Raw genomic sequence first — 112234 nt, 5'->3', positions numbered from 1 at the left:
GGGGGTGCCGCTGGTGGTGGCGTTCACCCTCCGCCCCGCCGTGTTCGCCAACGACGACCGGATGCGGATCCGCAACCCGTTCCGCACCGTCGTCGTGCCCTGGGCGGCGGTGGAGTCGCTGCGGGCCACGTACTCGACCGAGCTCGTGACGCGCGGCGGCGCGAAGTACCAGCTGTGGGCCGTGCCCGTCTCGATGCGGCAGCGGAAGCTCAACGCGCGCAGCGGCGGCAAGGTCCTGGTCGGCGCCGAGAGCACCATCCACGAGCTGCGGACGCTCGCCGAGCAGAACGCCGTCCGCCCCACCGCGAAGGGCGAGCCCGAGATCCGCTGGGCGTACGAGGTCATCGCCCCCGCCCTGCTGGGCCTGGTCGCCCTGGTGGTCCTGCTGGCCACGGGCTGAGCGCGGCCACGCGACTGCACGCGAAGGGGGGCCGGGAGGAGCCCGCGCAGGCTCCTTCCGGCCCCCCTTTCGCTCCGTACGGCTCAGATGCCCGCGGCCGCCGCCAGGTCGCGCTTCAGGGCGTCCAGCGTCCGGGCCGCCCGGGTGCGGGCGTCGGCCAGCTCCCCGGCGCCGGCGACCGGGACGATGACCTCCAGGTAGCACTTCAGCTTGGGCTCCGTGCCGCTCGGGCGGACGATGATCCGCGCCCCGTACTCGCCCTCCAGGTAGTACCGCAGGCCGTCCGTGGGCGGCAGGTCCCCGGCGCCCCGCGCCAGGTCCTCCGCGCGCGCCACCGTCAGGCCCGCCAGCTCCGACGGCGGCACCTCCCGCAGGCGGCGCATCGCGTCGGTGATCACGCCCAGGTCCTGGACGCGGACCGACAGCTGGTCCGTCGCGTGCAGGCCGTGCTCGACGGCCAGGTCGTCCAGCAGGTCCGACAGCGTGCGGCCCTGCTCCTTCAGCTCCGACGCCAGCTCCGCGACCGCCAGCGCCGCCGTGATGCCGTCCTTGTCGCGGACGCCCTCCGGGTCGACGCAGTAGCCGAGCGCCTCCTCGTAGCCGTACCGCAGGCCCTCGACGCGGGCGATCCACTTGAAGCCGGTCAGCGTCTCCGCGTGCCCCACGCCCGCCGCCGCCGCGATCCGCCCCAGCAGCGACGACGACACGATCGACTCGGCGAACACGCCCTTCGCGCCCCGGCGCACCAGGTGCTCCGCGAGCAGCGCGCCCACCTCGTCGCCGCGCAGCATCCGCCACCCGCCGTCGGCCGCCGCGTCCGGCACGGCCACCGCGCAGCGGTCCGCGTCCGGGTCGTTGGCGATGACGAGGTCCGGGCCCGCCTCCCGCGCCTTCGCGAAGGCCAGGTCCATCGCGCCCGGCTCCTCCGGGTTCGGGAACGCGACCGTCGGGAACTCCGGGTCCGGCTCCGCCTGCTCCTCGACCAGCACCGGCGCGGGGAAGCCCGCCCGCGCGAACGCCGCCAGCAGCACGTCCTTGCCGACGCCGTGCATCGCCGTGTACACGACCCGCGCCGTGCGCGGCGCGCCCGGCGTCAGCACCTTGTCCGTACGGGCCAGGTACGCGTCCAGCACCTCGTCGCCGAGGACCTCCCAGCCGTCCTCCGCGCGCGCCACGTCCGCCAGCGACCGCACCGCGAGGATCTCCGCGGCGATCTCCGCGTCCGCCGGCGGCACGATCTGCGACCCGTCGCCCAGGTACACCTTGTAGCCGTTGTCGCGGGGCGGGTTGTGGCTCGCGGTCACCTCGACGCCCGCGACCGCGCCCAGGTGCCTTATGGCGTACGCCAGGACGGGCGTCGGCAGCGGACGCGGCAGCAGCGCCGCCCGCAGCCCCGCGGCGACCATCACGGCGGCCGTGTCGCGGGCGAAGTCGGCCGACTTGTGGCGGGCGTCGTACCCGATCACGACCAGGCCGTCGCCCCGCCCCTTCGCCCTCAGGTACGCGGCGAGGCCCGCCGCGGCGCGGATGACGACCGCGCGGTTCATCCGCATGGGCCCCGCGCCCAGCTCGCCGCGCAGCCCGGCCGTGCCGAACTGCAGCGTGCCGGCGAAGCGGGCGGCGAGCTCGGCGAGGTCCCGGTCGGCGACGAGCCGCGCCAGCTCGTCGCGGGTCTCCTCGTCGGGGTCCTCGGCCAGCCACGCCTCCGCCTGCGCGATGAGGTCCTGCTGCTCCTGCGGCGGGTTCTGCTGCACGGGGTCTGCCTCTCTGGTGTCGTCGTACGCGGTCCCGGCGTGCACGGTCCCGCCGTACGCGGTGGTGTCGTACGCGTCGCGTGATCGGGGTGGGGGTCCGGTACCGGGTGCCCGCCGGGCGCCGGCCCCACTCCGCGCGGCCGCGCCGCCCCTACGCGGGGGACGGCCCGGCCGCGCGGACCGGTCTCAGATGCGCTCCAGCACGCGCGTGAGCAGCTCGCCCATCCGCGCGGCCGAGTCGCGGCCCGCCTGGAGGACCTCCTCGTGGTTCAGCGGCTCACCCGAAAGGCCCGCGGCCAGATTGGTGACGAGGGAGATGCCGAGGACCTCCGCGCCGGCCTCGCGCGCCGCGATGGCCTCCAGGACCGTGGACATGCCGACCAGGTCGCCGCCGAGCACGCGGACCATGTTGATCTCGGCCGGGGTCTCGTAGTGCGGGCCGGGGAACTGGACGTAGACGCCCTCCTCCAGGGACGGGTCCACCTCCTTGCACATGGCGCGCAGCCGCGGCGAGTACAGGTCGGTCAGGTCGACGAAGTTCGCGCCCTCGATGGGGGAGGCGGCCGTCAGGTTGATGTGGTCGCTGATCAGGACCGGCTGGCCGGGGCGCATGCCCTCGCGCAGGCCGCCGCAGCCGTTGGTGAGGACGACGGTCCGGCAGCCCGCCGCGACGGCGGTGCGCACGCCGTGGGCGACGGCGGCGACGCCGCGGCCCTCGTAGAAGTGCGTACGGCCGAGGAAGACCAGGGCGCGCTTCTCGCCCACGCGGTACGAGCGGATCCTGCCGCCGTGCCCCTCGACGACCGGCGGGGGGAAGCCCGGCAGCTCGGTGACCGGGAACTCGGCCTCCGGTGCGCCGAGCGCGTCGGCGGCCGGGGCCCAGCCGGAGCCCATCACGAGGGCGACGTCGTGGTTCTCGGCACCCGTCAGCTCGCGCAGGCGCGCGGCGGCGTCCTGGGCGGCGGCGTGGGGGTCGTCCTGGCGGTGGTCCGGGATAACAGATGCGTTCACGCGGACGAGGGTAACCCGTCCGGGCCTACGCGCGTAGATGACAGGGCCCACGGTGTTCGTATCGTTGTCTTGTCGCTTTCGACGAACCGGCCGGTACGCGGTCAGCAGGGGCGTTTGCGCAGTTCCATCACGTAGTCGTGGGGGGCGCCCGCGGACTCGGCGGCGTCGGCGATCTCGCCCAGGTAGCGGGCGGAGGGGAGGCCGCCCTCGTACCCGTTGAGGACGTACACCCAGGCGGGCTCCTCGCCGTCCAGGGTGTGCACGCGGACCCGCATGCGGCGGTAGATGTCGAGGCCGACGCCCTCCCAGCGGTCCATCGAGTCCTCGTCCATGGGGGCGACGTCGTACAGGGCGACGAAGACCTGCGAGCGCGGGGCCTCCACGATCGTGGCGAGCGCCCCCTCCCAGCCCATCTGCTCCCCGCCGAAGGTCAACCTCCAGCCGTTCAGCCAGCCCGTGCCGCGCAGCGGGGAGTGCGGGGCGCGGCGGGTCATCAGCCGCGCGTCGAGGTTGCCGGCGTACGCGGCGTAGAGCGACATGAGACCGAGGGTACGGGAGGCCCCCCCTCCCACGCCCCCTCACCCGGGCACGCGACCGGGGCTCCGGGGCCCCGCGCGCCGGGTCCGGGGGCCCCGGGCCGAGACCGGCGGCGGGGTGCGGGAGAATGACGCTGGATCGAACAGTGCGGGACAATGACGTACGTACTCCCATCCCATGAGGACAACCCCGACCCCTGGGCCCACCCGTCCGCGGGGTCGCCGTGACGAGAGCGCGAGGCGTGACCCCAGTGACCCGGATCGTGATCATCGGTGGCGGACCCGGCGGATACGAGGCGGCCCTGGTGGGCGCCCAGCTCGGCGCGGAGGTGACCGTCGTCGACTGCGACGGCCTCGGCGGAGCGTCCGTCCTGACGGACTGCGTCCCTTCGAAGACACTCATCGCGACGGCCGAGGTCATGACGACCTTCGACTCCTCGTACGAGGAGCTGGGCATCATCGTCGCCGACGACACCCCGCACAAGGAGCAGGCCGCCCGCGTCGTCGGCGTCGACCTCGGCAAGGTGAACCGCCGGGTGAAGCGCCTCGCGCTCGCCCAGTCGCACGACATCACCGCCTCCGTCACCCGCGCCGGCGCCCGCGTGATGCGCGGCCGCGGCCGCCTCGACGGGGCGCAGGACCTCGACGGCTCCCGCCGCGTCGTCGTCACCGCCGCGGACGGCACGGAGGAGACCCTCACCGCCGACGCCGTGCTCATCGCGACCGGCGGCCACCCCCGCGAGATCCCCGACGCCCAGCCCGACGGCGAGCGCATCCTCAACTGGACGCAGGTGTACGACCTCGACGAGCTGCCCGAGGAGCTCATCGTGGTCGGCTCCGGCGTGACCGGCGCCGAGTTCGCCGGCGCGTACCAGGCGCTCGGCTCGCGCGTCACGCTCGTCTCCTCCCGCGACCGCGTCCTGCCGGGCGAGGACCCGGACGCGGCGGCCGTCCTGGAGGACGTGTTCCGCCGCCGCGGCATGAACGTCATGGCCCGCTCCCGCGCCCAGTCCGCGAAGCGCGTCGGCGACCGCGTCGAGGTCACCCTCGCGGACGGCCGCGTCATCTCCGGCACGCACTGCCTGATGGCGGTCGGCGCCATCCCCAACACGGCCGGCATGGGCCTGGAGGAGGCGGGCGTCCGCCTCAGGGACTCCGGTCACATCTGGACCGACAAGGTGTCCCGCACGTCCGCGCCCGGCGTGTACGCGGCCGGCGACGTGACCGGCGTCTTCGCCCTCGCCTCGGTCGCCGCCCAGCAGGGCCGGATCGCGATGTACCACTTCCTCGGCGAGACGGTCGCGCCGCTGGACCTGAAGACGGTCTCCTCGAACGTCTTCACCGACCCCGAGATCGCCACCGTCGGGTACACGCAGGCCGACGTCGACGCCGGGAAGATCGACGCCCGCGTCGTGAAGCTGCCGCTGCTGCGCAACCCGCGCGCGAAGATGCAGGGCATCCGGGACGGCTTCGTGAAGATCTTCTGCCGTCCGGGCACCGGCATCGTCGTCGGCGGCTGCGTCGTCGCGCCGCGGGCGAGCGAGCTGATCCACCCGATCTCGGTCGCGGTCGACAACAACCTGACGGTCGAGCAGATCGCGAACGCGTTCACCGTGTACCCGTCGCTGTCGGGCTCGATCGCGGAAGTGGCCCGGCAGTTGCACACCCGGAAGACCACCGCGGAGGCGTGAGGCCGCGTCTGCCGGGGGGCAACTCCCGGCAGAACCTGGCAAGTCAGGTCATCGAGCGGTCGCGGACCGTTCACGGACGGAGCCGCCTATAGCACTCGGTGGCTCCGTCTGTTCGCAAATTCTCCGAATCGGCCCGTGCGCCTGCAAAGGGCCGGTTGCTGGGGTTACTGTCAGTTCCGTGTTCGCTGCAGAACGTCGCCAGTTGATCCTTGAAATGGTGCGTGCCAACGGAGCGGTGTCGCTCCGGGAGCTCGCCCGCGTCGTCCAGACCTCCGAAGTGACCGTCCGGCGGGACGTGCGGGCGCTCGAGGCCGAAGGACTCCTCGACCGCCGGCACGGCGGTGCGGTGCTGCCGGGCGGTTTCACGCGGGAGTCCGGCTACCCGCAGAAATCCCATCTCGCGACGGCGGAGAAGACGGCGATCGCCGACGTCGCCGCCGGGCTCGTCCAAGAGGGCGAGGCGATCGTCGTCGGCGCCGGTACGACGACGCAGGAGCTGGCCCGCCGGCTCGCCCGCGTCCCCGGGCTGACCGTGGTGACCAACTCCCTGCTGGTCGCCCAGGCGCTGGCGCACGCCAACCGCGTCGAGGTGGTCATGACCGGGGGGACGCTGCGCGGCTCCAACTACGCGCTGGTCGGCAGCGGCGCGGAGCAGTCCCTGCACGGGCTGCGCGTGTCGCGGGCGTTCCTGTCCGGTGCGGGGCTCACCGCGGAGCGCGGGCTGTCCACGTCGAACATGCTGTCCGCGAGCGTCGACCGGGCACTGGTCCAGGCGGCGGCGGAGGTCGTGGTCCTCGCGGACCACACCAAGCTCGGTACGGACACGATGTTCCAGACCGTCCCCACGGACACGATCACGCGCCTGGTGACGGACGAGCCGCCCGCCCACGACGAACGGGCGGCGATGGAGCTCCAGGCCCTCGCCGACCAGGGCGTCCAGATCACCGTCGCGGGCGGCGGCCCCGGCACGTCCGCCGCGGAGGGCGCGCGGCAGCCCCGCCACCACCGCCGGGACGTGCCCCTGCCCGGCCAGCGCGGCGCCCGCCACCCGGGCCCCCAGCTCCGCAGCGCCCCCCTGCCCCCGGACCACCAGGAGCGCCAGGCCCGCGTCGCCGACCTCCGCCGCCGCTGACGCCCCCTCCCACCCGGGCCCCACCCCGCCCGCCGGGGCGCGGCCCCACCGGCGGCACCCCGTACGACGGACCGCTCACGAGCCGGTGCCGTCACGGGCCCCGGGTTCGTCCCCGTCCCCAGCCCCGGGCCCGGACCCGGACCCGTCCCCCTCCCCGGTTCCGCTTGCGGAGGCGAAGGCGCGGAGGCGGGCCGCCGTCTCCTCGTCCATCGGGAAGAACGCCTCCACCGCCAGTTCGGAGAGCGTCACGTCCGCCGGCGCGCCGAAGGTGGCGATCATGCTGAAGAAGGACATATCCCCGTACGGCGTGCGGATGCGCAGCGGGACGGCGATGCCCGTCGGGTCCACCGGGCCGGGCGCCGGGTCCAGGCCGGGAGGCGGCGGGTAGGCGGACACCTCCTCGTACAGGTCCCGCAGGTCGCGGCGGCCGGTGGCGGCGGCCTGGTGGCGGAGGCGGCCGAGGGCGTGGGCGCGGACCTCCGCGAAGTTCAGGCACCGGGGGGCCAGGCCCTCCGGATGGAGGATCAGCCGCATCACGTTCCCGCCCGACTCGGTCAGGCGCGGCGGCACGAAACCGAGCAGCACGGACATCGCACGGTTGTGGTCGACGATGTTCCACATCCCGTCGACGGCGGCGGCCGGATGGGGCTCGTGGCGCAGCAGCATCGTCCTCAGCGCGGCGCGGGCCATCGCCATCCGCTCGCTCCCCAGTGGGCTCTCCCGGTACGCGGGGGCGTAACCGGCCGCCAGCAGCAGGCCGTTGCGGTCGCGCAGGGGCACGTCGAGGTGGTCGGCGAGCCGGAGCACCATCTCCCGGCTGGGCCGGGCGCGGCCGGTCTCCACACAGGACAGGTGCCGCGTGGAGGTGTCCGCCCGCAGCGCCAGGTCGAGCTGGCTGAGCTTCCTGCGCTGCCGCCACTCGCGGAGTAACCGCCCCACACGGGGCGGGTCGTCGGTCTTCACCGCTCCACCGTACGCACCACCGGGGCGGGCGCCATGACCCGTGAGGTCATGGAGTGCGCGACCCGGCGCGTGCCACGGTGGGCCCCACCCCACGAGGAGGAGGACCGCGATGACGCACGCCCCGCCCACGACCGGTACGGCCCCGCCCCCGCCGGACGCCGCCCGGTTCCTGCGCACGGTGCTGCGCGTGGACGCCCTCAGCACCGCCGTGACGGGTCTCGTGCTGGTCGCCGCCGCGGGGCCGCTCGGTTCCGCCACCGGGATGCCGGTCGCGTTCGCGGTCGCTTTCGGCGTCTTCCAGATCGGCGGGGCGGTCGCGCTCGCCCTGATCGCGGGCCCCCCGGTGATCCCGCCCGCGCTCGTCCGGGCCGTGGTCGCCGTCAACGGGACCTGTGCCGTCGCGTGCGCCGCCGTGGCGTTCGGCGGCTTCCTGCCGCTCACGGGGTTCGGCGTCGTCTTCATGCTGATCGGCGCGCTCGTCGTGGCGGTCTACGCGGCGCTGGAGTACACCGGGCTGCGCCGGGCGGCGCCCGCGGACCTCAGGGCTTCACACCGCGCAGGGTGAGCGTGAGGAGGCGGTCCGCCAGGGCGTCGTCCCTCGGGTCCTGCTCCGCCGCCAGGGCTATCGCGTTCGTCAGTTGCAGCAGGTCGCCGATGGACACGTCGTGCCGTACCACGCCCGCCTCCTGCGCACGGGTCAGCAGGCGGGCGCCCGCCTCGCGGAGCGGGTCGTTGCACTGCGACAGCGCCGAAGTCGGGTCGTACGACGCCGACATCAGCGCCCGCGCCAGGCCCCGGTACTCGCCCGCGTGGGTGACGACCGCGCGGAGCCACTCCACGAGCGCCGCGCACGGCTCGTCCGCCTCCGCCAGTTCGCGGGAACGGGCCAGCAGGGCGGTCACGGCGTCCTGGAACACCGCGTTCATCAGGGCGTGCCGGTTCGGGAAGTGGCGGTACAGCGTGCCGATCCCCACGCCCGCACGCCGGGCGATGTCCTCCAGCGCCGCGTCCGTGCCCTGCTCCGCGAAGGCCGCGCGCGCCACCCGCAGCAGCCGCTCGTGGTTGCGGCGGGCGTCGGCGCGCATCGGCCTGGTCGTCGTCATCCGGCGGTCCTCCCTCGTCCCTCCAGGATGCCATCGCGCGGACGGTCCAAGGGGCACGCGGGCGCGGGGGCCGGGTACGGCGCGGGAGGTGCCTCGTGAAACTGATGGGACGGGGCTGGGGGCGGGAGGGTAGGCCGCCCCCCTGTACCGCTCGTGGAGCCGAAGGGGCGCGCGGGTGTCGACAGGCCGATCGCGCGCAGACCCCGAGGAACGATGGGGGTACCCCCGGACGAAGTCTGGGGGAGGTTGAGCACGTTCGGCCTGTCGACACCCGCTCACAGCGCCCCGGAGGCGGAACGAGCCGGAGAGGGGTGCTGAGCACGTTCACCGTCCCGACACCCGCTCACAGCGCCCCGGAGGCGGAGCGAGCCAAAGAACTCAGTCCTTGATCTCGCAGATCGCCGCACCCGACGTCACGGACGCGCCGACCTCCGCGGTCAGGCCCTTCACGGTGCCCGCGCGGTGCGCGTTCAGCGGCTGCTCCATCTTCATGGCCTCCAGGACGACGATCAGGTCGCCCTCCTCGACCGTCTGGCCCTCCTCGACGGCCACCTTCACGATGGTGCCCTGCATCGGGGAGGTCAGCGTGTCGCCGGACGCGGCCGACGAGGCCTTCTTCTTCGCGCGCCGCTTCGGCCGGGCGCCGGCCGCCAGGCCCGTACGGGCCAGGCTCATGCCGAGCGACGACGGCAGCGACACCTCGAGGCGCTTGCCGCCCACCTCGACGACGACCGTCTCGCGGCCCGTCTCCTCGTCCTCCGCGTCGGCGGGAGCGGCGAACGGCTTGATCTCGTTGACGAACTCCGTCTCGATCCACCGCGTGTGGATCTTGAACGGGCCTTCCGCCGGGGCGAACGCCGGGTCCGCGACGACCGCGCGGTGGAACGGGATGGCCGTGGCCATGCCCTCCACCTGGAACTCGGCCAGCGCGCGCCGCGCCCGCTCCAGTGCCTGCTGCCGGGTCGCGCCCGACACGATCAGCTTCGCCAGCAGGGAGTCCCAGGCCGGGCCGATGACGCTGCCCGACTCGACGCCCGCGTCCAGCCGGACGCCCGGGCCGGACGGCGGGGCGAACGTGGTGACCGTGCCCGGCGCGGGCAGGAAGCCCCGGCCCGGGTCCTCGCCGTTGATGCGGAACTCGAAGGAGTGGCCGCGCACCTCCGGGTCGCCGTAGCCGAGCTCCTCGCCGTCCGCGATGCGGAACATCTCCCGTACGAGGTCGATGCCGGTGACCTCCTCGGTCACCGGGTGCTCGACCTGGAGGCGGGTGTTGACCTCCAGGAAGGAGATCGTGCCGTCGTTGCCGACCAGGAACTCGACGGTGCCCGCGCCGACGTAGCCGGCCTCCTTGAGGATGGCCTTCGACGCCCGGTACAGCTCGGCGTTCTGCTCGGCGGTGAGGAACGGCGCCGGGGCCTCCTCCACCAGCTTCTGGTGGCGGCGCTGCAGGGAGCAGTCGCGCGTCGACACGACGACGACGTTGCCGTGCCGGTCGGCCAGGCACTGCGTCTCCACGTGCCGCGGCCGGTCCAGGTACCGCTCCACGAAGCACTCGCCGCGGCCGAACGCCGCGACGGCCTCGCGGACGGCCGAGTCGTACAGCTCGGGGACCTCTTCGAGCGTGCGGGCCACCTTCAGGCCGCGGCCGCCGCCGCCGAACGCCGCCTTGATCGCGATCGGCAGCCCGTGCTCCCGGGCGAACGCGACGACCTCGTCCGCGCCGGAGACCGGGTCGGGCGTCCCGGCGACCAGCGGCGCGCCGGCGCGCTGCGCGATGTGACGCGCCGCCACCTTGTCGCCGAGGTCCCGGATCGCCTGCGGCGGCGGGCCGATCCAGACGAGGCCGGCGTCGATGACGGCCTGGGCGAACTCCGCGTTCTCCGACAGGAAGCCGTAACCCGGGTGGACCGCGTCGGCCCCCGAGTCCTTGGCCGCCTGAAGCACCTTCGCGATGTCCAGATAGCTGGCCGCCGGGGTGTCACCGCCCAGGGCGAACGCCTCGTCCGCCGCACGGACGTGCAGGGCGTCCCGGTCCGGATCGGCGTAGACGGCTACGCTCGCGATCCCGGCGTCCCGGCAGGCACGGGCGACACGGACAGCGATTTCGCCACGGTTGGCGATGAGCACCTTGCGCACGATGGCTCCCTCCATTCCCAAAACACGCTGAGTTTAGGGACTGCCGACACGACGTTTCGACTCTTCCCCGGTCGTGAGGTTGCCCACACGGAGCGTGATGCGGGGCTCGCTCGGACCCGAAACCCCTTGCCCCGCCTCGGTACGCAGGGCTTCTTGACTGCACAGTAGCCCCGGGGTGTGGCCAAGGTCTCTGTTCTGGGGGCCAGCGGGGTGTCCTGTTTCTTTGTGGAGTCCCTACGAATGGACGAATGATTCTTTGCCGCGACGCCGTGACCCTTGCCCGGGGGTTTACTCGTGAGTAGCCTGCGCGTTGTCGTCCGTACCGCTGGTAACAGGCAGGGGGTACCCGTGGTGAACCGCAGACCGATAGCGCTGACGGCGGCCGTCGTGCTGTTCGCCCAGGCGGTGGGCGTCGTGCTGCTGCACGGCGTGCTCGCGGCGATCCTGTCGAACCAGCGGATGTCCCTGGCGGGCCTCGACCCGGACGTGATGATCACCGGCACCTGGGTGATGGGCGGCGTCTTCGGCGCGTACCTCGTGCTGTGCGGCGCCGTGCTGCTCCGCGCGGGCGTCCGCCGCTCCGCGCCCGGCCGGTGGGGTCGCGTCCTGCTGATCACCTGCGCGGTCACCCACGCGGTGCTGGGCGCCGTGCTCGTCGGCCTCAGCGGCTGGGTGGCCTTCACGTGGATGATGGTGGTCATGGGACTGGTGGTGCTGTCCCTCATCGCGTACGGAGCGCCCGGGGCCCCCGCCGCGGCGGACACGGACGACCGCCCGGACGACCGGCCCGACGGCCCGGCCGGGGAGGTCCCGCAGCCCGCGTGACGCGCCCCCGCCCGCGACCGCCTCGCGCCCGCCACCGCCCTACGCCCACAAGTCGGTCACGGCCACGCCCAGTTGCCGCAGGAGGCGCCGCAGCAGCGGCAGCGACAGGCCGATGACGTTGCCCGGGTCGCCGTCGATGCCGTCGATGAACGGCGCCGAGCGGCCGTCCAGGGTGAAGGCGCCCGCCACGTGGAGCGGTTCGCCGCTGGCGACGTACGCGGCGATCTCCTCGTCCGTCGGGTCGCCGAAGCGGACCAGCGTGGAGGCGGTCGCGGAGGCGTACCGCTTCGCCGCCGTGTCGTGGACGCAGTGGCCGGTCTGCAGGACGCCGACGCGGCCGCGCATGGACTTCCAGCGGGCGACGGCCTCCTCGGCGTCGGCGGGCTTGCCGAGCGCCCGGCCGTCCAGCTCCAGCACCGAGTCGCAGCCGATCACCAGCGCGCCGGACACCTCCGGGCGGGCCGCCACCAGCGACGCCTTCGCCTCGGCGAGGGCCAGGGCCAGCTCGGCGGGGGTCGGGGCGGTCACCCTGCTCTCGTCGAAGCCGCTGACGACGACCTCGGGGGAGAGCCCGGCCTGACGCAGCAGTCCGAGGCGGGCGGGGGACGCGGAGGCGAGAACGAGGCGACGCTGAGCAGTCATGCCGCCATCGTATGCAGCCCGGCCGCCCCGGGCCCGGGGTCCGGCACGCCGTGCCCGCTCCCGGCCGTGCCCGCTCCCGACCGTGTCCGGCTCCCGGCCCTGCCCGCTCCCGGCCGGGACGTCAGCGCAGCCCGGCGGCGAACATCGCCACGAGCATCGCCAGCGCCAGCAGGACGCCGGCGCGGCGGAGCATGGCCTGCATGGCCCGCATCTCCTCGGGCGGTTCGTTCTCGGGGTCGGACCACAGCATCCTTCGATCCTGCGGACCGCGGGCCCGTCCCGCCTGAGTACGCGTACTCAGGCGGCCCCCGCGAACGGACTAGACCACTGCGGCTACGCCGGCCAGTAGCTCCGCGTCCAGGACCGCGGCCCCGGGGACGGCGGCAGGCCGCGCGCGATGCGCGTGGGCGAGGACCAGGCCTCCGGACCCCGCGGCGGCGCGCCCGCCGCCTCGGCGGCGGCCGTCGCCGCGGCGCGCGCCCTGACCACCGCCAGGGCGGCGGCGAGCTCCTCGGGGGTCGGGTTGCCCCGTACGACCTTGATCATCGAGGCTCCTCACAGGGGGATGTTGCCGTGCTTCTTCGGGGGCAGGTTTTCCCGCTTGGTGCGCAGCTGACGCAGACCGCGGACGATCTGCGCGCGGGTCTCGGACGGCATGATCACCGCGTCGATGTAGCCGCGCTCCGCCGCCGTGTACGGGTTGAGCAGCGTGTCCTCGTACTCCTGGATCAGCCGGGCGCGCAGCGCCTCCCGCTCGTCGTCCGGGGCCGCCGCGATGGTGCGGCGGTGCAGGATGTTCACCGCGCCCTGGGCGCCCATCACGGCGATCTGCGCGGTCGGCCACGCCAGGTTCAGGTCGGCGCCGAGGTGCTTGGAGCCCATCACGTCGTACGCGCCGCCGAACGCCTTGCGGGTGATGACGGTGATCAGCGGGACGGTCGCCTCCGCGTACGCGTAGATCAGCTTCGCGCCGCGCCGGATGATGCCGCCGTACTCCTGGTCCACGCCCGGCAAGAAGCCCGGTACGTCGACGAAGGTCAGGACCGGGATGTTGAACGCGTCGCAGGTGCGGACGAAGCGGGCCGCCTTCTCGCTCGCGTTGATGTCCAGGCAGCCCGCGAACTGCATCGGCTGGTTCGCGACGACGCCCACCGGGAAGCCCTCGACGCGGCCGAAGCCGGTGACGATGTTCGGCGCGAACATCCCCTGCGTCTCCAGGAACTCGCCGTCGTCCAGGACGTGTTCGACGACCGTGTGGATGTCGTACGGCTGGTTCGCGGAGTCCGGGACGATCGTGTCCAGCTCGCGGTCGTCGTCGGTGACGTCGAGGTCCGCCTCCTCCGGGAAGGACGGGGGCTCCGACAGGTTGTTGGACGGCAGGTAGGACAGCAGCGACTTCACGTAGTCGATGGCGTCCTTCTCGTCCGCCGCCATGTGGTGCGCCACGCCCGACGTCGCGTTGTGCGTCCGCGCGCCGCCCAGCTCCTCGAAGCCGACGTCCTCGCCGGTCACCGTCTTGATGACGTCCGGGCCGGTGATGAACATGTGCGACGTCCGGTCGACCATCACCGTGAAGTCGGTGATCGCCGGGGAGTAGACGGCGCCGCCCGCGCAGGGGCCGACGACCAGGCTGATCTGCGGGATCACCCCGGACGCGTGGGTGTTGCGGCGGAAGATCTCGCCGTACATGCCGAGGGCGCTGACGCCCTCCTGGATGCGGGCGCCGCCGGAGTCGTTGATGCCGATGACCGGGCAGCCGGTCTTCAGCGCGAAGTCCATCACCTTGACGATCTTCTGGCCGAACGTCTCGCCCAGCGCCCCGCCGAAGACGGTGAAGTCCTGCGAGAAGACCGCCACCGGGCGGCCGTCGACCGTGCCGTAGCCGGTGACGACGCCGTCGCCGTACGGGCGGTTGTTCTCCAGGCCGAAGTTGGTGGACCGGTGCCTCGCGAACTCGTCCAGTTCCACGAAGGAGTCCTCGTCCAGCAGGAGGGCGATCCGCTCGCGGGCCGTCAGCTTGCCCTTCGCGTGCTGCTTCTCGACGGCACGCTCGGACCCCGCGTGCGTCGCCTCCTCGATTCGGCGCTGCAGATCCGCGAGCTTCCCCGCGGTCGTGTGCATGTCGTTCTCTTGACGCTCGGACATCGGGATGCGGCTCCCTGCCTGGTCACGTGTGGTCACGGGTTCGTTGGCTACTGGCCCGTAGCGTATCGGCGGGGATGCCGTTCGGCAGTGCGGTCTTTGCCACACCTAGGCTGGGTTGCATGACGCCCTCTCTTGGTCAAGGAACAGGTCCGACGAGCCGCTGGAGCGACCTCGAACGGCCCCCGCTGGGCGCCCCCGCGCTGCGCCGGGCCCTCCTGGGGCCGGGCGCGCTGTGGACCTCCCTCGATCTCGTGCCCACGACCGGTTCCACCAACACCGACCTGGCCTCCCGCGCGGCCGAACTCCCCGAGGGCGCCGTCCTCGTCGCCGAGGAGCAGACCTCCGGGCGGGGCCGCCTGGACCGCGCCTGGTCGGCGCCGGCCCGCTCGGGGCTGTTCTTCTCCGTCCTCCTCAAGCCGGACGTGCCGGCCCACCGCCTGGCCTGGCTGCCGCTGCTGACCGGGGTCGCCGTGGCCACCGCGCTGGCACGGGCCGCCGGCGTCGACACGGCGCTGAAGTGGCCCAACGACCTGCTCGTCACGGTCGGCGGGGAGGAGCGCAAGGCCGGCGGCATCCTCGCCGAGCGCGCCGGCGACCACGGCATCGTCGTCGGCGTCGGCCTCAACGTCACCCTCCGCGCCGACGAGCTGCCCGTGCCCACGGCCGGGTCGCTCGCCCTCGCGGACGCCGTGTGCACCGACCGCGACCCGCTGCTGCGCGCCGTCCTGCGGTCCCTGGAGGAGTGGTACGGCAGGTGGACCGCCGCCGGCGGCGACCCCGCCGCGTCCGGGCTCCAGGCCGCGTACGCCGCCGGCTGCGCGACGCTGGGCCGGTCCGTGCGGGCGGAGCTGCCCGGCGACCGGGCACTCACCGGGGAGGCGGCCGCGATCGACGGGGACGGGCGGCTCGTCGTGGCGACCCCGGACGGCCGGCGGGAGGCCGTGGGCGCGGGCGACATCGTCCACCTGCGCCCGGCGCGCTGAACGCGCACGTCCGCGCGGACGTGAGCCAGGGCACACCTGCCGTATCGTTGAGGCGATCCGTCGGCCGGGTTCGCCGAGGTGGTCGACAAGGGGGTCGACGCGGCGGGTCAGCGACAGAACGGCAGGCAGGGCAGTGCGTACGGATCGGGCAGGAGGCGGCCGGTGACCGTCGACGACGAGAACGCGGGCGGAGCGGAGTACCCCACCCCCCATCATGTCGTCGATCACACGGCGGAGCCGACCGACAACCCCCTCGCCATCCGTCTGGAGCACCTGATCCTCGGCGCCGAACGGCGCTACACCCCCTTCCAGGCGGCCCGTACCGCCGGCGTCTCCATGGACCTCGCGTCCCGCTTCTGGCGGGCCATGGGCTTCGCGGACATCGGCCAGGCCCGGGCGCTGACCGAGGCCGACGTGCTGGCGCTGCGCCGGCTGGCCGGCCTGGTCGAGGCCGGGCTGCTCAGCGAGCCGATGGCCGTGCAGGTGGCCCGGTCGACGGGGCAGACGACGGCCCGGCTCGCGGAGTGGCAGATCGACTCCTTCCTGGAGGGGCTGACCGAGCCGCCCGAGCCCGGCATGACCCGCACCGAGGTCACCTACCCGCTGGTGGAGCTGCTGCTGCCGGAGCTCCAGGAGTTCCTGGTGTACGTGTGGCGGCGGCAGCTGGCCGCGGCGACCGGCCGGGTGGTGCAGGCGGGCGACGACGACGAGATGGTGGACCGGCGGCTCGCCGTGGGCTTCGCGGACCTCGTCGGCTTCACCCGGCTCACCCGCCGGCTGGAGGAGGAGGAGCTCGGCGAGCTGGTCGAGACCTTCGAGACGACCTGCGCCGACCTGGTCGCGGCGCACGGCGGGCGGCTGATCAAGACCCTGGGCGACGAGGTGCTCTTCGCCGCCGACGACGCGGGCACGGCCGCGGAGATCTCGCTGCGCCTCATCGAGACGCTGCGGGAGGACGCGACGATGCCCGCCCTGCGCGTCGGGATCGCCTTCGGCACGGTCACCACCCGCATGGGCGACGTGTTCGGGACGACCGTGAACCTGGCGAGCCGGCTCACCTCGATAGCGCCCAAGGACACCGTCCTCGTCGACGGCGCCTTCGCCGAGGAGCTGTCCCGCACGGCCGAGGCGCCCGCGTCGGAGGCGCAGGCGGCGGAGGAGGCCGCCCGCGCGGAGAAGGAGGGCCGGACCCCGCCCTCGTACCGCTTCGCCCTCCGGCCCATGTGGCAGCGGCCGGTCCGCGGCCTCGGCGTCATCGAACCCTGGATGCTGTCGCGGCGGGAGCCTAAGATCCCCGGGTAGACGCGATAACGGTCGTTAACCGGGAGGGTGGGCGCCATGTCCGAGCAGCAGTCGGAGGAGCGGTACGGGGAGTTCGTCGCCGTACGCAGGCACGGGTACGTGGCGGAGCTGGTCCTCGACCGGCCCGAGGCCATGAACGCGGTGTCCACCGAGATGGCCCGGTCCATCGGCGCCGCCTGCGCCGCGCTCGCCGCCGACCCCTCGGCCCGTGTCACCGTCCTGACCTCCTCCCACGACCGGGCCTTCTGCGTGGGCGCCGACCTGAAGGAGCGGAACTCCTTCACGGACGCCGACCTGATGCGCCAGCGGCCGACCGCCCGCGCCGCGTACACGGGCGTGCTGGAGCTGCCGATGCCGTCCGTCGCGGCGGTGCGCGGCTTCGCCCTGGGCGGCGGCTTCGAGCTGGCGCTCGCCTGCGACCTGATCGTCGCCGACGCGACCGCGGTCGTCGGGCTGCCCGAGGTGTCCGTGGGCGTCATCCCCGGCGGCGGCGGTACGCAGCTGCTGCCGCGCCGGGTCGGGGCGGCGCGCGCCGCGGAGCTGGTGTTCACCGCCCGCCGGGTGCCGGCCGCGGAGGCCGCCGGGCTGGGGCTGGTCGACGAGCTGGTCGAGGACGACGCGCGCGGCGCCGCCCTGGAGCTGGGCGCGCGGATCGCGGCGAACTCGCCGGTGGGGCTGCGCGCCGCCAAGCGGGCCCTGCGGCTGGGCCACGGGCTGGACCTGCGGGCCGGTCTGGAGGTCGAGGACGCCGCGTGGCGGTCCGTCGCCTTCTCCGGGGACCGCAAGGAGGGCGTGGCCGCGTTCAACGAGAAGCGCGCGCCGCGCTGGCCGGGGGAGTAGCGCACCCGCCGGGCGGCGGGAGGCGGCGCCCGCCGGGGCACCTGGCGTAACCGGGATCGACCCCGCGGGTTGAAAATATGGATTACTCCCTAAGCTGTGGGAATGGGTGAGGATGTCCGACTGCGGGCCGTGGTGGCGCTCGCGCAGGGGATGGCGGCGGCGCGCACTCCGCGCGAGTGCTGGCGGGCCGCCGCGCTCGGGGCCTGCGGGGCGCTCGGCGGTACGTTCGGGGCGCTCTCGGTCTGGCAGCGGGACCTCGGCCGGCTGAAGGTCCTGGTCAACGCGGGTCTGCGGGCGCCGGACGAGGAGGAGTTCCCGGAGTCCGAGGCGTACCCCGTGCACCAGTTCTCGGAGATCACCGAGTTCCTGCACGAGCGCTGGGCGGGCGGCGGCGAACCGGACGCCTGGGTGGAGACCGCCGACGGCGGGCCCGAGACGCCCGGCCGCGGGTACTGCCACCAGAGGGTGGCCGCGCTGCGGCGGCGCGGACGGGGCTGCTGCGTGGTCGCACCGATCGTGCTGCACGGGCGGGCCTGGGGCGAGCTCTACGTGGCCCGCCCGGCCGGGGCGCCCGTCTTCGACCGGGACGACGCGGACTTCGCGACCGTCCTCGCCTCGGTCGTCGCCGCCGGGCTCGCGCAGACCGAGCGGCTGGAGGAGGTGCGCAAGCTCGCCTTCACGGACCCGCTGACCGGCCTCGCCAACCGCAGGGCCGTCGACGCGAGGCTGGACGAGGCCGTCGAGCGGTTCCTGGCGGACGGTTCCGTGGTGAGCCTCGTCGTGTGCGACCTGAACGGGCTCAAGCACGTCAACGACACCCACGGGCACGCCGTCGGCGACCGGCTCCTGGAGCGGTTCGGGTCGGTGCTGTCGTGCGCGGGGGCCCGGCTGCCGGGCGCGCTGGCGGCGCGGCTCGGCGGCGACGAGTTCTGCCTGGTGTCGGTCGGGCCGGAGGCGGACGAGGTGGTCGCGGTCGCCGACGAGCTGTGCGTACGTGCCGGGGAACTGGAGTTCGGGGAGGGCGTCGCCTGCGGGGTGGCGTCGACGGGCGACCCGATCGGGCCGGTGCGCTCGGCCCGCCGGCTGTTCCGGCTGGCGGACGCCGCCCAGTACCGGGCGAAGGCGGCCCGCTCCCCGAAGCCGGTGGTCGCCGGGCGGGACGGGGCCGTCGTACGGCTCGCGGACGCGCCGCCGACCGCCGCGCGTGACCGCCGGCGGTTCCGTGACGCGCACCCGGAGGAGTGAGCGCCGAAGGGGCGGGCGGCCGACATCCGTGCGCGGGATGGGCCGGGGCGGTCGCGGGGCGGTCACTCAGGGGTAAGGGGCGGTCGCAGGACGGGGTAGTGACATGCTGCGATTCAATCCGTAGGCTGCTGAATATGGATATGCACACTGTCGTGGTGGGGACGTCCGGTACCACCGCCGCCGACGTCATCGCCGTCGCCCGCGGCGACGCCCGTGTCGAGCTCTCCCCCGAGGCCCTCGACGCACTCGCCCGCGCCCGGGAGACCGTGGACGCCCTCGCCGCCAAGCCCGAGCCGGTGTACGGCGTGTCGACCGGGTTCGGGGCGCTCGCCACGCGGCACATCGGCCAGGAGCTGCGCGGCCGGCTCCAGCGCAACATCGTCCGCTCGCACGCCGCCGGCATGGGCCCGCGCGTCGAGCGGGAGGTCGTGCGCGCCCTGATGTTCCTGCGCCTGAAGACCGTCGCCTCCGGCCACACCGGCGTCCGCCCGCTCGTGGCGCGGACCATGGCCGACCTCCTCAACGCGGGCATCACCCCCGTCGTCCACGAGTACGGCTCCCTCGGCTGCTCCGGCGACCTCGCGCCGCTCTCCCACTGCGCCCTCGCGCTCATGGGCGAGGGCGACGCCGAGGGCCCCGACGGCACCGTCCGCGCCGCCGGCGACCTGCTCGCCGAGCACGGCATCACCCCCGTCGAACTGCGCGAGAAGGAGGGGCTGGCCCTCCTCAACGGCACCGACGGCATGCTCGGCATGCTGGTCATGGCCCTCGCCGACCTGGAAAAGCTGTACAAGACGGCCGACGTCACCGCCGCCCTCACCCTGGAGGCGCTGCTCGGCACGGACCGGGTGCTGCGCCCCGAGCTGCACGCCATCCGCCCGCACCCCGGCCAGGCCGCGGCGGCCGCCAACATGCTCGCCGTCCTCGACGGCTCCGGCCTGGTCGGCCACTTCCAGGTGGACGAGGCCCCCCGCGTCCAGGACGCCTACTCCGTGCGCTGCGCCCCGCAGGTCGCCGGCGCCGGCCGCGACACGATGGCGCACGCCCGGCTCGTCGCCGAGCGCGAGCTGGCCGCCGCCGTCGACAACCCGGTCGTCCTGCCGGACGGCCGCGTGGAGTCGAACGGCAACTTCCACGGCGCCCCCGTCGCGTACGTCCTCGACTTCCTCGCCGTCGCCGCCGCCGACCTCGGCTCCATCGCCGAGCGCCGCACCGACCGGCTCCTCGACAAGAACCGCAGCCACGGCCTGCCGCCGTTCCTCGCCGACGACGCCGGCGTCGACTCGGGCCTGATGATCGCCCAGTACACGCAGGCCGCGCTGGTCAGCGAGATGAAGCGGCTCGCCGTCCCGGCGTCCGCCGACTCCATCCCGTCGTCCGCGATGCAGGAGGACCACGTCTCCATGGGCTGGTCGGCGGCGCGCAAGCTGCGCACCGCGATCGGCAACCTCAACCGGATCCTCGCCGTCGAGCTGTACGCGGCGACGCGGGCGATCGAGCTGCGCCACGGGCTCACCCCGGCGCCCGCGTCCCGCGCCGTCATCGACGCCCTGCGCGCGGCGGGCGTGCAGGGGCCCGGCCCGGACCGGTTCCTGGCGCCCGACCTGGACGCGGCGGACGTGTTCGTACGGGAGGGCGGGGTCGTCGCCGCGGTCGAGCCGGTCACGGGCCCGCTGGCCTGACGGCCGGGTCCGGTGGGCCCGCGCCCACCGGACCGCCCCGGGGCGTACGCGTCAGAGCGCCGCGTGCGCCCCGCGCCGTACCGCGAAGGTCACCAGGCCGAGGCCGACGGCGAGGAACGCCGAGCCGCCGAGCAGGTACGGCCCGGTCTCGGCGTGCCCTCCCGTGTCGGCCAGCCGCAGCTCCTGCGCGGCGTGGCCCCGGGGCGGCTCCCCGCCCGGCGCGCGCGGCGCCGAGGCGTCCTGGGACGACGACCGCCGGGTCTCCGGGGAGGCCGGTTCCTCACCGGTGGCGTTCGCCGAGGGGACGAACCACAGAGCACCGAGCAGCGTCCCGGCGGCGGTGGCGGTCAGCAGAGGTCGGCGTGCGACGGACACAGATTCAGATCCCCTTGCGGAATCGAGAATTGGGTGTTGCGCCGATGCTAGTGAACACAGCGGGTCGTGGAAAAGTCGCGGCTCCGGGCGGCTTACGCTCCGTCATATGAGCGCTTCTGAGACCTCACGGTATGTACGGCTTCGCGTGGACCTGGTGCTGGAGGTGACCGAACGGGACCGGCTGACCGACGCCGCTCTGCAACGGATCAAGGACGACGAGTTCATGCCCGAGGAGGAGCGGGCGCACGCCGGCACGGCCGTCCACGAGGACGAAGCGGAAGCCCTCGCCTACCTGGTCGAGCCGTTCCAGCTGGTCGGCGAGGTGCCCGGCGTGGAGCTCGTCCAGGCGTCCTGGAGCAGCGAGCAGGCCGACTACGACCCCGACGCCGACGCCTGGCAGCTCGACGACGAGGACGAGGACGAGGACGACGAGGACGACGCGGACGGGGACGACCGGGACGCGGACGGCCACCGCCTCTGAGCCGGATGTGTGACACCCTTCAAGGTCCCGGATGCCCGCACGCGCGTGTGTCCGGGGCCACCCCGAGACCCGGAACCGGGATGCGCGCCCGCGCGTCGATCAGTGGTGTTCCCCACACCCTGCGCCGAAGTGGAACCGGAAGGGGTGTTATGGGTGTTGTGGGGAAGTATTGACAGGGAATCCATGACGATGGAGAAGCGTGTGATGACGGACGGTAAGCGGCGCAGAGGCCTGATGGCCGCGTCCGCACTGCTCAGCGGTGTGCTGGTACTCACGGGCTGCAACAGCGGCGACGAGGCCGATGCCGCCAACGGCAGCAGTGAGAGTCCGAACAGCTCGCAGGCCCAGGTCGACGAGGCCGCGGCGCAGAAGACCTCGCAGGCCCGAATATCGATCACCCCGAAGAACGGCGCGATCAACGCGTCGATCAACAACGACGCCAAGGTCACGGTCGCCGAGGGCACGCTCACCTCGGTCACGATGACCTCCTCCGAGGGCACGGCGGTCAAGGGCGAGCTCTCCGCGGACGGCAAGAGCTGGCAGCCGTCCGAGCAGCTGGAGCGCGCGACCACCTACCGGATCACCGCGACGGCGAAGGACTCCGAGGGCCGCGAGGCCCACGAGAACGCGTCCTTCACGACGGTCTCCCAGGCGAACAGCTTCATCGGCAACTTCACGCCCGAGGACGGCTCGACCGTCGGCGTCGGCATGCCGGTGTCGATCAACTTCAACAAGCCGATCAGCGACAAGAAGGCCGTCCAGGCCGGCATCGAGGTGTCCTCCTCCAGCGGCCAGGAGGTCGTCGGTCACTGGTTCAACACCCAGCGCATCGACTTCCGGCCCGAGAAGTACTGGACCGAGGGCTCCACGGTCACGCTGAAGCTGAAGCTCGACGGCGTCGAGGGCGCCGACGGCGTCTTCGGCGTCCAGCAGAAGACCGTCACCTTCAAGGTCGGCCGCAACCAGGTCTCGACCGTCGACGTGGCCACCAAGACCATGACGATCCAGCGCAACGGCAAGACGGTCAAGACGATCCCGATCTCCGCCGGCTCCCCGGACAACCCGACCTACAACGGTCAGATGGTGATCTCCGAGAAGTTCAAGGAGACCCGGATGAACGGCGCGACCGTCGGGTTCACGGACGACGACGGCAAGGGCGAGTACGACATCAAGGACGTCCCGCACGCCATGCGGCTGTCCACGTCCGGCACCTTCATCCACGGCAACTACTGGGGCGCCGACTCCGTCTTCGGCAACGTCAACACCAGCCACGGCTGCGTGGGCCTCAACGACGTCAAGGGCGCCGGCGACCCGAACCAGCCCGCCGCCTGGTTCTACGACAACTCGCTCGTCGGCGACGTGGTCATCGTCAAGAACTCCAAGGACAAGACCATCAAGCCGGACAACGGCCTCAACGGCTGGAACATGAGCTGGGCCGACTGGAAGGCCGGCTCGGCCCTCTGATCCGCCGGCCACCGGCCACCGCACCAGGAAGGCGGCGGCGCCCCCACGGGGCGCCGCCGCCTTCGCCGTGCACCGGTCAGCTGGTGTGGTACTGCGTCGGGCCGCGCTGGACGAGCACGCTCCCCTTCCACGTGGACACCGACCAGACGACGGCCTTGCCCTCCGGCAGCCCGCTCACCGCGCAGGTCTGCGTCACGACCCCGTCCGCCCGGGTCGCGCACCGCCCCACGACGTCCTCGGCGCCCAGGTCGACGCGGTACTCGACGCGCACCGTCGCCCCGTCCACCGCCGTGTCCCGCACGGTGAACGCGTCCCGCGAGCTGCTCCAGCACCCCGAAGCGCCGCTGATCGTGGAACAGCCGTCCAGGGCCTGGGCCGACGTGGCCCCGTACATGCCGCCGGCGAGCAGCAGCGACGTGGTGAGCGCGACGGTCCGCGCGCGGGTGGTCTTCGATACGGCCATGGCCGATTCCCCTCGTGATCCCCCGGTGATGATGGTCAGGGATCACGATAGGTGCGGAATCCGTTACTCAGGAGTCCCCAGGTGCGGGAGATGTGGAAGTTCCGAATGTGCCCGACGGGGCGTCGGCGGCGTCCACGCCCCAGTTCGCGAGGAGGCGCAGCGCCTCGGCGGAGGGGGAGCCCGGCTCCGCCGCGTACGTGAGGAGGCTCTGGTCGTGGTCGTCGGCCAGCTTCAGCGTCTCGTACGACAGGGTCAGCTCGCCGACCAGCGGGTGCCGCAGCCGCTTCACGCCGTGGCCCTTCTCCTGGACGGTGTGCGCCGCCCACAGCGACCGGAACTCGGGGCTGCGCACCGACAGGTCCCCCACGAGCGTCGCCAGCCGGGGGTCGTCCGCCGAGCAGCCCGCGTACATCCGCAGGACGCTCACCACCTCCGTCGCCTTCGCCTCCCAGTCGACGTACAGGTCGCGGGCGGCGGGCGACAGGAAGACGTGCCGGGCCATGTTCCGCTCCTCCGGATCCAGCGCGGCGAAGTCCCCGAACAGGGCGCGCGCCAGCCGGTTCCAGGCGAGGACGTCCAGCCGCTGGCCCAGCACGAGCGCCGGCACCGACTCCATGGAGTCCAGCAGGTTCAGCACGGCCGGACGCACCGTCTGCCGGCGGAAGCCGCGGTACCGCTTGCGCTTCCGGTCCGCGGGCTTCGCCAGGTGCAGCAGGTGGGCGCGCTCGGCGTCGTTCAGGCGCAGGGCGCGCGCGATGGAGTCGAGGACCTCGACGGAGACGTTCTGCCCGTTCCCCTGCTCCAGGCGCGTGTAGTACGCCACCGAGACGCCCGCCAGCAGCGCCAGCTCCTCCCGGCGCAGCCCCGGCACCCGCCGCAGCCGCCCCACCTGGGGCAGCCCGACGTCCTCCGGCTGCAGCCGGCCCCGCCGGCTGCGGAGGAACTCGCTCAGTTCGGCACGCTGGTCCATGCCCTCCAGTATCCCGCCCGCCGGTGGCAGGCAGCGGGCCGTCCCTGCCCCCGCCAGTGGTAGGAACAGCGAACGTACGAACGACAGAGGGCTGGGTGGAACCGCAGGTGGGAGACAGGATCTCCACCATGACCACGAACGTTCCCGCATACGCAGCCCCCTCCGCCAAGGCCCCGCTGGAGCGCACCACCGTGCCGCGCCGCGCGGTGGGTGCGCACGACGTCCTCATAGAGATCAAGTACGCGGGCATCTGCCACTCCGACATCCACCAGGCCCGCGACGGCTGGGGCCAGGGCATCTACCCGATGGTGCCCGGCCACGAGATCGCCGGCGTGGTGACCGAGACCGGCGCGTCGGTGACCAGGTTCCGGGTCGGCGACCGGGTCGGCGTCGGCTGCTTCGTCGACTCCTGCCGGGAGTGCGACTACTGCCGCCAGGGCCTGGAGCAGTACTGCGTGCGCGGCATGACCGGCACGTACAACGACCGCGACGGCAACGGCGACCCCACCTACGGCGGCTACTCGACCCACATCGTCGTCGACGAGAACTACACCCTCCGCATCCCCGACGCGCTGCCGCTGGACGAGGCCGCGCCCCTGCTGTGCGCCGGCATCACCCTGTACTCGCCGCTCGCCCGCTGGAAGGCCGGCCCCGGCAAGTCGGTCGCCGTCGTCGGCCTCGGCGGCCTCGGGCACATGGGCGTGAAGATCGCCCACGCGATGGGCGCCGAGGTGACCGTGCTCAGCCAGTCCCTCCGCAAGGAGGCGGACGGCCGCAAGCTGGGGGCCGACCACTTCCACGCGACGAGCGACCCCGCGACGTTCGAGAAGCTCGCCGGCACCTTCGACCTGATCGTGTCGACCGTGTCCGCCCCGCTCGACTTCAGCGCCTACCTGAGCCTGCTGAAGACGGACGGCGCGCTGGTGAACGTGGGCGCCCCCGAGGAGCCCGTCGCGCTCAACCTCTTCTCCCTCATCAACGGCCGCAGGACCCTCGCCGGCTCGATGATCGGCGGCATCGCCGAGACGCAGGAGATGCTCGACTTCTGCGCCGAGCACGGACTGGGCGCGGAGATCGAGGTGATCCGCGCGGACCAGATCAACGAGGCGTACGAGCGGGTCCTCGCGAGCGACGTCCGCTACCGCTTCGTGATCGACGCCTCGACGATCTGACGGACGCCGCGCGGGCACGGACCGGATGATCGCGTTCCGCCCCTCGTCGGGCACCCTGGTGACCAACGAGCCCCACACCGGGGCCGGTTGGTCACCAGGAAGAGGAGACGCCCATGCCCGCGTACGTCCTAGGGAACCTGCGCCCCGCCCCGACCCTGCACGACGAGGTCCTCACCTACATGGAACGGGTCCAGGGCACCCTGGTCCCGTTCGGCGGCCGCTTCCTCGTGCACGGCGCCCCGGAGCGGGAGGTGCGGGAGGGCCAGTGGCCGGACTCCCTGGTGCTCATCTCCTTCCCGTCGCTGGACCACGCCCGCCGCTGGTACGACTCGGAGGAGTACCAGGCCCTGCTCCCCCTGCGCACCCGCCACATCGACGGCGACGTCCTCTTCGTCGACGGCGTGCCCGAGGGCTACGACCCGGCCACCACGGCCGCCGCCATCCGCGCGGCCCAGTCGGCGACCTGACCGTCCGGGCCGGGGCGCCGTACGCCGGCGCCCCGGCCGCTCCGCCGCCCTTCGTTGCCCGCGGCAGGCAGCCGAGCCGTGCCCGGTGTGCCGACACCGGCCCGTGATGCCGGCCCCGCACCCCGCCTAGCCTCTTCGACACCACCTACGGGACGCGGGGCACGTGCCGCGCCGTCCCGACGCGAACGGAGACGGAAGGCGGGGGACGTGGACGGCACACCGCACACAGGCGCCTTCGGCACGCACCGGCAGCGCACGGCCGCAGCCGGGCCGGGGCCCCGCGCGGCCCTGCTGGCGTCGCTGGTCCTCGCGCTGCTCCTGGGCGCGCTGTCGGTGCTGGTGATGCTGCCGGCGGCCCGGCACCTGCGTTCCCTCCAGGACGGCGAACGGGCTCGGGCGACGCTGCACACGGGCGGCGCGTGCATGGCGGGCCACTGCCGGGTCGAGTTCGAGGCCGGCGGGCGGACCGTGGTGGCCGACCTGCCGGCGGGCAGCGGCGGCGGCAGGAGCCCCGCCGGCACCCGGCTGACCGTCCGGTACCGGGCGGACGATCCACGGGTGGCCGCCCGCGAAGAGGACGTCGGGGGCGGCGGGGCGATCGTGCTGGCGGCGATGTCGGGCGGGGGCGCCCTGCTCTTCCTGACGATCTCGGCCGCGGCGGCGCTCTCCGTGGCACGGCGGCGGCACGCGGACGCGACGCCCGACCGGGCCCCCCGGGAGGGGCGGCGGCCCGGCGGCTAGGACGCCGCCGCACCGCGTCCCGCCCGGCGGGCCCGGACCGCTTGCGGACGGGCACGCACGGCTGCCGGGCCGTGGCGGCGCGGCCGGATCAGTCGCCGTCCAGGGCCAGCCTGATCGTGAGGGAGACGCCCGTGCCGCCGAACCGCTGCGGGGATTCGGCGCACTACCGGGTTTCCGTCATCGGGGCGCGGCAGGGCTTCCGACCTCGGCGTACTCCGGGCAGCAGAAAGCCCCACCGTGCGTCGCACGATGGGGCTCTGGACCGGTGGGCGTCGGGCCGGGGGTCAGGCGGTCCCGAACTCTCCGCTCTTGACGCTCGCGACGAAGGAGGCGAACGCTCCCGCGGGGATGTCGAGAACCGGGCTGCTCAGGTTCTTGGAGTCGCGGACGGGGACCACGCCGTGCGAGGCAACGAGGTTGGCGGCAACCTCAACGCAGTCGCCGCCGTTGCTGCTGTAGGAGGACTTGAAGAACTGCGGTTCGGTCACGGTGCGCCCTTTCGAAGCTGTTCGATCATGGCTACGGATTCCACCTGCGAGCGGGCTTCGGCCTGCAACTGATGGTAGGCCGTCATCATGGGCAGAACGACTCGGCTGTCCCGCTCCAAGTAGCCCTGCGTCGCGGACTCCGCGTAGACGATGACAGTTCGATCCGGCATCGTGGCCAGCCGCACCGGTAGGTCGAACGTTCTCCGCTCGCCGAGGGCGTAGGGAGCCACTTGCAACACGGTGGTCGGCAGTGCGGCGAATGCGACAAGTCGATCCAATTGCCCGTCCATGACCCCCGGCCCCCCGACCGGCCGCCGGATACAGCTCTCGTCCAGCACCGCGTAGATCAGTGGCGCGGGGGCCCGCTCCAGGGCCGCTTGCCGTTCGGCGAGGAGGGCCAGCCGCTCCTCTGCCTGCTGCTCTGTGATCGCTCCGCGCCGTACCGCGCCCGTGGCGATGGCCGCCGCGTACTCCGGGGTCTGGAGCAAGCCCGGAATGATCCCCAACTCGAAGAGTCTGATCTCCGCGGCCCGCTTCTCGTGTGCCGCGTACTCCGGGAAGCCTTCGAGTATCGCCGAGCTGCGCACGGCTCGTCCCTGCCGCTCCAATTGGTCACCCGTGCCGAGCGCCTTGTCAGCGCTGTGCGCGAAACGGGGAGTTGGTGACCGCCGACCAGTTTCGACGGCGGAGATATGCGTTCCGGAGTACCCCATGCGCTCCGCTAGATCGTCCTGCGTCCATCCACGTTCGTCTCGCAACCTGCGCAGACGTTCCCCGAACCGAGCCTTCGGTGACTCGTCCGGGTCTAACTCCTTACGGTTCAAGGAATCTCACCTGACTTTCCGTGCAAGCTGCGCAAGTTGAAGACCTCCTGACTCTAAGCCACGCTGAGCCACCCCTGGTAGTGGAAGCACTACGGAGAGGAGTGGCGGTGCCTGTGCAGGACATTCCCACAGACGGGGGAGGGCCCGTCCATGTCCCGTCCCCCGGCACGTTCATGGTGGACACCAGCCGGGGCGACCGGGTGGGGGAGTTCCGGAGGGTCGCCGGCCCGTACTGGTCGCTGCGTCCCGCCTGCGGTGGACCCGAGTGGGAGGCCGAACCCGAGTCCGTCCGCCGGGCGACCCGCACGGAACGGCTTCACGCAGAGATCGAACGGTGGAATGCCCGAAGCCGGGGTGAGCTGCTGTGAGGCGGGTCCGTGACCGGTGGGCCACACTGGGCGGATGGTGGCAACTGGAGGGGCAGTTCACGCACTCGATGTTGCTGTTCAGCCCCGGACGGAGACGGGCTGTCGCCTTCGCCGAAGCGCATTCGACGAGCGGTTCGTGAGCGAGCTGCGCGAAGAGCTCGAAGCCCTCGCAGGCGTCACCGCGGAAGACGCGTGGCTGCGAACCACCTTTCCGCGGATACGGCCCACGGCGTCCGTGCCCGCTGACGGCCCCGGCGCTGTGCCCGCATGACCGGACAGGTCTCCGAACCGGCGTCCCGAGTCGGGCGTCGAGCGTTCCGTTCCCGTGCACGGGGTGCCGTTTCCCCCGGAGCCGTGAGGGCGCCACCACACCGCCCCGCCCGTGTGCCGTCCCCGCGACACACGGGCGGGGCTCCCTTCCCCACCGAGGAAACCCCATGCTGCAATGCACCGCCCTCGCCGCCGTCCGGTCCCCGCAAGGGGAGATCGGCTACCCCTCCTGCGAACTCGGCGAAGAGCACGACGGAGAACACGCGGAGTTCTGCTGGGACGACGACGCGACCGGCGGGGCGGTCTGGTTCCGGTGGGGCGCGCTCGGCGGACGCTTCGTCCTACTGCCCTGGTGCGAGACCACCGGTGGGGAGGACGACGACGCGTGCACCCTGTTCGAGCACCACCCTGCCGCGCACTCATGGGCCGTCGTCGACCCCACCCGCGAAGCACTGCGGCAAGAGATCGAACGCCTGCACCCCGAACTGGCCCGGCGCCCGAAGCCGGGCCGGGACCAGTCGTCCTGACCCTCGCCCTCACCTGCCTTGACGGTGTCGGCCGGGGACAGTCCCCGTCTCCGCCCGGCCGGACGAGCACCTTTTCCCGGAGCACCCCGCCATCGGGTCACCGCGGGGTGGAGCCAACGGCGGGGTGCTCCGGCCCACCGTTGAGCCGACCGTCACACAGCCGCGACCGCACCGGCCGTCATCGACGCGTACGGAATCCGGGCAGGCAGGGCGCTGCTCGCCGGACCGGGACCAGTGAGCAGCGCGTTCGGTGCCACCGCTCCCTCCGCGGGTGGTCGCCCTCTCGGTCACGGACGAAATCGGTACCGGTACGACTCCAGGCGTCGAGCACCAGGCCGAGCAGACCGAACGCAGTTGAGGCTTGAGCACGGCCAGCGAGCTCGCGCTCGCCCACCGAATCATCGTGCACGACAGCCCGGCGGCCACACGACCACCGCGGGCCTCCTCACTCTGGCCGGTCCCGCAGAGGATCCCCCATGCTGACGCCCATCCCCTTCGAAGCTCCTAGTACGAGTACCGGCCCCTTCCTCTACCAGTGCCGGGCTGCCGCGTACCTCCTGCACGAAGTCCGCTCCATCCCCTTGGGAGCACACGACGCCGCGAGTCCGCGTCTGGCACTGCGCTGGTTACAGGAGCGCACGCGCCACATCACGGATCAGCTCGACGCTCCTCACGCACGACCGGGCCTGTACTGGCTGTCCGACGAGGCCGAGCACGAACGCGCCCTCGCCTACCTGACCGCAGGCACCGGCTATCAACTCACCCTCCACGACGAGAGCGCCCGCTACGTCCCCGCAGTCCACCCGACGGGAGCGACCTTGTGAGCAGCCCCACCCGCGGCTACTGGTGCGAATGCTGGACCCAAGACCTCACCACCACCGAGGCCCCGGTACTCCGAGCGTCCTTCGACGCCTACTCGGCATCCCAAGCGAGCCGATGGGTCGCCATCGCCTTCCGCACCATCTCCCCAGCACTAGACCCCAACGCCTCAGACCGAGTCTGGACCTGGCTCTACGAGGAACGCGCCGAGACCATCAAGGCCCTCATACGCTCCGAGCCCTGCACCCTGACCATCACGCAGGCCGGCACCCACATCACATGGACGATCCGACCAGCGCTCTTCCTGCCCCTCGCACACCGGCAGAACACCGAACTCCCAGCATGTATCAGCAGCTTCAAGCCCCATCGCAGAGACTGAGTTACAACCTTCTCTACGGGTTCAAGGCGGCTCGCTCCGCTCACCGCGCGCGGCCCGCCCGCTGGCCGGGCCTGCGCTCCTGTCTCCGCCCCGCTCCAGCCCGGCCGGCGCCCGTGCCGCGCACTACGCGTTCAGCCGCCAGATGTCAGAGAAGGGGTACGTCGCGGCTGGGGCAGTCGGCTCCACGGCTTTACGCAGCCACTTTGGCGCGAGCCTCGAAGATCATGGCCCCAACGTCGTGCTTTACCGGGCAGGTCCACAGACTGCCCGACGCGCTGGAAGCTTACGGGGCCATGATCACTCGCGCCAAAGCAGCGCCGCCCCAAAGCCGCTCCACCGACCTACGGGATGGAGCCTGCATCTTCTGCCATCGGGCAGACAGCCGCGCGCCCGAGCGCGATACTGGTACCTTCGCGCGATCATGGGTTCGGGGGTGTCGTGTCCGTAGAGGTTGCGGCGATTGGCGTCGGACGATCAGTTATACAACTCGTTGCTGGTCGCTGGCTGTCGAGTCGCACAGCTCAATCCTCGGCGTCCAAAGATCTGGCCGACTTGATCAAAACTGGAATGTCAGACGAAATCAAGAGGCGAAAGACGGAGCGCCAGTTCGAAGCGATCGCCGACGCCGTAACCGACCGGTTGCTGACCTTCACTCGGCAGGAGTTCGGCGGGCTGGACGACGGCGACCGTGAGGCGGTTCTGCATCACGTCGCTCTTACCTTTGATCGCGCCGACCTGTCAGACGAGGCTTTGTTGGCCGATGACATGGACCCGGTGAAACTGGCACGACGCCTTCGGGCGACGTTGCCTGCCCAGGAAGCAGACTTCCAACTTGGCGACGCAGGTGCGCGGCTCTACGAAGTGGTTTTGGATGAATGCTGTGACTGCTTGGCCCGCATCCTAATTCACCTTCCGCAATTCGAACCGCGCGCAACCGCCGAGACCTTGGTTAGGCTTTCCGCCATGGCTACGCAGGTAGAAATGGTGTTGTCCCGCCTACCCGCGCGGTCACTCATCGCACCGGATGGGGAATCAGAGGATGAGGAATTCAGTCGCCGCTACCTTGCCTCCATCAGTGAAAACCTCGATCGCCTAGATCTATTCGGGTTGCGCTTCGAACGTTTCACGCGCCCACAGACCACATTGAGCGTTGCCTACGTCAGCCTCAATGTCTCCCAGGAGGGAGGGAAACTCGGGCATAAGAAGCAGGCTGTCCCCGTCGATGACTGGCGTTCGGGAAATCGCGAGACTGGGGCTGTCCGCGCTGAGCGCGTTCTTAGCGATCACCGTCTCATGCTTATACGTGGCGAGGCGGGCGGTGGAAAAAGCACCTTGTTGCGCTGGCTGGCGGTCATGGCCGCGCGTGGCGCTTTCGTTGGCGAGCTATCAGATCTCAACGGATTCGTTCCCTTCTTGATCAAACTGCGTAGCCACGCCGGTCGAACTCTGCCTCGGCCTGAGGAATACCTCGACGATGTGGCAGGAAATCTGAGCGGAATCATGCCGCGCGGCTGGGTGCACCGACGGCTACTCTCTGGCCGGGCAATGCTCCTTGTCGACGGGGTTGACGAGGTCGCTGCTTCCCAACGCCAGGCCATACGCCAGTGGATCAAGGAGATAGTCTCTCAGTTCCCCGGCATCCGCGTTGTGATTACCTCACGACCTGCAGCAGCCGCTTCTAGCTGGCTAAGCGCCGAAGGCTTCGAGAGCGCCTTCCTGGAACAGCTTGGGCCAGCCGACCTGCGCGCCCTTGTACAGCACTGGCACGACGCGGTACGCGACTGCGCCGATCTTCCGTGCCCTGTGGAGCGTTTGCCTGCCTATGAGGCGAAGCTGATGGCCAGACTGGAATCCGCACCGCATCTCCGGGCGTTGGCCTCAACGCCGCTCTTGGCCGCAATGCTGTGCTCGCTCAACATCGACCGTGAAGCCTTGCCCCGCGACCGCATGGGTCTCTATTCCGCAGCCCTCGACATGCTGTTAGAAACACGGGACGCCAAGCGCAACGTTCCTAGCGCGCGGATAATTCCGTTGGAACGCGAGCAGAAAATTCGCATCCTGCAAGATCTGGCGTGGCAGCTATCCACGAGCAATCGTGTTGAACTACCCAAGCCGATGGTGGAGCGACTGATCGCCGACCGCCTGACTGCGATGCCGCAAGTACGTGTCACTGCTGACGCAGTGTTGGAAGCGTTGCTAGACCGCAGCGGCGTCATCAGAGAACCGGTGCCCGGTCGAATCGACTTTGTGCACCGCACTGTCCAAGAATACTTGGCAGCCAAACAAGCAGCTGACCTTGGGGACATGGACCTGCTCGTTCGCAACGCCCACCGTGACCAGTGGCGTGAGACGGTCGTAATGGCCGCTGGCCATGCCAACGAGCCACTACGTCGCGAGTTGATTGCAGGCATCCTGAACCGAGTGCAAGCCGAGCGAAAGGTAGCCCGGCGACTCAAACTACTAGCAGCAGCATGCCTCGAAACGCTTCCTGCGGTTCCAACCGATCTGGGTACTGCCCTCGACAGGTGCATCGACGACCTTATTCCGCCGCGCGACACGGTCGCCGCTCGATCCCTGGCTACCGCCGGCGAACCAGTCTTGCATAAGCTACCGACAAATCTAGAGGAACTTCCCAGGGAAGCGGCTGAGGCGACCGTACAGACGGCCTGGCTGATCAATGGGCCGAGCGCTCTAGATCTCCTAGCACATTACGCATCCGACAAACGTCGCAACATCCAATTTGAGGTCACTAGAGCATGGGAGTACTTTGACCCCGAGGAGTACGCCGAACGGGTCTTGGCCACCATGCCACCTGGCGCTCCTATATTCGTGAGATCTGCGACTCAGTTCGCAGCGCTCCCTAAGATCCCTCCACTCGCTGAAGTGGAAGCATCAGTCACTGGCCCAGTCGACTTGCAAGCTTTGGCAGCGCACTCTTCCTCACTTCAACAGCTTTACCTCTACTACGACGAGCCAGGCGCAGATCTGACGAGACTACCGGAACTTCCAAATCTTGTGCATCTCGCCCTTGGTCTCCCAAAGCTCACAGATCTTAGCTTTTTGGATCAGCTTCCCCCTCTAAGAATGGTATGGTTCACCCACTGTAGGGACATCCAGGACTACTCCCCTCTCATTCGATTCTCCGAGCTAGAAACACTGGCCCTTTTCAACAGTTCGCAGTTGCGCAACCTTAATCAACTTCCGCCACTCACGAAGGTTCAATCACTCTCGCTGGCGGGGTCAAAACTTAACCAGGGCGTCGCCGATCTGGTCGAAGCAGCACCCATGACGGGGAACCTTTATCTCGAAAACTGCGAATGGGTCGATAATCTTGATCCTTTGTCCGGGCTTGATCTGCATGATCTTCGAATCAGGGGGGACGCTGGCGTATCGGACTTGGGAGGGCTGAGCAGTCAAGCGAATCTCTCATTCCTTGATATATCCGGTACGAGCGTAAGCGACCTTGCACCTCTGGCGACATGTACTAAACTTGAAACGCTGCGCCTAGAAAACTGCAACGCTGTATCAGATCTGCACCCTATCGCAGAGCTGCCATATCTTAAAGAACTACGGATTAATGGGATTGCAAGCGAGATAGACTTGTCACCCCTGTCGGAAAATCGAATGCTAACGGTACACGCAGACGCCCGGCAAAACGTCAAGGGCGGGGACGCGCTAGGGCGACGACTGAGGATCCGTTGATCGATCACTCAAATTAAGGGATCGAACTCCGCAGGAGACAGTCAAAACAGCTGCGCCCGTGCCAGGTGCGTGCCAGTTTCTGCGGGGAACCACGGGCAATAGCGGGCACCAACTCGGCGAAAGATCAGGCGCCGAGGCCACTGCCATGCAGGCCAGCGCAGGTACTACCCAGAGATCACATCAGCTTCCCAAGCTGAGGGCTCGCGCGCCGTCGTCACGAGCCGGCCGTCACGACTGCTCTGGTCGACGACATAAGCCGGAAGCGTGGCTGAGGCCGGTGGGGGTGCAGCGAAGCATACGCGCGCCTGGTCGGCCGTGCGCACCTGCCGTCGTGGCTGACTGTCGTCGGCTGGGGTTCGTGCCACAACCGTGCCAGATGCAGGGGTCAGCCACGGTCAACACCGGTGCCCCACGGTCGAGTAGCCGCTCACTTCCTCGGCCGACGAAGCCGCAGCTCAGCCCGCAGATCACCCCGCCTCTCTCCTAAAGTGGTGATCAGTCGGCTTGTGGACCGTAGACGCGGCAGGAGCAGGGGAAAGCGGTCGTCGCCGTGGCCGGTGTCATCCTGTTGTGACCCGGCTCGTCTTCCGCGCTCGCAGCGCCCCCTCGGACCAGATCAAGGCCGCCGCGCAGGTCCGCCTGGATGCCTCACCGGACGCGGGATACGTGGCCCTGGTGAACCCGTGGCCACCGGCAGGACGCCCGACGAGGCACAGTTATAGGCCGCGTAGGGCAACCTGCTGGAATGAGAGAAGCAGGGCCTTCGGCAGGCGATGTGGATGCACGGCTGCGCTGATGATCCCACCCCGTAGACCAGCACCTCAGTAGTAACCTGCGAGCAGGTTCAGGCTCGGACACTGGGGGGAAGCACGTGATCGTTCGGACCATTGCGCCGGAGGGAATGCCGCGGCCCACCGGGGAGGATGGCCATGTTCTTCTCGACGTGGTCTGGCAGCACTTCTCTGCCTCCCTTCGCTGGCCCACCTTCGATTACGTGGATCGGAAGCTGTATGCGTCGGGCCTGAAGTTCGAAGAGGCCGTGCAACAGCTGTGCCCTGCACTGCTGCGGGGCGTAGATGCCGACCTGTGGCGGCTGCCGCAGGGCCTAACGGAGCTGTCTCTGACGGTCGCTGGCGCTGCGAACTGCGCCAATACCCTTGTTCCCATCAACGGCGTCCTCGTCATGGTGCGGACAGCGGCCTTGATCGAGCCCCACTATCAGCCCAAGGAGCCCGGGGCGCTGCCAGAGCTGCGGCCCGACGATCTACCGCCTCCAGTGGATGACGTCGATCTGGCGTTGCTGACCAAGAAGAGCAGGTTCGTTAGCTTCGCGCTCGCGCTGCATGAGCCCTGCTTTCGCGGTGGCGGCCACAACCTAGACGATCTCGATTGGACGCTGCGCTACGACCGGGACATTCGGCCGTTTGCTGGCGTGCACCGACTGGATGAGTACTGGCGCATCCGTGAGCAGATGCTGGGGCCGGCGCGGGTTGAGGCTGACAACACGCCCTTCGGACAGCGCCTGGAGCCCACTTTCGCTCCGAGACTGACAGCCGTCCCGGTCGGTTCAGAGGGCGGGAAGTCGACGGAGGCCATGGAGGTCACCTGCATGCTGCATCCGCTGATCGCGGAGGTCGCCGCCGAGCGGTACAGCGGAGGCTTCTACTACGACGCGGTCAGGAGTGCCCTGCAGGCTGTGGAGCACCGCGTGCAGAACCTGGCCGGCACCACCGAGGTCGGTGAGAGGCTGATGGGCTTCGCCTTCGGCAACAAGCCGGATCCCCCAAAGATCACGGCGACCCGGTCCACGGGAGGCTCGCTGGAGAGCGAGCAGAACGGCATGCAGTTTCTGTTCAAGGGAGCGATGGGCGCCCTGCGTAACCCTCGCATGCACGGCCCGGACGAGAAGGACGCCCGAGACGAGGCCGACGAAATGCTGGTCTTCGCCAGTTTCCTGATGCGACGCCTCGACATCGAGGACGAGCAGCGTATCGCCGCCTCATCGAGTCCTTGATCGCGTGCTGCCTTTAGGCTGGCTGCGGTCGTGGGGCCCGGTCGCCTGGAGGTCCCGTGAGGCTGCGCGAACCGGCTCAAGCGGGCGTCACAGGTTCAACGCCTGCTACAGGCACGAGGACACAGGGTGAACGCAGAAGGGTTGCCTCCCAGTCTGGCCCTTCGTCGTGTTCGGGTGTGCCACACGCTACGCGGTGCTGTTCTCTCGTCAGGAGCGTCAGTCGAACCATGTAGACAGCAGGCCCGCGACGGTTGCGCATAGCAGGCCGACGGAAGCAAGCACGGCGGGAGCTGTGATCTCTGGTGCTTGTTCGAGGCTTACGAGTTCGATGCGCTCTCGAACGTGGACAAGGTCACCCCAGGTGCTCTCGCTGGGTACTTCTCGTTCCAGCCTGCTCCTACGTTCCTCATCTGACAGCCCAGCGTCTCCCATGATCTGTTCGTACCTACGGAGCTTCCGCCTGAGGTGATCTCGTCGGCTGTCCACTCGCCGCCAGAGTAGCCAGACGCCAAGCGCCGGCAGTACGCCGCTGGCTACAGTCAGGATGGTGATCGCTAGTTTCACTCCTGCACTATGCGATGCACACCCAGTGGCAGGGAAGCCGTAGGAACGTTGTGCATGAGCCTGGCCCTTACGCCGAGTGAGTGTCTAACTGCGTGACAACGCCCACGAACACCAGCGCACAACTGCGAACGCCGGCGGACCATCAGCCCAGGTGAGGATCACACCAGCCCAAGGCCGCGTCCCTGCCCAAGTTGCTTCGGGGCGAAGGGGTCCTGGAGCCAGCGGCAACTGTCCAGGCGCCTTGGCGTTTAGTGCATGACCGCCAACTTCCACAACCCGTGGTGCTCCGCCGCTTCGTCCCCTAACGTTCATTCATGCTCGCGAGCTAGGGTGGATATTTCACGTATGGGGGAGAGTGCGTGATTAGAGATCTGATCTTCGTCGAGACGGCGCGTGCGCAGTTCGATGCGTTGACCAAGCGACACCAGGTGGATGTCAGCGAGGCGTTACTGAAGATCATTCAGGAGGAAAACCGCAGCGGAGTGTGGCGGCATGCAGACAATCGGCGTCTGGCAGTCACTTATTCCGTGCACCCAAGCGGCGCGATCGTGGTGAGGGAGATCAACACGGCCCCCGACAGCCCAGCCAGACGCGGGCAGCCCTATGCGGGCATGGAGATGCGACACGAGGGTGGTGGACGCTGGATCCACATGAATCCTCACGAGGAGTAATCCTCGAGCAGCAACCCTTCAGCTGAGGCTTCGGGGCGGAGAAGTCCGTGCCAGATCGTGCAGGGAACCGCAGGGAACACCGGGGAACCAGTCGACCGCCGCCAGGTGCCGACGGCGCTCCGCCACAGGTCAGTGCAGTAGCCACCCCCAGGAGACCCAAGCTGAGGTGTCAAGCCCGTCGCAGCAAGGAAAGCCGTAGGGTTCCGTTCATGGTGATCGCAACTGTCCGTGAGTGGGACGATGAGGAAGGGTGGGGCGTCCTCGACTCCCCCGAGACCCCTGGCGGCTGCTTCGGCCACTACTCCGACATCCAGGCGACCGGCTTCCGCACATTGTCGCCCGGACAGCAGGTCGACCTCACATGGGAAGCCCCCGGCTTCAAACAGGACGGGTACGACTACCGCGCGGTGAGCATCGAGCCTCGGCCTGCCTGACACCCCCGGTTGACATCAACGGCGGCGTACGTCCGCGGCCTCCAGCGGTCCACCACGCCACGACATCCCATATCGCAGCATGCAACGGAGCCCGGTTGATCGAACTTCTAAAGCGGGTGTCGCAGGTTCGCCCCATGCCCGAGGCATAAGGGCCAGCTCAGAAGGGTTTTCCTCCCAGCCGGGCGTCCTTCGGTGTTTCAAGCACCCGGCCCTTGCCCCAGCTCGGCCCGGCGCAGGAGTAGTCGGGAAGCCCTGGTCGCCCCGGGTCCAGGTGTTCACGGTTCCATCGGAGTCACCGTCCGACGGCGACTACACCACCGCGCCATCCAGGTTGCCGGCCGACATGCGCGGGGTGTGGTCGTCGATGTCCGCGACCAGGTCCAGCCTCCGCCGAGCGCTTCCACGTAGCGTGCGGTGACGTCCAGGGCGGTGGCCCCTTCGCCGTGTTCGATCCGGGAGATTCGGGCGACGCTGACTCCCGTCTGGGCCGCTGCGTCCCGCTGGGTCAGCCCTGATCGCTTGTGTGCCTCGGCGAGTCGGCGCCCCGTGCCTCGGCGAGGAGTCGGCGGGACCCTGCCTCCACCTCGGCGGGCTCCACACCGGCCGCGTACAGCTCCCGCTCCAAGGTCTCCCAGCCCTGCGCGGTCTTCCTGGGCATATGGCTACTCGTTCAGTCCTCGTCGCCGGTGCAAGCGGGGCAGGGCGCCCGCCAGCGGAACGTCGTCGCGGTACCGGCGCTCCCAGTCTCCGGCCCTGTCACCACTGGGGAGCAGCAGAGCCGAGCGAGTCGGATCGAGGGCGACGATGATCCGGGTTTCGGAGCGCCCGTCCGGTCCCGGCCTCAGCTTCTTCGGATGGTGTGGTTCCGGGCCCTTCAACCGGTCCGCGAGAGGGCGCCCCGGAGCCGGTCCTGTCCCACGCGGGGCGACCACGGCCTGTGGGTGACCCGGTGGCTGACCCGTCGAGGGGACGGCGACGCCCCCGGACCCGCGGGGGCGGGTCGGGGGCGTCGTGGGGGTCCGGCCGGGCGCTTCGCGCGACCGGGCCCGTACCGGGGCGGTCGCGCGGGGCGGGGGTCAGTCGCCGGCCGGGGCCACCCCGATCGGGCAGGAGACGCCCGTGCCGCCGATGCCGCAGTAGCCGGCCGGGTTCTTGTCCAGGTACTGCTGGTGGTACGGCTCCGCCGGGTAGAACGGGCGGTCCTCGGCGGGGAGCAGTTCCGTGGTGATCGTGCCGTGCCCCGCGGACGTCAGGACGCGCTGGTAGGCGTCGCGGGACGCCTCCGCCGCCGCGGCCTGGGCGGGGGAGTGGGTGTAGACCGCCGAGCGGTACTGGGTGCCCACGTCGTTGCCCTGGCGGTAGCCCTGGGTGGGGTCGTGGGACTCCCAGAAGACCTTCAGCAGCGTCTCGTACGACACCTCGCTCGGGTCGTACACCACGCGGACGGCCTCCGTGTGGCCCGTCAGGCCCGAGCAGACCTCCTCGTACGAGGGGTGCGGCGTGGAGCCGCCCTGGTAGCCGACGAGCGTGGTCCACACGCCCGGCGTCTGCCAGAAGACGCGCTCGGCGCCCCAGAAGCAGCCCAGACCGAAGTCCGCCACCTCCAGGCCCTCCGGATAGGGGCCGAGCAGCGGCGTGCCGAGGACCGTGTGCCGGTCCGGGAGGGTGAACTCCGGCTCCGGGCGGCCCTTCAGCGCCTGCTCGGGCGCGGGCATCTCGGGCGTACGGCGGTACAGGAACATGACGCGTCTCCTCCTATGGCGGTCGCCCTGGGAAGAACGCCCCGGCGGCGCGAAGGATTCCTCAGCGGCCCCGCCGCGCCCCGCGCACGGCCGTGTCCCGCCAGCGGCAGTACACCGCGCCCGGGTCGCTGTAACACGACCACGGGAAGGCGCCCACGTACCCGTCGACCAGCCGGAACTGCTCCAGCGCCGCCTCGAACCGGCCCTGCCGGGTCAGGTAGTACGCCAGCAGGTGCCGCACCCCCGGCACGTTCGGGTGGTCGGGCGGGGCCGCCGCCACGTCCGCGAGCGCCGCGTCGACCAGTGCCACCAGCCGCGGCGAGCGGAAGTCGGCCGCCTTCGCGTCGTCGTCGTGGTGCTCCCACCAGGCGATCAGCGGCAGCGCCTTCAGCAGCGTGCCCAGCGGGGCCGCGGCCGCCGCCTCCTCGGTGAAGCGTTCGGCCAGCTCCTTCGAGCCGCGCCACTTGGCGTACCAGTACTGCAGCGCGCCGGTGTGCGCCCCGAAGTGGTACGGGTCCCGGTTGGTGATCTCCTTCCAGATCCGGTGCATCTCGTCGTGCGGGTAGCCGAAGCCCAGCGCGGGCCTGATCTCGAAGACGTACGGTGTCGGGTCGTCCGGGACCAGCTCGGCGGCCCGCGCGATCTCGTCCCGCGACCGGGCCAGCACCCGGTGGAAGCCCGCGAACTGCTCCGCGCTCGTGTCCTTCGCCCACGCCCCGCCGCGCAGCAGCCAGGCGAGGGAGATCGTCGAGGAGGCCCGCACCACGGCCGCGTCCGGGTCGTCCGGGCGGGCCGCCTCCCACGCGTCCAGCCACGCCCCGTCGCCCTCGGCGGCGGCGTCGCCGAGCAGGTCCGCGTACCGGGTCCGCCGCTGCCAGTCGCGCCGCTCCCGGGTGGCGGCCAGCAGCCGGGCCGCCGGCTCCCAGTCGCCGCGCGCCGCCGCGGCGGCCAGGGCCCGCTCCAGTTCGGGGTCGGGTCCGGAGACCATCGTGTTCTGCCGCGACGCGGGCAGCAGGCCGAGCGCCTCCGCCTCGCGCGCCGCGGCGGCCGCACCCCGCGACGGCGGCGCGCCCGCGATCCGCCGGTACACGAGGACGCCGACCGCGACCGCCACGGCGATCACGATCACGCGGGTGACCTCCATGCTCACGGGGTGACCTCCCCGGCGGCGTTCACGGCCGCCTCGTCGCGCATCCGGCAGAACTCGCCCGCCGGATCGCCCCGGTACCGCCACGGCAGCGCGTCCACGTACCCGTCGACGAGCCGGAACTGCTCCAGCGCGGGCTCCCACCGCTCCTGGAGGTACAGGTAGTACGCCAGCAGGTGCCGGACCTCCGCCAGCCGCGGGTGGTCCGGGTCGGCGGCGGCCGCGTCGGCGAGGGCGGCGTCCACGGCCGCGTACATCTCCGGCGTGCGGTCCACGTCCGCCGAGTCGGACTCGTCGTGCTCGAAGTGCGCGATCAGCGGGAACACCGTCATCAGCGCGCCGGGGGGCGCCTCGGCCGCCGCCTTCACCGCGAACGCCCGCGCCAGCGCCTCCGAGCCGTGCCACTTGCCGCACCAGTACTGGAGCGCCGAGAAGTGCGCCTCGTAGTGGTGCGGGGCGCGGCTGGTGATGTCGTTCCAGATGCGGTGCATCTCCTCGTGCGGGGCGCCCAGCCCGATCGCCGTCCAGATCTCGCCGACGTACGGCGACGGGTCGCCCGGCACGGCCAGCTCCGCCGCCCGCGCGTGCTCGTGCCGGGTACGGGCCAGCGTCCGGTGGAAGCCCTCGAACTGCTCCGCCGTCGTGTACCGGGCGCGCTTCGCCCCGCGCACCTTCCACGCCAGGAACACCGAGCTGCGCGCCCGCAGCAGCGCCGCGCCCGGATCGTCCGGGCGGGCCGCCTCCCAGGCCGTCAGCCAGGCGTCGTCCTCGGCGGCCACGTCGGCCAGCTTCTCCACGTACGCCGTGCGCCGCTCCCAGTCGCGGGCCGCGGCGGTCCCGTCGAGCAGGGCGGCGGCCGGCGCCCAGTCACCCGCGCGGGCGGCGGCGACGGCCACGGTCATCGCCCGGGGCTGCGGCGCGGACAGCTCGGTGTGCTGCCGCTCGGCCGGCAGCAGGCCCAGCGCGGCGACGCGTTCGGCGGCCTCCTCCGCGCCGGGGTCGGAGCGCCACCCCTCGATGGCACCCTCGACGATCGCCTTCAGGAAGTACACGCCGGCTCCCAGGACGAGGAGGACGACGGGGGTCAGGACGACCCAGAGCAGGATCTTCACGTAAGTGCCTCGGGGGGTGTCAGACGGTGGCCAGCAGCCGGCGCAGCGGCGCGGTGTCGGGATGGTCGGCGACCGCCGCGTCGAGCGCGGCCGGCAGGTCGTCCTCGTGACCGGGCGGCATCCGCAGCGACGCCGACTCCGACCAGGACAGCTCCCAGCGGGCCGCGCCCCGGTCGATCAGCTCGCCGGCGACCATCCGCGACAGGCCCCGGCGCAGCACCGGGCGGGCGAACTCGCGGGCCGCGCGGCCCTTCGCCGCCCCGGCCTGGTCCGACTTGGGCAGCCGGTCGGCGATCTCCCAGCCGACGCCCAGGTCCAGCGCGTTGAGCAGCGCGTCGAGCGAGCCGTCGCCGTCGGTCACCTCGGCGGTGGCCCGCCGCAGCGGCTCGGCCTCCTGCGCGAAGTGCGCCGTCATCGAGACGTGCACCAGCTCCGGCCAGTCCACGCGGCGCAGCCGCAGCGCCTCCGGGGTGAGCGACGCCTGCTCGACGGCGACCAGCGCCGCGCCGGGGTCGGCGAGCAGCCCCAGCGCGGGCCCGGCGGGCTCGGACGCGCGGCCGTCGTCGGGCAGGGCCTCCAGGCGGGCGACGCGCTCGGCGATCGGCGGGTGGGAGTCGTACGGGGAGGCGGGCTCGGTCGGCAGCTCGCGGCGCAGCTCCGCCAGCTCGCCGGCGCGCGCGGCCAGCAGGTGCCGGATGCCGCCGAACACCTCGCCGGGCGGCGGCAGCAGGCCCGCGCCGACACCGAGGGTCGCGTACGCGTTCATGTAGAAGTCGTGCGCCGAGTCCAGGGCGGGGATCTCGCGCAGCGCCGACGCGGTGGCGTCACGGCCCGCGATGCGGGCGGCGGCCAGGTCGGCGGCGAGTTCCTGGCGGCGGGAACCGGCGAGGGTGGCCCGCAGGTAGAAGTGGCCGTACGCCTTGTACACCTTCGCCATGGAGCGGTACGTGAGGCCGACGCCGGTGGTGTCGACCTCCTTGGCCTTCTTGCCCTTGGCGAGCTTCTTCTCGTTCTTCCGCTCCTGCCTGGCCCGCTCCTTGGCGACCTTGCCGCCGGCCCGCTCCTCGAAGTGGGCGATGGTCCGGGCGACCTGGACGCGGCCCCGGACGGTGATCGCGGAGAGCCGGGTGTCGGCGTTGCCGTAGTGGCCCATCTCGTGGGCGAGCACGGCGCGCAGCTGCGCCTCCGTCAGGCCCGACACCAACGGCAGGCCCAGGTGGAGGCGGCGCGTGCCGCCGAGCAGGCCGAGGAAGCGGGCCTCCTCGCTGACGGAGGCGTTCATGTCGGCGGTCAGCCGGATCTCGTCGGGCGCGCGGGTGCCGACCTGCGCGGCCAGCTCCCGCACCTCCTGCCACAGGCGGGGCTCCTGGGCGTCGGTGACGAGGACGCCGTGCGCGGCGTCGTCCTTCGGGGTGCGCAGCATGAACATGCCCCGCACGATCGGTACGGCGAGCAACGCGCTGACGACGTACAGCTTCACGGCGAGACTGCTGGGCGCCCAGAGCGCCGCGGCCCAGTCCACGCCGGCCAGAACGGCGAGCATGGCGAGGCCCAGCAGGTAGAAGCCGGCGAGCAGGAGCAGGGCGCGCAGCGCGCGCACGGAAGCGCCCATCGGGCAGAGTCCCCCCACGGGATGGAAAGAGGCATGACGAAGAGACGTGGGGGGAAGCGGAGTATCACCTGGGGGCGGGGTGAGTCGCAAGTTTGTTCTGGTTTTTTTTGGCTCGTTGCGCCTCCGGGGCGCTGGGAGCGGGTGTCGACAGGCCGAACGTGCTCAACCCCTCGTTCCTCGGGGTCTGCGCGCGATCGGCCTGTCGACACCCGCGCGCCCCTTCGGCTCCACGAGCGCTACAGGGGGGTGCCGTCCCCCTCCCCGGCACAGAGTGTGGCCCCTCAACCCCCCCGAGCGGCCCGCATGGGCGCCCTTCCCCCGGTATCCGCGTGTCCGCGTGCCCGCCGGTTCCGTGAGAGGGGGGAGGGTCAGTGCGGCAGGGAGGCCGGGGTGCCGCCGTTGGCTTCGTAGCCGGCCACCGCCAGTGCCCGGTACAGCGCGTACTCGGCCGCCGGGTCCTCGCTCATCGTCCACGGCAGTGCCCCGACGTGCCCGTCCACGTGCACGATCTGGTGCATGGCCTCGCTCCAGCGCTGCGCGCCCACCAGGAAGTGGATCAGCAGGTGGCGTACGTGCGCCAGCATCGGGTCGTCGGGGCGGGCCGAGTGCACCGCGTACAGCGCGCCCTCCATCGCCCGCGACACGACCTGCGTCCCGTAGAAGTCCCGCACCAGCGCCAGGTCGGGCAGGTGCTCCCACACCGCGAACAGCGGCAGCGCGGCCAGCAGCGAGCCCTGCGGGGCGCGGGCGGCGGCGGACCGGGCGAACCGGTCGGCGTCCGCGCGGGAGCCGTGCCACTTCTCGCACCAGTAGTGCAGGGCCGCGATGTGCGCCCCCATGTGCTGCGGGTTCCGGTCGATGACCTTCGCCCACACCTGGTCGAACTGCTCGTGCGCGTACCCCAGGCCGCGCGCGACGGCCAACTCGACGATGTACGGCACGGGGTCGCCCGGCGCCAGCAGCGCGGCCTCGCCGCACACGGTCCGCGCCTCCTCCAGGATGATCCGGAACTCGTCCGTGCCGACCTGCGCCGTCCGCCACGCCTGCTGCACCAGGAACTCGGCGTGCACGGCCGCGCCGCCCGCGTCCTTCGGTGCCTGGGCCCGCCACTCCCGCAGCCAGGCACCGCCGGCCCCCGGCCGCTGCGCCAGCTCCAGCGACGCGGCGCCCGCGAACGCCTGCACCCGCTGCCAGCGCACCTCGCCCTCCTTGGGCGTGCCGGCCAGCAGCTGCGACGCGGCCCGCCAGTCCTGGGTGCGCTGCACGACGTCGAGCACGTCCACCAGGTCCTGGTCCGGGCCGGGCATGCGGACGTCGAGCAGTTCCTGCCGCACGAAGCCGTAGGCGAGGGGGTCGGCGGCGTCGGGCGCGCCGGGCTCGACCAGGCGGATGCCCCCGGAGCGGCGGCGCAGCACCCAGGGCGCGACGACCGCGGCGATCAGGCCGACGGCGAACAGGAACCAGAGAATCTCCACCATGCGCCCATTGTCCCGGACACCCGCCGGAAGGCGCCGGGCACGTCCACCGCACTACGCTCGCACCATGAGCGACGAGCACACCCACCAGAACTTCGAGACCCGCGCCATCCACGCGGGCAACACCGCCGACCCGCTGACCGGCGCGGTCGTCCCGCCCATCTACCAGGTCTCCACCTACAAGCAGGACGGTGTGGGCGGCCTGCGCGGCGGCTACGAGTACAGCCGCAGCGCCAACCCGACCCGCACGGCGCTGGAGGAGAACCTCGCCGCGCTGGAGGGCGGCCGCCGCGGCCTGGCGTTCGCGTCGGGGCTCGCCGCCGAGGACTGCCTGCTGCGCGCCCTGCTGGCCCCCGGCGACCACGTGGTGATCCCCGACGACGCGTACGGCGGCACGTTCCGGCTGTTCGCGAAGGTCGTCTCGCGCTGGGGCGTCGACTGGTCGGTCGCCGACACGTCCGACCCGGCGGCGGTGCGGGCCGCGCTGACCGACCGCACGAAGGCGATCTGGGTCGAGACCCCGTCGAACCCGCTGCTCGGCATCACCGACATCGCGGCCCTCGCGGACGTGTCCCGCACGGCCGGCGTGAAGCTGGTCGTCGACAACACCTTCGCCTCGCCGTACCTCCAGCAGCCGCTGGCGCTCGGCGCGGACGTCGTCGTGCACTCGCTCACCAAGTACATGGGCGGCCACTCCGACGTGGTGGGCGGCGCCCTCGTCACGGCGGACGAGGCGCTCGGCGAGGAACTGGCGTACCACCAGAACGCGATGGGCGCGGTGGCCGGGCCGTTCGACTCGTGGATCGTGCTGCGCGGCATCAAGACCCTCGCCGTCCGCATGGACCGGCACTGCGCGAACGCCGAGCGCGTGGCGGAGATGCTGACCCAGCACCCGAAGGTCACGCAGGTCCTCTACCCGGGCCTGCCCGAGCACCCGGGCCACGAGGTCGCCGCCAAGCAGATGCGCGGCTTCGGCGGCATGGTGTCGTTCCGCGTCGCGGGCGGCGAGGAGGCGGCCGTCGCGGTGTGCGACCGGGCGAAGCTGTTCACGCTGGGCGAGTCGCTGGGCGGCGTCGAGTCGCTGATCGAGCACCCGGGCCGGATGACGCACGCCAGCGTGGCCGGATCGGCGCTGGAGGTCCCCGGGGACCTGGTGCGGCTCTCCGTGGGCATCGAGAACGTCGACGACCTCCTCGCGGACCTGCGCCAGGCACTGGCCTGACCGGCGCTCACCACGGTTCCAGCGGCGGCGTCGTCCCCATGGGCGGCGCCGCCCACGGCTCCGCGGCGCACGCCCACACGCCGAACGCCACGGCCGCGGCGACCGCCGGCAGCCACAGCGCCCACCGCCACAGCCGCTCCCGGCGCCGGGCGCGGCGGCCGTGGGCCAGGGCGCGCGCCGGCAGGTCCGGCGGCACGGGCGGGCGGGCCGCCCCGGCGAGCAGCCGGCGGACCTCCCGCTCCTTGCGGTCCCCGGCGCCGCTCACGCCGCCGTCCCGTCCGGCGCGCTGCGCAGCGTCCCCACACCGTGCCGGCACAGCGCCCGCACGCGTTCCGCGGTCAGCCCCATCAGCGCGGCGACCTGCTCGTCGTACAGCCCCTCGTGGAACCGGAGCACCACGGCGAGCCGCTCCCGCGGGGTGAGCCGGGACAGCGGACCGCCGCGCCCCCGGCGGAACCGCCGGGCCGCGCGGGCGAACCGCACGGTCAGCTCGCGGCGCGCGTACACGTACGGGTCCTCGTCGCGCAGCCGGTCCCAGCGGGCGTACGTCGCGCCGAACGCGGCCGTCAGCAGCCGCTGGGCGTGCGGGTTGGCGCCGGGCGGCAGCGCGGGCTCGCTCGTCAGGAGCGTCGCCACGTGCAGCAGCCGACCCGCCGTCCCCGCGACGAACGCGGTGAAGCCGGAGTCCTCTGCGACCACGTCCTCATCTGAGGGCAGCCGCGGCGCCCGGTCAAGGGCCGTGCGCGCGGCCGTCGGCCGGGCCGGGCGTCAGGAGGGCCGCACCGGGTCCGGGTCGGCGGGCTGGAGGCCCAGCTGGCGGGCGGAGAGCGCCGAGTTGAAGCGGGTCAGCAGGGTGCAGAACGACTCCCGCTCCTCGGCCGTCCACCCCTCCGTCACCCGCGCCATCAGATCACGGCGGGAGCTGCGCACCTCCTCCAGCCGGGCCTGGCCGCGCGGCGACAGCTGGAGCACGACGGCGCGGCCGTCCTCCGGGTGCGAGGTGCGCTTCACCAGGCCGGTGTCGACGAGCGGCGCGACCTGGCGGGTCACCGTGGACGAGTCGATGCCCATCCCCGCCGCCAGCGCCTTCACGCCCATCGGGCCTTCCTGGTCGAGCCGGTTGAGCAGCAGGTACGCAGCCCGGTCCATCGAGTTGCGGAGCTGCCCGGTCCCGCCGAGGCGGGTCTGCTCGGCCCGCCGGGCGAAGACGGCCACCTGGTGCTGGAGGGCATCGAGGAGACCGGTGTCAAGATCAGTCGTCATGTCCTGGGAAGTGGGCATGGCTGGGGGCTCTCTCGTGCGGCGGTCGGTTTTGGTGGGGGAAAGAGTACGCGGAGTGCCGCCTGTCCGTACCGGCGCTGCGCAAACGAGATGGACGACTTCCCGAGCTGCGAGACTGCTGTCATGAGCTTCCGCACCACTCGCCCCGTGCGGCACGTCATGCTCGACGACGTGAGGGGCGCCCAGAAGATGCTGTCCGGGGTCGCGCGGATGACCGCGATGGAGGGCAGCAGGTACCTGTCGGGGCTGGTCGGCGCCCCCGTCCACCTCAAGTGCGAGAACCTCCAGCGGACCGGCTCGTTCAAGCTGCGCGGCGCGTACGTGCGGATCTCCGGGCTGCGGCCCGAGGAGCGGGCGGCCGGGGTGGTCGCCGCGTCCGCGGGGAACCACGCGCAGGGCGTCGCGCTGGCCTCGTCCCTGCTGGGGGTGCGCTCCACGGTGTTCATGCCGGTCGGCGCCCCGCTGCCGAAGGTCGCCGCGACCCGCGAGTACGGCGCCGACGTGCGGCTGCGCGGTCAGGTCGTCGACGAGACGCTGGCGGCGGCGCAGACCTACGCGCGCGACACGGGCGCGGTGTTCATCCACCCCTTCGACCACCCGGACGTCATCGCGGGACAGGGCACGGTCGGGCTGGAGGTCCTGGAGCAGTGCCCGGAGGTGCGGACGGTCGTCGTCGGCATGGGCGGCGGGGGCCTCGCGGCGGGCATCGGCGTGGCGGTGAAGGCGCTGCGGCCCGACGTGAAGGTGGTCGGCGTCCAGGCGCAGGCGGCCGCCGCGTACCCGGGGTCGCTGGCGGCGGGCCGGCCCGTGGCGGTGCGGTGCGGGCCCACGATGGCGGACGGCATCATGGTCGGCCGGCCGGGCGACGTGCCGTTCGAGATCGTCCGGGAGGTCGTCGACGAGGTCCGCACCGTGTCCGAGGACGCCCTGTCGTCGGCGCTGCTGCTGTGCCTGGAGCGGGCCAAGCTGGTCGTCGAACCGGCGGGGGCGAGCCCGGTCGCGGCGCTGCTGTCGGACCCCGGGTCGTTCGAGGGGCCGGTGGTGGCCGTGCTGTCGGGCGGCAACATCGACCCGCTGGTCCTGCAGCGGGTGCTGCGGCACGGCATGGCCGCGGCCGGCCGCTACCTCAGCCTGCGGCTGCGCCTGGCGGACCGGCCGGGCGCGCTGGCGAACCTGCTGGGCGTGCTGACGGTGGTCGACGCCAACGTCCTGGACGTGGGCCACGTCCGCACCGACCCGCGGCTGGGGCTGACGGAGGTCGAGGTGGAGCTGCACCTGGAGACGAAGGGCCCGGAGCACTGCGTGGAGGTGCGGTCCGCGCTCCAGGAGGCCGGCTACACGGTCCTGGGCTGAACGCCCGCCCCGACGGCCCGTGCCCGTACACGCGCCGCCGTGCCTTGTGGTACGCGATATATCGCGTTACGGTGTGAGCCGGGTCATACGCTCACCGGGCCGCCGCACCGAGGCGCCCCCGAGCGGTGGCGAGCCGGACCATCCCACCTTTCCCCCTCCCGGGAGTCATCACATGCCAGGCGCCATTCACGCGGAAGGTCTGGTGAAGACCTTCGGCGACGTACGAGCACTGGACGGCGTGGACCTCGACGTCCCCGAAGGCACCGTCCTGGGACTCCTCGGCCCGAACGGGGCCGGGAAGACCACCACGGTGCGCGTGCTCACCACGCTCCTGCGGCCGGACAGCGGCCGGGCGGTCGTCGCGGGCGTCGACGTCCTCAAGCACCCCAACGAGGTGCGCCGCTCCATCGGCCTCTCCGGCCAGTTCGCCGCCGTCGACGAGTACCTCACCGGCCGCGAGAACCTCCACATGGTCGGCCGGCTCTACCAGATGTCCGGCAGGGCGGCGAAGGCCCGCGCGGCCGAACTGCTGGAGCGCTTCGGCCTCGCCGACGCCGCCGACCGCCCCGCCAAGACGTACTCCGGCGGCATGCGCCGCCGCCTCGACCTGGCCGCCGCGCTCGTCGTCTCCCCGCCCGTGATGTTCATGGACGAGCCGACGACCGGCCTCGACCCGCGCAACCGCCAGGCCCTGTGGGAGGTCATCCAGGAACTCGTCGCGGGCGGCACGACCCTGCTGCTCACCACGCAGTACCTGGAGGAGGCCGACCACCTCGCCCACGAGATCTGCGTCGTCGACCACGGCCGGGTCATCGCCCGCGGCACGTCCGACCAGCTCAAGGCCCGTACCGGCGGCGAACGCGTCGAGGTCGTCGTGCACCGGCCCGACGAGATCGCCGCCGGCCGCGAGGTGCTCGCCGCCTTCGGCCGCAGCGGTGCCGTCACGGTCGAGGAGCACACGCGCAGGCTCACCGTCCCCGTCACCGGCGGCGCCAAGCTGCTCGCCGAGGTCATCCGCGAACTGGACGCGCGCGGCGTCGAGATCGACGACATCGGGCTGCGCCGCCCCACCCTCGACGACGTGTTCATCTCCCTCACCGGCCACGCCGCGGAGCAGAAGGACGCTCCCGACGCCCCCGACGCGGCCGGCGCCACCGCCGCATCCCGGAAGGACCCCCTGAAGTGACCGCCGCCACCGACGCCCCGCGGCTCGCCGCGCCCCGCCCGCGCGGCGGCATCGTCCAGTCGCTCACCGACTCCCTGGTCGTGGCCCGCAGGAACCTCATCCGCATGAGGCGGATCCCCGAAATGATGATCTTCGGCCTCGTCCAGCCGATCATGTTCGTGGTGCTGTTCAGCTACGTCTTCGGCGGCTCCATGAACATCGGCGGCAGCACCGACCCGTCGGTGTACCGCAACTTCCTCATGGCCGGGATCTTCGCCCAGACCGTCACGTTCGCCACGGCCGGCGCGGGCGCGGGCATCGCGGACGACATGCACAAGGGCCTCATCGACCGGTTCCGGTCGCTGCCCATGGCGCGCGGCGCGGTCCTCACCGGGCGGACGCTCGCCGACCTCGTCCAGACGGCGCTGACCGTCGTCGTCCTCGCGGTCGTCGCGCTGCTCGTCGGCTGGCGCATCGACGCGGGCGTGCCGAAGGCGCTGGCCGCGTTCGCGCTGCTGCTCCTGCTGGGCTACGCGTTCTCGTGGATCGGCGCGCTGATCGGCCTGTCCGTGCGGACCCCGGAGGCCGCCACGTCCGGCGGGCTGATCTGGCTCTTCCCGGTCACGTTCACCTCGAACGCGTTCGTGGACTCCGGGCGGATGACGCCCTGGCTGCGGCACGTCGCCGAGTGGAACCCGTTCAGCGCGACCGTCCAGGCGTGCCGCGAACTGTTCGGCAACCCCGGCGTGTCCCCGTCGGACGCGTGGCCGATGCAGCACCCGGTGTGGGCGTCGGTCATCTGGTCGCTGCTGATCATCGTGGTCTTCCGCACGCTGGCGGTCCGCAAGTACCGCTCGGCCGCCTGACCGCGGGCACGCGGGGAGGCGCCCGACCGCCGGCACACGGGGAGGCCGCCCGCCCCTCGGCCGCCTGACCGCCGGGACGCGCCGGGACCACGGCGGAGGGCCGGGCCGCGCCCTGTGGCGCGCCCGGCCCTCCGCCGTGCCGGTGTGCGGACTCAGCCCTGGTACGGCTGGGCGTCCAGGATGCGCACGGACGCCTTCTTGCCGTTCGGCAGCTCGTACTCCGCGTCCTCGCCGACCTTCTTGCCGTTCACGCCCGAGCCCAGCGGGGACTGCGGGGAGTACGTCTCGATGTCGGAGCTCGCGTACTCGCGGGAGGCCAGCAGGAAGGCCAGGGTGTCGTCCTCGTCGCCGTCGAAGGCGATCGTCACGACCATGCCGGGGGCGACCACGCCCGTCACGGCGGGGGCCTCGCCGACCTTCGCGTGCTCCAGGAGCTGGGTGAGCTGGCGGACCCGGAGCTCCTGCTTGCCCTGCTCCTCCTTGGCCGCGTGGTACCCGCCGTTCTCGCGCAGGTCCCCCTCCTCGCGCGCCGCCGCGATCTTCGCGGCGATCTCGGTTCGCGCGGGACCAGACAGGTACTCCAGCTCGGCCTTGAGCTGGTTGTACGCCTCCTGGGTGAGCCAGGTGACGTTGTCGCTGGTCTGGGTCACAGGTGCTCCTCGTCGGTGCTGGGTATACAAAGCATCGCCCTACCAGAAGCATGCGGCCTTACCGGGAGGGCGAAACCACGAGCCTAACAATTACGCGACCGAAGGGGGAGGACGAATGTCACGGAACCTGTGACTCCGCAGGTCGCGCGGGGCCTGGTGTGCCGTGGGGGAGGCGTGGGGGAGGCCGGGCGTCAGTCCGGGACGCAGCCCAGGAGGTCCGCGGCCGTGGCCAGTTCCGTCGTGCGGACGGTGACCACCTCGTCGACGCGCGGCGCGGCCTGGTCGAAGCGGACCTCCTTGCGGCCCACCTCCGCGCCGCTCTCCGCGAGGGCCCGCACCGTGCAGTACCCCTTCGCGCCGTCCGCCTTGCGCACCTCCAGGTGCACGTCCACGCGGTCCGCCGCCACCACGTCGAACTTGATCAGCTCGGCGCTGACCTTCTGGCCCGTGATGTAGTCGTAGCCGAACCACCCGATCAGCGCGAGCATCGCGACCCCCAGCACCGAGCCGACGATCTTGAGTCCGCGGTCCGTGCGCGCCTCGGCGGTGCGGCCGTACCGGCCCTCGGGGAGCCGCTCGCCCGTCACGCTCATGATCGTTCCTCTCGTACGCCGAACGACGGAATATCCCCCGCGCCGATTCCGTCACTATAGAAGCCGAGCGACCTGACCAATCATTGAGGACCAGTCTTGACTGAGCAGCTGCGACTGATGGCCGTGCACGCCCACCCCGACGACGAGTCGAGCAAGGGCGCGGCCACGATGGCCAAGTACGTGTCCGAGGGGGTGGACGTGCTCGTCGTGACGTGCACGGGTGGCGAGCGCGGCTCCGTCCTCAACCCGAAGCTCCAGGGCGACCCGTACATCGAGGAGAACATCCACGAGGTGCGCCGCAAGGAGATGGACGAGGCCCGGGAGATCCTGGGCGTCGAGCAGGAGTGGCTCGGCTTCGTCGACTCCGGCCTCCCCGAGGGCGACCCCCTGCCGCCGCTGCCGCAGGGCTGCTTCGCGCTGGAGGACGTGGACAAGGCCGCCGGCCGCCTGGTCAGGTCCATCCGCGCGTTCCGCCCGCAGGTGATCACCACCTACGACGAGAACGGCGGGTACCCGCACCCCGACCACATCATGACCCACAAGATCACGATGGTGGCCTTCGAGGGGGCGGCCGACGCCGAGAAGTACCCGGAGTCGGAGTTCGGCCCGGTCTGGCAGCCGCTGAAGCTCTACTACAACCAGGGCTTCAACCGCCCGCGCACCCAGGCGCTGCACGACGCGCTGGAGGAGCGGGGCCTGGAGTCCCCCTACGGGGACTGGCTGAAGCGCTGGGACGAGTTCCAGCGCGCCGAGCGCACGCTCACCACGTACGTCCCGTGCGCCGACTTCTTCGAGACGCGCGACAAGGCGCTGATCGCGCACCGCACGCAGATCGACCCGGACGGCGGCTGGTTCCGCGTCCCGATGGAGATCCAGAAGGAGGTCTGGCCGACGGAGGAGTACGAGCTGGCCAAGTCCCTCGTGGACACCACCCTCCCCGAGAGCGACCTCTTCGCGGGCATCCGGGACAATGCCTGACATGAGCGCACACCAGGCACTGACCCAGCTCGTCCCCCTCGCCGCCGAGCTGGACAAGAACAAGGTGACGCCCGGCGTCCTCGGCTTCGTCGTCTTCGCCGTCATGGCCCTCGCCGTGTGGGCCCTGATGAAGTCGATGAACCGGCACATGAACCGCGTCGACTTCGAAGAGGCCCCGGAGAAGCCCCGGCCCTCCACCGGCGGGGCGGAGCCGGCCACCGGGAAGTGACCCCGCCGCGGCGGCGGCCCTCGTCGGGCCGCCGCCGCGCGCCCCGCTGCCTGTGCGGTGGGTCACGGGTGTGTCCGGCGGGATGGGAGTACGGCGGACCGACTGGCCCGTGAGACGTCCCCGTACCTTCTCCAGCACGCCGACAACCCGGTCGACTGGTGGCCCTGGTCGGCGGAGGCCTTCGACGAGGCCCGGCGGCGCGGCCGGCCCGTGCTGCTGAGCGTCGGGTACGGCTCCTGCCGCCGGTGGCGGTGAACCTGCCGCCCCTGTGGGCGGCGGTGCTCACACCTCCCTGATGATCACACGGCTTCCGCAGAGCTTCGACCAGTCATCGCGGTCGGAGGTCAGGACGATCGCGGGGGCGGGGACGCGGAGTGCGAGCGCGGCGACGAGAGCGTCGATCGCGTACTTGTGCCCGTGCAGCCCGCCCGCGTCCCGAAGCAGCTCCACCGCGGTCAGGGAATCCTCCTGGCTGACCGGTTCCACCCGCAGCCGGGAGAGCACCCACTTCAAGCGTGCCAGGTCGGTCTTTTTCTGGGCTGCTTCAACGATGGTCAGCACCGACACGAGCACGGGCACTCCGAGCTGCCGAGACGCCTCGATGCGAGCCGCCATTCTTCGGTCGTTGCGCAGGAGCAGGGAGAGCGCCTCGCAGTCCAGTACCACAGCGCGTGCCTGCTGCTCCTTCACGCAGCGCCTCGTTCGACGTTCTGTGCGTCCTCTTCTCCGAAGAGTTCACGGCGAGCGGCTTCGATCTCCTGCTCCGTCAGCGTGCCGTGTTCCTCTTCGTGCGACGCAACGATCTCGGCGAGCCCGTCCATGGCGAGCTGGTGCCGGACAGCCTCGGTGATGTAGCCGGACAGCCCACGGCGCCCGGTTCGCGAGCGGAGCTCACTGACCAACTCGGCGGGCATGGACACGGAGATGTTCTCGGTGGTCCCGGCTCGGGGCGACTTCATGCCCACAGTGTAAGACACTTCCTATTACAGGGCGGGAGCCCTGACGCACGACCCGCGGGGCGTGATCCCGGCCATGCGGTCTCCTCCCGCGGAGTGCTGTCGTCATCGTGGTCTCGCGTGCAGCAGTGGCTGGAGCTGCAGCGTGCCCTACGAGAAAATCCGCAGTGATGCCGCGCGCTTGTGGACACCTGGCGGCCCAGCGAGGCGGCCCTGTCCGTGGTGTTCGCATCCACCCGTGAACCAGGCCGTCGGCCAGTCCCCGCCGCCGAGATGCCTTGCTTCGACGGTCGGCTCCGGATCCGAGGGACCTCTCGTACATCACCTATGACCTGACTGCTGCCCTTGTCGTCGCCGGCGCCCTCGCGACCGGCGTGCTCGTCCACCGCCGGACCGCACCTTCGGAGGGAGCGAACGCTCTGTCGAGGGGTGAACGCCTGATCCTCGCCCTCGGTGCGGCGGCGACTGTCATCATGATCGGCGGCTGCCTCGGTAACGGGTTTCGGGGCACGGAGTACGCCACGAAGCCCAGGTCGGCGCCGTCCGCGCAAGCCCTGAACCCAGGGGCTGACCAGTAGGCGGAGCCGCCGCGCGCTCCGCTGCCTGTGCGGTGGGTCATGGCGCGACGGCAGCCTGCCGATGCTCTGCGTCGTCCACGATCCCGAGCGGAATGGCCTCTTCTGGGCCAATGCGACTCGTCAGCTTCGCCGAGCAGAAGCGCTGCGCAAGACGTTGAGATCCGTTGTCGTCCGGCGGGAGTCCACGCTGGACGATTCCACCTTCGAGGCGCTGACAGCCAAACGTCGACAGCGGGGCGACGCCTCGGCTCCTTACAGTGCCCCGAGATCGACCGTGATGGGGAAAGGCACGGAGGCCCTCACCGTGCCGGTGAACATCTCGCCGTCCCGGTAAGCCCCGGTGGCGGGATCGAGGACGTAGGTGTAGACGATCGGGACCCCGGTGGCGGCCTGCTCGACCCGCCAGTAGAAGGGGATGCCGGCCTTGGCGTACTGGTCCACCTTCACGATCCGGTCCGTGGTCTCCGAGCCGGGCGACACGACCTCGACGACCAGGAGTACGTGCTCCGGGCGGGTGGGCGTGACGTCGATGGTCTCCGCCCGGTAGACGATGACGTCCGGACGGCGGTTGGTGAGCGGGACGTCCTGCAGGCGGACGTCGAAGTCGGTGTCGGCGTTCCAGTCCGGGCCCGCGGCGGCATCCAGGGCATTGGCCAGGACCCGGGCCAGTCGGTTGTGCCGCTTGGAGGCGCTCGGGCTCACGACGACCATCCCGTCCACGATCTCGATGCCGGCGCACTGCTCCTCGGACCAGGAGTCGTACTGCTCCGCGCTGATCTGCGTGTGCATCCACGCGGGCGCCACCATCTCGGCGGACATGGTGTACCTCCTTCGAGGAGCCTCGGCAGGTCCGGCGCTGCCGCGCCCAGCCTACTGTTCCGAGGCGTCGGGCCGTCCGGCTCGGCGGGACGCCGGGGGAGGTTCGGCGCCGACTCCGAGGGGAGGAGGAGCCGGTCGCCACGTGATGGCTCACCGGTGCGATTCGACCGGGTGAGGAGGCTCGTGAGGATTTCGCCGGTCGCGCCGGGTGCTGTGAGAGGCTGGGTCGTATGAACCGGTTGGCTGGTGTGACCTCGCCGTATCTGCTTCAGCATGCTGACAATCCGGTCGACTGGTGGCCGTGGGGACCGGAGGCGTTCGAGGAGGCGAAACGGCGCGACGTGCCCGTTCTGCTGTCGGTCGGTTACTCCGCCTGCCACTGGTGCCACGTCATGGCGCACGAGTCCTTCGAGGACGACGCGACCGGGGCGTACCTGAACGAGCACTTCGTCTCCGTCAAGGTCGACCGCGAGGAGCGGCCCGACGTGGATGCCGTGTACATGGAGGCCGTGCAGGCCGCCACCGGGCACGGCGGGTGGCCCATGACCGTGTTCCTCACGCCCGACGCGGAGCCGTTCTACTTCGGTACCTACTTCCCGCCCGAGCCCCGCCACGGCATGCCGTCGTTCCGGCAGGTGCTGGAGGGCGTCGCGGCCGCCTGGCGGGACCGGCGCGGCGAGGTGGACGAGGTCGCCGGGAACATCGTGCGGGAGCTGTCCGGCCGGTCCCTGGCGCACGGCGGCGACGGCGTGCCGGGCGAGTCCGAGCTGGCGCAGGCGCTGCTCGGCCTGACCCGCGACTACGACGAGCGGCACGGAGGCTTCGGCGGGGCGCCCAAGTTCCCCCCGTCGATGGTCGTCGAGTTCCTGCTGCGGCACCACGCCCGCACCGGCGCCGAGGGCGCGCTGCAGATGGCCGCCGACACCTGCGAGGCCATGGCGCGCGGCGGCCTCTACGACCAGCTGGGCGGGGGCTTCGCCCGGTACTCGGTGGACCGCGCGTGGGTCGTGCCCCACTTCGAGAAGATGCTGTACGACAACGCGCTGCTGTGCCGCGCGTACACGCACCTGTGGCGGGCCACCGGCAGCGACCTGGCCCGGCGGGTCGCCCTGGAGACCGCCGACTTCATGGTGCGCGAGCTGCGCACGCCCGAGGGCGGCTTCGCGTCCGCGCTGGACGCCGACTCCGACGACGGCACGGGACGGCACGTCGAGGGCGCGTACTACGTGTGGACGCCGGCGCGGCTGCGCGAGGTGCTCGGCGAGGACGACGCCGCGTACGCCGCGCGGTTCTACGGCGTCACCGAGGAGGGCACCTTCGAGGAGGGCGCGTCCGTGCTCCAGCTGCCGCAGGGCGCCGGGGTCGTGGACGCCGAGCGCCTCGACCGGATCCGGCGGCGGCTGCTCGCGGCGCGCGAGGAGCGGGCCCGGCCGGGCCGCGACGACAAGGTCGTCGCCGCGTGGAACGGCCTCGCCGTCGCCGCGCTCGCCGAGACCGGGGCCTGCTTCGACCGCCCCGACCTGGTCGAACGCGCCACGGAGGCCGCCGACCTGCTCGTCCGTGTGCACTTCGGCGAGGGCGCGCGGCTGGCCCGGACGTCGAAGGACGGCCGGGCCGGCGCGAACGCCGGGGTGCTGGAGGACTACGGCGACGTGGCGGAGGGCTTCCTCGCCCTGGCGGCGGTCACCGGCGAGGGCGTCTGGCTGGAGTTCGCGGGCTTCCTGCTCGACATCGTCCTCGACCGGTTCCGGGGCGAGGACGGCGCGCTGTACGACACGGCGCACGACGCCGAACCGCTGATCCGCCGCCCCCAGGACCCCACCGACAACGCGGCGCCCTCGGGCTGGACCGCGGCCGCCGGCGCGCTGCTGTCGTACGCGGCGCACACCGGCTCGGAGGCGCACCGCACCGCCGCCGAGCAGGCGCTCGGCGTGGTGAGGACGCTGGGGCCGCGCGCCCCCCGGTTCGTCGGCTGGGGCCTGGCGGTGGCCGAGGCGCTGCTGGACGGCCCGCGCGAGGTGGCGGTCGCCGGCCCGGCGGACGACGCGGCCACGCGCGCGCTGCACCGGGCGGCGCTGCTGGGCACGGCCCCGGGCGCCGTGGTCGCCGTGGGGGAGCCCGACGGCGACGAGTTCCCGCTGCTGAGGGACCGGCCCCTGGTCGACGGGCGCCCCGCGGCGTACGTCTGCCGCCACTTCACCTGCGACGCCCCGACGACCGACCCGGAGCGGCTGGCGCGGCAGCTGGGTGGGCACTGACGCGCGCGGGGCGCGCGCCCCGCGCGCCCTACCCGTGCCGGTACGCCACCAGCGAGATGCCCACGTAGTGGACGGCGAACGCGGCGAGCGTCAGGGAGTGGAACACCTCGTGGAAGCCGAACCAGCGCGGTGACGGGTTCGGCCGCTTCAGGCCGTACACCATGCCGCCCACGCTGTAGAGGACGCCGCCGACCACGACGAGGACCAGCACCGCGACCCCGCCCTTGTGCAGGAAGTCCGGCAGGAAGAACACGGCCGCCCAGCCCATGGCGATGTAGCACGGCGTGTACAGCCAGCGCGGCGCGCCGACCCAGAACACGCGGAACGCGATGCCCGCCACCGCGGCGGCCCAGACGGCCCACAGCAGCACCCGGCCGGTGGAGTCGGGGAGCAGGAGCAGCGTCAGTGGGGTATACGTGCCCGCGATGATCAGGAAGATGTTGGCGTGGTCCAGGCGCCGCAGCACGGCCGTGGCCCGCGGCCCCCAGGTCCCCCGGTGGTACAGGGCGCTCACGCCGAACAGCAGACAGGCCGTGAGCACGTAGATGGCACACGCGACGCGGCCGCGCGTCGAGCCGGCCAGGGCGGTCAGGACGAGGCCCGCCACCAGGACGGCGGGGAACATTCCGGCGTGCAGCCAGCCACGCAGGCGCGGCTTCAGGGGCGCGTGGTCCGGGGAGGCGTCGGGCTGCTCGGTCACTGCGGCGGTCATGGCGAAATGTTACCTACGCCCCCGTAGGCACCGGGACACAAGTGGTGATGCTCACGTGAGAGGCCCTCTGGACATATGCGCATTCCCGTCGGATGATCAAATGAGTGCGGTCGGCACCGGATGAGCGCGCACCACGCAGCGTCCGGGTCGCAGCCCCCACGGGGCAACAACCACAAACCCCTCAACAAGGAGCAACCGTGGCGCGCCGAAACGCGGCTCCCAGCACCGCCCCCACCCAGCACCAGGACCTCATCGCCTGGGTCGACGAGATCGCGTCGATCACGCAGCCCGACCAGGTGGTCTGGTGCGACGGCTCCGAGGCCGAGTACGAGCGCCTGTGCGAGGAGCTCGTGACCAAGGGCACCTTCAAGAAGCTGGACCCGATCAAGCGCCCCCACTCCTACTACGCCGCCTCCGACCCGACCGACGTGGCGCGCGTCGAGGACCGCACCTTCATCTGCTCCGAGAAGGAAGAGGACGCGGGCCCGACCAACCACTGGAAGGCCCCCGCCGAGATGCGCGAGGTCTTCACCGGCGAGCAGGGCGTCTTCCGCGGCTCGATGCGCGGCCGCACCATGTACGTCGTGCCCTTCTGCATGGGCCCGCTCGGCTCGCCGCTCTCCGCGATCGGCGTCGAGATCACCGACTCCGCGTACGTCGCCGTCTCGATGCGCACGATGACGCGCATGGGCCAGGCGGTCCTGGACGAACTCGGCGAGGACGGCTTCTTCGTCAAGGCCGTCCACACCCTGGGCGCCCCCCTGGAGCCCGGCCAGGCCGACGTGCCGTGGCCGTGCAACTCCACCAAGTACATCTCGCACTTCCCGGAGAGCCGCGAGATCTGGTCCTACGGCTCCGGCTACGGCGGCAACGCCCTGCTCGGCAAGAAGTGCTACGCCCTGCGCATCGCGTCCGTCATGGCCCGCGACGAGGGCTGGCTCGCCGAGCACATGCTCATCCTGAAGCTCACCCCGCCGCAGGGCGAGGCCACGTACGTCGCCGCCGCCTTCCCGTCCGCGTGCGGCAAGACGAACCTCGCCATGCTGGAGCCCACGATCTCCGGCTGGACCGTCGAGACGATCGGCGACGACATCGCCTGGATGCGGTTCGGCGAGGACGGCCGCCTGTACGCGATCAACCCCGAGGCCGGCTTCTTCGGCGTCGCGCCCGGCACCGGCGAGCACACCAACGCCAACGCCATGAAGACCCTCTGGGGCAACGCCGTCTTCACCAACGTCGCGCTCACCGACGACGGCGACGTGTGGTGGGAGGGCATGACCGAGGAGACGCCCGCCCACCTCGTCGACTGGAAGGGCAACGACTGGACCCCGCAGTCCCAGACTCCGGCCGCCCACCCCAACGCCCGCTTCACCGTGCCCGCCTCGCAGTGCCCGATCATCGCGCCCGAGTGGGAGGACCCCAAGGGCGTGCCGATCTCCGCGATCCTCTTCGGCGGCCGCCGCGCCTCGGCCGTCCCGCTGGTCACGGAGTCCTTCGACTGGCAGCACGGCGTCTTCCTCGGCGCGAACGTCGCCTCCGAGAAGACCGCCGCCGCCGAGGGCAAGGTCGGCGAACTGCGCCGCGACCCGTTCGCCATGCTGCCGTTCTGCGGCTACAACATGGGCGACTACATGGCCCACTGGATCAAGGTCGGCAAGAACGCGGACGCGTCGAAGCTCCCCAAGATCTACTACGTGAACTGGTTCCGCAAGAACGACGCCGGCAAGTTCGTCTGGCCGGGCTTCGGCGAGAACAGCCGCGTCCTGAAGTGGATCGTGGAGCGCCTGGAGGGCAAGGCCGAAGGCGTCGAGACGCCGATCGGCATCCTGCCGACCCGCGACGCACTCGACACCGAGGGCCTGGACCTGCCCGAGGAGGACCTCGACTTCCTGCTGAAGGTCGACACGGACGTGTGGCGCGAGGAGGCGGCACTCATCCCCGAGCACCTCAACACCTTCGGCGACCACACGCCGAAGGAACTGTGGGACGAATACCGCGCCCTCGTCTCCCGCCTGGGCTGACACGGCCCCGAAGACCCGCGGCCGGGCCGCACGACAACGCCCTGACCTGTGGAGTCATCCCGGCCGGCCGCGGCCGACGACCCCCGGAACGACGACGGCGTCGTTTCGGGGGTCTCCTTATTTTTGGGCTCGTTCCGCCTCCGGGGCGCTGGGAGCGGGTGTCGAGGCGGTGAACGTGCTCGGCCCCTCGTTCCTCGGGGCGCTGCGCGCGATCACCGCCTCGACACCCGCGCGCCCCTTCGGCTCCACGAGCGCTACAGGAGGGCACCCTCCCCCTCCCCGGCACAGGTGTGGCCCCGCACGAAGCGCGCCCCCACCGGCCCGGCACCCGTGCGCCCGCCCGGCTCCACGAGCGGCCCAGCGGGGCGCCCTCCCCCTCCCGGGGTTCGGGTGCTTGGGGGCGAGTGGCTCAGGGGAGTGTTTCCCTCCCGGGACGGCCGGCGGAAGGGGCCTTTGGCGGGGGAGTGTGGCAACCCGGTCCGCGCGCCTGCGCGGGCGCGGACCGGGGCCGATCAGGGGGTGCCGACCAGGCTGCCCTCGTCCAGGGCGGCGGTGTGGGCGTCCATCCGCTCGGCGGCGAGGATCGCGACGGCGGTGTCGGCGCGGGAGGCCGCGACGACCAGGGCGCGTCCCGCGAGGGCGTGGGCGCGGCGGTGCAGGGCGCACGGGTCCGCGCCGGTCAGACCGGCGTGCCGGGCCGGCGGAGCGCCGCGCAGCCGGGCCACCTGCTGGGCGATGCGGTCCGCCGCGGCGGTGTCGCCCAGTTCGTCGGTGACGGCCAGCAGTGCCGCGAGGTGCCCGGCGAGCTGGATGTCCAGTTCCTCCTCGCGGGAGCGGTGCGGGAACCGGTTCTGGTCGTCGTCGGCCATCCGGTGGACCGACTTGGTGCGGATCGGTTCGTACATGGGATGGCCTCCTGCTCGCAGACAGGAGACCATCCTACATTGGATTCAGTCTAAAGTTGAGTCCGTACCAAGCGACGGTGTCAGTGCTGGCTGTAGCCGTCCAGGAAGGTACCGATCCTGGTCACCGCGTCGGTCAGGTCCGTGGTGTTGGGCAGCGTGACGATGCGGAAGTGGTCCGGCTCGTGCCAGTTGAAGCCCGTGCCGTGCACCACCATGATCTTCTCGGCGCGCAGCAGGTCGAGGACCATCTGCCGGTCGTCCTTGATCTTGTAGACGGCCGGATCGAGGCGCGGGAAGAGGTACAGCGCGCCCTTCGGCTTCACACAGCTGACGCCCGGGATGTCGATCAGCCGCTCGTACGCCGCGTCCCGCTGCTCCAGCAGTCGCCCGCCCGGCGCGACCAGCGCCTCTATCGACTGGCGGCCCTGGAGGGCGGCCGCGATGGCGTGCTGGGCGGGCATGTTCGCGCACAGGCGCATGTTGGCGAGGATCGTCAGGCCCTCGATGTACGACGAGGCGTGCGCCTTGGGGCCGCAGACGGCCAGCCAGCCGCTGCGGTAGCCGGCCACCCGGTAGTTCTTGGACATGCCGTTGAACGTCAGGCACATCAGGTCCGGGGCGATGGCGGCGGTCGGGGTGTGCGTGGCGCCGTCGTAGAGGATCTTGTCGTAGATCTCGTCCGAGCAGACCACCAGGTTGTGCCGACGGGCGATCTCGGTGAGGCCGCGCAGCATCTCGTCGTCGTAGACGGCGCCGGTCGGGTTGTTCGGGTTGATGATGACGAGCGCCTTGGTGCGGTCGGTGACCTTGCGCTCGATGTCGGCCAGATCGGGCATCCAGTCGGACTGCTCGTCGCAGCGGTAGTGCACCGGCGTGCCGCCCGACAGGGCCACCGACGCCGTCCACAGCGGGTAGTCCGGGGCCGGGACGAGGACCTCGTCGCCGTCGTCGAGCAGCGCCTGCATCGCCATCTGGATGAGCTCCGAGACGCCGTTGCCGAGGTAGATGTCCTCGACGGAGAGCGGGATGCCCTTGGTCTCGTAGTGGCTCATCACCGCGCGCCGCGCCGCGAGGAGGCCCTTCGCGTCGCCGTAGCCGTGCGACGTGCCGAGGTTGCGGAGCATGTCCTCGAGGATCGCGGGCGGGCACTCGAAGCCGAAGGCGGCCGGGTTGCCGGTGTTGAGCTTGAGGATGCGGTGGCCTGCCGCCTCCAGCCGCATCGCCTCGTCGAGCACCGGGCCGCGGATTTCGTAGCAGACGTTGGCGAGCTTCGTTGACTGGATGACCTGCATGCCCGCGAGCTTACGGTCGCACGGCCCACCGCGCCTCGTGTTTTGCACCACGCCACGGGGGTGGACGGAGGGTGGTGCGGGCGCACCCGCGCAGGTCACCGCCGTCGGAGCCGGTGTCCACGGCCGGGCGGCCGGAAGGGGCCCGACGCGCCGGACCCCCGCCGAAGGCCCGGCCGTTCTCGCTGGGTGAGACGCCCCCCGGTCCCGTACGGCCGGTGGCGCGGGCGCGTGCCGGGGCCGTGCCCGCGCCACCGGGACGCGCCCCGCGGACCGCAGGCGCGTGCGGGGGGATTCCGCCGGCTCAGGTGGGTCGACGGGGGTGGCCGGGTAGGTTGGCTCCTCATGTGGTCCTTGAGGAGCGTCGCCGGATGCAGGCGCCTGGGCGCGGTCGGGTCGGTCGGGGTGGCCCTGGGCGGCTGGGCCGCGGGCACCATGCCGGCCCGGGACCCCTGGGGCCTGTGGTTCCCGCGCGCCCAGGACACGGCCCGGCCCGGGGTGCTCCTGGCCCTCGCCGGGCTCACCCTCCTGGTCGTCGCCTGGTGGAGGTACGGGCGGCTGGTCGCCGACGGCGCCGCCGTGCGGGCCCGGGCGGCCGCCGCCACGCTCGTCTGGTGGGCCGCGCCGCTCCTCCTCGCCCCGCCGCTGTACAGCGCCGACGTGTACAGCTACGTCGCGCAGGGCGCCATGGTCGTCGAGGGCCACGACGTGTACCGCTTCGGCCCGTCCGTCCTCGCGCCGGACGGGCTCGGCGGGGCGGCCGCCGCGAGCGTCGGCGGGCACTGGACGGACACCCCCGCCCCCTACGGCCCGGTCTTCCTGCTCCTGGCGAAGACCGTCGCCGTCCTGACGGCCGGGCAGATCGTGCCGGCCGTGCTCGGGATGCGGATCGTGGCCGTCGCCGCGCTCGTCCTGCTGTTCTGGGCGCTGCTCCGGCTCGCGCCGCGCGGCGCCACCGCGGGCGCGCTCTGGCTCGGCGTGCTCAACCCGCTGCTGCTCGTCCACGTCGTGGGCGGGCTCCACAACGACGGGCTGATGGCCGGGCTGCTCCTGGCGGGCACCGCGCTCGCCGTGCGCCGCGGCCGCTGGGTCGTGGGCAGCGCCCTCGTCGCCCTCGCCATGATGATCAAGTCGCCGGCCGCGCTCGCGCTGCTGTTCATCGGCGTCGTCGTCGGCCGCGAGACGTCCGGCCCGCTGATACGGCGCGTCGCGAAGGGCCTGTTCGGGCCCGGCGCCGTCGCCGCCGGCGTCGCGGTCGGCGCGACGCTGTGCGCCGGTACCGGCTTCGGCTGGCTGCGCACCCAGAGCGTCGCCGGGACGATCCACACCGCGCTCTCCCTCACCAGCGACCTCGGCGTCGCGCTCGGCGAGTCCATGTACTTCCTGTCCGGCGCCGAACCGGACCCCGTCAAGCGGGCCGTCCAGGCCATGGGCCTCACCCTGGCCCTCGCCCTCGTCGCGTACCTCGCGTCGTGCGTGGCGCGCGGCTGGCTGGACCCGCTGCACGCCCTGGGCCTCGCCCTCCTCGCCCTGGTCGCGCTCTCCCCGATGGTCCAGCCCTGGTACCTGCTGTGGGCCGTGCCGCCGCTCGCCGCGACCGCCTGGAACGGCCGCACCGGCCGCGCCGTCACCATCCTGTCGGCGGGCCTCGTCTACGTGACCGCGCCCGACGGCCGCACCCCCGCGTACGGCTTCGCCCTGGCCACCGTGGTGTGCCTGGTCGGCGCCCAGCTGCTGCTGCGCCGCTCCGACTTCGCCGGCGGCGTGTGGCTGCCGGCGCCGCGCGGGGCCGAGGACCGCGAGCCCTCCCGCGCCTGAGCTGACGGACCCCCGGGTCTGGTGGGTCCTCCGTGCCTGACGGGTCTCCCGTGTCTGACAGGACCTCCGCGTCTGCCGGGGCCTCTCGGTGCGGCCCTCCCGGCGCGGCCCTACGGCGCGCGCCGTACCGAGCGCCCCGCCAGGACGTCCGTGCGCCGCCCGTCCCGCACCGCGAACCGCCCGTTCACCAGCACGTGCGGGACGCCCACCGGCAGCGTGCGGGGCGCCGCGAAGGTGGCGCCCGCCGCGACCGTCCCCGGGTCGAACAGCACCAGGTCCGCCCGGTACCCCACCCGCACCAGGCCCCGGTCCGGGAGCCGCAGCCGGGCCGCCGGGCGGGACGTGAGGTGCGCGACCGCCTCCTCCAGGGACAGCACGCCCAGCTCCCGCACGTACCGGCCCAGGTAGTGCGGGAACGTGCCGTACGCCCGAGGGTGCGGCTTCGCGCCGTGGAGGATGCCGTCCGAGCCGCCCGTGTGGACCCGGTGCCGCATGATCGCCCGTACGTTGCCCTCGTGCCCGACGTGCTGGAGCACCGCCGTGCCCAGCCGGTCCGCGAGGAGCAGCCGGCGCGCCTCCGCCCAGCCGGGCAGCCGCGTCCCCACGTACCGCTCCAGCGCCGGGTCCGACACGCCCGACACCTCCACGGTGTCCCACGCCACCGGCACGCCGTGGCAGCCGTCCGACCCGGTCACCTCCAGCGCGTACCGGATCCGCTCGGCCACCGCGTCGTCCCGCAGCCGCGCCAGCAGCGCCTCGGGGCCGCCCTCGTGCGCCCAGCCGGGCAGCAGCGCCGCCAGCGTCGTGCAGCCCGGCGTGTACGGGTAGGTGTCGAGCGACACGTCCACGCCGTCCGCCAGGGCCCCGTCGAGCAGCGCCAGCAGTTCGGGCGCCCGGCCCTCGTTGACGCCGAAGTTCAGCGTGGCGTGCGCCAGGTGCAGGGCGCAGCCCGTCTCCCGCGCCAGGTCGAGCATCTCCGCGTACGCCCCGAGCGCGCCCGCCCCGTACGAGCGGTGGTGCGGGCAGTAGTAGCCGCCGTACCCGGCGACGACCCGGCACAGCGCGGCCAGTTCGGCGCGGTCCGCGTACATGCCGGGCGGGTAGGTGAGGCCCGACGACATGCCGACCGCGCCCTGCTCCAGGCCCTCCGCGACGAGCCGCCGCATCCGGTCCAGCTCGGCGCCGGTCGGCGGCCGGTCCGCCCACCCCGCCACGTATGCCCGCACCGTCCCCTGCGGCACCAGGTACGCGGCGTTCACCGCGACGCCCTCGCCGCCGAAGCCCCGGTCGAGGCGGTCCAGGTACCCGCCGACGGTCCGCCAGTCGGGGTCCACGTCCGCGAGGTCGCCGTTCCAGCCGGCGATCGCCGCCCGCACCTCGTCGAGCGTCCGGTCGTCGGCGGGCGCGTACGACAGGCCGTCCTGGCCGAGCACCTCCAGCGTCACGCCCTGCGCGACCTTCGCCTCGTGCGCCGGGTCCCGCAGCAGCGCCAGGTCGCTGTGGGCGTGCATGTCGACGAACCCGGGCGCGAGGGCCAGCCCCGCCGCGTCCAGCACCCGCGCGCCGGACAGCGGCCGGTCGCCCTCGCGGCGGACGGCGGCGACCAGGCCCCCGTCGACGCCCACGTCCGCCCGGTACGACGGCCCGCCCGTGCCGTCGACGACCCGCACGTCCCGGATGACCAGCTCCACCGCGCGCCTCCCCGACCCGAGGACCCGAGACCCGAAGGGTCAGAAGAACGTGCGGACGTAGTCGACGGCCGTCCCGTCCGCCTCCACCACCGGGATCAGCGGCCACTTCTCGAACACCGTGCACGGGTGCGCCAGCCCCAGCGCCACCCAGTCGCCGACCTCCGGCTCCGCGCCCCCCGGGTCCGTCCGCAGCCAGGCGTGCTGGTCCGACAGCGCCGTCACCGCCAGCCCCTCCGCCGGGCGGACCGTCCCGTCCCGGCCGGACCGCACCAGGTGCGGCACCGGCAGCGCCAGGTCGTACGAGACGTCCCGCTTGCCCGCGTTGAGGAACGCCTCGTCCCGGGTGGGCCGGGACACCACCTGCGCCCACAGCCGGAACGCCGGCTCCAGGGCGCCCTCCTCCGGGACGCGGTTGAACGGCGTCAGCCGCTCGTAGTGGCCGTGGTCGTGGGAGACGTACGCACCGGACCGCAGCAGCTTCAGCACGGGCGCCGACAGCGGCGGCACCCCGGCGAACACGTCCGCGACCGCGTCGAACCACTCGCTGCCGCCCGCGCTGAGGACGATCTCCTCCGCGTCCGCGAACAGCCCCGCCCCGTCCAGCTCGGCGGCCAGCCCGACGAGCCGCCGCAGCCACGCCCGCACGGTCCGCGGCGACGCGTCCGGCACCTGCGCCTCGTACCCGGCGACGCCGACCAGCCGCAGCGACGCCGCCCGCGCGGCCGCCCGGGCGACCTCCAGGGCCGCCTCGTCCGTCCGCACCCCGGTCCGGGCGCCCTCGCCGGCCGCCAGCTCGACCACCACGTCGACGGGCCGTACGGACCCGGCCAGCGCCCGGTCCATCAGCTCGACGCCGCGCACCGAGTCGACGTAGCAGACGAAGCGGAACCCCGGGTCGTCCGCGAGCAGGCCGGCGACCCAGCGCAGCGCGGCCGCGTCGACCAGCTCGTTCGCCAGGAACACCCGCCGCACGCCGAACGCCCGGCAGACCCGCGCCTGGTGGGGGACCGCCACGGTGACGCCCCAGGCGCCGTGGGCCAGCTGGCGGGCGAACAGCTGCGGTGCCATCGTCGTCTTGCCGTGCGGGGCGAACGCCAGGCCGTGGCGCTCGGAGTACGTCCCCAGCAGCGCCAGGTTGTGCTCCAGGGCCTCGGCGGAGAGCGTCAGGACCGGGGTCGTGAAGCCGCCGGTGAAGACGTTGCGCCGCTGCGCGGCCAGCTCGCCGACCGTCAGGCCGTCCGCGTCCGGCGGGAGGCCCTTGAAGCGGTGGTCGACCCGCTCGTCCGCGAGCCGCGCGGCGAGCGCGTCGGGCCCCAGCGACTGTCCGGCGGCCATCGGGCCTCCCTTTCGTTGCGGATGGTGCAACGGTCGTTGCGTATGGTGCTCGACGGTGTCTAACATCCGGGCGGACATCGGGTCAATGCCCCCGGCCGGACGACCGGCCCGCGGAGCCGACGGACGGGCGGGAGGGCGATGGCCGACGCGTGGGGCCGGAGGGCGGGGGAGTGCCGGGACGACCGCCTTGCGGGTCCGGTGGAGGAGCATGCCGGCGGGAGGGGGAGGTCGACCCCTCGGGCCGCTCGGGGAACCGATGGACGGGCGGGAGGGTGATGGCCGACGCATGGGGCCGGGGAGCGGGGAAGTACCGGGACGGTCGCCTCGTGGGGCCGGTGGGGCTGGGTGGTGTGGGGAGGGGGCGGGCGCCCTCCTGTACCGCTCGTGGAGCCGAAGGGGCGCGCGGGTGTCGGGAAGACGAGCGCGCGCAGGCCCCGAGGTACGAGGTGTCCGGGCTGGGGAAGGGGGCCCTCGTGGGCCGCTCGTGGGGTGGAGGGGCCGCACTTGTGCCGGGGAGGGGGAGGGTGCCGTGTTGGGCCGCTCGTGGAGCCGAAGGGGCGCGCGGGTGTCGGGAAGACGAGCGCGCGCAGGCCCCGAGGAACGAGGGGCCGAGCACGGTCGACTTCCCGACACCCGCACACAGCGCCCCGGAGGCGGAACGAGCCAAAAAAGGGGGAAGCGCCCCGGAGGCGCAACGAGCCCAAAAAATCACAGCAGTGTGCCTGGGCGAGTCCATGGTCGCCTTCCTGCCCTCCCGGCCCGGTCGTCTCGCGGACGTGCCGTCCTTCACCCGCGCGGTCGGCGGCGCCGAGTCCAACGTGGCCTGCGCCCTGGCCGCCGCCGGGCACCGTGTCCGCTGGATCAGCCGGGTCGGTGCCGACGGCTTCGGCGACCACCTGGTGGCGGCGGTCGCCGCGTACGGCGTCGACGTCTCGCGTGTCCGCCGGGACCCGCACCGGCCGACCGGGGTGTACTTCCGCACGGCCGCCGACCGGGGGGACGCCGCGCACGAGGTCGTCTACCACCGGGCCGGGTCGGCCGCCTCCGCGATGTCGGTGCGAAACGTCCCGTACGAGGAGGCGGCGGCGGGCCGGGTCCTGCACCTGACCGGCATCACGGCGGCGCTCTCGCCGGAGTGCCGCGCCCTGGTGGCGGCGCTCACCGCCCGCCGCCCGGGCCGGCCCCTGGTCTCCTTCGACCTCAACCACCGTCCGTCGCTGTGGCCCTGCCCGGCGACCGCCCGCCGTGTCCTGCTGGACCTGGCGCGCGGCGCGGACCTGGTCTTCGCCGGGGAGGACGAGGCGGCCCGCGCGCTCGGCCTGCGCGGCCCGGCCGCCGTCCGTGAGGCCCTTCCCGAACCGGACGTGCTGGTCGTCAAGGAGGGAGCGAAGGGGGCGACCCTCTTCGCCCGCGTTCCGGGGTCGGCGCGCGACGTGCGGGTCTTCGTGCCCGCGCCGCGCGTCGACGTCGTGTCGTACTCCGGGGCCGGGGACGCCTTCGCCGCCGGGTTCCTCGACGCGACCCTGCGCGGGCTGCCGTTCGCGGAGCGGCTGCGGTACGGGCACCGGGCGGCCGCCGCCGCGCTGGCCGCGCCCGGCGACCTCGCGCCCGCCGCCGGCCCGGCGCGCGCCGCCCGGCCGGCCGCGCCCGACGACGCGGGCTGGGGGAGACTGCGTCTCGGCCCCGGCGCGCCGGACCCGGGGCCGGACGACGAGGAGGTACGCACGCGATGAGCCAGACCGTCGACCGGGCGCTCAGCATCCTGCCGCTGCTCGCCCAGGGCCCCGCGGACCTGGGGCAGGTCGCCGAGCGGCTCGGCGTCCACAAGTCGACCGCCCTGCGCCTGCTGCGCACCCTGCACGAGCACGGTCTCGTCCACCGGCAGCAGGACCAGCGCTACCGGCTCGGCGCCCGCCTCCTCGCGCTCGCCCAGGAGGCCGCCGAGAACCTCGACGTGCGGGAGATCGCCCATCCCCACCTGGTCCGCCTCAACGAGGAGACCGGTCACACCGTGCACCTCGCCGTCCGCGAGGGCGACGAGGTGCTGTACGTCGACAAGGTCGACAGCCGCTACCCGGTGCGGATGTACTCGCGGATCGGCCGCCCCGTCGCGGTCACCGTCGCCGCCGTCGCGAAGGTTCTCCTCGCCGACCTGCCCGAGGCGGAGCGCCACGCGCTGACCGCCCGCCTCGACTACCCCCCGTACACGCCCCGTTCGACGCCGCACGCCGCCGCCTTCCGCACGGAGCTGGCGGCCGTGCGCGAACAGGGCTGGGCCGCCGACCTCGGCGGCCACGAGGAGTCCATCAACTGCGTCGCCGCCCCGGTGCGCGGCGCCGACGGCCGGGTGGCCGCCGCCCTGTCGGTGTCCGCGCCCAACGTCGTCGTCACCGCCGAGGAGCTCCTCGCCCTCCTCCCGCTGGTGCGCCGCACCGCGCGGGCCGTCAGTCACGACTACTCGGGCACCACCCCACCGAAGGACGCGCCATGAGCGAGAAGACCGCCGTCACGCCGCCGACCCACGCCGCCCCGCCCGCCCGGTTCTCCCACGGCGTCCGCAAGGGCAACGTCCTCCAGGTCGCCGGGCAGGTCGGCTTCCGCCCCGCGGTGCCGGGGCAGCCGCCGTCCGTCGCCGGGCCGACCCTGCGCGAGCAGACCCTGCAGACCCTCGCCAACGTCGAGTCGGTCCTCGCGGAGGCGGGCGCGGGCTGGGACGACGTGGTGATGATGCGGGTGTACCTGACGGACGTCGCCCACTTCGCCGAGATGAACGCCCTCTACGACGCGTACCTGGCGGACGTGGCCGTGCCGCCCGCGCGCACCACCGTGTACGTCGGGCTGCCGGAGGGGCTGCTCGTCGAGATCGACGCGCTGGCGGTGCTGGACTGAGACGGGGTCAGGCGACGCGGGTGCAGACGTAGCTGCGGCCCTCGTTCACCTTCCAGGTCCAGTAGCGGGTGTCCTCGTCGGGGCAGCGGAGCCGCCCGTCCGACGGCGTCCGGTAGTGGCCGGTGATCTGGAGGATGTGGGTCCGGCCCTTGGGGACCCGGTCGTGGGCGCAGTTCCAGATCTCCATCAGGTCGGCGGAGGCCTCGCCGTCGCCGTCGATCTCCGCGGTGAAGCACTGGCCGGTGCGGAACTGGCGGGAGAGGCACAGCACGGTCCGCACCCCGTCGTCCGCGTGGTTCGCCCACCGGTCCCGGCCCGGCCCCGCGTCGCAGGTGGCGGCCGGGCCGGCGCGGGTGACGCGCACGTACGCGCTCGCCGAGTCGCAGTCCACGCGGATCGGGGCGGGTCTGCTCCACCGGTCGTACCCGTCGTCGTACACGTCGAGGCAGTCCCCGCCGCGCACGGCGCGGAACGCCAGGTCCCGGGCGCTGGGCGTGGGCGTGCGGGGCGTGTACGCGTACCCGGGCGTCGGGCGGGTGGCGGAGCCGCCGCCGCTGCCGGCCGTCGACGGCGGGGTGGTGGTCCGGGCGGCGTCGTCGCAGGTGCGGGCGGTGAACAGCAGGACCAGTACGGCGAGGACGAGCGGGGCCCACCCGGCGCCGGACGACTTCTTCGCCGGGGGCGGCGACGGGGTGGGTGCCGGGGCGGGGGCCGGCGAGGCCGTCCGGGCGCCGGCCGAGGCGCGGGTCCGGGGCCGCTGCCGGGCCCGCCGGCGCTCCTGTGCCCGCTCATGCTCCTGTACCCGTTCGCGCTCCTGTGCCCGGGCCCGCTCCCGTTCGCGTTCCCGGGCCCGCTCCCGGGCCTGCTCCTGCCGCCGTTCCCGCTCCCGTTCCTGCGCGCGGGCCCGGGCCCGCGCGCGCTCCCGCTCCTCGGTGTACGTCCGCGTCGGGCCGGGCGGCGGCACGGCGCGGGTGGGGTCGTCGGCCGCGGCGGCCACCGGGCCGGCGGGCGCCGCACGCTCCCACTCCGCGCCCTGCCGCTCGTACGCGCCGATCAGCTCCGTCCAGCGCGGCGGCAGCCAGCGGCTCCCGCCGGCCGAGGCCGGCAGCCTGCGCGCCTTCTCCGGGAACCGGTCGAGCACGTCCGCGGGGCGCGGCCGGCCGGCGGGGTCCACGGCCAGGCAGGGGCGCACCAGCGGGACGAGCTCCTTCGGCAGCCCCGTCAGGTCCAGGTCGCCCCGCGACACGCGGGCCAGCAGCCGCAGGGTGTCCTCCCCCTCCGGGTAGGGGGGCCGGCCCACGGCCAGGTGGAAGAGGGTGGCGCCCAGCGAGTACACGTCGGACCGCTCCGTGGACGGCTCGCCGCGCGCCTGCTCGGGGGAGGTGAACGCGATCGTGCCGAGCGTGAGCGTCGTCCGGGTGATGTCCTGGGCGTGCGAGATGCCGAAGTCGATCAGCCGGGGCCCCTCCAGTGGCAGCAGGACGTTCTGCGGTTTCACGTCCCGGTGGACGATGCCCTGCCCGTGCAGGGCGAGCAGCGCCTGCGCCGTGCCCGCGGCGACCCAGCGGACGGCGGACGCCGGCAGCCGCCCCGCCGTCCGGACGAGTTCGGCGAGGGACGGCGCGGCGATGTACTCGATCGCCATCCACGGGGTCGGCGCCTCCGGGTCCGCGCCGAGCACGCGCGCCGTGTACCGGTCGTCGACGCGCTGCGCGAGCGTCACCTCGCGCGCGAAGCGGCGCCGGTCGTGGGCGCCGACCTCGCCCTCCGCGAGGAGGGTCTTCACGGCGGCGAGCGGGCCGCCCGGCCCCGTCCGCGCCAGGTAGACGCGCCCCATGCCGCCCGAACCGAGCCGCCCGAGCAGCCGGTACGGGCCGAGCGCCCTCGGATCGTCCCCGCCCAGCGGCAGCAGCCGTGTCCCGACCCCCGTCATCCCCCGCCCCCTCCCGCGGTGCCCCCGCCAGCAGGGTAGCCCCCGGCTCCGCCCGGCACGGCCGCCCTGGAACGCCCCTGCGGTGACACGGGGTCCCGTGCCACCGCAGGAACGATTCGGCGCCTCGCCGGGCGGGTGTGCCCGGGGCCTCAGGAGGTCGCGCAGTACTGCTGCTGCTTGCCGATCGACCGGTACATGCAGTCGGCGTTCTCCAGCAGCTGGAGCACCGCGTCGCGGTTGCGGGCGGTCTCGCGCTCGATCACCTCGTCGGGCGGGTAGAAGCCGCCGCCGGAGGCGCTGCCCGGGTACATCTCGAAGGTGTAGCCGAAGATGCGCTGGTTGCCCCACAGCCAGTCGTCGATCGACCCGTCGGTGATGTAGAGGTCGCTGGACTGCTCGGCGGTGTAGCCGTTGCTGGCGGCCATCTTGCGGCCGACGGCGGCGAAGGCGTCCCGGTCGTCCTGGGTCATGCCGGGCGCGGTGTCGGCGTAGGTCCAGCCGAACGGCCAGAGGACCAGCTCGCTGTAGGTGTGGAAGTCGACGGCCGCCGTGATCTGCTGCTTCCCGCCGACGACGCGGGAGCGGACGAAGTCGGCGACGACCTTCACCTCGGGCGCGGACTCGGGCGCCGAGCCGCGGTAGGTGTCGGAGCCCGCGGAGCCGGAGGAGCCGCCGCAGCAGCCCCACTTGTACGCCCAGTTGCGGTTCATGTCGGTGCCGACGTAGGAGGAGCCGGGGTTGGGCTGCCGGTTCTTGCGCCAGCTGCGGTACGTGCCGGAGGCGATGTCGTACTCGCCGCCGTCCGGGTTGAGGTCGGGCACGATCCAGATCTCGCGGCCGTTGACGGCGCTGGTGACGCGGGGGTCGGAGCCGTAGCCGGCGCCGAGTTCGCGCAGCAGGTACAGGGCCATCTCGACGGTGAGGTGCTCGCGGGCGTGCTGGTGGTGGGTGAACAGCACCTCGGGCTCGTTCTCGTCCGTCGCCACGTTGTCGCTGATCTTGATGGCGACGATGTCGCGGCCCTGGTACGACTTGCCGATCACGCGCCTGCTCATGATGTTCGGGTACTGCTGGAGTCGCTGGTTGATCTCCGCCGTCATCTCCGCGTAGTTGTGGTAGCGGGAGTCGGCGGAGGGGAAGTCCATCGGCGTGACGACGCCGCCGGCGGTACGGGCCGGGGGTCCGGGCAGCACTTCCGGCCGGTGGCCCAGCGCGCGCAGGCGGCGGACCTGCTCGGCGTTGGCGCTGACGACGACCCTGTGGTCGTGCACCTCGTCGAGGGAGACGCCGGTGGCGGCGACGGCGGTGCGTTCGGCGGGGGTGGACGGCCCGCGCACCTCGTACTGGCGGATGACCTCCTCGACGGCGGCCGCCGGGGCGGTGGGGGTGGAGGCCGCGCCGGGGGTGTCCGCGGCGGCCGCGAGCGGCGCCACGACGGCGAGGGCGAGAGCGGCCGCGAGGGTGACGGACCGTCCGCCGGTGATGCGTAGTCGCATGCTGACTCCTGGGTGGGGGTCGGGGTGGGTGTCCCCGTGCGTCGCAGGATGGTGTTCTGGCATGCTCGCGTCAAGAAGGAACTTCGGTCACGGCCGGAAAGACCCGCTCCGGCGCGCACCCTTGCGCGTCCGTCCGCCTGGCGCTTGGGTGACGTGCGCACCCGCACGGCGGACGAGGAAAGGCGAACGGCTCATGGCGGACACCGCGGACACCGCTCACGGTACGGCGCACGGCGGGGGCGGGGCACCCACCCCGGCCCCGCGCAGGCCCAGTTGGCGGCACATCGGCCCCGGCATCGTGGTCGCCGCGACCGGCGTCGGCGCCGGCGACCTGGTCGCCACGCTCGTCGCCGGCGGCAAGTACGGCTACACGCTGCTCTGGGCGGCCGTCCTCGGCTGCCTGATCAAGATCTCCCTCGCCGAGGCCGCCGGCCGCTGGCACCTCGCCACCGGCCGCACCCTGCTCGACGGCTGGCGCTCCCTGGGCCCGTGGACGACCGTCTACTTCACCGGGTACGTCGCCGTGTGGGGCTTCGTCTACGGCGCCGCCGCGATGTCCTCCACCGCGCTGCCGCTGGCCGCGCTGTTCCCGGGCGTCATGGGGCTGAAGTGGTGGGCGGTCCTGTGCGGGGTGGGCGGGCTGCTGTTCGTCTGGTTCAACCGGTACGCCGTCTTCGAGAAGGTCATGACGTTCCTCGTCGGCGTGATGTTCCTCGTCACCGTCTACCTGGCCGTGCGGGTCGCCCCGAACCTCGGCGACCTCCTCCCCGGCCTCGTCCCGGCCCTCCCGGACGGCTCGCTCCTCTACACCCTGGGCCTGGTCGGCGGCGTCGGCGGCACGATCACCCTCGCCGCGTACGGCTACTGGGTGAACGCCAAGGGCTGGCGGGACACGGGGTGGATGCGGGTGATGCGCCTGGACAACCGCGTCGCGTACCTGACGACCGGCGTGTTCGTGGTGGCCATGCTGATCGTGGGCGCCGAGCTGCTGCACTCCTCGGGCATCGCCATCGCCAAGGGCGACAAGGGCCTCGTCGACCTCGGCGGGCTCCTGGAGGAGGAGTACGGGGCGGCCACGGCGAAGCTGTTCCTCGTCGGGTTCTTCGCCACGTCCGTCACCTCGCTGATCGGCGTGTGGCAGGGCGTGAGCCTGCTGTTCGCGGACTTCGTCGCCCGCCTCCGGGAGCGCGACGGCGCCCCCGCGGGGACGGGGGCGCCCGGGCCGGAGGCGGGCGCGGTGCCGGTGGAGCGGTCGGCGCCGTTCCGCGCGTACCTGCTGTGGCTGACCTTCCCGCCGATGGCGCTGCTCTTCCTGGACCAGCCGTTCGTGCTGGTCGTCGTCTACGGCGTGATCGGCGCCTTCTTCATGCCGTTCCTCGCCCTGACGCTGCTGTGGCTGCTCAACTCCTCCCGTACCCCCGGGGAGTGGCGCAACGGGTGGTTCGGCAACACGGTGCTGGGCGCGGCGGGCGTGCTCTTCCTGGTGCTGTGCGTCCAGCAGGTGCGCGACCTGCCGTGGTGAGGGAGGGCGCCGCGCCCCGGCGCGGCGCCCCTCACGACCCGCCTACGGCAGGTTGTGGACGTGCGGGCCGACCGCGTTGGACCAGGCGTTGCCCGCCGTGGCATCCCAGTTCGTCGACCAGGTCATGGCGCCGCGCAGCGACGGCCACGTCTTGGACGGCTTGAACGAGCCGCAGCCCGTGCCGCGGGTCAGGCAGTCCAGGGCGTTCTTCACCACGGACGGGTCGACGTAGCCGCTGCCCGCGCCGCGCGTCGAGGCCGGCACGCCGAGGCCCACCTGCGACGGGTCGAGGCCGCCCTCCAGCTGGATGCAGGCGAGCGCGGTGAGGAAGTCCACCGACCCCTGCGAGTAGACCTTGCCGTCGCAGCCCAGCATGGAGCCGCTGTTGTAGTACTGCATGTTGACGACCGTCAGGATGTCCTTCACGGCGAGCGCCAGCTTGAAGTACTCGGTGCCGGTGCTCTGCATGTCGATCGTCTGCGGCGCCATCGTCAGGACCATCCCCGGGCCCGCCTTCGCCGACAGCTGGCGCAGCGCCTTCGTCAGGTACGTGGCGTTGATGCCGTGCTCCAGGTCGATGTCGACCCCGTTGAAGCCGTACTCCTGCATCAGGGCGTACGCGCTGTTCGCGAACGCCGTCGCGGAGGCGTCGCTGTTGATGGTGACGTTGCCCTTCTCGCCGCCGATCGACAGGACGACCGACTTGCCCGCGGCCTTCTTCGCGGCGACGTCCGCCTTGAAGTCCGCGACCGAGGCGTACCCGACGGCCGGGTCGAGGTTGAAGGTGATCTGGCCGGGCGTCGCCGTGGAGTCCGCGAACGACACGGCGATGATGTCGTACTGGGCCTGGACGTCGCGCAGCTTCTGCACCTTCGCGCCGTTGTCGAAGTTCTGCCAGTAGCCGGTCAGCGCGTGCTTGGGCACGGACGGGTTCGGGGTGCTCCCGCCCGGCGCGGTGCGGGCGGTGACGGTCGCGGACCGGGCGGACTCGCCGGCGGCGTTGGAGGCCGACACCTGGAAGCCGTACGACGTGTCGGCGGTGAGGCCGCCCACGGTCGCGGAGGTGCCGGACACGGACTGGACGCGCGCCCCGTCCCGGTACACGTGGTAGCCGGTCGCGCCGCTCACCGGGCTCCAGGAGAGCGCCACGGACGACGAGGTCACCGTCCCGGCGGCCAGCCCCGACGGGGGCGCGGGCACGACCGGGTCGGGGTCGCCGCCCCCGCCGCCGTCCGGGCCGAAGACCGACACGTCGTCGACGAGGTAGGCGGCCTGCCCGTACCAGCCGTGCGTGTAGACCGTGACCGAGGTGGTGTTGGCGCCGGTGGTGAAGCCGGTGCTCAGCTGCTGCCAGCCGGAGGAGCCGGGCGACCACGTCGCCACGTCGGTCGTGCCGGTGCCGGTCGCGCCCAGGTAGGCGTACCCGCCCTGCACCCAGGCGCTCAGCCGGTACGTGGAGTTCGGCTGCACCTTCACGGTCTGGGAGCACCGGGCGTTGTCCTGGCCGGCGGGCGTCGCCTTCAGGGCGGCGGTGCCGGCGTGGACGGGCGAGGTGACGGTGGTGCCGCTGTTGGCGGAGCAGGTCCAGTCGGCGAGGCCGGACTCGAACCCGGCGTTCCTGGCGACGTTGCGGTCCTCCGCCTGCGCGGTGCCGGCGCCGCCGGCCAGGACGAGCCCGGACGCGACGGCGAGCGCGAGGGCGCCGCCGACGAGCGGTCTGGTGCGGTCCACTTGCTTCCTCCGGTGGGGAGTGGGAGTGGGGGTGGGGGAGTGGGGATCGGGAGAAGGCGTACGGGGCGGTGGCCACCGCGCTCCGTGCCCGTACAAGTTGGTCCAGACCAATCCCGTTGTCAAGGTTCCGGGACGGCTCCGGGCCCCCGCCCTCCCGCCCGGAAGCGGGGTGACGGGCAACTCCTGTCCCCTTCGCCCGTTTTGACGGTGTACAAGGAGCGCATGATCCACCACGAGGAGTCCGAAAGCGGTTCTCCAGCCCCGTTCCCGCCGATAAAGTGCGGGCAGGAGCACACACAGAGCAACACGTGTCGCGGACCACCGCGACACACCGGAGACACCGGTGGCCGGAGCCGAACGGGGAACCAGCGTGCCGACCGCGATTGCCGTCACCAGTGCCGACCTGGTGCTACCGCCGACCGACCACCACACCCCCGGCGCCGTCGTGTTCCCCGAGCCCGCCGCCCAGCCCCTGGCCGCCGCCCTCGCCGAGACGCAGACCCTCGTCGAGCAGTACGGGCACGTCGTCGCCCTCTACCCGGCCTCCACCCCCGCCGACCACGTACGCCGCCTGCACACCGTGCGCGCCCTCCTGGAGAGCGACCGCATCGCGCTGCTGCCGCTGGACCTGCCGCCGCTCGGCGTCGCCGTCCTCGCCCGCCAGCTCCGCCAGCTGTCAGCCTGCGACTTCGGCCCCGGCGTCCTCGCCACCGCCGCCCGGCTCCTCGCCCACTACGTCCACGCCGGCGCCGTGCTCAACTCCGTCGCCCGCCTCGACCGCGTCCCCGTCACGCTCAAGGCGCACGCCAAGTCCTGGGTACCGGGCTCCCAGTTCGCCGTCCTCGCCAACCCGGAACCCCGCCTCCTGCGCCTCGGCTCCCAGGGCGGCGACCCCTTCCCCGGGCCCGACTTCGCCACCCGCATGGCCGTCGCCCGCGGCCAGCTCGCCACCGACTGGGTCACCGGCACCCTCGCCCCCGCCTGGCGCGTCCAGGGCGTCGACGAGGTCCCCCGGCCCGCCGCCTCCACCGCCTGGTGGGGCACGGCCAAGCTCGTCGAGTTCGCCGCGTACCTGCCCGACCTGTCCGTGCTGCACCAGCTCGTGTCGTCCGTACGCCGCGAGACCTGCGCCTGGTGCGGCATCGAACTCCTCGGCGACCGGTGCGGCTTCTGCGCCGCCCCCCTCGCCCCGCCCCCCGGGTCCGAGCCCCCCGCCGCCCTGCCCCCGGGCACGCCGATGCGGCACGCGTCGTGACCCGCCCCGGCGCCCCGCCCGCGCTCTCGCGCCCGCGCCCCCGCCCGTCCCCCGCCCGCCACCCCACGAGGTCCTCCCGCCCATGAACGCACGTCAGCGCCGCGGCGTCATCCTGCTCGTCCTGTCCGTCCTGTGCGCCCTCGGCGCGTTCGCCGGCGTCGTCGTCATCGTCGGCGACGTCCAGGCGAAGGTCGGACCGGAGGTCACGGCGTACCGCGTCAAGGCGGACGTACCGGCCTACGCGGCCCTCCAGCCCGGCCAGTTCGAGAAGATCACCATGCCGAAGCGGTGGCTGTCCGCCAACGCCGTCAGGGACCTCTCCGCCGTCCAGGGCAAGATCGCCGTCTCGGACCTCAGGAAGGGCTCGCTGCTCCAGAAGGACATGGTCGCCGACCGGCCCGCCCTCGCGAGCGGCGAGCAGGAGATCGCCATCATGATCGACGCCGCCACCGGCGTCGCCGGCAAGATCACCGCCGGGGCGCGGGTGAACATCTTCGCCACCTTCGACGACGAGGGCCGCGGCAAGAACGCCGTCGCCGAGTCCCGGCTCATCGTCGCCGGCGCCCGCGTCCTCGACGTCGGCAAGCTCACCCCCCTCGACCAGCGCAGGAGCGACAGTGGCACGGCCGGCGGCGCCCGCGAGGCCGTGCCGATCACCTTCGCCCTCACCACCGCCGACGCCCAGCGCGTCGCCTACGCCGAGTCGTTCGCCGAGCACGTGCGCCTCGCCCTGCTGCCCGAGGACGGCCCCGCCGCCCTGAAGCCCGGCGAGTCGACGTACACGCTCGACGAAGACAAGAACAAGTGAGGGGACAGGCAGCAGGATGACCATTCGCGTCCTCCCCGCCGTCGGCGACCCCGACGCCGCCCGCGTCATCACCACCCTGCTCGGCCAGCTCCCGGACACCGAGCAGGCCGCCGCCCCGGCCGGTGACTCCACCACCCTCGTCGACACCCTCGCCCGGGCGGCCGCCGAGTCCGTCGGCGACCTCCCCGAGGTCGTCCTCGTCCACGAACGGATCGGCCCCGTCCCCGCCCTCGACCTGATCCGCGAGGTCGCCCTGCGCTTCCCCGCCGTCGGCGTCGTCCTGGTCACCGCCGACACGAGCCCCGGCCTGTACTCGGCCGCCATGGACTCCGGCGCCCGCGGCCTGGTCGGCGTCCCCCTCGCGTACGAGGAGCTCGCCCAGCGCGTCCAGTCCGCCGCCGCCTGGGCCGCCGGCGTCCGCCGCCACCTCGGCCGGACCGACGACGCCCCCACCGGGCCGGGCGGCACCGTCGTCACCGTGAGCGGCGCGAAGGGCGGCGTCGGCACCACCGTCACCGCCGTCCAGCTCGCCCTCGCCGCCCGCGCCTCCGGCCGCAGCGTCGCCCTCGCCGATCTCGACCTCCAGTCCGGCGACGTCGCCTCCTACCTGGACGTGCAGTTCCGCCGCTCCGCCGCCGACCTCGCGGCCATCCAGGACATCACCCCCCGCGTCCTCCAGGACGCCCTCTACACCCACCCGACCGGCCTGTCCCTGCTCCTCGCCCCCGCCGACGGCGAACGCGGCGAGGAGGTCACCGACCGGTCCGCCCGCCAGATCGTCAGCGCCCTGCGCCACCGCTACGAGGTCGTCGTCGTCGACTGCGGCACGCAGATGGACTCCGCGAACGCCGCCGCCGTCGAGATGGCCGACACGGCCCTCCTCGTCGTCACGCCCGACGTCGTCGCGGTCCGCGCCGCCAAGCGCATGGTCCGCCTCTGGGACCGGCTCCAGATCCGCAAGGCCGAGGACACGACGACCGTCGTCAACCGCCACACCCGCCACACGGAGATCCAGCCCGCCCTCGTCGAGAGGATCACCGGCACACGTGTCACCCGCACCGCCGTGCCCGCCGCCTTCAAGGAACTCCAGCCGTCCGTCGACGCGGGCCGCATGCACGAGCTGGACCCCAGGTCGACCGTCAAGCAGGCCCTGTGGGCGCTCGCCGGCGAACTCGGCCTCGTGAAGGCACCGGAGTCGCCCGGCGACCGGCCGGGCAGGCTGCTCAAGACACGCAGGAAGTAGCGGAGAGAGGGGAGGGGCGGCCCATGGGACGCGCACGGACCGCAGCGGCGCACGGCGGGCACCGCCACGGCGACCGGGGGCAGGTGGCGGTGGAGTTCACCGGCATGGTGCCGCTCGTGCTCGGCGTACTGCTCCTGCTCTGGCAGGCGGCGCTCATCGGCTACACGTACTCCCTCGCCGGCAACGCCGCGGACGAGGCGGCCCGCGCCGGCGCGGTCGGCGGCGACTGCGCCGGCGCGGCCGGGTCGAAGCTGTCCGGCGCCTGGTCCGCGAGCACCTCCTGCGGCGTCGCGGGCGACCTGTACACCGCCGACGTCAGCCTCCGCGTCCCCGCCCTCTTCCCCGGCGCGAACCTGCCCTTCACCGTCGTGGCCCACGCGGCGGCCGCCGACGAGCGGGGGGAGTGAGGACCATGACCGACCACCGGGCCGACCCCGCACCGCGCCGCGGGGCGCACCCCGACCGGGGCCAGGCGGCGATCGAGTTCGCGGGCTGGATCGCCGTCCTCCTGATCGCCGCCCTCGCCGCCGTCCAGCTCGGCATCGTCGCCTACGCCGCCCAGCAGGCCGGCACCGCCGCCCGCGCCGCCGCCCGCGTCGCCTCCCAGGGCGGGAACGGCGAGGCCGCGGGGTACGGCGCCATGAGCGGCTGGCTCGCCGACGGCGCCACGGTCAGCGCCCCGTCCGGCGCCGGCGCCGAGGACGTCACGGCGACCGTGACCGTCACCGTCCCCACCGTCCTGCCCCTCCTCGGCTTCGACCCGGTCACCCGCACCACCACCATGCCCGTCACGACCAGCGAGGGAGGGACCCCATGAGCCTGCGGGCCCGCATCACCAGCGCCGAGCCGGCCGGCGGGAGGGACGGCGAGGAGGACCACCTCGTCGGCGTCTACCGCGCCAAACTCCTGGAGGAGATCGACCTCGCGGAGATGTCCGCCCTCCCGGCCGCCGACCGCCGCGTACGCCTGGAACGGGTCCTCGGCCACATCATCAGCCGCGAGGGCCCCGTCCTGTCGTCCGCGGAGCGCTCCCACCTCATCCGCCGCGTCGTCGACGAGGCGCTCGGCCTCGGCATCCTCGAACCGCTCCTGGAGGACGCCTCCGTCAGCGAGATCATGGTCAACGGCCCCGACCAGGTGTACGTGGAGCGGCACGGCCGCCTCGAACGGCTCCCCCTGCGCTTCTCCTCCACCGACCAGCTGATGCAGACCATCGAGCGCATCGTCTCCACCGTCAACCGCCGCGTCGACGAGTCCAACCCGATGGTCGACGCCCGCCTCCCCTCCGGCGAGCGCGTCAACGTCATCATCCCGCCGCTCTCCCTCAGCGGCCCCGTCCTCACCATCCGCCGCTTCCCCCGCGCCTTCACGCTCCACGAGATGGTCGCCCTCGGATCGCTGGACGAGCACATGGTGATGCTGCTCTCCGGGCTGGTCCGCGCCAAGTTCAACGTGATCGTCTCCGGCGCCACCGGCACCGGCAAGACCACCCTGCTCAACGCCCTGTCCGGCCTCGTCCCGGACGGCGAGCGCATCGTCACCATCGAGGACTCCGCCGAACTGCAGCTCCAGCAGTCCCACGTCATCACCCTGGAGTCCCGCCCCGCCAACGTCGAGGGCAAGGGCCGCATCACCATCCGCGACCTCGTCCGCAACTCCCTGCGCATGCGCCCCGACCGCATCATCGTCGGCGAGGTCCGCGGCGGCGAGACCCTCGACATGCTCCAGGCCATGTCCACCGGCCACGACGGCTCCCTCGCCACCGTCCACGCCAACAGCGCCGAGGACGCCCTGACCCGCCTGCAGACCCTCGCGTCCATGTCCGAGGTGGAGGTGCCCTTCGCGGCCGTCAGGGACCAGATCAACAGCGCCGTCGACGTGATCGTCCAGCTCACCCGGCACGCCGACGGCGCCCGCAGGATCACCGAGATCGCGATCGTCGACTCGCACGGCCGGGAGGAGTACCGCATCGTGACGGTCTGCCGGTTCGAGGCCCAGCCGATGACGCCGGACGGCCGCGTCCACGGCAGGTTCACCCACCACCCGCTGCCCCGGCGGGTCGCCGAGCGGCTGTACATGCACAACGAGCCGACCCCCGCCGCGTTCGGCGTCGCCCACAGCGACGCCCAACTGGCCCTGCGCGGAACAGCCGCGTGACCCCCAGCCCCCCACCCGGAATCGACGGACAGACGACACGATGGACAACCTCCCGCTCCTGACGCTCGGCGCCACCCTCCTGGCCGGCCTCCTCGCCGTCCTGGGTGTGCACGCCTACGCCGCGGGCAGGGCGCAGCAGAAGGCGCTCGTGGCGCGGATGGCCCAGACGGGCCCCGCCCCCGCCGCCGGCCGCGGCCGGCGCTTCCCCGGCCTGGACCGACGCCTGCGCCGGACGGGGCTGGGCCGCCGCCTGGAGCGGAAGCTCGCCGTCACGGGCCTCGCCGTCACGCCCGCCGAGTACGCGGTGTACGCCCTGGCGCTCCTCCTCGCCCTGTACGTCACGGCCGCCACCGTGTTCGCCCCCTTCTTCGGGGTCCTCGCGGTCCTGGCCGGGATGTGGGGCGCCGACGCGTTCCTCACCTGGCAGCGCCAGCGCCGTACCGAGGCGTTCATCAACCAGCTGCCCGAGCTGACCCGCGTCCTCGCCAACGCCACCCAGGCCGGCCTGGCCCTGCGCACCGCCATCTCCATGGCCGCCGACGAACTCGACGACCCGGCCGGCGAGGAGCTCCGCAGGGTCGCCGACCAGCTCGCCGTCGGCCACAGCCTCGACGACGCCCTCGGGGACCTCGCCGACCGGCTGCCCTCCCGCGAACTCGTCGTCCTCGTCACCACCCTGGTCCTCTCCAACCGGGCCGGCGGCCAGGTCGTCGGCTCGCTGCGCAACCTCACCGGCACGCTCGACGAGCGCAAGGAGACCCGCCGCGAGGTCACCACCCTGCTCTCGCAGGTCAAGGTCACCGCGTTCGCCCTGCCCCTCCTCGGCCTCGGCTTCCTCCTGATGATCAACGGCATGAACCCGGGGGCGCTGGACAAGATGACGGGCTCGTTCGCCGGACAGGCCGGCTCGATCCTCGCGTTCGCGCTGTACACGGCCGGTTTCGTGATGATCCGCCGGCTGTCCCGGGTCCGGGTCTGAGGCGCCGGGGAGAGGGAGAGGAGGGGAACGGGACATGGTCCTCCTACTGGCCGCGCTGACGGCGCTCGCCGTCTACGGGATCTTCCACGGCCTGCGCCTGTACCGCGCCGAGGCCCGGCTGCCCGGCGACCTGGCCGTCGCCCTGGAGGTCGGCGCCACGCGCACGTCCGCCGTCGGCTCCGGCGTCGACCGGCTCGGCATGCGCTGGGCCCCGTCCGTGCTGCGCCTGATGGGCCCCAAGCGCGTCGACGCCCTGCGCCGCCGCCTCGACATGGCGGGCAACCCCGGCGGCCTCACCGTCGACCGGTACGCCGCCCGGCGCGCCGTGTACGGGACCCTCGGCGTGGCCGCCGCGCTGGCGATGCTGCTGCGCGGCCAGCCCGTCGTCGCGGCGATCGTCCTCGCGTACGGGCTGACCTGGACGGACGTACTGCTGCGCATCGCCATCCGGCGCCGCAGGGACGACATCGAGCGCACCCTGCCCGACTTCCTCGACGTCCTCGCCGTCGTCGTCTCCGCCGGGCTCGGCTTCCGCCAGGCGCTGGAACGGGTCGCGGAGAAGTACTCCGGCCCCTGGGCCGACGAACTGCGCATCACCCTGCGCCAGATGGACATGGGCGTCAGCCGCCGCGACGCCTTCGACCAACTGCGCAGGCGCAACGCCTCCGAGCAGGTGTCGATGTTCGTCACCGCCCTCCAGCAGGGCGAGGAACTGGGCGCGCCCATCGTCGACACGCTCATCCAGATCGCCAACGACATGCGCCGCACCGACGCCCAGAACGCCCGCCGCGCGGCGGCGAAGGCCGTCCCGAAGACCACGCTCGTGGTGACGCTGGTGATGCTGCCCGCCACGATGATCCTCATCGCGCTGAGCTTCTACTACGGCTCCGGCGTCGACCTGACGGACCTGCTGGGCGGCTGACGGTGACCGGAAGGACGAGGGAACGGCGGCGGCGACCGTCTGCAACCGCATACGCCCCGCCCTCGAACGCGCGTGCCACACCGTCAACGACCCGGCCGTGCCGGTCGGGAGAGCGCGTCGACGGCGCGGCCGAATGTCCGGAAGGCGCTTCGCTTCCGCAAGCGGATGTGGGACATTCGTTGCTGAGTCAACGGGAGCCGACGGCAGACGACGGGGGGCGCGACAGGCCATGGCCGACCACCGTTTCCGGATCCAGTCGCCGATTCGGTCCCACGAACGGGCTCTGGGGCCCATGATGAAGGGGGCCCACCCTGCGTACGGTCACGCTCCCACCCGCGTGACCCCCGGGGCGCACCCCGCACCACGCGCACACGGCACCGAAGACCCGTACCATCCCGATCCCGGAGGGGACCGCCATGTCGAACATCGCACTGAAGGCCCTGACTCAGGCCAAGGTGTACGTGGGCACCTGGGCGCACACCACGACGACCGCCCTGAGGAACCGGGGGGACCGGGGGCAGGGGGCGGTGGAGTACGTGGGGATCATCATCCTGGTCGGCGTGATCATCGCCGCCGTGGTCGGCTCCGGCGTGGGTGCGACCATCGCGTCGAGCCTCGTCGCCCGCGTCAGCGCGATCGTCGGTGGCTGACGGGGGCGACGGACCGCGAGCGGGATTCGGGGCAGGCTTCGCCGCTGTACATCTTCATGGTGGTGAGTCTGCTCTTTCTCGCGCTCGCGTTCTTCGCGGTCGGCCAGGCCGGTGCCACACGCAACGGCGCGCAGTCCGCGGCGGACGCCGCGGCGCTGGCCGCGGCCAAGGAGTCCAGGGGCCAGTTCGACCTCGGCGACCTCGACGGCCCGGGCTGGGCCGACCTGTTCGACGGTGAACTGGTGGGCGAGAACGGCTGCGAGGCGAGTCACACGTACGCCGCCCGCAACGGGGCGAGCGTGAACGGCTGCGCGGAGCTGGGTGACGGCCGGTGGGGCTTCCGTGTGACCGTCCGGTCGGTGAAGCCGGTGGGGGACACCATCCTGCCCGGCACCGAGGGCCGGCACGCCGTCGCCACCGCCACCGCCGTCGTCGTTCCGAGGTGCGCCTTCGAAGCCGCCGACGACAAGAAGGCGCCGTCCCCAGGGTCCTTGGACTGCGAGGGGACAGAGCTGGACCTGGATCCCGATGACCTCCCGGACATGTCCGACCTCTTCGAGGTGCGGCTGACCGAGGACTGACCGCGAAGGAACGCAGAGGAATGACACCCATGAGTACGCAGTACGGAGTGACCGCACGCGCGGTTCGGGTCGCTGCCACGGCCGCCGCGCTGGCGGCTCTGCTCACGGCCTGCGGTGGCGGTGGCGGCGACGACGCCAAGGACAGCGGGCCGCAGGCGGCGGGGACGGTCAGATCCGCGCCCCCCGGCCAGAGCACGCCTCCCCCGGAGGGCAGCCCGACCGGTCCGGACACGAGCGCGACGCTGGCGACGATCGACGGGAGCAACGGCCTCCGGATCGTCATCCACAGCGCCGTCCGCGAGGAGGGCGGCTTCCTCACCGTGAACGGCACGCTGAAGAACACCACGTCCAAGCTGGTCGTCACCCCGCCCCAGTGGAGCGGCCAGGAGATCCAGGTACAGAAGACGGGACCGTCCCTGGCGGGAGTCACCCTCGTCGACAAGGTCGAGAAGAAGCGCTACTACGTCCTGCGGGACACGGAGGGCTACCCGCTGACGACCACGGGCATCAACTCCATGCAGGCCAACCAAGAGGTCTCCGTCTTCGCCCAGTTCCCGGCGCCGCCTGCCACGGTGACGCAGGTCGACATCCAGTTCCCGCTCATGCCCACCGCGACCATCGAGCTCTCGTGATGCGCCCCCCCATCCGCCGTCCCGGCACCGGCCTCCTCGCCGTTCTCGTCCTGCTCGCCGGGGTGCACCTCGCCGCCCCCTCCGCCGCGCACGCCGACGAGACGCCGGGGGTGGTGCCGCCCGGGACCGAGGCGTCCGCGCCGGTGCCGGAGATCGACGCGTCCGCGCCCGGGCTGAAGATGCGCGACGGGGCCACCCTGGCGGGCGCGAAGGTGCTGCCGATCGTCTCCATCGTGGAGTCCGAGGGCGGTGAGGAGCGCCGCGAGGAGACCAGCACCAACCTGAAGTTCGCGCTCCAGGCGGAGGTCCTGTTCGGCAAGGACAGCGCCAAGCTGACGCCCGAGGCGAACTCCCGCATCGCGGCGATCGCCGAGGAGATCAAGAAGCGGAACGCCACGAAGATCCGCGTCTTCGGCTTCACCGACGACCTCGGCTCCGCGGCCCACGGCGACGTCCTGTCCAAGCAGCGCGCCGACGCCGTCCACGGCGTGCTGTCGCCGCTGCTGGCGGCGCAGAACATCACGTACGAGATCCGCGGCTACGGCGAGCAGTACCCGATCGCGGACAACAGCACGGAGGAGGGCCGCCGCAAGAACCGCCGCGTGGAGGTCTCCTTCCCGACCGGGGGCTAGGCCCCGTCCCGCCGGCCGCCTGACCACTCCGCACCCGGGTGGTGGACGCGGACGCGGACCGGTGCGCCCGGGGCCGCGGCCCGGTACCGGCGCGGCCCCCGCCCCGGACGGCGAAAGGGCCCCCGCCCCGGACGGCGAAAGGGCCCCCGCCCGGAGGCGGAGGCCCTTTCCCTGGATCAGAAGACGCCGTTCAGGTGGTGCCAGTCGTCCGACACCACCTGGCCCGGGTCCAGCGTGCCGTCGCCGCGGCCCTGGTACCCGAGCTGGCAGCCGACCCCCCGGCACCCGTCGCCGACGAAGTCGCTGTGGGTGGTGGTGGCCAGGTCGCCGTGGCCGTCGCCGGTGACGTCGCCCAGGCCCAGGAAGTCCGCCATGACGTTCCAGCCGCCGCTGCCGACCAGCACGCGGGCCCCGAGGGACCCGGTCCTGCCCGGGTACAGCCACAGCTTCCCGGTGGAGGGCTCGCGGGCGATCAGGTCCGGGCGGCCGTCGCCGTTCATGTCACCCGCCCCGACCATGGCGTTCACGGCGTTCCAGCCGCCGTTGCCGATGAGCTTGCGCGCGCCGGGCGTGCCGCTGCCGGTGCCCGGGTACAGCCACAGCTTCCCGGTGGACTTCTCGACGGCCAGCAGGTCCGTGCGGCCGTCGTCGGAGAGGTCCCCGTAGCCGACGAGCCGGCTCATGGCGTTCCAGCCGCCGTTGCCGATGAGCTTGCGCGCGCCGAGCGTGCCGGTACCGGTGCCCGGGTAGAGCCACAGCTTGCCGGTGGCGGTCTCGCGGGCGATCACGTCCTCGCGGCCGTCACCGCTGAAGTCGCCGTGCCGGACCAGGCCGTTGAACACGTTCCAGCCGCTGGAGCCGACCAGCTTGCCCGTGCCGTCGCCGGGCAGGAACCACAGGCGGCCCGCCTTGTCGCGGACGAGGACGTCGGCCCGGCGGTCGCCGTTCAGGTCGCCGAAGCCCGCCGCCTGGGGCGTGGGCGTCGAGTACCACCGCGGGTAGGGCCGGTAGTCGCACTCCCGCGAGGTGAGGACGAGCCTCACCGAGCTGACGGTGCCGTGCGAGTAGCCCCACTCGGTGCCCGCGGGGTCGGGGTCCCACACGGAGGCGCCGCCGGCCTGGTCGTGGTTCGGCTCGTCGTACAGGCAGGCGTACTTGTTCGTGTGGTTCACGACCGACCGGAACGTGTTGTCCCAGGTCCCGAGCGTCGCCTTGTCCGTGCTCGTCTTGAACATGGTGCCCGTGCCGTTGTCGCTCTTCCAGGCACAGAAATAGCCCGACGGGCAGTCGCTGATCGCGGCCTGCGCGGGCGCCGCGCCCGCGCCGAGGAGCCCGAGCGAGGTGAGCCCCAGCGCCGCTGCCATCGTGGCCAGGCGCCGAAGCGGTGATATGCGCATGTCTTCCCTCCCAGAGGCGGCGCGGAGAGACGCTCGACGCGCCGCGAGAGGACGATATCCCGCCAACGTGGCCGCTTCGCCGTGCGGGGCGTCACCTCGTGCGGCGGGCCCGACGCCGTGAACGGGCCACGGCCGTGGGACGGCGGCGCCGGTCCGGCGGCCGCCCCGCCGATCACCCCTCCGGCACCTGGAGGCTCACCGCCCACCTGACGCTCCGCGGCGCCTCCACGGTGACCGTCCCTGCGCCGCCCGTCGAGGTGTTCGTCTCGTTGCTCCCCAGGTGCACCTCGTCGCTCGGGCACGGGAGCGACACCGCGATGTACGTGCCGACGGTGATCCGGATCCGCGGTGAGCCGGCGTCCGCCACGCAGCTGACGTCGAGCCGGGAGGACCCCTTCTCGATACGTACGACTCCCAGGTGCCCGTGCCCCCGGCGATCTGCCGGTGTCCGGGGCGCACCTCCGGAGGGGTGAGTTCCGGTACGGCCCGTGGTGACGCGCCGGCGGGTGGTGCGGCCGTGCGGGTCGCCGGCGTCGCGACCGGGGGCGTCCGCGAGGAGGTGCAGCCCGCGGCCGTGAGACCGAGTACCACCACGACCGCCCCGGCGGCTGTCCTGCTGACGTGCATCCGTTCCCCCCGCTGCTCCCGCGTCCCTCCGGTCACCCGACCCAAACAGGCGGGGGCGGCGGAGGACAGGGTTCCGGGGCGAGTCGCACGGTCCGGCAGCCCGCCCCGCGGGCCCGTACGGCGGGATCCCGCCGCGCCGCGCCGCGTTATCCGCCCCGTTCGTGACCGAGAAGGGGCCCGGGGCTGCTCCGCGGGGGAAGGGAGCGCGTGCCACGTTCCCGCAGGCCACCGGTCGGCGGCCCACCCTCACTCCCGGGCCGCACCGCCATGGGGTGCGGCCCAGGTGCGCCCTGCGGCATGGCCGGACGAGGCGGTCCGTCGTGTCCGGATTCCGCCCCGCCCGCCGGCTCCGGCCCCACGGGGACGTACCTCACACCGCTTTCCCGCCTTTCTCCGGCCGGTCCCGTCCGGGCGGCGGACATAATCGGCCGGTGCCCTTGGACCGAACGGCCCCGCCCGCCCGGACCGCCGCGACGGCCGGAGACCCCCGTCCCGACGACCCCGGCCCCCCTCCCGGCCCGGACCGTTCCGGCGGCCCGGGCCGAACCGACGGGCCGCCCCGGCCGGACCCGACCGCCCGCCCCCGCCGGGCGAACGCCGCCGGCCTCGCGCTGCTGGGCTACGCGGCGGCCCGCCTCACCGGACTCGCCGTCCTCCTCGTCGCGGCCGCCGCGAGCGGGGAGGACCCGTGGCACCGGCTCATGGGCCGTTGGGACGCCGTCTGGTACACCCGCATCGCCGAGCACGGGTACGGCCACGAGGTCACCCTCCCGAACGGTGCCGTCCACTCGGACCTGGCGTTCTTCCCGCTGTTCCCGGCCCTGGAGCGGGCCCTGTCCGCGGTGCTCCCGATCGGCGCCGCCCCCGCCGGGCTGGCCGTGGCGTGGGGGGCGTCGCTGGCCGCCGCCTGGGGTGTCTACGCGGTCGGCGCCCACGTCGCGGGGCGGCGCGCCGGCGTCGCCCTGGCGGTGCTGTGGGGCGTGTACCCGACGGCGTTCGTGCAGTCCATGGCGTACACGGAGACACTGTTCACGGCGTTCGCCGCCTGGTCGCTGTACGCCGTGCTGCGCGGCCGCTGGGTCCAGGCCGGCGTCCTCGCGGTGCTGGCCGGCCTCACCCGGCCCTCCGCCGTCGCGCTGATCGCCGCGCTCGGCGTCACCGCGCTCGCCACCGCCGTCCGGGAGCGCCGCGTCACCCCCGGGCTCGTCGCCGGGGTGCTGCTGGCGCCGCTGGGCTGGCTGGCGTACGTCGTGTACGTCGCCGTACGGGCCGGCAGCCCCACCGCGTACTTCGACGTCCAGGCCGGCTGGGGCAACAGCGTCGACGGGGGCGCCGCCCTCGCCCGGTTCGTCGGGGCGCAGCTGACCGGGCCGCAGCCGCTCGCCGGGGTGGGGCTGCTCGCGGCGTTCGCGGTGCTCGGCTGGGCGGTGTGGCTGTGCGTGCGGCAGCGCCAGCCGCTGCCGGTCCTCGTCTACACCCTCGGGGTGGTCGCGGTGTCCCTCGTCGGGGCCGCGTACTTCGGTTCCCGGCCGCGGCTGATGATGCCCGCGTTCCCGCTGCTGCTCCCGGCGGCCGTCGCCCTCGTCCGGCTGCGCGCCCGGTACGCGGGCGCGGTGCTGGCCGTGGCGGCGCTGGCCTCCGCCGGGTACGGGGCGTTCACGCTGCTCGGTCCGGGCCCGCCGTGACCGGCGCGTCCACGGTGAGCCGGACGCCCGGCCGCACCCCCCAGCGCTCCATCGCCCCGGCCTCCGCCTCCAGCACGTGGCGGGCGCGCGGCCGGGGCAGTCCGAGCCGTCCCGGCCGCATCCCCGGGACGACGGCGAGGACCGTCAGGTCGCGGTCCAGGTAGGCCACGTCGATCGCGAACCGCATCCGGAAGGTGTGCACGCTCCCGCACGGCGTCAGCAGCATCGCCCCGTCGATCCCGTCCCGCCCCAGCAGGCCCCGCGCCCGCGCCCGGTACGAGGCCGCGATCTCCACCGGCACCGCCCCGCCGCCGACCCGCAGGGTGCCCGTCCCGTTCCGCCATCCCATACCCCGCACGGTAGGCTGTCGGACCGCCCCACCGCCGGACTTCCCCCCACCCCGCCCCGCGCACCGGCCCCACCACCCCACCGCGCGCCTCCGCGCCGCCCACCCCCTGCGCCATCCACGTCCGGCCCCGCCACCCCCGCCCCGCCCGCCGAACGCGTCCCGGCCGCCCCACCCGCCTTCGCCCTGCCCCACCCCGTGCCGCCCGGCCCGCCGAACGCGCCCCGCCCCACCCCGTGACCCACCGCGCCCCGCCCTTCTAGGGTCGGCGCTGTGTACGCCACGCTGATCTCCGCCGCCGCCCTGTGGGGCGCCGTAGCCGGGCTGCTCGTGCGGCGCGCCGCGCACCGGCTCGCCGTCGAGCCGGACCAGCCCTGGCGCGACGCCTGCCCCGCCGGGCACGGCTACGCCCCCGGGCCGCGCGGCTGGCTGGGCCCCGCGCACTGCGCCGGCTGCCCGCCGCCCGCCGCCCGCGCCCCGCGCCGCGCCGTGTCCGTACGGCTCCCCACGCCCGTACGGCTCCTCGCGCCCGCGCCGCTCACCGGGGCCGCCGCGTGCGCGCTGCTCGCCGCGGCCACCGGGTGGCGGCCCGAACTGGCGGTGTGGCTCCTGCTGGCGCCGTTCGCCCTGCTCCTCGCAATCGTCGACCGGCGCGTGCACCGGCTGCCCGACCACCTGACCCTGCCGCTGGCCGCCGCCGTCCCGCTGCTGCTGGGCGTCGCCGCGCTGCTCCCGGGCCGCGCCGGGTCGTGGCGGCTGTCCGTGCTGGGCGCGCTCGCGCTGGGCGGCGCCTACCTGGTGCTGTTCCTCGTCAACCCGAACGGCATGGGCTTCGGGGACGTGAAGCTCGCCTTCCCGCTGGGCGCCGCGCTCGGCTGGTACGGCTGGCCCGTCCTGCTGGCGGGTGCCTTCGCGGGCTTCCTCCTCGGCGCCGCGTACGGCCTGGGGCTGATCGTGCGCCGCCGCGCGACCCGCAGGAGCGCCATCCCCTTCGGCCCCTTCATGATCACCGGAACCCTCCTGGGCCTCCTCCTCGGCGCCCTCGCCCACGCGTAGGCGGCGCCGTCCGGGCGTCAACCGGGGGCCCGCGCCGCGGGGTCCCCCCTGCGGAGGACCGTCGGGGGCCGAAATCCGTGTCCGCACCGCGTTCCTCCGCCTCCGGAGCGTAGCGACGGCATGTCGTGGCACCCACCACCCCTTACGAAGGGTTATGGTGGAAACCCCCCCTCGGGCCGGTCCGTATTCCCCCCCCACGGACCGGCCCGTTTTTCGTGCCCGTTCCGGGTCAGCTCCGGGCGGCCCAGATGTTGGCCCCGGCCGTGTCCACGGCGAAGGTGTCGATCTCCGCCAGCTCGTCCCCGGTGAGCGGCGGCCCGTCCAGCGCGGCGACGTTCTGCTCCAGCTGGGCCACGCTCGACGCGCCGATCAGCGCGGACGTCATGCGCTCGTCGCGCAGCACCCAGGTCAGCGCGAGCTGCGCCAGCGACTGGCCGCGGCGCCGGGCGATCCCGTCGAGGCCGCGCAGCCGCCGCACGACGTCGTCGGAGAGCAGCCCCGGGTCCAGCGACTTGCCGAGCGAGGCCCGCGAGCCCTCCGGGATGCCCTTCAGGTACTTGTCGGTGAGCACGCCCTGGGCGAGCGGCGCGAAGGCGATGCAGCCCATGCCCTCCGCCTCCAGGGTGTCGAGGAGGCCGTCCTCCTCCGTCCACCGGTTGATCATGGAGTACGACGGCTGGTGGATCAGGGCCGGCACGCCCATCCCGCGCAGCAGCCGCGCGGCCTCGGCGGTCTGCTCGGCGGTGTACGAGGAGACGCCCACGTAGAGCGCCTTGCCCTGGTGGACGGCGGAGGCCAGCGCGCCCATCGTCTCCTCGAGCGGGGTGTTCCGGTCGAAGCGGTGCGAGTAGAAGACGTCGACGTACTCCAGGCCCATCCGCCTCAGCGACGCGTCCAGCGAGGACAGCAGGTACTTGCGGGAGCCCCACTCGCCGTACGGGCCCGGGTGCATTAGGTACCCGGCCTTGGTGGAGATGACCAGTTCGTCCCGGTACGGCCGGAAGTCCTGGGCGAGGAGCCTGCCGAAGTTCGCCTCGGCGGAACCGGGCGGCGGGCCGTAGTTGTTCGCCAGGTCGAAGTGGGTGACGCCGAGGTCGAACGCCCGGCGCAGGATGGCGCGCTGGGACTCCAGCGTGCGGTCGTCGCCGAAGTTGTGCCAGAGCCCCAGGGAGATGGCGGGGAGCTTGAGGCCGCTGCGGCCGGTACGGCGGTACTCCATGGAGTCGTACCGGTCGCCGGCGGCGCGGTAGAGGGGGGAAGCGGACATGCTTTCCTCCCTATCACGGACTTGTGACACACCGGGTTGGGCCTCCGCCCGGGGCGCCCAGTAAGGTGGCGGGCCTCGGGGACGGCCGCGGTGCCCCGTATGCGAGAGGTGAGATCGGTGAACTTGCGCGACCTGGTGTACGGGCTCTACGCGCGCCGGGTGGAGGGCCGCCTCGACCACGACCAGGTGCCCAAGCACATCGGCGTCATCCTCGACGGCAACCGGCGCTGGGCGAAGGCCTCCGGCGGCACCCCCGAGCAGGGCCACAAGGCCGGGGCCAGCAAGATCATGGAGCTGCTCGGCTGGTGCACGGAGACCGACGTCGAGGTCGTCACCCTCTGGATGCTGTCCACCGACAACCTCAACCGGCCGGAGGAGCAGCTGGTGCCGCTCCTCGGCATCATCGAGGACGCGGTCCGCACCATCGCGGCGGACGGCCGCTGGCGCGTCCACCACGTGGGCACGATGGACCTGCTGCCGGCGCGCACGCAGTCGGTCCTGAAGGAGGCCCAGGAGTCGACGCGGCACATCGACGGGATACTCGTCAACGTCGCCGTCGGCTACGGCGGCCGCCAGGAGATCGCCGACGCGGTCCGCTCCCTGCTGCTGGACCACGCCGAGAAGGGCACCTCCTTCGAGGAGCTCGCCGAGGTCGTCGACATCGACATGATCGCCGAGCACCTCTACACGCGCGGCCAGCCCGACCCCGACCTGGTGATCCGCACCAGCGGCGAGCAGCGGCTGTCCGGCTTCATGCTCTGGCAGAGCGCCCACTCCGAGTACTACTTCTGCGAGGTCCACTGGCCGGCCTTCCGCAAGGTCGACTTCCTGCGGGCGCTGCGCGACTACGCCGCCCGTCACCGCCGCTACGGCACCTGACCCGCCGGGCGCGAGCGCCCCGCACCCCCCACCCGAGCCGGGCCGTCGAAGGACGCGGCCCGGCTCCGTCGCGTCCACCGGACGGGGTGTCATATGCCAAGGGCTCCGCGGGCATGGCGCGGTGGCAACAGGGGCATATCCCTTGCAGAGTGAGCGGCACGGAGCCCGCTCGCCCGGGAGGCCCTTTGCGCCAGGACAACCGTGCAGCACCGGTGTACGGGCGAAGCGGAGGGCCGGAGTCGCGGCCCGCGCATCGAGGCCCGACCCCGGCCCGTCCCACCGCGACGCCGCAGCAGTCGCGCCCCGACCTCACGCGCCTCTGAAAGAGGGGGTCTGTCCTTCCGTGGTGACCAGCACTAAGCGCCGTCCCGACGACCGGCGCACCTACGTTCTCGACACCAGCGTCCTGCTGGCCGACCCCAACGCCCTGACCCGCTTCGAGGAGCACGAAGTCGTGCTGCCCGTCGTCGTGGTGACGGAACTGGAGGCCAAGAGGCACCATCCGGAACTCGGCTACTTCGCCCGCCAGGCACTGCGCCTGCTGGACGACCTGCGCGTCCGGTACGGCCGCCTCGACGCCCCCATCCCCGTGGGCGAGCTGGGCGGGACCCTGCGCGTGGAGCTCAACCACTCGGACCCCGGCGTCCTCCCGGCCGGCTACCGCCTCGGGGACAACGACTCGCGCATCCTCGCCGTGGCGCGCAACCTCCAGGCGGAGGGGTACGACGTCACCGTCGTCTCCAAGGACCTGCCGCTCCGCATCAAGGCGTCCTCCGTGGGCCTCCTCGCCGAGGAGTACCGCGCCGAGCTCGCCATCACCGACTCCGGCTGGACCGGCATGTGCGAGGTGCCGCTCTCCGCCGAACAGGTCGACCTCCTCTACGCCGAGGAGACGCTGCACGTGCCCGAGGCGGCCGACCTGCCCGTGCACACCGGCCTCGTCCTGCAGTCCGGGCGCGGCAAGGCGCTCGGCCGGGTCACGGCCGACGGCACCGTACGGCTGGTGCGCGGCGACCGCGAGGCGTTCGGCATCCGGGGCCGCAGCGCCGAGCAGCGCATCGCCCTGGACCTGCTGCTCGACCCGGACGTCGGCATCGTGTCGCTCGGCGGCCGGGCCGGCACGGGCAAGTCCGCCCTCGCGCTGTGCGCCGGCCTCGAAGCCGTGCTGGAGCGCCGCCAGCACCAGAAGGTGATGGTCTTCCGTCCGCTGTACGCGGTGGGCGGGCAGGAGCTGGGCTACCTGCCGGGCTCCGAGGCCGAGAAGATGAACCCCTGGGCGCAGGCCGTCTTCGACACGCTGTCCGCGGTGACCTCCCGCGAGGTCATCGAGGAGATCACGGCCCGCGACATGCTGGAGGTCCTGCCGCTCACCCACATCCGCGGCCGCTCCCTGCACGACGCGTTCGTCATCGTGGACGAGGCGCAGTCCCTCGAACGCAACGTCCTGCTGACCGTGTTGTCCAGAATCGGGGCTAATTCCCGTGTCGTCCTCACGCACGACGTCGCCCAGCGGGACAACCTGCGGGTGGGGCGGTACGACGGAGTCGTCGCCGTGGTCGAGAAGCTGAAGGGGCATCCACTGTTCGCGCACGTCACGCTCGCCCGGTCCGAGCGCTCCCAGATCGCCGCGCTGGTGACCGAAATGCTCGAAGACGTCCACATCTGAGCAGGGGGGAGAGTGGCGGGCGGCGGGGTCGTCGCGAACTGACCGGCCGCCAGTCAAAAGGTACATAACGGAGTTGGTCCGTGGGCGCCGCCCGGCGAAGCGTGAGAGCTTAGCCGGGCGGCGTCACGCCGCGCGCCCCTTTCGCCCAAACTCCCGGGGCGGGCGCGGTGTGAGCTTTCACACGCGGTGAAGAATTGCCTTGCGTCAGCGCCTTCCGGCAGAGTCTTGCTTCCGTCAGGCCCCGCATGCGGCACAGCCACATCCTCACGGACCCGTGGCAGCACAACTCAACAGCCGTCCGCCGTATGCCGCCCGAGCACCACGCGGCGCTCCCGCAGGGGAGTCGCCCACCGGGCCCGTGTCCCCCGTGACCCAGCGAGTGGGGGGATCAGCGTCAGGGGCACGATCGCGCCCGCGAGGTCACCTGTGCGGGCGATGCTGGAAGGAAACCGTGTGAGCCGGATCTCGGTCCGGGGATTCGCGGTGGCTTCGGCCACCGCGGTCACCACTGTCGGCGCCGTCGTCGGTGTCGCCGCGGGCGACCCGCAGGCGACGCAGCCGGAGAAGTTCGAGGCGACCGCCGCCGACGCGACCCTCCTCGCCGACATACCCGCCGGTCAGCAGGCGCAGGTCCAGGTCGCCTCGCTGACGCAGCAAGCCGAGGCGCAGGCCGCCGCGGCGGACACCGCCGCCCAGCAGTCCGCCTGGGAGGCCGCGCGCCTCCAGGCAGCCAAGGACGCCGAGGCGAAGAAGGCCGCCGCGGAGAAGGAGGCCGCCGAGAAGGAGCGCAAGGAACGCGAGGAGCGTGAGAAGCGGGAGCGGGCCAGCCGCGACGCGGTCCGCGACGCGTCGTCCTTCGCCGCCCAGTCCTCGTACTCCGTCGCCGAAGTGCAGGCCATGGCCCGCCAGATGGTGCCGGGCGGCCAGTTCCAGTGCTTCAGCAACATAGTGGACCACGAGTCCAGCTGGAACTACCGGGCCCAGAACCCCTCGTCCGGCGCGTACGGCCTGGTCCAGGCGCTCCCCGGGTCCAAGATGGCCTCCGCGGGCGCCGACTGGCAGACCAACCCCGCCACCCAGATCAAGTGGGGCCTCAACTACATGAACGAGCGCTACGGCAGCCCCTGCGGCGCCTGGTCGTTCTGGCAGGCCAACCACTGGTACTGACAGCGCAGCACGACTTTCCGGAGCCCCTCGCCGTCCTACGGTGAGGGGCTTCGTGCGTGTACGGTCGGGTAACCGGAACTCCGGGGGACTGGCGGGGGGAGCAGGGAAGAACATGTCGAGAGTGCCAGGGTGGCTCGGCCGGCTGGGTGCCGGACTGAGCCGGATGGGCCAGCGGTTCGAGGAGCGCCGCGCGCAGGCCGAGGCGGAGGCCGACGGCCCCGTCGGCGTGCCCCCCGCCGGCGTGCCGTCGGGGAAGCCGGCCGCCGGGACGGGACCGGCGGACGCCGCCGGCACGGACGGCCCGGCACGGGACATCGTCCCCGCGCCCCCCGCGTACGCCCCCGCCGTCGCCGCCCGGCCCGACCCCGCGGCCGCCGTCCCCTGGGGGGTGCGCGTCGCCGCCGAGGCCGGCTGGCGGCTGCTCGTCCTCGCGGGCACGCTGTGGGTGGTGATGAAGGTCATCAGCACGGTGCAGCTGGTGGTCCTCGCCTTCGTCGCCGCGCTGCTCATCACCGCCTTGCTCCAGCCGACCGTGAGCCGGCTGAGGGGGATCGGCCTGCCGCGCGGGCTCGCCACGGTGGTCACCGCCATCCTCGGCTTCGTCGTCATGGGTCTCGTCGGCTGGTTCGTGGTGTGGCAGGTCATGGACAACCTCGGCAACGTCTCCGCGCGCGTGCGGGACGGCATCGAGGAGCTGAAGCGCTGGGCGCTGGACAGCCCGTTCCACGTGACCGAGAGCCAGATCAACGACATCGCCGAGAACCTCAGCGCCACGATCGGCACCAACACCGAGGAGATCACCTCCGCGGGCCTCACCGGCGTCACCGTCATGGTCGAGGTGATGACCGGGATACTGCTCGCGATGTTCTCGACCCTCTTCCTGCTCTACGACGGGAAGAAGGTCTGGCAGTGGTTCCTCAGGCTGGTGCCCGCCCAGGCCCGGCCGGGTGTCGCGGGCGCCGGGCCGCGCGCCTGGCGGACCCTCACCGCGTACGTGCGCGGCACGGTGGTCGTCGCCCTCATCGACGCGGTCTTCATCGGGCTCGGCATCTACTTCCTCGACGTGCCGCTCGCGGTCCCGCTGGGCGTGTTCGTCTTCCTGTTCTCCTTCATCCCGCTGGTGGGCGCGGTGATCTCGGGCGCACTCGCGGTCGTCGTCGCGCTCGTCACCAACGGGGTGTTCACGGCGCTGATGGTCCTCGTCGTGGTGCTGGCGGTGCAGCAGATCGAGGGGCACGTCCTCCAGCCGTTCATCCTCGGCCGGGCCGTGCGGGTGCACCCGCTGGCGGTCGTGCTGACGGTCTCGGCGGGCGGCCTCGTCGCGGGCCTCGGTGGCGCGGTCGTCGCGGTCCCGCTGGTCGCCGTGACCAACACGGTCGTCGGGTACCTGCGCGCGTACAGCGAGGAGCAGGCCCTGCGCCGGCTCGCGGCCACCCACGTCGGCATGCCCCCGCCCCCACCGGGCGGCGGCGTCGGGGCCGGTGGTCCCGAGCGGCCGGAGACCGCGTGATATCCGAACCCGAACTGCTCGACGACGAGGGCGAGCCGCTGCGCGGCACGACGCCGGCCCACGGACCGCGGGGCGGCGCCCCGTACGGCCTCGACCCAAGTCACCCCGAGGACGGCGCCCCGCCGACCGGGCGGGGCGGGGGACGGTACCGCCGGCCCTGGCTGTGGGCGTTCGGCGGCGCCCTGGGCGCGTCCGTGCTGTGGGCGGCGGGCCTCGCCGCGTACCAGACGCGCGGCCCGGACCTCGGCGGCTACCGCGCGTCCGACGCCCTGTGCGCGGAGGCCCCCCTGTCCGCGCTGGTCACCGCCCTGGGCAAGCGCGGCGCCACGACCAACGCCGACGCGTACGGGCATCCGGCGCTCGACCGGACGTACTGCTCGGTGCAGCTGGGCGAGCCCCCGTCCGGCTACGAGGCGAACCTCCGGTACGAGCTGCACAAGGAGATCGACCCGGCGCCGGAGTTCGACGCGGTGCAGAGCCGGGCCGCCATGCCGGAGGAGCCCGCCCCGGAGCCGGTGCCGGCGCTGGGCGACAAGGCGTACTTCAGCGTCAGCGGCGGGACGTACGCCGAACTCGTCGTCCTGGACGGGCCCGCCGTGATCGGCCTCTCCGTCAGCACCCTCCACGAGTACGTCGACGACACGGGCGATCCGCCCGGCGAGTCGACGCACGCGCCGCTCGACGGGGTGAAGGAGTTCATGGTCGAGGACATGCGCGAGCTCATGGAACGGCTGAGGTCCCCGGCCCCCTCCGGCCCCGACGGCACGTCCTCGCCCGACGCCGGGTGACGGACGGCGCCGAACCGGCGGAGGGCGTTCCGCGGGCGGGCCCGAGCGGCCTGAGCCGTCCGGGGGCGGGCGGTGCCCGAGCGGCCCGCGGGGTGCGAGGGCGGGGGAGGCGCTCGCGGGCGGATGGCGCGGAACGTGACGGAAGGGCCCCACCGGCAGTCGATGCCGGTGGGGCCCTTCCGTCACGTTCCGCTTGCCGGACCGTCCGATTACTCGGCGGCGGCCAGGACCGCTTCCGCGTCCAGCGTCGTGCCGACCGCCTGGATCACCGCGGCGATCTTGAACGCCTCCTGGATCGTGTCGCGCTCCACGCCCGCCTTGCGGAGCACCTGCTCGTGCGAGTCCAGGCACTGGCCGCAGCCGTTGATCGCGGAGACGGCGAGCGACCACAGCTCGAAGTCGACCTTCTCCACGCCCGGGTTGCCGATGACGTTCATCCGCAGACCGGCGCGCAGCGTGCCGTACTCCGGGTCGGAGAGGAGGTGGCGCGTCCGGTAGAAGACGTTGTTCATCGCCATGACGGCGGCGGCGGACTTGGCCGCGTTGTACGCCTCGGGCTTGAGGTTCTCCCTCGCCTCCGGCTCCAGCTCCGCCAGCACCCTCGGGGAGCGCGAGGCGATCGCGCACGCCAGGACGGTGCCCCACAGCTGCTGCTGCGGGAGGTCGCTGTTGCCGATGACCGAGCCGAGGTTCAGCTTCAGGTCCTTCGCGTAGTCCGGTACGGCGGACTTCAGGTCGTCAAGAGACATGGTGATTCACTCGTTCCGGTCGGTCACTCGCCGGCCAGCAGCTTGACCGGGTCGAGGGTCTCGTCGCCCTTGGTCCAGTTGCACGGGCACAGCTCGTCGGTCTGCAGGGCGTCCAGGACCCGCAGGACCTCCTTGGGGTTACGGCCGACGGAGCCGGCGGTCACCATGGCGAACTGGATCTCGTTGTTCGGGTCGACGATGAAGACGGCGCGCTGCGCGAAGCCGTCCTCGCCCTCGACGCCGCAGGCCCGCATCAGCTCGTGCTTGGAGTCGGCGAGCATCGGGAAGGGCAGGTCACGCAGGTCGTCGTGGTCCTTGCGCCAGGCGTGGTGGACGAACTCCGAGTCGCCGGAGACGCCGAGGATCTGGGCGTCGCGGTCCGCGAACTCGTCGTTCAGCTTGCCGAACGCGGCGATCTCGGTCGGGCAGACGAAGGTGAAGTCCTTCGGCCAGAAGAACACCACGCGCCACTTGCCCTCGTAGGACTTGTGGTCGAGCTGCTGGAACTCCTTGCCGCTCTCCAGCGACACGCAGGCGGTCAGGTCGTACGTGGGGAACTGGTCACCGACAGTGAGCACAGGCTCTCCTAGTGGCGGGGATTTCCCTTGTGGGGTCATCCGTGGGGGTTGGACGATCGCCAGCATGGCACGGCGTGCATTGATCAGTGAAATAGCTAGACTGGGTCACGTTGATCGAAGGCGGTTATCAGTGGTCTCCCCCGCGCATTCCCCACACAAAGGAAAACAACCGAGTCTGTCCCAGCTCCGGGCGTTCACGGCGGTCGCCGAGCATCTCCACTTCCGGGATGCCGCGGCCGCGATAGGAATGAGCCAGCCCGCGCTCTCGGGCGCGGTTTCGGCTCTCGAAGAGGCACTCGGTGTCCAGCTCCTCGAGCGTACGACGCGCAAGGTGCTGCTCTCGCCGGCGGGGGAGCGGCTCGCGGTCCGCGCCAAGGCGGTGCTGGACGCGGTGGGCGAGCTGATGGAGGAGGCCGAGGCGGTGCAGGCCCCGTTCACGGGCGTGCTGCGCCTGGGCGTCATCCCCACCGTCGCGCCCTACCTGCTCCCGACGGTCCTGCGGCTCGTCCACGACCGCTACCCGGACCTGGACCTCCAGGTCCACGAGGAGCAGACGTACTCCCTGCTGGAGGGGCTGGCCGCGGGACGGCTGGACGTGCTGCTGCTCGCCGTGCCGCTGGGCGTGCCCGGCGTCACCGAGCTCCCGCTGTTCGACGAGGACTTCGTCCTGGTCACGCCCGACGACCACCGGCTGGGCGGCCGCACCGACATCCCGCGCGACGCGCTGCGCGAACTGCACCTGCTGCTGCTCGACGAGGGCCACTGCCTGCGCGACCAGGCCCTCGACATCTGCCGCGAGGCCGGACGCACGGACGGCGCGGCGGTCACCACGACGGCGGCGGGGCTGTCGACGCTGGTGCAGCTGGTCGCGGGCGGACTCGGGGTGACGCTGCTGCCGCGGACGGCGGTGAAGGTCGAGACCGGGCGCAACCCGAGCCTGGTGACCGGCCGCTTCGCGGACCCGGCGCCCTCCCGCCGCGTCGCCCTCGCGATGCGCACCGGCGCGGCGCGGGCCGCCGAGTTCGAGGAGCTCGCCGAGGCGCTGCGGGGCGCCCTGGCGTCCCTGCCGGTGCGGGTGCTCCCGGCCGGAGCGGAGTAGACCGGGGGCGGGGCGGGTCGCGGGCCGGTGGGTCGGTGGGCCGGTGGGCCGGGGCCGGGCGGGGCGGGGTGCGTCCCCGGCCCGCCCCCCTGCGGCGAGGCCCGTCCCCAGGGCGACCGGCACCGCCGCCTGCCACCGCACCGACCGCCCCGGCGTGCGCCTCCGTCCCGCCGGCCGCCCGGTGCGGCGGAGGGGTCGTTATCCGGCCACTCCCCGCATGGTCGCGGCGAACTGGTCGAGGCGCGCGGCGGCCAGTTCCAGCCAGCGCAGATCGGCTTCCAGGTGGAACAGCGCGTGGTCGCAGACCAGCTGGTCGGCCAGGTCGCCGCCCTCCTTGCGGCGGGTCAGCTCCCGCATCAGCCGCAGGTGCTCGGCGCGCTGGGCGTCCAGCAGGCCGGTGGCGCTGCGCCCGGTGAGCAGGGCGAGCACGACCTTCGTGTAGAGGGTCGACTGGAGGTACGGCTCCGGCTTCTCCGGGCTGGCCAGCCACCGCCCGACGTCGGTGACGCCGGCCTCGGTGATCGCGTACCGCTTCCGCTCGGGACCCTCGCCGGGCTCGACGGCGTCGACCTCCACGAGCCCGTTCTTCAGGAGGCGGGACATGGTCGAGTAGACCTGGCCGTAGTGGAGCGGCCGGTCGTGGCCGAACTTCTCGTCGAATGCGCGCTTGAGGTCGTAACCGTGGCGCGGCCCGGTCTCCAGGAGGCCGAGGAGGGTGTGACCGATGGACATGCGGCCACCGTACACCCGGCGTATACACGCTATGTATAGCTGTCCTGTTCGATGCGCTCCCCGGGTGAGTACGCCGCCGTGCGGACCAGTCGCGCCCCGGCAGAGGGTCGGGCGGGGGCTCGGCGGAAGGCTCGACGAAGGGGGGACTAGGCGGAGGGCTGGAACGTCAGGTGGGCGGCGACCGGCAGGTGGTCGGAGCCGGTCGCGGGCAGCGTCCAGACGCGGACGACCTCGGTGCGGCGGGACATCACCTGGTCGATGCGGGCCAGGGGCGCCGCCGCGGGCCAGCTGAACGCCAGTCCCGTACCGGCCGTGTCGAGGCGTGAGGTCAGGGGGTCGAGCCCCCGGTCGTCGACGGTGCCGTTCAGGTCGCCCAGCAGCACCACCCGGTCCAGCCGCTCGGCGGCCAGGGCGGCCCCGAGCAGCTCCGCGCTCTCGTCCCGGCGGGCCGCGTCGAAGCCGCGCCCCGGGGTGAGCCGCACGGACGGCAGGTGCGCCACGTACACGGCGACGTCGCCACGCGGGGTCGTCGCCGTGGCCCTCAGCCCGCGCCGCCAGCCGGCGTCCACGCCCTGGGGCCGGATGTCCAGGGCCCGCACGTCCGTCAGGGGGTGCGCCGACCAGAGGCCGACCGTGCCGCGCACCTCGTGGTGCGGGTACCGGGCCGAGAGCGCCGCCCGGTACGCGGGCAGCGCCGTCGGGGTGACCTCCTCCAGCGCGATCAGGTCCGGCCGGGCCGCCATCAGCGCCCGTGCCGTACCGGTCGGGTCGGGGTTCTCGTCGCTGACGTTGTGCTGCACCACCGTCAGGTCGTGCCGTACGGCGGGGCCGGGCACCAGCAGCACCCCGAAGTGCCCGCCCCACGCCATGGCCGGCAGCAGCACGGCGAGCAGCGCGGTGGCCGAGCGGCGCACCAGGGCGGCGGCCGCGAGCACCGGCACGGCCAGGCCGAGCCACGGCAGGAAGGTCTCCAGCAGGCTCCCCGGCCGACCGGGCAGGTCTGGCACGGTCGCGTGGAACACGATCAGCCAGGCGACCAGCGCGGCGAACCCCGCGACGGCCCGCCCCCGGGACCAGGTCGACCGCCCCCGGTCGTCCCGCCCCCACCGCGCACCCCGCACCGCCCGGTCCTCCACGTCGCCGTCCGTCTCCGTCCTCTTCGCACACCTGTCCCTGTCGGACGACGACGCGTCCCGCCACGCCCCGGTTCCCCGGCGGCGCCGGGGGGGGGTACCCGGGCAGCGGGCCCGGACGGGGGCCGGGCGACCGGGACGGCGGCCGGAGGGACGAGGAGCGGGGCTCGGGCGGCGGCCGGAGGCGCGAGGAGGAGGGGCTCGGAGGGGAGGGGACGGGGTGCGGGCCCGGCGGCTACCCGCCGGGCCCGCCCGGGGTCCCCCGGTCGGGTCCCGCTCCCACTCCCGGCCCGGCTCTCCGTCTGTTCGCCCTCCGCCTACTCGCCCTCCGCCCGTTCGCCCTCCGCCGGCTCGCCCTCGGCCGGCGGGCGTTTGGGAGGGCGGCCGCGGCGGGGGAGCGGGGCCGGGGCGGACGGCAGCCGGCCCGCCTCCGCCAGTGCCCTGCGCAGCAGGAACTCGATCTGCGAGTTCGCGCTGCGCAGGTCGTCCGAGGCCCAGCGCGCCAGCGCCTCGTACACCGCCGGGTCGAGGCGGAGGAGTACCTGCTTGCGCTCGCGGCGGGCGGTCACTGGTAGAGCGTGCCCGTGTTGACGACCGGCTGGGCCGAGCGGTCACCGCACAGCACCACCATCAGGTTGGAGACCATCGCCGCCTTCCGCTCGGGGTCCAGTTCCACTATGTCGCGCTCCGCGATCCGCTCCAGGGCCGCCTCGACCATGCCGACCGCGCCCTCCACGATCTTCTGGCGGGCCGCCACCATCGCCCCGGCCTGCTGCCGCTGGAGCATCGCCGAGGCGATCTCCGGAGCGTACGCGAGGTGCGTGAACCGCGACTCGATGATGCGGACGCCCGCCGCCTCCACGCGCGCGTGGAGCTCGGCCGCGAGCTTCTCGGTGATCTCCTCGGCGTTGCCGCGCAGCGACAGGCCCTCCTCGTCGTGCGCGTCGTACGGGTACTCGATCGCGATGTGCCGGACCGCCGCCTCCGTCTGCGTGGACACGAACTGCTCGAAGTCGTCCACCTCGAACATGGCCTGTGCCGTGTCCTCCACCCGCCACACGACGACCGCGGCCAGCTCGATCGGGTTGCCGTAGGCGTCGTTGACCTTCAGGACCGCCGTCTCGTGGTTCCGCACGCGCGTCGAGATCGCCACCCGCGACGTCAGCGGGTTCACCCAGCGCAGCCCGTCCGTGCGGACCGTGCCCCGGTAGCGGCCGAACAGCTGGACGACGCGGGCCTCGCCGGGCGCCACCATGTTGAGCCCGCACATCGCGAACAGCGCCGCCAGGCCCACCAGGACGCCGAGCGCGATCAGCCCGACCCGCGCGGCCGTCGACGTCTCCGCGGAGACCATGGTCCCCGCGACGACGACGCACACCCCCACCGCGAGCCCGAGCAGGCCCGACAGCAGCGCCAGCCCCCCGCCGACGCTGTACGCGGTGAACTCCCGCACCCGCTGCGTCCTCGCCGCCGCGTCCTCCGGCCCGCCGCCGGACGCGGCCGCACGCGTGGTCGTACTCGTGGTCGTGGACATGGTCCCCCCGTTCTGATGCTTTCCACAGTGAAGCAAAGTGATATCACTTTAACGCTTCTCGCAACCTTGTCCACCCCCCGTGAGTCGGTTCTCTGTGGGGCGGGTGCTGATTGTCACGTCCGGAAAAGACGGGATCCGTTGGTCTGTGTCAGCCGCGGCGGGTTAGCTTGCTGAGCTGATCCGGGCGTGGGTGACCGAAACGCGACGGACGAACATCGACCAACGGGAGCGACGGAGCCATGGGCCGAGCGGAAGCGCGACGGTCCCGGCAGCGCGGGGCGCGCCGGGTGCAGGAGAGAGGTGGCGGCATACGCCGCCTCTTCACGTGGCGGAAGCTGCTGGGCACGCTGTTCACGCTCTGCCTGCTCACCGTGGGCGGCTTCTACGCCGTCTACCTGCTCGTCCCCGTGCCCACCGCCAACGCCGAGGCGGAGCTGCAGAGCAACGTCTACAAGTACTCCGACGGCTCGCTCCTCGCCCGCAGCGGCAAGATCAACCGGTCCATCGTCGGCCTCGACAAGATCCCCGACCCGGTCGAGAAAGCGTTCGTCGCCGCCGAGAACAAGACCTTCTACGAGGACGCCGGCGTCGACTTCAAGGGCACCGCCCGAGGCATCGTCAACACCGTGACCGGCCAGGGCAAGCAGGGCGGGTCGACCATCACCCAGCAGTACGTCAAGAACTACTACCTGGACCAGAGCCAGACCGTCACCCGGAAGCTCAAGGAACTGGTGATCTCCCTCAAGGTCGACCAGCGCAAGAGCAAGGAGGAGATCCTCGCCGGGTACCTCAACACCAGCTACTACGGCCGCGGCGCGTACGGCATCCAGGCCGCCTCCCAGGCGTACTACGGCGTCGACGCCGGCAGGCTGACCGTCGGCCAGGGCGCCTACCTGGCCGCGCTCCTCCAGGCGCCCAGCCAGTACGACTGGACGTCCGCGTCGCCGACCGGCCGCAAGCTCGTCACCGAGCGCTGGAACTACGTCCTGGACAACATGGTCGAGGAGAACTGGCTCGACCCGGCCGAGCGCGCCGGCCTGGAGTTCCCCGTCCCGCAGAGGCCCAAGCCCGCCCCCGGCATGGAGGGCCAGACCGGATACCTGGTCGAGGCCGCCAACCAGGAGCTGATGGACCAGGGCGTCAAGGAGGAGGACATCAAGGCCGGCGGCTGGACCCTCACCCTCAACATCGACAAGAAGCGCCAGAAGGAGCTCGTCGAGGCGGTCGACGAGCAGCTGGAGAGCCGGCTCGACCGCGAGGGCGAGGAGGTCGACTCGACCGTCCAGGCCGGCGCGACCTCCGTCGACCCGAAGACCGGGCACGTCGTCGCCCTGTACGGCGGCGTCGGCGCCACCGAGCACTGGATGTCCAACGCCACCCGGCGCGACTACCAGCCCGCCTCGACGTTCAAGCCGCTCGTCTTCGCCTCCGCCCTGGAGAACGGCTCCCAGACGCAGGACGGCCGGCGGATCGGCGTCAACACCCGCTACGACGGCACCAGCAAGCGCCCCGTCGAGGGCGGCGACACCCCGTTCGCCCCGGAGAACGAGGACGACCGCAGCTACGGCGAGGTCACCGTCCAGCACGCCATGAACAAGTCGATCAACTCGGTCTTCGCCCAGATGATCGTCGACGTCGGCCCCGCCAAGGTGAAGAGGACCGCCCTCGACCTCGGGATGAAGGACACCGACGGGTTCGTCGAACAGCCCGCGGTGTCGCTGGGCACCATGGGCGCCTCCACCTGGGACATGGCCGGCGTGTACGCCACGCTCGACAACCACGGCAAGAAGGTCACGCCGGCGATCCTGAAGTCCGCGGAGCACAAGGACCGCACGGTCGAGCTGCCCGACCCGGTGGGCACGCAGGCCGTCAGCCGCCAGACCGCCGACACGGTCACCTCGGTCCTGACCGGCGTCGTCCGGGAGGGCTCCGGCCGCGCGGCCGCCACCTCCGCCTACCAGGCGGCCGGCAAGACCGGTACGTCCGAGAACAACAAGTCCGCCTGGTTCGCCGGCTACACCCCCGAGCTGGTCACCGTGGTCGCCCTGTTCGGCGAGGACGCCGAGAAGGGCACCCAGGTCACCCTGACCGGCACGGCCAACTCGGGTCGCGCCAACGGCGGCGGCTTCCCGGCCCGCATCTGGGCCGACTACACGCTGGACGCGCTGGGCGGCGGCTCCGACGCGAGGTTCGACCTGGACGCCGTGGAGAACAGCGACCCCGGTCCGCAGCCCAGCACGACGCCGTCCCCGAGCACGTCGCCGTCCCCGTCGCCGAGCGGCGAGCCGTCGGGCACGCCGTCCTCCGGCACGCCGAGCGGCACCCCGTCCTCGCAGAGCCCGTCGGCCGACGAGTCGACGTCGCCCACGCAGTCCCCGCCGTCCTCCCCGTCCCCGTCCCCGGGCACCACCGGACCGAGCGGTGGCACGAGCACGGGCACCGGTACGGCCCCGGGTCCGGACACCGGGTTCGACAAGGACCGTCCCGTCCGGCAGTAGCCCGTCCGGCCGGAGCGTACGGAAGAGGGAGGTGGCCGGAACCCCGCACGGGTCCCGGCCACCTCCCTCTTCCGCGTCGCGCCGCGGGCCTCAGACCCGCGTCGGCAGCTCGAACCAGACGACCTTGCCGGTCGACAGCCGCGTCGCACCCCACCGGCGCGCCAGCCGGTTGACCAGGAACAGGCCGCGCCCGCCCTCGTCGGTGTCCCGCGCCCGGCGCTGCCGCGGCAGCTGCGGGGAGTCGTCACCGACCTCGCAGCGCAGCGTCTCCGTCCGCAGCAGCCGCAGCGTCACCGGCCGCGACGCGTACCGCACGGCGTTCGTCACGACCTCGCTGACCAGCAGCTCCACCGAGTCGTTCAGCTCCTCCAGGCCCCAGCGCGCCAGCGCCCTGCGGGCCAGGCGCCGTGCCCGGCTCGGCGCGGCGTCCTCCGGCTCCAGGAACCAGTACGCCACGTCGCTCGGCGTTATCCCGTCGAACCGGGCCGCCAGCAGCGCGATGTCGTCGTCCCGGTCGCCGGGCCCGAGCATGTCGAGCACGTCGTCGCAGAGCGCCTCCAGCGGCGGCGGGTGGTCGGGGCCGGTCAGCTGCGCGGTCGCCGCGAGCCGCTCGCGCAGCTGCTCGATCCCGGTCCACACGTCCCGCAGCCGCGACTCGACGAGCCCGTCGGTGTACAGCAGCAGCGTCGCGCCCGCCGGGGCGTCGAGCTCCACGGCCTCGAAGTCCACGCCGCCCACGCCGATCGGCGCGCCCGGCGGGACCCGCAGCACCTCCGCCCGGCCGCCGAGGTGGAGGAGTATCGGCGGCGGGTGGCCGGCGTTGGCGATGGTGATGCGGTGCGCGACCGGGTCGTACACCGCGTACAGGCAGGTCGCCATGCGGTTCTCGCCGAGGCGCTGCGCCTGTTCGTCGAGGTGGTGCAGCACCTCCTGCGGCGGCAGGTCGAGTCCGGCGAGCGTCTGCGCCGTCGTCCGCAGCTGCCCCATGATCGCGGCCGAGGTCATGGAGTGGCCCATGACGTCGCCCACGACGAGGGCGACCCGGCTGCCGGGCAGCGGGATCGCGTCGTACCAGTCGCCGCCGACCCGCGCGGTCTCGGCGGCCGGCAGGTACCGGGACGCCAGCCGTACGCCGGTGGGCTGCGGCAGGTTCTCCGGGAGCATCGTCCGCTGGAGCTCGTCCGCGATGTACGCCTCGCGCCCGTACAGCACCGCCTTGTCGATGCCGAGCGCCGTGTGCGTCGCCAGCTGCGCCGCGACCAGCAGGTCGTTCGGCTCGAACGGGGCCCGGTCCGGGCGGCGCAGGAACACCGCGGCGCCGATCACCCGGCGGCGGCCCCGCAGCGGCGCGAGGATCGCCCGGTGCCCGGACGGCACGCAGCGCCCTTCGCCCAGCAGCTCCGGCAGCGCCGCCCGGGCGGCAGCGGAGTCGCCGAACACCGGCCGCACCCCGCGCAGCACCTCCGCGAGGTGCCCGCCGGGGCGGACCCGGCACAGCTCGGCGGCCGGGCTCTGCTCGGCGTCCGGCGCCACCGCGGACCCGGCCGGGAGCAGGCCCAGGTCGCCGGGGTCGTCCTCGGTTAAACGCAGCCGGTCCGTGCGGCGCAGCCGCAGCACGAACGGGTCCACGGGCCGCTCGTCGCCGACCGGCAGCGGGTCCCGCAGGTACACCAGGATCGCGTCGGCGAACGTCGGCACGGTGGCCCGGCACAGGCCCAGCACGATCTCGTCCAGGTCGATGCCGCGGGCGATCCGCCGCGTCGCGGCGCCCACGAAGCGCAGCCGGTCGCCCTCCCGGCGGGCGGTTCCCACCGGGTCCTGCGGCAGGCCGGCACCCGCCGCCGCGCCGTCCGCCGCGCCGTCGCCCGCCGGGCCGGCGGACGCCGCACCCGCCGCCGCGCCCTTCGCGGCGACGCCGTCCGGGGGCCGTGGGTCCGGGGGCCGTACGTCCGCCTCCGCCCGCGCGGGACCGGTGCCGGGAAGCTCCGGCTCGGCGTCCGCACGGGCCCTCGCCTGCGCCTCGCCGTGCGCGGGCGCCCCTCCGGGGCCCGCCGCCGCCCGGTGGGTGGCGGCGGCGGCGCGGGCCGTACGGGACGCCTCGCGGGCCGCGTTCGCGGTGCGCGGCCCGTCCGGGCCCTCCGCCGGGACCTGCGGGCCGGGCTGGGAGGGGAGGGGGACGCTGCCGGGGTGCGGCCGGCCGTGCGGGGGCGCGGCCACGACGGGGTCGTCGGCGGGCCCGGCGGTCTCCTGCCGGGGCCGGGTGCGTTCCTGAGGCCGGGCGGCGAGCGGCTGCCGGCCTTCATGGGAGGTGGGATGCTCCGTCACGCGTGGGATTCCGTCCGTCCGGGCCGGTTGGGCGAGGCAATCGCTCTGTCAGGCGCTATACCCGCTCTGAGCGCGGCGTCGACAAGGGACGACGGATCCGTGCGGGCCTCGGGCACGGCTCCACCCCCTCGTAGGTGACTTACGGTCAGTTCGTGTCCACTGGTAGGTCGTTACTGCTGCGGGGCCGGGTCGGCCGTCCGGCGGAGGACGATCCTACGGTTACCCCCCAGGGGCGTATCAAGGGTCTCACGGCGTCGTGCGGGTCGGGGGGACATCCCAGTCGGCCGGCAGTTCCGGAACCGTCCAGCGCGGGTCCGGGCGCCAGTGCTCCCAGCCGTCCGCGAACGGCGCCCCCCACGCCCGGATCACCTCGACGGCGGCCTCGCCCGCCTCCCGCACCCGCCGCGCCTGGGCGGCGTCCATGAGCCCGACCCGCTGCGCCTGGGCGAACTCGTCCTCGTCCCGCCACAGCCAGCTGCGGTCGGGGTAGACGGAGATGTCGAGGAAGTGGTCCTCGGAGTCGACGCCGCCGGACCACCGCACGCGGGGCGCCTCCAGGTTGACGTACCAGCTGCGGAACTCCCAGCCCTCCGCCCAGAACAGCCACACCGACCACGGGTCGGCCGGGCGGGCCAGCTTCAGCACCCCCGCGCCGGACCACCGGGTGCGCGCGGTGGTGCGCGGCGCGGTGTAGCGGGTGGCGAGCGGCTCCTCGTGCACGGGCGTGCCGTCCGCCAGCACGGGCTTGACGCACTCGGTGCCGGGCGCCATCCAGACGGCGAGCAGGTCGGGGGTGTCCCGGACGACGGTCACGGGGCGGCAGATGTGCACGTGCCCGTCGCCGTTGTCCCGGTACCGCCACAGGATCCGGTCACCCGGCGCCCAGCGGGGGCCGCCGCCCCCGCGGGAACCCGCCCCGCCCGCCGCCGGCACCGCCCCGACCTCCCGCGCTGAGCCTGTCGTGTCCGCTGTCATGGGCAGATCTTAGGACCGGGCCGGGGCGCGCGTCCGCGATCCAGATCACGGGCGACGGCCGCCCCGCGGAAGGGCGCCGCAGGTCAGAGGCGGTGCGGGAGGGTCAGGGGCGGGTCATCCGCAGGACGTCGAGCGCCTCGTCGAGCTGTTCGAGGGTGAGGGCGCCCCGCTCCACGTACCCGGACTCCAGGACCACCTCGCGGATCGTCTTCCGCTCGGCCAGCGACCGCTTGGCGACCTTCGCCGCCTCCTCGTACCCGATGTACCGGTTGAGCGGCGTCACCACGGACGGGGACGACTCGGCGTACTCGCGGGCCCGCTCGGCGTTGGCGGTGATCCCGTCGACGGTGCGGTCCGCGAGGAGCCGTGCCGCGTTGGCGAGGAGGCGGATCGACTCCAGCAGGTTCTTCGCCATGACCGGGAGCATCACGTTGAGCTCGAAGTTCCCGGCGGCGCCGGCCGCCGCCACCGTGGCGTCGTTGCCGACGACCTGCGCGGCGACCATCAGGACGGCCTCGGGGACCACCGGGTTCACCTTGCCCGGCATGATGGACGAGCCGGGCTGGAGGTCCGGCAGGTTGATCTCGGCCAGTCCGGTGCGCGGTCCGGACGCCATCCACCGCAGGTCGTTCGCGATCTTGGTGAGGGAGACGGCGATCGTGCGGAGCTGGCCGGAGGTCTCGACCAGCCCGTCCCGCGCGCCCTGCGCCTCGAAGTGGTCGCGGGCCTCGGTCAGCGGCAGCCCGGTGTCCCGCGCCACCTCCGCGATGACGGCGGCGGAGAAGCCGGGCGGCGTGTTGATGCCCGTACCGACCGCCGTGCCGCCCAGCGGCAGCTCCGCGAGGCGCGGCAGGGCGGACCGCAGCCGCTCCACCCCGTACCGGACCTGCGCGGCGTAGCCGCCGAACTCCTGGCCGAGCGTCACCGGGGTGGCGTCCATCAGGTGCGTCCGGCCGGACTTGACGACCTCCGCGAATTCGGCTGATTTTCGCCCCAGGGCGGCGGCCAGGTGGTCGAGGGCGGGGACGAGGTCGCCGGTCACGGCGGCGGTCGCCGCGATGTGGATGGACGAGGGGAACACGTCGTTCGACGACTGGGACGCGTTGACGTGGTCGTTGGGGTGGACGGCCCGGCCGCCGAGCCGCTCGGTCGCGAGGGTGGCGAGGACCTCGTTCATGTTCATGTTCGACGAGGTGCCGGAACCGGTCTGGAAGACGTCGACCGGGAAGTGGTCGTCCCACCGGCCCTCCGCGACCTCCGCGGCGGCCTCCCGCACCGCCTCGGCGATGTCCGGGTCCAGGACGCCCAGTTCCGCGTTGACCTTGGCCGCGGCCGCCTTGACGCGGGCCAGGGCCGCGATGTGGGCCCGCTCCAGGCGCTGCCCCGAGACGGGGAAGTTCTCC

General features: G+C 72.8%; 108 protein-coding genes and 1 pseudogene (2 of these 109 cut by a window edge). 58 read left to right on the top strand and 51 right to left on the bottom strand.

Features of this window, described 5'->3' with window-relative positions; translation table 11 throughout:
* Window positions 1-400 carry the 3' portion of a PH domain-containing protein gene (locus IE106_RS02280; RefSeq protein WP_189529519.1) on the top strand. The gene continues 191 nt to the left of window position 1, outside the view, so the window shows 400 of its 591 coding nt (coding positions 192-591); the start codon falls outside the window, past its left edge; the stop codon is at window positions 398-400.
* An 83-nt stretch (window positions 401-483) separates the two neighbouring features.
* Here the strand turns inward: IE106_RS02280 and IE106_RS02275 are convergent, their stop codons facing one another.
* From IE106_RS02275 to IE106_RS02265, 3 genes are all read right to left on the bottom strand, one after another.
* A complete protein-coding gene (locus IE106_RS02275) occupies window positions 484-2154 on the bottom strand; it encodes a phospho-sugar mutase (protein ID WP_189529518.1) in 1671 nt (556 codons plus the stop codon).
* A 186-nt stretch (window positions 2155-2340) separates the two neighbouring features.
* Entirely contained in the window at window positions 2341-3165 is an 825-nt protein-coding gene (locus IE106_RS02270) for a purine-nucleoside phosphorylase (RefSeq protein ID WP_189529517.1), read from the bottom strand.
* A 101-nt stretch (window positions 3166-3266) separates the two neighbouring features.
* The gene (locus IE106_RS02265) at window positions 3267-3704 is read right to left on the bottom strand and encodes a gamma-glutamylcyclotransferase family protein (RefSeq protein ID WP_023586845.1); all 438 of its coding nucleotides are present in this window, start codon (window positions 3702-3704) and stop codon (window positions 3267-3269) included.
* 248 nt (window positions 3705-3952) lie between these two features.
* Here IE106_RS02265 and IE106_RS02260 point away from each other — a divergent pair, with 248 nt between their 5' ends.
* Entirely contained in the window at window positions 3953-5392 is a 1440-nt protein-coding gene (locus tag IE106_RS02260; protein ID WP_189529951.1) for an NAD(P)H-quinone dehydrogenase, read from the top strand.
* A gap of 178 nt (window positions 5393-5570) precedes the next feature.
* Complete coding sequence (locus IE106_RS02255) at window positions 5571-6524, top strand: DeoR/GlpR family DNA-binding transcription regulator (RefSeq protein ID WP_189529516.1); 954 nt, start codon at window positions 5571-5573, stop codon at window positions 6522-6524.
* Between the two features lie 75 nt (window positions 6525-6599).
* Here IE106_RS02255 and IE106_RS02250 read toward each other — a convergent pair whose 3' ends face one another.
* A complete protein-coding gene (locus tag IE106_RS02250; protein WP_189529515.1) occupies window positions 6600-7487 on the bottom strand; it encodes a helix-turn-helix domain-containing protein in 888 nt (295 codons plus the stop codon).
* A gap of 109 nt (window positions 7488-7596) precedes the next feature.
* On the opposite strand from IE106_RS02250, the gene IE106_RS02245 reads away from it, so the two are divergent.
* Entirely contained in the window at window positions 7597-8052 is a 456-nt protein-coding gene (locus IE106_RS02245; protein ID WP_189529514.1) for a hypothetical protein, read from the top strand.
* Here the strand turns inward: IE106_RS02245 and IE106_RS02240 are convergent.
* Together IE106_RS02240 and IE106_RS02235 are read right to left on the bottom strand one after the other, a co-directional pair.
* Window positions 8027-8590, bottom strand: coding sequence for a TetR/AcrR family transcriptional regulator (locus IE106_RS02240; RefSeq protein WP_229839941.1), 564 nt, complete (start codon window positions 8588-8590; stop codon window positions 8027-8029). The two genes, IE106_RS02245 and IE106_RS02240, sit on opposite strands and share 26 nt — an antisense overlap.
* Window positions 8591-8968: 378 nt before the next feature.
* On the bottom strand, window positions 8969-10726 hold the full coding sequence (locus IE106_RS02235; protein WP_189529513.1) for an acetyl/propionyl/methylcrotonyl-CoA carboxylase subunit alpha: 1758 nt from the start codon (window positions 10724-10726) through the stop codon (window positions 8969-8971).
* Between the two features lie 348 nt (window positions 10727-11074).
* On the opposite strand from IE106_RS02235, the gene IE106_RS02230 reads away from it, so the two are divergent.
* Entirely contained in the window at window positions 11075-11551 is a 477-nt protein-coding gene (locus IE106_RS02230; protein ID WP_373295890.1) for a hypothetical protein, read from the top strand.
* Between the two features lie 39 nt (window positions 11552-11590).
* Here the strand turns inward: IE106_RS02230 and IE106_RS02225 are convergent, their stop codons facing one another.
* From IE106_RS02225 to IE106_RS02215, 4 genes are all read right to left on the bottom strand, one after another.
* Window positions 11591-12193: a nucleoside triphosphate pyrophosphatase gene (locus tag IE106_RS02225; protein ID WP_189529512.1), complete on the bottom strand. Its 603-nt coding sequence runs from the start codon at window positions 12191-12193 to the stop codon at window positions 11591-11593.
* A 121-nt stretch (window positions 12194-12314) separates the two neighbouring features.
* On the bottom strand, window positions 12315-12443 hold the full coding sequence (mmpB, locus tag IE106_RS30640) for a morphogenic membrane protein MmpB (protein ID WP_268255274.1): 129 nt from the start codon (window positions 12441-12443) through the stop codon (window positions 12315-12317).
* A gap of 83 nt (window positions 12444-12526) precedes the next feature.
* A complete protein-coding gene (locus tag IE106_RS02220) occupies window positions 12527-12739 on the bottom strand; it encodes an acyl-CoA carboxylase epsilon subunit (RefSeq protein WP_189529511.1) in 213 nt (70 codons plus the stop codon).
* Window positions 12740-12748: 9 nt separating this feature from the next.
* Window positions 12749-14338: an acyl-CoA carboxylase subunit beta gene (locus tag IE106_RS02215; protein ID WP_189529510.1), complete on the bottom strand. Its 1590-nt coding sequence runs from the start codon at window positions 14336-14338 to the stop codon at window positions 12749-12751.
* Between the two features lie 119 nt (window positions 14339-14457).
* Here IE106_RS02215 and IE106_RS02210 point away from each other — a divergent pair, with 119 nt between their 5' ends.
* The 5 genes from IE106_RS02210 to hutH all read left to right on the top strand — a co-directional run bounded on the left by IE106_RS02210 (window position 14458) and on the right by hutH (window position 20390).
* Window positions 14458-15321, top strand: coding sequence for a biotin--[acetyl-CoA-carboxylase] ligase (locus IE106_RS02210; RefSeq protein ID WP_189529509.1), 864 nt, complete (start codon window positions 14458-14460; stop codon window positions 15319-15321).
* A gap of 162 nt (window positions 15322-15483) precedes the next feature.
* A complete protein-coding gene (locus tag IE106_RS02205) occupies window positions 15484-16623 on the top strand; it encodes an adenylate/guanylate cyclase domain-containing protein (protein ID WP_189529508.1) in 1140 nt (379 codons plus the stop codon).
* A gap of 36 nt (window positions 16624-16659) precedes the next feature.
* Window positions 16660-17463 carry an enoyl-CoA hydratase/isomerase family protein gene (locus IE106_RS02200; protein WP_189529507.1) on the top strand — a complete coding sequence of 268 codons (804 nt, stop codon included), beginning with the start codon at window positions 16660-16662 and terminating at the stop codon, window positions 17461-17463.
* Between the two features lie 102 nt (window positions 17464-17565).
* Window positions 17566-18708 (top strand): GGDEF domain-containing protein, encoded by a 1143-nt coding sequence (locus IE106_RS02195; RefSeq protein ID WP_373295889.1) that lies wholly within the window; start codon window positions 17566-17568, stop codon window positions 18706-18708.
* A 140-nt stretch (window positions 18709-18848) separates the two neighbouring features.
* Window positions 18849-20390, top strand: a complete 1542-nt coding sequence (gene hutH / locus IE106_RS02190) for a histidine ammonia-lyase (protein WP_189529949.1) — start codon at window positions 18849-18851, stop codon at window positions 20388-20390.
* A gap of 51 nt (window positions 20391-20441) precedes the next feature.
* Here hutH and IE106_RS02185 read toward each other — a convergent pair whose 3' ends face one another.
* On the bottom strand, window positions 20442-20765 hold the full coding sequence (locus tag IE106_RS02185) for a hypothetical protein (RefSeq protein ID WP_189529505.1): 324 nt from the start codon (window positions 20763-20765) through the stop codon (window positions 20442-20444).
* Window positions 20766-20871: 106 nt separating this feature from the next.
* On the opposite strand from IE106_RS02185, the gene IE106_RS02180 reads away from it, so the two are divergent.
* Together IE106_RS02180 and IE106_RS02175 are read left to right on the top strand one after the other, a co-directional pair.
* Entirely contained in the window at window positions 20872-21246 is a 375-nt protein-coding gene (locus tag IE106_RS02180; protein ID WP_189529504.1) for a hypothetical protein, read from the top strand.
* A gap of 189 nt (window positions 21247-21435) precedes the next feature.
* Complete coding sequence (locus IE106_RS02175) at window positions 21436-22710, top strand: L,D-transpeptidase (RefSeq protein WP_189529948.1); 1275 nt, start codon at window positions 21436-21438, stop codon at window positions 22708-22710.
* A gap of 76 nt (window positions 22711-22786) precedes the next feature.
* Here IE106_RS02175 and IE106_RS02170 read toward each other — a convergent pair whose 3' ends face one another.
* Both IE106_RS02170 and IE106_RS02165 read right to left on the bottom strand, forming a co-directional pair.
* Window positions 22787-23173, bottom strand: coding sequence for a hypothetical protein (locus tag IE106_RS02170; RefSeq protein WP_189529503.1), 387 nt, complete (start codon window positions 23171-23173; stop codon window positions 22787-22789).
* A 67-nt stretch (window positions 23174-23240) separates the two neighbouring features.
* The gene (locus IE106_RS02165) at window positions 23241-24143 is read right to left on the bottom strand and encodes a helix-turn-helix domain-containing protein (RefSeq protein WP_189529502.1); all 903 of its coding nucleotides are present in this window, start codon (window positions 24141-24143) and stop codon (window positions 23241-23243) included.
* A gap of 128 nt (window positions 24144-24271) precedes the next feature.
* Here IE106_RS02165 and IE106_RS02160 point away from each other — a divergent pair, with 128 nt between their 5' ends.
* The 3 genes from IE106_RS02160 to IE106_RS02150 all read left to right on the top strand — a co-directional run bounded on the left by IE106_RS02160 (window position 24272) and on the right by IE106_RS02150 (window position 26523).
* The gene (locus tag IE106_RS02160; protein WP_189529501.1) at window positions 24272-25315 is read left to right on the top strand and encodes an NAD(P)-dependent alcohol dehydrogenase; all 1044 of its coding nucleotides are present in this window, start codon (window positions 24272-24274) and stop codon (window positions 25313-25315) included.
* 113 nt (window positions 25316-25428) lie between these two features.
* Window positions 25429-25782 (top strand): DUF1330 domain-containing protein, encoded by a 354-nt coding sequence (locus IE106_RS02155; RefSeq protein WP_189529500.1) that lies wholly within the window; start codon window positions 25429-25431, stop codon window positions 25780-25782.
* A gap of 207 nt (window positions 25783-25989) precedes the next feature.
* On the top strand, window positions 25990-26523 hold the full coding sequence (locus tag IE106_RS02150; protein ID WP_229839940.1) for a hypothetical protein: 534 nt from the start codon (window positions 25990-25992) through the stop codon (window positions 26521-26523).
* A 284-nt stretch (window positions 26524-26807) separates the two neighbouring features.
* Here IE106_RS02150 and IE106_RS02145 read toward each other — a convergent pair whose 3' ends face one another.
* Together IE106_RS02145 and IE106_RS02140 are read right to left on the bottom strand one after the other, a co-directional pair.
* A complete protein-coding gene (locus IE106_RS02145) occupies window positions 26808-27011 on the bottom strand; it encodes a DUF397 domain-containing protein (protein ID WP_189529499.1) in 204 nt (67 codons plus the stop codon).
* The gene (locus tag IE106_RS02140; protein ID WP_189529498.1) at window positions 27008-27835 is read right to left on the bottom strand and encodes a helix-turn-helix domain-containing protein; all 828 of its coding nucleotides are present in this window, start codon (window positions 27833-27835) and stop codon (window positions 27008-27010) included. The genes IE106_RS02145 and IE106_RS02140 overlap by 4 nt, the downstream gene beginning before the upstream one ends.
* A 173-nt stretch (window positions 27836-28008) precedes the next feature.
* Here IE106_RS02140 and IE106_RS30090 point away from each other — a divergent pair, with 173 nt between their 5' ends.
* The 8 genes from IE106_RS30090 to IE106_RS02110 all read left to right on the top strand — a co-directional run bounded on the left by IE106_RS30090 (window position 28009) and on the right by IE106_RS02110 (window position 37583).
* Window positions 28009-28203 carry a hypothetical protein gene (locus IE106_RS30090; protein WP_373295898.1) on the top strand — a complete coding sequence of 65 codons (195 nt, stop codon included), beginning with the start codon at window positions 28009-28011 and terminating at the stop codon, window positions 28201-28203.
* 437 nt (window positions 28204-28640) lie between these two features.
* Complete coding sequence (locus IE106_RS02135; RefSeq protein ID WP_189529497.1) at window positions 28641-29000, top strand: hypothetical protein; 360 nt, start codon at window positions 28641-28643, stop codon at window positions 28998-29000.
* Window positions 29001-29476: 476 nt separating this feature from the next.
* A complete protein-coding gene (locus IE106_RS02130) occupies window positions 29477-29824 on the top strand; it encodes a hypothetical protein (RefSeq protein WP_189529496.1) in 348 nt (115 codons plus the stop codon).
* Window positions 29821-30198, top strand: a complete 378-nt coding sequence (locus IE106_RS30085) for a hypothetical protein (RefSeq protein ID WP_229839937.1) — start codon at window positions 29821-29823, stop codon at window positions 30196-30198. The genes IE106_RS02130 and IE106_RS30085 overlap by 4 nt, the downstream gene beginning before the upstream one ends.
* 348 nt (window positions 30199-30546) lie before the next feature.
* Window positions 30547-33900, top strand: a complete 3354-nt coding sequence (locus IE106_RS02125) for an NACHT domain-containing protein (RefSeq protein WP_373295888.1) — start codon at window positions 30547-30549, stop codon at window positions 33898-33900.
* An 871-nt stretch (window positions 33901-34771) separates the two neighbouring features.
* The gene (locus IE106_RS30080) at window positions 34772-35914 is read left to right on the top strand and encodes a TIGR02391 family protein (protein WP_229839935.1); all 1143 of its coding nucleotides are present in this window, start codon (window positions 34772-34774) and stop codon (window positions 35912-35914) included.
* Between the two features lie 923 nt (window positions 35915-36837).
* A complete protein-coding gene (locus IE106_RS02115) occupies window positions 36838-37149 on the top strand; it encodes a hypothetical protein (RefSeq protein ID WP_189529494.1) in 312 nt (103 codons plus the stop codon).
* A gap of 209 nt (window positions 37150-37358) precedes the next feature.
* Window positions 37359-37583, top strand: a complete 225-nt coding sequence (locus IE106_RS02110; protein ID WP_189529493.1) for a cold-shock protein — start codon at window positions 37359-37361, stop codon at window positions 37581-37583.
* A 275-nt stretch (window positions 37584-37858) separates the two neighbouring features.
* Here IE106_RS02110 and IE106_RS30075 read toward each other — a convergent pair whose 3' ends face one another.
* From IE106_RS30075 to IE106_RS02080, 7 genes are all read right to left on the bottom strand, one after another.
* Window positions 37859-38092: a helix-turn-helix domain-containing protein gene (locus tag IE106_RS30075; RefSeq protein WP_229839988.1), complete on the bottom strand. Its 234-nt coding sequence runs from the start codon at window positions 38090-38092 to the stop codon at window positions 37859-37861.
* A complete protein-coding gene (locus IE106_RS30070) occupies window positions 38089-38241 on the bottom strand; it encodes a hypothetical protein (protein ID WP_229839933.1) in 153 nt (50 codons plus the stop codon). Before IE106_RS30070 ends, IE106_RS30075 begins: the two co-directional genes overlap by 4 nt.
* Before the next feature lie 418 nt (window positions 38242-38659).
* Window positions 38660-39325 carry a peptide-methionine (S)-S-oxide reductase MsrA gene (msrA, locus tag IE106_RS02100; protein ID WP_189529492.1) on the bottom strand — a complete coding sequence of 222 codons (666 nt, stop codon included), beginning with the start codon at window positions 39323-39325 and terminating at the stop codon, window positions 38660-38662.
* 61 nt (window positions 39326-39386) lie between these two features.
* Window positions 39387-40469 carry a hypothetical protein gene (locus tag IE106_RS02095; protein WP_308427856.1) on the bottom strand — a complete coding sequence of 361 codons (1083 nt, stop codon included), beginning with the start codon at window positions 40467-40469 and terminating at the stop codon, window positions 39387-39389.
* A 2-nt stretch (window positions 40470-40471) separates the two neighbouring features.
* Window positions 40472-41584: a hypothetical protein gene (locus tag IE106_RS02090; protein ID WP_189529490.1), complete on the bottom strand. Its 1113-nt coding sequence runs from the start codon at window positions 41582-41584 to the stop codon at window positions 40472-40474.
* A gap of 19 nt (window positions 41585-41603) precedes the next feature.
* Window positions 41604-43196, bottom strand: a complete 1593-nt coding sequence (locus tag IE106_RS02085; RefSeq protein WP_189529489.1) for a M48 family metalloprotease — start codon at window positions 43194-43196, stop codon at window positions 41604-41606.
* A gap of 368 nt (window positions 43197-43564) precedes the next feature.
* A complete protein-coding gene (locus tag IE106_RS02080; RefSeq protein ID WP_189529928.1) occupies window positions 43565-44671 on the bottom strand; it encodes a hypothetical protein in 1107 nt (368 codons plus the stop codon).
* Between the two features lie 67 nt (window positions 44672-44738).
* Between IE106_RS02080 and IE106_RS02075 the strand changes: the two genes are divergently transcribed.
* Window positions 44739-45893, top strand: coding sequence for a cystathionine gamma-synthase (locus tag IE106_RS02075; RefSeq protein ID WP_189529488.1), 1155 nt, complete (start codon window positions 44739-44741; stop codon window positions 45891-45893).
* Between the two features lie 7 nt (window positions 45894-45900).
* Here the strand turns inward: IE106_RS02075 and IE106_RS02070 are convergent, their stop codons facing one another.
* The 3 genes from IE106_RS02070 to IE106_RS02060 form a co-directional block, all read right to left on the bottom strand.
* Window positions 45901-46158, bottom strand: coding sequence for a hypothetical protein (locus tag IE106_RS02070; RefSeq protein ID WP_189529487.1), 258 nt, complete (start codon window positions 46156-46158; stop codon window positions 45901-45903).
* The gene (locus IE106_RS02065; protein ID WP_229839931.1) at window positions 46155-46592 is read right to left on the bottom strand and encodes a sigma factor-like helix-turn-helix DNA-binding protein; all 438 of its coding nucleotides are present in this window, start codon (window positions 46590-46592) and stop codon (window positions 46155-46157) included. The genes IE106_RS02070 and IE106_RS02065 overlap by 4 nt, the downstream gene beginning before the upstream one ends.
* 69 nt (window positions 46593-46661) lie before the next feature.
* Window positions 46662-47174: a MarR family winged helix-turn-helix transcriptional regulator gene (locus tag IE106_RS02060; protein ID WP_189529486.1), complete on the bottom strand. Its 513-nt coding sequence runs from the start codon at window positions 47172-47174 to the stop codon at window positions 46662-46664.
* A 123-nt stretch (window positions 47175-47297) separates the two neighbouring features.
* On the opposite strand from IE106_RS02060, the gene ilvA reads away from it, so the two are divergent.
* From ilvA to IE106_RS02045, 3 genes are all read left to right on the top strand, one after another.
* Window positions 47298-48527 (top strand): threonine ammonia-lyase, encoded by a 1230-nt coding sequence (ilvA, locus tag IE106_RS02055; protein ID WP_189529485.1) that lies wholly within the window; start codon window positions 47298-47300, stop codon window positions 48525-48527.
* A gap of 172 nt (window positions 48528-48699) precedes the next feature.
* Window positions 48700-49713: an ATP-binding cassette domain-containing protein gene (locus IE106_RS02050; protein WP_189529484.1), complete on the top strand. Its 1014-nt coding sequence runs from the start codon at window positions 48700-48702 to the stop codon at window positions 49711-49713.
* Complete coding sequence (locus IE106_RS02045; RefSeq protein WP_189529483.1) at window positions 49710-50558, top strand: ABC transporter permease; 849 nt, start codon at window positions 49710-49712, stop codon at window positions 50556-50558. The genes IE106_RS02050 and IE106_RS02045 overlap by 4 nt, the downstream gene beginning before the upstream one ends.
* A 152-nt stretch (window positions 50559-50710) precedes the next feature.
* Here IE106_RS02045 and greA read toward each other — a convergent pair whose 3' ends face one another.
* Window positions 50711-51208, bottom strand: coding sequence for a transcription elongation factor GreA (greA, locus tag IE106_RS02040; protein WP_189529482.1), 498 nt, complete (start codon window positions 51206-51208; stop codon window positions 50711-50713).
* Between the two features lie 191 nt (window positions 51209-51399).
* On the bottom strand, window positions 51400-51801 hold the full coding sequence (locus tag IE106_RS02035; RefSeq protein WP_189529481.1) for a DUF4307 domain-containing protein: 402 nt from the start codon (window positions 51799-51801) through the stop codon (window positions 51400-51402).
* 96 nt (window positions 51802-51897) lie between these two features.
* On the opposite strand from IE106_RS02035, the gene mca reads away from it, so the two are divergent.
* From mca to IE106_RS02020, 3 genes and pseudogenes are all read left to right on the top strand, one after another.
* Window positions 51898-52779 (top strand): mycothiol conjugate amidase Mca, encoded by an 882-nt coding sequence (mca, locus tag IE106_RS02030; RefSeq protein ID WP_189529480.1) that lies wholly within the window; start codon window positions 51898-51900, stop codon window positions 52777-52779.
* Complete coding sequence (locus tag IE106_RS02025) at window positions 52772-53008, top strand: hypothetical protein (protein WP_189529479.1); 237 nt, start codon at window positions 52772-52774, stop codon at window positions 53006-53008. Before mca ends, IE106_RS02025 begins: the two co-directional genes overlap by 8 nt.
* 57 nt (window positions 53009-53065) lie before the next feature.
* Window positions 53066-53248, top strand: a pseudogene (locus IE106_RS02020) (DUF255 domain-containing protein); the annotation flags it as partial.
* 42 nt (window positions 53249-53290) lie between these two features.
* Here IE106_RS02020 and IE106_RS02015 read toward each other — a convergent pair.
* The 3 genes from IE106_RS02015 to IE106_RS02005 form a co-directional block, all read right to left on the bottom strand.
* Window positions 53291-53698: a PIN domain-containing protein gene (locus IE106_RS02015; protein WP_189529478.1), complete on the bottom strand. Its 408-nt coding sequence runs from the start codon at window positions 53696-53698 to the stop codon at window positions 53291-53293.
* Window positions 53695-53967 (bottom strand): hypothetical protein, encoded by a 273-nt coding sequence (locus IE106_RS02010; protein ID WP_189529477.1) that lies wholly within the window; start codon window positions 53965-53967, stop codon window positions 53695-53697. The genes IE106_RS02015 and IE106_RS02010 overlap by 4 nt, the downstream gene beginning before the upstream one ends.
* Before the next feature lie 827 nt (window positions 53968-54794).
* The gene (locus IE106_RS02005; protein ID WP_189529476.1) at window positions 54795-55361 is read right to left on the bottom strand and encodes a Uma2 family endonuclease; all 567 of its coding nucleotides are present in this window, start codon (window positions 55359-55361) and stop codon (window positions 54795-54797) included.
* Window positions 55362-55591: 230 nt separating this feature from the next.
* On the opposite strand from IE106_RS02005, the gene IE106_RS02000 reads away from it, so the two are divergent.
* The gene (locus IE106_RS02000; protein ID WP_189529475.1) at window positions 55592-57619 is read left to right on the top strand and encodes a thioredoxin domain-containing protein; all 2028 of its coding nucleotides are present in this window, start codon (window positions 55592-55594) and stop codon (window positions 57617-57619) included.
* A 28-nt stretch (window positions 57620-57647) separates the two neighbouring features.
* On the opposite strand, the gene trhA is transcribed toward IE106_RS02000, so the two are convergent.
* Window positions 57648-58331 carry a PAQR family membrane homeostasis protein TrhA gene (gene trhA / locus IE106_RS01995; protein WP_189529474.1) on the bottom strand — a complete coding sequence of 228 codons (684 nt, stop codon included), beginning with the start codon at window positions 58329-58331 and terminating at the stop codon, window positions 57648-57650.
* A 197-nt stretch (window positions 58332-58528) separates the two neighbouring features.
* On the opposite strand from trhA, the gene IE106_RS01990 reads away from it, so the two are divergent.
* Window positions 58529-60352, top strand: a complete 1824-nt coding sequence (locus tag IE106_RS01990) for a phosphoenolpyruvate carboxykinase (GTP) (RefSeq protein ID WP_189529473.1) — start codon at window positions 58529-58531, stop codon at window positions 60350-60352.
* Window positions 60353-60864: 512 nt separating this feature from the next.
* Here IE106_RS01990 and IE106_RS01985 read toward each other — a convergent pair.
* Both IE106_RS01985 and IE106_RS01980 read right to left on the bottom strand, forming a co-directional pair.
* A complete protein-coding gene (locus IE106_RS01985; RefSeq protein ID WP_189529472.1) occupies window positions 60865-61257 on the bottom strand; it encodes an SCO4983 family protein in 393 nt (130 codons plus the stop codon).
* Between the two features lie 80 nt (window positions 61258-61337).
* Entirely contained in the window at window positions 61338-62549 is a 1212-nt protein-coding gene (locus IE106_RS01980) for a pyridoxal phosphate-dependent aminotransferase (RefSeq protein WP_189529471.1), read from the bottom strand.
* 342 nt (window positions 62550-62891) lie between these two features.
* Here IE106_RS01980 and mptB point away from each other — a divergent pair, with 342 nt between their 5' ends.
* A complete protein-coding gene (gene mptB, locus IE106_RS01975) occupies window positions 62892-64364 on the top strand; it encodes a polyprenol phosphomannose-dependent alpha 1,6 mannosyltransferase MptB (protein WP_189529470.1) in 1473 nt (490 codons plus the stop codon).
* Window positions 64365-64474: 110 nt separating this feature from the next.
* Here mptB and IE106_RS01970 read toward each other — a convergent pair whose 3' ends face one another.
* Both IE106_RS01970 and IE106_RS01965 read right to left on the bottom strand, forming a co-directional pair.
* The gene (locus IE106_RS01970) at window positions 64475-66055 is read right to left on the bottom strand and encodes an N-acyl-D-amino-acid deacylase family protein (protein WP_189529469.1); all 1581 of its coding nucleotides are present in this window, start codon (window positions 66053-66055) and stop codon (window positions 64475-64477) included.
* A 39-nt stretch (window positions 66056-66094) separates the two neighbouring features.
* The gene (locus tag IE106_RS01965; protein WP_189529468.1) at window positions 66095-67390 is read right to left on the bottom strand and encodes an alanine racemase; all 1296 of its coding nucleotides are present in this window, start codon (window positions 67388-67390) and stop codon (window positions 66095-66097) included.
* 734 nt (window positions 67391-68124) lie between these two features.
* Here IE106_RS01965 and IE106_RS01960 point away from each other — a divergent pair.
* Genes IE106_RS01960 through IE106_RS01950 form a run of 3 tightly spaced genes read left to right on the top strand, consistent with a single transcriptional unit; the run spans window position 68125 to window position 70279 of the window.
* On the top strand, window positions 68125-69123 hold the full coding sequence (locus IE106_RS01960; protein WP_229839987.1) for a sugar kinase: 999 nt from the start codon (window positions 68125-68127) through the stop codon (window positions 69121-69123).
* The gene (locus IE106_RS01955; RefSeq protein ID WP_189529466.1) at window positions 69120-69881 is read left to right on the top strand and encodes an IclR family transcriptional regulator; all 762 of its coding nucleotides are present in this window, start codon (window positions 69120-69122) and stop codon (window positions 69879-69881) included. The genes IE106_RS01960 and IE106_RS01955 overlap by 4 nt, the downstream gene beginning before the upstream one ends.
* Window positions 69878-70279 carry a RidA family protein gene (locus IE106_RS01950; protein ID WP_189529465.1) on the top strand — a complete coding sequence of 134 codons (402 nt, stop codon included), beginning with the start codon at window positions 69878-69880 and terminating at the stop codon, window positions 70277-70279. Before IE106_RS01955 ends, IE106_RS01950 begins: the two co-directional genes overlap by 4 nt.
* Window positions 70280-70286: 7 nt before the next feature.
* Here the strand turns inward: IE106_RS01950 and IE106_RS01945 are convergent, their stop codons facing one another.
* Both IE106_RS01945 and IE106_RS01940 read right to left on the bottom strand, forming a co-directional pair.
* A complete protein-coding gene (locus IE106_RS01945; protein WP_189529464.1) occupies window positions 70287-72212 on the bottom strand; it encodes a serine/threonine-protein kinase in 1926 nt (641 codons plus the stop codon).
* A gap of 149 nt (window positions 72213-72361) precedes the next feature.
* Entirely contained in the window at window positions 72362-73708 is a 1347-nt protein-coding gene (locus IE106_RS01940; protein WP_189529463.1) for a M14 family metallopeptidase, read from the bottom strand.
* 193 nt (window positions 73709-73901) lie between these two features.
* On the opposite strand from IE106_RS01940, the gene IE106_RS01935 reads away from it, so the two are divergent.
* Window positions 73902-75230: an Nramp family divalent metal transporter gene (locus IE106_RS01935; protein WP_189529462.1), complete on the top strand. Its 1329-nt coding sequence runs from the start codon at window positions 73902-73904 to the stop codon at window positions 75228-75230.
* A gap of 42 nt (window positions 75231-75272) precedes the next feature.
* Here IE106_RS01935 and IE106_RS01930 read toward each other — a convergent pair whose 3' ends face one another.
* Window positions 75273-76961: a chitinase gene (locus IE106_RS01930; protein WP_229839930.1), complete on the bottom strand. Its 1689-nt coding sequence runs from the start codon at window positions 76959-76961 to the stop codon at window positions 75273-75275.
* A gap of 370 nt (window positions 76962-77331) precedes the next feature.
* Here IE106_RS01930 and IE106_RS01925 point away from each other — a divergent pair, with 370 nt between their 5' ends.
* From IE106_RS01925 to IE106_RS01870, 12 genes are all read left to right on the top strand, one after another.
* Window positions 77332-78216: a hypothetical protein gene (locus IE106_RS01925; protein ID WP_189529460.1), complete on the top strand. Its 885-nt coding sequence runs from the start codon at window positions 77332-77334 to the stop codon at window positions 78214-78216.
* Between the two features lie 82 nt (window positions 78217-78298).
* On the top strand, window positions 78299-79024 hold the full coding sequence (cpaB, locus tag IE106_RS01920; protein WP_189529459.1) for a Flp pilus assembly protein CpaB: 726 nt from the start codon (window positions 78299-78301) through the stop codon (window positions 79022-79024).
* Between the two features lie 16 nt (window positions 79025-79040).
* A complete protein-coding gene (locus IE106_RS01915) occupies window positions 79041-80267 on the top strand; it encodes a CpaE/TadZ family protein (protein WP_189529458.1) in 1227 nt (408 codons plus the stop codon).
* Window positions 80268-80290: 23 nt separating this feature from the next.
* The gene (locus IE106_RS01910; RefSeq protein WP_189529457.1) at window positions 80291-80674 is read left to right on the top strand and encodes a TadE/TadG family type IV pilus assembly protein; all 384 of its coding nucleotides are present in this window, start codon (window positions 80291-80293) and stop codon (window positions 80672-80674) included.
* Window positions 80675-80679: 5 nt separating this feature from the next.
* On the top strand, window positions 80680-81084 hold the full coding sequence (locus tag IE106_RS01905) for a TadE/TadG family type IV pilus assembly protein (protein ID WP_189529456.1): 405 nt from the start codon (window positions 80680-80682) through the stop codon (window positions 81082-81084).
* Complete coding sequence (locus tag IE106_RS01900; RefSeq protein WP_189529455.1) at window positions 81081-82424, top strand: TadA family conjugal transfer-associated ATPase; 1344 nt, start codon at window positions 81081-81083, stop codon at window positions 82422-82424. The genes IE106_RS01905 and IE106_RS01900 overlap by 4 nt, the downstream gene beginning before the upstream one ends.
* Window positions 82425-82464: 40 nt before the next feature.
* Window positions 82465-83403 carry a type II secretion system F family protein gene (locus IE106_RS01895; RefSeq protein ID WP_189529454.1) on the top strand — a complete coding sequence of 313 codons (939 nt, stop codon included), beginning with the start codon at window positions 82465-82467 and terminating at the stop codon, window positions 83401-83403.
* A gap of 34 nt (window positions 83404-83437) precedes the next feature.
* Window positions 83438-84325, top strand: coding sequence for a DUF5936 domain-containing protein (locus tag IE106_RS01890; RefSeq protein ID WP_189529453.1), 888 nt, complete (start codon window positions 83438-83440; stop codon window positions 84323-84325).
* 416 nt (window positions 84326-84741) lie between these two features.
* Window positions 84742-84975 (top strand): hypothetical protein, encoded by a 234-nt coding sequence (locus tag IE106_RS01885; protein WP_189529452.1) that lies wholly within the window; start codon window positions 84742-84744, stop codon window positions 84973-84975.
* The gene (locus IE106_RS01880) at window positions 84972-85556 is read left to right on the top strand and encodes a pilus assembly protein TadG-related protein (protein ID WP_189529926.1); all 585 of its coding nucleotides are present in this window, start codon (window positions 84972-84974) and stop codon (window positions 85554-85556) included. Before IE106_RS01885 ends, IE106_RS01880 begins: the two co-directional genes overlap by 4 nt.
* Before the next feature lie 29 nt (window positions 85557-85585).
* A complete protein-coding gene (locus IE106_RS01875) occupies window positions 85586-86188 on the top strand; it encodes a hypothetical protein (RefSeq protein WP_189529451.1) in 603 nt (200 codons plus the stop codon).
* Window positions 86188-86820: an OmpA family protein gene (locus IE106_RS01870; protein WP_189529450.1), complete on the top strand. Its 633-nt coding sequence runs from the start codon at window positions 86188-86190 to the stop codon at window positions 86818-86820. The genes IE106_RS01875 and IE106_RS01870 overlap by 1 nt, the downstream gene beginning before the upstream one ends.
* Before the next feature lie 176 nt (window positions 86821-86996).
* Here the strand turns inward: IE106_RS01870 and IE106_RS01865 are convergent, their stop codons facing one another.
* The gene (locus IE106_RS01865; RefSeq protein ID WP_189529449.1) at window positions 86997-88217 is read right to left on the bottom strand and encodes an FG-GAP-like repeat-containing protein; all 1221 of its coding nucleotides are present in this window, start codon (window positions 88215-88217) and stop codon (window positions 86997-86999) included.
* A 172-nt stretch (window positions 88218-88389) separates the two neighbouring features.
* A complete protein-coding gene (locus IE106_RS01860) occupies window positions 88390-88584 on the bottom strand; it encodes a hypothetical protein (protein ID WP_189529448.1) in 195 nt (64 codons plus the stop codon).
* A 691-nt stretch (window positions 88585-89275) separates the two neighbouring features.
* Here IE106_RS01860 and IE106_RS01855 point away from each other — a divergent pair.
* Window positions 89276-90529, top strand: coding sequence for a putative hexosyltransferase (locus IE106_RS01855; RefSeq protein ID WP_373295887.1), 1254 nt, complete (start codon window positions 89276-89278; stop codon window positions 90527-90529).
* On the opposite strand, the gene IE106_RS01850 is transcribed toward IE106_RS01855, so the two are convergent.
* Window positions 90501-90878: a DUF192 domain-containing protein gene (locus tag IE106_RS01850; RefSeq protein WP_189529447.1), complete on the bottom strand. Its 378-nt coding sequence runs from the start codon at window positions 90876-90878 to the stop codon at window positions 90501-90503. The two genes, IE106_RS01855 and IE106_RS01850, sit on opposite strands and share 29 nt — an antisense overlap.
* Before the next feature lie 270 nt (window positions 90879-91148).
* Between IE106_RS01850 and IE106_RS01845 the strand changes: the two genes are divergently transcribed.
* On the top strand, window positions 91149-91931 hold the full coding sequence (locus tag IE106_RS01845) for a prepilin peptidase (RefSeq protein ID WP_189529446.1): 783 nt from the start codon (window positions 91149-91151) through the stop codon (window positions 91929-91931).
* 229 nt (window positions 91932-92160) lie between these two features.
* Here the strand turns inward: IE106_RS01845 and mgrA are convergent, their stop codons facing one another.
* Complete coding sequence (mgrA, locus tag IE106_RS01840) at window positions 92161-93198, bottom strand: L-glyceraldehyde 3-phosphate reductase (RefSeq protein WP_189529445.1); 1038 nt, start codon at window positions 93196-93198, stop codon at window positions 92161-92163.
* Between the two features lie 117 nt (window positions 93199-93315).
* Between mgrA and IE106_RS01835 the strand changes: the two genes are divergently transcribed.
* The 5 genes from IE106_RS01835 to IE106_RS01815 all read left to right on the top strand — a co-directional run bounded on the left by IE106_RS01835 (window position 93316) and on the right by IE106_RS01815 (window position 99208).
* Window positions 93316-94077 carry an isoprenyl transferase gene (locus IE106_RS01835; protein ID WP_189529444.1) on the top strand — a complete coding sequence of 254 codons (762 nt, stop codon included), beginning with the start codon at window positions 93316-93318 and terminating at the stop codon, window positions 94075-94077.
* 343 nt (window positions 94078-94420) lie between these two features.
* Window positions 94421-95743 carry an RNA 5'-3' helicase PhoH2 gene (gene phoH2 / locus IE106_RS01830; protein WP_189529443.1) on the top strand — a complete coding sequence of 441 codons (1323 nt, stop codon included), beginning with the start codon at window positions 94421-94423 and terminating at the stop codon, window positions 95741-95743.
* Window positions 95744-96196: 453 nt separating this feature from the next.
* Entirely contained in the window at window positions 96197-96910 is a 714-nt protein-coding gene (locus IE106_RS01825; RefSeq protein WP_189529442.1) for an aggregation-promoting factor C-terminal-like domain-containing protein, read from the top strand.
* A 112-nt stretch (window positions 96911-97022) separates the two neighbouring features.
* Window positions 97023-98420 carry an AI-2E family transporter gene (locus IE106_RS01820; RefSeq protein ID WP_229839926.1) on the top strand — a complete coding sequence of 466 codons (1398 nt, stop codon included), beginning with the start codon at window positions 97023-97025 and terminating at the stop codon, window positions 98418-98420.
* Window positions 98417-99208, top strand: coding sequence for a hypothetical protein (locus IE106_RS01815; RefSeq protein WP_189529441.1), 792 nt, complete (start codon window positions 98417-98419; stop codon window positions 99206-99208). Before IE106_RS01820 ends, IE106_RS01815 begins: the two co-directional genes overlap by 4 nt.
* 209 nt (window positions 99209-99417) lie before the next feature.
* Here IE106_RS01815 and IE106_RS01810 read toward each other — a convergent pair whose 3' ends face one another.
* Both IE106_RS01810 and IE106_RS01805 read right to left on the bottom strand, forming a co-directional pair.
* The gene (locus tag IE106_RS01810; protein WP_189529440.1) at window positions 99418-99957 is read right to left on the bottom strand and encodes an alkyl hydroperoxide reductase; all 540 of its coding nucleotides are present in this window, start codon (window positions 99955-99957) and stop codon (window positions 99418-99420) included.
* Window positions 99958-99980: 23 nt separating this feature from the next.
* Window positions 99981-100535 carry a peroxiredoxin gene (locus IE106_RS01805; protein ID WP_189529439.1) on the bottom strand — a complete coding sequence of 185 codons (555 nt, stop codon included), beginning with the start codon at window positions 100533-100535 and terminating at the stop codon, window positions 99981-99983.
* Between the two features lie 130 nt (window positions 100536-100665).
* Between IE106_RS01805 and IE106_RS01800 the strand changes: the two genes are divergently transcribed.
* Complete coding sequence (locus IE106_RS01800; RefSeq protein WP_189529438.1) at window positions 100666-101634, top strand: hydrogen peroxide-inducible genes activator; 969 nt, start codon at window positions 100666-100668, stop codon at window positions 101632-101634.
* Between the two features lie 198 nt (window positions 101635-101832).
* Here IE106_RS01800 and IE106_RS01795 read toward each other — a convergent pair whose 3' ends face one another.
* The 4 genes from IE106_RS01795 to IE106_RS01780 form a co-directional block, all read right to left on the bottom strand.
* Window positions 101833-102366: a PadR family transcriptional regulator gene (locus IE106_RS01795; RefSeq protein ID WP_189529437.1), complete on the bottom strand. Its 534-nt coding sequence runs from the start codon at window positions 102364-102366 to the stop codon at window positions 101833-101835.
* A 146-nt stretch (window positions 102367-102512) separates the two neighbouring features.
* Window positions 102513-103487, bottom strand: coding sequence for an endonuclease/exonuclease/phosphatase family protein (locus tag IE106_RS01790; protein WP_373295897.1), 975 nt, complete (start codon window positions 103485-103487; stop codon window positions 102513-102515).
* Between the two features lie 329 nt (window positions 103488-103816).
* Window positions 103817-104068, bottom strand: coding sequence for a type II toxin-antitoxin system antitoxin (locus IE106_RS01785; RefSeq protein ID WP_189529436.1), 252 nt, complete (start codon window positions 104066-104068; stop codon window positions 103817-103819).
* Window positions 104065-105033, bottom strand: a complete 969-nt coding sequence (locus tag IE106_RS01780; RefSeq protein WP_189529435.1) for an SPFH domain-containing protein — start codon at window positions 105031-105033, stop codon at window positions 104065-104067. The genes IE106_RS01785 and IE106_RS01780 overlap by 4 nt, the downstream gene beginning before the upstream one ends.
* Window positions 105034-105272: 239 nt before the next feature.
* Between IE106_RS01780 and IE106_RS01775 the strand changes: the two genes are divergently transcribed.
* Entirely contained in the window at window positions 105273-107531 is a 2259-nt protein-coding gene (locus IE106_RS01775; RefSeq protein ID WP_189529434.1) for a transglycosylase domain-containing protein, read from the top strand.
* Window positions 107532-107621: 90 nt separating this feature from the next.
* Here the strand turns inward: IE106_RS01775 and IE106_RS01770 are convergent, their stop codons facing one another.
* The 3 genes from IE106_RS01770 to IE106_RS01760 all read right to left on the bottom strand — a co-directional run.
* On the bottom strand, window positions 107622-109856 hold the full coding sequence (locus tag IE106_RS01770; protein ID WP_189529433.1) for a SpoIIE family protein phosphatase: 2235 nt from the start codon (window positions 109854-109856) through the stop codon (window positions 107622-107624).
* A gap of 246 nt (window positions 109857-110102) precedes the next feature.
* Complete coding sequence (gene fomD / locus IE106_RS01765; protein ID WP_229839922.1) at window positions 110103-110831, bottom strand: cytidylyl-2-hydroxypropylphosphonate hydrolase; 729 nt, start codon at window positions 110829-110831, stop codon at window positions 110103-110105.
* A gap of 103 nt (window positions 110832-110934) precedes the next feature.
* Window positions 110935-112234: the 3' portion of a class II fumarate hydratase gene (locus IE106_RS01760; protein WP_189529432.1), read on the bottom strand. It continues 119 nt past the right edge of the window; the window shows 1300 of its 1419 coding nt (coding positions 120-1419); its start codon lies off the right edge, out of view; it ends in the stop codon at window positions 110935-110937.

Origin of the sequence: Streptomyces roseolilacinus (assembly GCF_014649335.1) — a bacterium.
In the GTDB taxonomy this organism is placed as follows: domain Bacteria; phylum Actinomycetota; class Actinomycetes; order Streptomycetales; family Streptomycetaceae; genus Streptomyces; species Streptomyces roseolilacinus.
The sequence above is the reverse complement of the archived record's forward strand: the minus strand, read 5'-3'. Positions and strand labels throughout refer to the sequence as shown.

Excerpts from the sequence above, each read along its gene's own strand:
- IE106_RS02265 (WP_023586845.1), bottom strand. The coding sequence starts at position 3,704 with ATGTCGCTCTACGCCGCGTACGCCGGCAACCTCGACGCGCGGCTGATG.
- IE106_RS02245 (WP_189529514.1), top strand. The coding sequence starts at position 7,597 with ATGACGCACGCCCCGCCCACGACCGGTACGGCCCCGCCCCCGCCGGAC.
- IE106_RS02240 (WP_229839941.1), bottom strand. The coding sequence starts at position 8,590 with ATGACGACGACCAGGCCGATGCGCGCCGACGCCCGCCGCAACCACGAG.
- IE106_RS02225 (WP_189529512.1), bottom strand. The coding sequence starts at position 12,193 with ATGACTGCTCAGCGTCGCCTCGTTCTCGCCTCCGCGTCCCCCGCCCGC.
- mmpB (WP_268255274.1), bottom strand. The coding sequence starts at position 12,443 with ATGCTGTGGTCCGACCCCGAGAACGAACCGCCCGAGGAGATGCGGGCC.
- IE106_RS02220 (WP_189529511.1), bottom strand. The coding sequence starts at position 12,739 with ATGATCAAGGTCGTACGGGGCAACCCGACCCCCGAGGAGCTCGCCGCC.
- IE106_RS02215 (WP_189529510.1), bottom strand. The coding sequence starts at position 14,338 with ATGTCCGAGCGTCAAGAGAACGACATGCACACGACCGCGGGGAAGCTC.
- IE106_RS02210 (WP_189529509.1), top strand. The coding sequence starts at position 14,458 with ATGACGCCCTCTCTTGGTCAAGGAACAGGTCCGACGAGCCGCTGGAGC.
- IE106_RS02200 (WP_189529507.1), top strand. The coding sequence starts at position 16,660 with ATGTCCGAGCAGCAGTCGGAGGAGCGGTACGGGGAGTTCGTCGCCGTA.
- IE106_RS02195 (WP_373295889.1), top strand. The coding sequence starts at position 17,566 with ATGGGTGAGGATGTCCGACTGCGGGCCGTGGTGGCGCTCGCGCAGGGG.
- hutH (WP_189529949.1), top strand. The coding sequence starts at position 18,849 with ATGCACACTGTCGTGGTGGGGACGTCCGGTACCACCGCCGCCGACGTC.
- IE106_RS02180 (WP_189529504.1), top strand. The coding sequence starts at position 20,872 with ATGAGCGCTTCTGAGACCTCACGGTATGTACGGCTTCGCGTGGACCTG.
- IE106_RS02175 (WP_189529948.1), top strand. The coding sequence starts at position 21,436 with ATGGAGAAGCGTGTGATGACGGACGGTAAGCGGCGCAGAGGCCTGATG.
- IE106_RS02170 (WP_189529503.1), bottom strand. The coding sequence starts at position 23,173 with ATGGCCGTATCGAAGACCACCCGCGCGCGGACCGTCGCGCTCACCACG.
- IE106_RS02165 (WP_189529502.1), bottom strand. The coding sequence starts at position 24,143 with ATGGACCAGCGTGCCGAACTGAGCGAGTTCCTCCGCAGCCGGCGGGGC.
- IE106_RS02160 (WP_189529501.1), top strand. The coding sequence starts at position 24,272 with ATGACCACGAACGTTCCCGCATACGCAGCCCCCTCCGCCAAGGCCCCG.
- IE106_RS02155 (WP_189529500.1), top strand. The coding sequence starts at position 25,429 with ATGCCCGCGTACGTCCTAGGGAACCTGCGCCCCGCCCCGACCCTGCAC.
- IE106_RS30090 (WP_373295898.1), top strand. The coding sequence starts at position 28,009 with ATGGTGGACACCAGCCGGGGCGACCGGGTGGGGGAGTTCCGGAGGGTC.
- IE106_RS02135 (WP_189529497.1), top strand. The coding sequence starts at position 28,641 with ATGCTGCAATGCACCGCCCTCGCCGCCGTCCGGTCCCCGCAAGGGGAG.
- IE106_RS02130 (WP_189529496.1), top strand. The coding sequence starts at position 29,477 with ATGCTGACGCCCATCCCCTTCGAAGCTCCTAGTACGAGTACCGGCCCC.
- IE106_RS02125 (WP_373295888.1), top strand. The coding sequence starts at position 30,547 with ATGGAGCCTGCATCTTCTGCCATCGGGCAGACAGCCGCGCGCCCGAGC.
- IE106_RS02110 (WP_189529493.1), top strand. The coding sequence starts at position 37,359 with ATGGTGATCGCAACTGTCCGTGAGTGGGACGATGAGGAAGGGTGGGGC.
- IE106_RS30070 (WP_229839933.1), bottom strand. The coding sequence starts at position 38,241 with ATGCCCAGGAAGACCGCGCAGGGCTGGGAGACCTTGGAGCGGGAGCTG.
- msrA (WP_189529492.1), bottom strand. The coding sequence starts at position 39,325 with ATGTTCCTGTACCGCCGTACGCCCGAGATGCCCGCGCCCGAGCAGGCG.
- IE106_RS02095 (WP_308427856.1), bottom strand. The coding sequence starts at position 40,469 with ATGGAGGTCACCCGCGTGATCGTGATCGCCGTGGCGGTCGCGGTCGGC.
- IE106_RS02085 (WP_189529489.1), bottom strand. The coding sequence starts at position 43,196 with ATGGGCGCTTCCGTGCGCGCGCTGCGCGCCCTGCTCCTGCTCGCCGGC.
- IE106_RS02075 (WP_189529488.1), top strand. The coding sequence starts at position 44,739 with ATGAGCGACGAGCACACCCACCAGAACTTCGAGACCCGCGCCATCCAC.
- IE106_RS02060 (WP_189529486.1), bottom strand. The coding sequence starts at position 47,174 with ATGCCCACTTCCCAGGACATGACGACTGATCTTGACACCGGTCTCCTC.
- ilvA (WP_189529485.1), top strand. The coding sequence starts at position 47,298 with ATGAGCTTCCGCACCACTCGCCCCGTGCGGCACGTCATGCTCGACGAC.
- IE106_RS02050 (WP_189529484.1), top strand. The coding sequence starts at position 48,700 with ATGCCAGGCGCCATTCACGCGGAAGGTCTGGTGAAGACCTTCGGCGAC.
- IE106_RS02035 (WP_189529481.1), bottom strand. The coding sequence starts at position 51,801 with ATGAGCGTGACGGGCGAGCGGCTCCCCGAGGGCCGGTACGGCCGCACC.
- IE106_RS02025 (WP_189529479.1), top strand. The coding sequence starts at position 52,772 with ATGCCTGACATGAGCGCACACCAGGCACTGACCCAGCTCGTCCCCCTC.
- IE106_RS02010 (WP_189529477.1), bottom strand. The coding sequence starts at position 53,967 with ATGAAGTCGCCCCGAGCCGGGACCACCGAGAACATCTCCGTGTCCATG.
- IE106_RS02005 (WP_189529476.1), bottom strand. The coding sequence starts at position 55,361 with ATGTCCGCCGAGATGGTGGCGCCCGCGTGGATGCACACGCAGATCAGC.
- IE106_RS02000 (WP_189529475.1), top strand. The coding sequence starts at position 55,592 with ATGAACCGGTTGGCTGGTGTGACCTCGCCGTATCTGCTTCAGCATGCT.
- trhA (WP_189529474.1), bottom strand. The coding sequence starts at position 58,331 with ATGACCGCCGCAGTGACCGAGCAGCCCGACGCCTCCCCGGACCACGCG.
- IE106_RS01985 (WP_189529472.1), bottom strand. The coding sequence starts at position 61,257 with ATGTACGAACCGATCCGCACCAAGTCGGTCCACCGGATGGCCGACGAC.
- IE106_RS01980 (WP_189529471.1), bottom strand. The coding sequence starts at position 62,549 with ATGCAGGTCATCCAGTCAACGAAGCTCGCCAACGTCTGCTACGAAATC.
- mptB (WP_189529470.1), top strand. The coding sequence starts at position 62,892 with ATGTGGTCCTTGAGGAGCGTCGCCGGATGCAGGCGCCTGGGCGCGGTC.
- IE106_RS01965 (WP_189529468.1), bottom strand. The coding sequence starts at position 67,390 with ATGGCCGCCGGACAGTCGCTGGGGCCCGACGCGCTCGCCGCGCGGCTC.
- IE106_RS01960 (WP_229839987.1), top strand. The coding sequence starts at position 68,125 with ATGGTCGCCTTCCTGCCCTCCCGGCCCGGTCGTCTCGCGGACGTGCCG.
- IE106_RS01955 (WP_189529466.1), top strand. The coding sequence starts at position 69,120 with ATGAGCCAGACCGTCGACCGGGCGCTCAGCATCCTGCCGCTGCTCGCC.
- IE106_RS01950 (WP_189529465.1), top strand. The coding sequence starts at position 69,878 with ATGAGCGAGAAGACCGCCGTCACGCCGCCGACCCACGCCGCCCCGCCC.
- IE106_RS01945 (WP_189529464.1), bottom strand. The coding sequence starts at position 72,212 with ATGACGGGGGTCGGGACACGGCTGCTGCCGCTGGGCGGGGACGATCCG.
- IE106_RS01940 (WP_189529463.1), bottom strand. The coding sequence starts at position 73,708 with ATGCGACTACGCATCACCGGCGGACGGTCCGTCACCCTCGCGGCCGCT.
- IE106_RS01935 (WP_189529462.1), top strand. The coding sequence starts at position 73,902 with ATGGCGGACACCGCGGACACCGCTCACGGTACGGCGCACGGCGGGGGC.
- cpaB (WP_189529459.1), top strand. The coding sequence starts at position 78,299 with ATGAACGCACGTCAGCGCCGCGGCGTCATCCTGCTCGTCCTGTCCGTC.
- IE106_RS01915 (WP_189529458.1), top strand. The coding sequence starts at position 79,041 with ATGACCATTCGCGTCCTCCCCGCCGTCGGCGACCCCGACGCCGCCCGC.
- IE106_RS01910 (WP_189529457.1), top strand. The coding sequence starts at position 80,291 with ATGGGACGCGCACGGACCGCAGCGGCGCACGGCGGGCACCGCCACGGC.
- IE106_RS01905 (WP_189529456.1), top strand. The coding sequence starts at position 80,680 with ATGACCGACCACCGGGCCGACCCCGCACCGCGCCGCGGGGCGCACCCC.
- IE106_RS01900 (WP_189529455.1), top strand. The coding sequence starts at position 81,081 with ATGAGCCTGCGGGCCCGCATCACCAGCGCCGAGCCGGCCGGCGGGAGG.
- IE106_RS01895 (WP_189529454.1), top strand. The coding sequence starts at position 82,465 with ATGGACAACCTCCCGCTCCTGACGCTCGGCGCCACCCTCCTGGCCGGC.
- IE106_RS01890 (WP_189529453.1), top strand. The coding sequence starts at position 83,438 with ATGGTCCTCCTACTGGCCGCGCTGACGGCGCTCGCCGTCTACGGGATC.
- IE106_RS01885 (WP_189529452.1), top strand. The coding sequence starts at position 84,742 with ATGTCGAACATCGCACTGAAGGCCCTGACTCAGGCCAAGGTGTACGTG.
- IE106_RS01875 (WP_189529451.1), top strand. The coding sequence starts at position 85,586 with ATGAGTACGCAGTACGGAGTGACCGCACGCGCGGTTCGGGTCGCTGCC.
- IE106_RS01870 (WP_189529450.1), top strand. The coding sequence starts at position 86,188 with ATGCGCCCCCCCATCCGCCGTCCCGGCACCGGCCTCCTCGCCGTTCTC.
- IE106_RS01865 (WP_189529449.1), bottom strand. The coding sequence starts at position 88,217 with ATGCGCATATCACCGCTTCGGCGCCTGGCCACGATGGCAGCGGCGCTG.
- IE106_RS01850 (WP_189529447.1), bottom strand. The coding sequence starts at position 90,878 with ATGGGATGGCGGAACGGGACGGGCACCCTGCGGGTCGGCGGCGGGGCG.
- mgrA (WP_189529445.1), bottom strand. The coding sequence starts at position 93,198 with ATGTCCGCTTCCCCCCTCTACCGCGCCGCCGGCGACCGGTACGACTCC.
- IE106_RS01820 (WP_229839926.1), top strand. The coding sequence starts at position 97,023 with ATGTCGAGAGTGCCAGGGTGGCTCGGCCGGCTGGGTGCCGGACTGAGC.
- IE106_RS01810 (WP_189529440.1), bottom strand. The coding sequence starts at position 99,957 with ATGTCTCTTGACGACCTGAAGTCCGCCGTACCGGACTACGCGAAGGAC.
- IE106_RS01795 (WP_189529437.1), bottom strand. The coding sequence starts at position 102,366 with ATGTCCATCGGTCACACCCTCCTCGGCCTCCTGGAGACCGGGCCGCGC.
- IE106_RS01780 (WP_189529435.1), bottom strand. The coding sequence starts at position 105,033 with ATGTCCACGACCACGAGTACGACCACGCGTGCGGCCGCGTCCGGCGGC.
- IE106_RS01775 (WP_189529434.1), top strand. The coding sequence starts at position 105,273 with ATGGGCCGAGCGGAAGCGCGACGGTCCCGGCAGCGCGGGGCGCGCCGG.
- fomD (WP_229839922.1), bottom strand. The coding sequence starts at position 110,831 with ATGACAGCGGACACGACAGGCTCAGCGCGGGAGGTCGGGGCGGTGCCG.